Origin of the sequence: Flavobacterium limnosediminis JC2902, from assembly GCF_000498535.1 — a bacterium.
Classification (GTDB): Bacteria; Bacteroidota; Bacteroidia; order Flavobacteriales; family Flavobacteriaceae; genus Flavobacterium; species Flavobacterium limnosediminis.
The window spans coordinates 230686-346028 of record NZ_AVGG01000002.1; the positions used below are offsets into that span (position 1 = coordinate 230686).

A 115343-nucleotide genomic window follows, 5' to 3' on the forward strand; every position below is an offset into this window, starting at 1 on the left:
TAACCGCCTGTTTTCATTAAAATGGGGACACATATTCAATGCAAAACACAAAGCAGCCCTGTTGTTTTCAAACAGCCAGTACAAATTCAACATCGAATACGACAAAGAAAGTGATATCACAAAATCGTTTGATTTCGGCTATAAGATTAACGAAAACCATCTTCAGTTCAAGTTCGGTTATGCATTGAACGACCAACACAAAATAAGTTACGGAGTTACCACAAAGCTGTACATGATTGAACCCGGGTATCTTAATCCGACCGGTCAGGAAACAGTATTAACCCCGGTAAACATAGATAAAGAGAAAGCTTTGGAATCGGGAATTTACCTGTCCGATGCTTATAAAGTATCGGAAAAGCTTTTAATCAGTGCCGGGATACGCTATTCTTTTTATGCTGCCTTGGGAAGTGCAACACAAAGAGTCTACGATCAGGGCGCTCCCATCACTGATGCGACCGTTGTTGAAACCAAAGAATACGGAAACAATGAGATTATAAAGACCTACAATGGTTTCGAACCGAGACTTTCCGCCCGTTTTTTTATTACCAGCAGGTTATCGGTAAAAGCAAGTTATGACAAAACCTATCAGTACATACATTTGCTTTCCAGTAACACCACACAATCACCGACGGACACCTGGAAACTATCCGATTTGAACATCGCCCCTCAGGATGCCGATCAATTTTCATTAGGGTTGTATAAAAATTTTACCGAAGATGATTTTGAAGTAAGTTTGGAGGGATACATCAAAAAAACAAACAACCTGTTGGATTACCGTGTCGGAGCCGATCTATTGCTGAATGAAAACATTGAAACCGAACTTTTAAAAGGAAAAGGAAAAGCCTATGGGGTTGAATTTCTGCTAAAGAAAAATTCCGGCAAACTAAACGGCTGGCTGGGATATACCTACTCCCGTACCTTTATAAAACTGGACAGCGAATTTGAAAGTGATAAAGTAAACAACGGAGAATATTTCCCTGCGAATTATGACAAACCGCATGATCTGAGCGCTGTCTTAAATTACAAATTCACAAAACGATACAGCATTTCAACCAATTTTATTTACCAGACGGGAAGACCTATCACTTACCCTGTTGGAAAATACACCTACGCAAACGCAGAATATACGCTTTACAGTGACCGAAACAAATTCCGGATTCCGGATTATTACCGCTTGGATATCGGGGTAAACATTGAAGGAAACCACAAAATAAAAAAACTGGCTCACAGTTTCTGGAACATATCCGTTTATAATGTTTTGGGAAGGAACAATCCGTATTCGGTGTTCTTTGTAACCAAGAATGGTGAAATTAAGGCCTACAAAACCTCGATCTTTTCCGTTCCGGTACCGACAATCAGTTATAATTTCAAGTTTTAATTAAAAAACGACGAAAAATGAAAACAGCACTCATCCTTAAATTCATTACAGCCCTTCTGCTTTTCACGAGCATCGTTAGCTGTACCGAACCCTATCAGATACAAACCGAAACGTTTGAAGAAGCATACGTAATTGAAGCTACAATTACCAATGAATTAAAAAAACAACAAATTAAAATCAGCAAAACCTATAGACTGGAAGAAAACGGCCCCACTTTCGAATCAGGAGCCGATGTCTACGTGGAAGACGATTTGGGCAACCAATATGAATTCGCTGAGCAGAACAATGTGTATGAATCAACAATCGAATTTCAGGCACTTCCCGAAAGACAATACCAATTGTTCATTAACACGGCTGACGGAAGGGAATATTCCTCTGCAAAAGAAACCCTGACTACGGTAACAGAAATAGAAAATCTGAGTACAACTGTTGTTTCCAAAGACAATCAAACCGGAGTCGAGATTGGAGTAAACAGCTACGATCCTACAGGAACTTCCAAATATTATCGCTACGAATATGAAGAAACTTCAAAAGTGACCGCACCAAAATGGAACCGCTTCAAAACCATATTATTAGCATATCCGAGAATATGCGAAGGAACAGAATTTCCGGGATTTGAAACCATTGGTTTTGAATTGAGGACTGGAGAGTCAAAGGTTTGCTTTACAACTAAAAATTCCATCGAAATTCTACTCACTTCCACCGTTTCCTTAAATGAAGACAGGGTAACCAATTTCCCGGTACGCTTTATCGCGAACACCGATTACACTATTGCTGAACGCTACAGTATTTTGGTAAAGCAATATGTGCAGACTTTAGAAGCCTATACTTTTTACAAAACAATGAAAGACATGTCAGGTTCCGAAAGCCTTTTATCACCCAAACAGCCTGGATTTATTAATGGCAATATTAAGTCCGTTTCCAATCCTAAAGAAAAAGTCATCGGATTTTTCGAAGTGGCTTCAGTGTCATCAAAAAGAATCTTTTTCAATTTCCATGATATCTTCCCTGATACGCTACTACCATCTTACCCGTGGGACTGTACCGAGCAAGTATTTAACAGCATGGATTTTGGCACTAATCCTCATCCTACACCGGAGTATCCTTGCGGAACAGGAGGGCCGGGATTAACATTGAGATCAGCCATTAGGAGGAATACTTTGCTTTTTTACAGAGAAGCCTTCCCCACCTTTTACATGGTTAAACCCGCTTGTGGCGATTGTACCACGTTTGCATCTAACATAGTACCTCCCTTTTGGCAATGAAAAAAATAATCAGCATCCTCATCCTCTTGTTTGCTACCAACAACCTTGTTCTTGGTCAGAGCATCCCAACATCAATAAGTCAAATCAACTCAATTGAAGAGTCCCTATATCTGCATTGTAACACAACGACATTACTTTCCGGAGAAACCCTTTTATTTAAGGTTTATGCTATAAATCCACACAACAAAACGTTCAGTACGGTAAGCAAAATCGGATATGTCGAAATGCTCGACAGCCAAAACAACAGTGTCATGACACAAAAAATCAATTTGAAAAACGGGACTGGACAGGGCGATTTCTTCATTACAACAACTTTAAAAACCGGAAACTACAAGCTTATCACTTACACCAATTGGACACTCAATAAAACCGGAAACGGAGTTTACCAAACCGATGTTTTCATTATAAATCCGTTCGAAAGAAATGATTTGACTGAAACTGACAAAAAAGCTTTCGCTAATAATACACAAACCGATGATTTACAAACCGTGCAAAAAGAGGAAACGACAAAAGCGAACAACAATCTGCTTACCGTAAAAACGGATAAATCCAAATATGTAACCCGTGAAAAAATCAATCTTGTAATCCATTCCGCTTTGGAAAATGGGTTAAAAGGCAATTTTTCCGTTTCGGTCAGAAAAACAGACAGCCTGCCCATTGCCAAACCGACAAATTCAGTTGATTTCCTGAATACTGTTGCTTCAAAAAACAATTCAAACGCGAAAAAAAGTCGCTTCTTACCTGAATTACGGGGTGAAATCCTATCGGGAAAGATTACCGCAAAAGACGGTTCCAAGAACCTTAACGACAAAGTGGTTTCGCTTTCCATTCCCGGAAAATATTTCGGATTCAAAATGGCAAAAACCGACGAATCGGGCAGATTTAACTTCATTCTCGATGAACATCCTGGGGCTTCAAATGCGGTTATTCAGGTAACGGAAAAAGACCGAAGCGAATACACGATAACACTTGAAGAAACTGAGAAACCTGATTTTAAAACATTAACGACTGCCAATCCGCTAGGCTTGAATTCCAAAAACAAAAGCGACATTGAAAACCGTTCGATTGCCAATCAGATAGAGAACAATTACTATCTGAAGAAAAGAGACAGTCTGATCAATTCCACTAAAACAATTCCTTTTTTCCATCCGCTCCAAAAAGAATACATACTGGATGACTATAACCGGTTCCCGACCTTAAAGGAAACGATTATCGAAATACTAAAGGAAGTATATCACAAGAAAAGCAAGGAAACCTACTCCATTCACCTGAGAGATTATACCGGACAGGGAGAAGCCTACGGAGAATCTCTGGTAATGATAGACGGTCTGCAGCTTCAGGATGTAAATGAATTATTTGAATATGACATGCAAAACATTTACAAGGTCAGTCTAGTCAACCAAGGCTACGTTTACGGTCCGAAAGTTTTCAATGGTGTTATTAATTTCGTCACTAAAAAAAGTGACTACGAAACAAAAGCCTCGGGCGACTTCATTAAAACAGTCACTTTAAACAGGCCACAAACCATAAAAAAATATTTCCATCCAGATTATTCCGAAAAAAAATCCGAAAGAATTCCGGACTACCGTTACCAATTGTTATGGCAACCAGAAGTGATCTTAACCGGGGAAGAAACCACTTTATCTTTTTTCGCATCGGATATAAAAGGAGAGTTCCAAATTTCGATTGAAGGGTTCACGGATAATGGAAATGCCGTTTCGATAAGAGAATTTATAACCATAGAATAATGAACCGAAATACCTGACATTTAGTCGATTAACAAACACGCCGCCCCTTTTAACCCGAATTAAATTCTTAATTTTATGTGAAATTTAAAATCGGGCACCATGAAAAAAATTATTTTTCTTTTAATCTTATCGATACCCTTTTTCAGCTGCTCCAACAACGATAACGGAACATCAGACGCGTCGGCAAACGAGCAACTTTCATCTTCACCTGAAGCGTTAGAGGAGTATGATGATAGCAGCTACGGAATATACAAAGGTATTTTTGTTGGTTCTACAGGAACGGTATACATTAACATTTACAATGGCGGTTCGATTTCCGCAAAAATGGTAATTGAAGGCGTGACGTACAACTTTAAAACTTCAGAAACTGCCTATGACGGGAAAGCCATTACCAGCCTCACATTTTTTAACACCAGTTCTTCTTTTGATTTCAATGTTCAGGCTGACGGTGAATACCCCACGATAACCAATTTAAACATCAAAGGACACCCCAAAGCCCTTGTACAACTGTTAAAAGAATATTCATTTGAACACATAAAATGCTATGTAGGCACCTTCGATAATGACGAAAATTCCATATTTAATTTGGCCACAACATCAAACGGGTATATTCTGGGCCTTGCTTTACAAAAAGGAGAAACCGAAATCATCTATATGGACGGCACCTTTGAAGGCACCAAAATCAATGGGACTTTTGAAGGTGGTCACTTCTCAGGAACGATCAATAACAATAAATTAAGCGGCATCTGGGAAGACTCCATGCACAAAAGGGGAAACTGGACAGCCACCCGAAAATTATAGAGTTAGTTATTCTGTTTTAGCAGCTCTTTCAGGAATTTTTTTCGGGAGAGCTGCTATTTTTTACAAATCACTGTAACTTTTTTGAAAACATATACGTATAACAACCTGAACACTTAAAAGACAAGGAGATTCTTAAATGAGACAACTTAAAATCACCAAGCAGGTTACTAACCGTGAAACTGCTTCCTTAGACAAATACCTTCAGGAAATTGGAAAAGTTGATTTGATTACTGCCGATGAAGAAGTAGAATTAGCACAGCGAATTAAAGCCGGAGACCAAAGAGCGTTAGAAAAGTTAACAAAAGCTAACTTACGTTTCGTTGTTTCGGTGGCCAAGCAGTATCAGAATCAAGGATTAACTTTACCCGATTTGATTAACGAAGGTAACCTGGGTTTAATTAAAGCCGCACAACGTTTCGATGAAACCCGCGGATTTAAATTTATTTCGTATGCCGTATGGTGGATCCGTCAATCGATCCTTCAGGCATTAGCAGAACAGTCACGTATTGTTCGTTTACCGTTGAATAAAATTGGTTCGATTAATAAAATTAATAAAATGTACGCTTTGTTAGAGCAATCTAATGAACGCGCTCCTTCAGCAGAAGAAATCGCACAAGAGCTGGACATGACCGTAAATGACGTAAAAGAGAGCATGAAAAACTCCGGTCGTCACTTATCAATGGATGCTCCGCTTGTGGAAGGTGAAGATTCTAATTTATACGACGTTTTACGTTCCGGTGAATCACCGAATCCGGACAGGGAGTTAATACACGAATCGTTACGTACGGAAATTGAAAGAGCTTTAGAAACACTTACTCCAAGAGAAGCCGATGTGGTTCGTTTGTATTTTGGTTTAGGCGATCAGCATCCGATGACTTTAGAAGAAATCGGAGAAACTTTCGACTTAACCCGTGAGCGTGTGCGTCAGATTAAAGAGAAAGCAATTCGCAGATTAAAACACACTTCAAGAAGTAAAATTCTTAAAACTTACTTAGGATAGTTTGAAATGTCAAAAAAAAGTTGTAATTTAAATTGTTTATTTTAACTTTACGACCTTGAAAATTGACACTTAGTCCTTAAAATATTGAAAATAACAACAGTTTCAATAACTGTTCGTTTTTTGATTGATGATTGAAACTCCGGCTGATTACCGGAGTTTTGCTTTTTATTAATCAAAACTCCAGTCTGTTCGCGTTAAAACGCTCGGGTGTCCGGAGTTTTGCTTTTTATACTATCTTTGCACCAACAACACAACATTACATACATATCATGAGTAAACAAGCAATTATAGCTCCGTCAGTACTTGCCGCAGATTTCGCCAATTTACAACGCGACATCGAAATGATTAATAAAAGTGAAGCCGATTGGTTCCACATCGACGTTATGGATGGCCAATTCGTACCAAACATTTCCTATGGAATGCCGGTCATAGAAGCCATCAAAAAGCACGCGACCAAACCTTTGGACGTGCACTTAATGATTGAAAAGCCGGAAAGATACATTGAAACTTTCGCTAAAATTGGTGCCGATATCATTACCGTTCACTACGAAGCTACCGTTCACTTGCACCGCACACTAACACAAATAAAAAATGCAGGTTGTAAGGCTGGTGTGGTTTTAAATTTATCCACTCCGGTTTCTGTTTTGGAAGACATACTTCCGGAATGCTACATGGTCTTGATTATGTCGATAAACCCAGGATTTGGAGGACAGAAATTTGAAGAGATAACATACAACAAAGTTCGTAAACTAAAAAAAATGATTACCGATCAAGGTCTGGACACCCTGATTGAAATCGACGGTGGTGTTACCAATAAAAACGCCAAACAACTCGTTGAAGCCGGAGCTGATGTTTTAGTAGCCGGAAGCTATATTTTCAATGCCGAAAATCCGATTGAAACTACCGCAGATCTGAAAAAGATCACGACACTATAAAATAAAAGGCACTGAAATCAGTGCCTTTTTTAATATTCAACTATTGTATTGATCAAGCAGATATCGGATCAAATCGGTTGTGGTAACAATTCCCACCAGCAAATCGCCCTCGCAGACCGGTACCGCATGAAATTCATTTGTAGCCAGGATTTCAGCCGTTTCTTTAATTGTTGTTCCCGGTGTAACGGTAACTATTTTCCTGGTCATCACCTGTCCAATAGTAAACATATTATAAACTGTCACATCAACCGTTTCATCATCGTCATCAGCTGCTTCAGCGTACGAAATGCGAAGCAAATCCGTATAGCTCAAAATCCCCAGAATTTTATTGTCACTAACTACGGGAATATGACGGATTTTATGTTCTTTGAACAGACTTTCCGCCTTGGTTAAATCGTCGGTTAAATTCAACTTCACTACATTCTGAGTCATAATGGTTGACACTTGCACATCCTGTTTCATAATCGTAAAGTTTTGATTATAAATAAATTCCTTTCGTAAAGTTACAAAATAGATGACGAATATCGGTATGGTTTAGAACTTGATATTTCCGGCGATTTCGTGTAACATCACTTCCGATATTTTAGCCTGAAACTTAGCACTGCTGTTTCTTGCCTTAACATTGATATAATTCTCCTGAGCATTTCTGAATTCAATCGTCGGAATCGATCCTATTTTAAATTTTTCCAAAGTTATATCAAGGTTTTTTTTGGCAATTACTTCATTATGTTCTTCCAGTTTCGCCAATTCCACATTTGTTAAATAAGTTTGATAGGTCGAGTGCAGTTGTGAATTTACCGTTTGCTTTTGCTGCTCTGCAAAAAGGGAAGAATTCTCCACCTGAAGCTTGGCTATTTTCTCATTTTTATTCTGAAGAAACCCGTTAAAAACATTCACCGTAGCCGAAACACCGTAATTGAATCCGTTTCCTGAAGACTGCGACACAAACCCCAAACTGGATTCCGACCTATTGAAATTATACCCAGAACTCAATCGAACTGTGGGATATCTTTCGGCTCGCACCTGTTTCATATCTAGTTCGGCAACTCTTTTATTGATCAAAGCCAATTGCAACTGCGGATTTTGCTGATCAACCAAAGTCTGCAAATCAGTCAGTTGTAATTTATCATCGATACTCACTTCCTCCACCACATTAAAATCGATGGTCATGTCACGCGCCAAAAGTTCATTAAGACTGATTTTAGAATTCTGATAAAACTGTTTCAGCAGCAGCAGGTTCGACAAATCCTGATTCAGATCCACTTCTGCATTTAACACTTCCAATTTTGATGCTTTTCCTATCGTAAATCGGTTTTCAGCTATCTTTAAACGCTGCCTGGAAATCACAATCGTCGTATCCAACGCTTTTATCAGTTGTTGCTGTTTTACCAGATCGTAATAGGTTGTCATCACATCACTGACTCTGGTCAGAATCGTCATTTTCAACTGTACCTCCCCTTGCATTTCCAAGGTAGTTAACTGGTCGTAACGTGCAAACATTTTAAGACCGTCAAAAACGGTCCAACCTAAATTTACACCGTAAGCCAAGCTGTTATTTTTGGCATTGTCCAATTCCCGAACTTCACCCGTTGCTTGTGTTTGTTTGGTATTCTGAATATTGTTATTCTGATTCAGTGTCGCATCTACCCGGGGTAACATTCCCGCGTTGGCCAAACTTTTATTTTCCCTACTCACTTCCAGCTCATTAGAAGCAATTTTAATATCATAATTGTTTTTAAGCGCAATTTGTACCGCAGCGTCAACGGTTAACACCTCCTGGGCATTACCTGCAAATACAACAGTTAGCCATAATACCGTTTGAAACAAAACTTTATTTAGCATATCATTATTCCTTTTCATACTCATTTAAATTGTCAAATTCCGGTCGGTGTTTCTTTTCCCGTGACCACATTAGGTAAATTGCGGGAATCACGAATAAGGTCAGCAATAAGGAAAACAAAGTTCCGCCAACAATAACAACCCCCATACCGATTCTACTTGTAGAAGCAGCTCCAAGAGACAAAGCGATAGGCAAAGCACCTAACGCAATTGCCAAACTCGTCATTAAAATAGGACGTAAACGGGATTCGGAAGCTTCGATAATGGCCTGATACTTCGGTTTTCCCTGTTCCCGTAACTGATTCGCAAATTCGACAATCAGGATACCGTTCTTCGTTACCAGACCAATTAACATCACCGTTCCGATCTGACTGAAAATATTCCAGGTCTGACCGAACAGCCAAAGCGAAAACAATGCTCCTGCCACTGCCATCGGTACCGTTAAAATAATAATAAACGGGTCTATAAAACTTTCAAACTGTGCCGCTAAAATTAAAAATATCAGCAACAAAGCCAAACCGAAAGCAAACGAAGTATTCGAACTGCTTTCCTGAAAATCGCGTGATTCACCACTTAAATCGGTTGTAAAAGTATCATCCAGAATCTTTTCTTTAATGCGCTCCATCGCGTCAATTCCGTCGCCGATACTTTTCCCCGGAGCCAAACCGGCAGAAACCGTGGCCGACATATATCGGTTATTGTGATACAATTGCGGCGGACTGCTTTGCTCTTCCACGGTAACCAAATTATCCAGCTGAATCAATTGCCCGCTGCTGCTTTTTACAAAAATTGAGGTCAGGTCCATCGGAGCATTTCGGTCTTTTTTGTCGAATTGTCCCATCACCTGATATTGTTTTCCATTCATCATGAAATAGCCAAAACGCTGTCCGCTCAATGAAAGCTGCAGGGTTTGTGCAACATCAATAACCGAAACCCCGAGACTTTGAGCCTTTTCCCTGTCGATGGTCACATAAATTTCCGGTTTATTGAATTTCAGATTGACATCCGAATTGGAGAACGTAGGATCATTTTCGACTTCTTCCATGAACAGCGGAATTTTCTGCTCCAGTTTTTTAAAATTCGGTGCCTGAATCACAAACTGAACCGGCATTCCACCTCTTCGGTTTACGGCGATTGTTGGCGATTCTGAAACGTTAAGTTTTGCCTCGGAATATTGCTTTGTCCATTTGGTTAAACCTTCTGCTATTGCTTTTTGCGACTTCTCCCTTTCTTCCGGCTGTACCAATGCGATTCTGGCCCTTCCTGAATTTACCGACGAAGCACCAAATCCTGGAGAGGTAATAATCAGACTCACTTTTTTCTCAGGAATGGAATCGTTGATCAACTCGGTTAATTCATTCATAAACCTATCCATATAATCGTAAGAAGCACCTTCGGGAGCGGTTACGTTTACACTGATAAAACTTCGGTCATCGTACGGAGCCGTTTCCTTCTGCAACATGGTAAAAAACAGGTAAATCAACCCGAAACAACCTAATAGTATTATGAAACTCAACCATTTTTTCTTCAGAAAACCTGTCAATGCCTCTGCATAAGTAGAATTCATTTTCTGAAAATACGGTTCCGTTATAGTGTAAATCTTTGATTTTTTCTGTTCACCGCCTTTCATCAGGTACGCGTTTAACATCGGTGTAAGCGTTAACGAAACAAAGGCCGATATCAGCACCGCCGCTCCGATAACTACCCCGAATTCACGGAACAACCTTCCCACGAAACCTTCAAGGAAAATTACAGGCAAGAAAACTGCCGCCAAGGTTATGGAAATAGAAATTACTGCGAAGAAAATTTCATTGGAACCTTTTATGGCCGCTTCGATAGGATTCATCCCCTCTTCCACTTTTTTGAAAATATTTTCGGTTACCACAATTCCGTCATCAACCACCAGACCGGTAGCCAGTACGATGGCCAATAAGGTCAGTACATTTACCGAAAATCCACATAAATACATGATGAAAAAAGTGGCGATCAGGGAAACCGGAATATCAATTAACGGACGGAACGCAATCGCCCAATCCCTGAAGAAAAAATAAATAATCAATACCACCAGAATGATTGATAACAGTAATGTTTCGGCTACTTCCAGGACCGCTTTCTTCACAAAAACCGTGTTATCGATTGCGATATTCAGTTTAAAATCTTTGGGTAAATCTTTTTTTAACTGATCGTATTTTTCGTAGAATTTCTCGGCAATGTCCAGATAATTGGTTCCCGGTTGCGGAATAATAGCCAACCCCACCATAGGCTGCCCGGAGTCCGATAATTTTGTTTCCAGGTTCTCCGCTTCCAAAGAGGCTTTACCGATATCGCTCAAACGAACAATTTTATCCCCTTCCGCTTTGATGATGATGTTATTAAACCCTTCTTCCGTCGAAATATTCCCGATAGTTTTTACAGAAAGTTCCGTGTTGGCACCCGTTAATTTACCCGAAGGCAATTCGACGTTTTGTTTGTTCAGGGCTACCCGCACATCCGCTACCGTACAACCGTAGGACGCCAATCGAACTGGATCGATCCACAAACGCATGGCATATTTCCGTTGTCCCCAAATCTGAACACTACTCACCCCCGGTATGGTTTGCAAACGCTGTGACAGCACATTATCGGCATAATCCGAAAGCTCCAATACATTCTTGTTATCACTCTGAACAGTCATGGTAATAATCGGCTCCGAGTCGGCATCCGCTTTGGAAACTACCGGAGGCGCATCTATATCCTGAGGCAAACTTCGAATTGCCTGCGACACTTTATCACGAACATCGTTAGCGGCTTCCTCGAGATTTTTATCCAGATTGAATTCTATGGTAATATTACTTCGCCCCTGACTGCTGGAGGAGGATATATTTCGGATTCCGTCTATGGAATTGACCGCTTTCTCCAAAGGCTCTGTTATCTGAGATTCGATGATATCAGCGTTCGCTCCGGAATAGTTCGTTTGCACCGAAATTTGTGCCGGATCAATCGAGGGAAATTCACGCACACCCAAAAAAGTATAGCCAATAATTCCGAAGAGTATCAGCATCAGATTGAGCACAATGGTTAATACAGGTCTTTTTATACTTAAAGTGGATAAACTCATAGCTTTAAATTTTATCTTACTTTAACTTTACTTGTACGGGAGATTCTTCTTTTAACGTCATCACACCACTGGTTAAAACGGTATCTCCGGCTTTTAAACCTGAAATCACCAAAACCTCCTTATCGGTTCGGGCACCGGTTTCCACCATTACTTCTTTTGCTTTTCCATCAACCGAGATAAACACTTTTTTGCCGTTCTGAACCGGTATCAGTGCTTCGGTAGGCACCAACAAGGCGTCGTTGATTTTATCCAACGGCAAAGCGATACTTGCAAATGTTCCCGGAATTAATTTCCCGGTCGGATTATCGGCAATGGCTCTCATTTTTAACGTTCGGGTCTCCACTTCAATTCCGGGCTCAATGGCATAAATCTTTGCCGAGAACACCTCTTTGGAACCAGCTACAGTAAACGAAAGTTGTGTATTGATTTTCATTTGCACAGCATATTTTTCGGGAATGGAAAATGTAATCTTCACCTGACTGGTGTTTACCAAATTGGCGATAACCGTTGTTGGAGTCGCATAGGTTCCTTTGGAAATGGAACGCAGTCCGATTTTACCTGAAAAAGGCGCTTTTACCGATGTTTTAGCAATTTGAGCCTGAATCAGCTGTGTTTGTGCCTTAGCGGAACGGAAGTCGGCGCTGGCAATATCGTATTCTTCCTGACTGATGGCTTCTTTTTGCAGTAACAATCGCGCTCTTCTTTCGTTTTCGGAGGCTAGGGTCTGTTTGGTTTTGGCTTGCGACAATTGGGCGCGTAACTCCAAATCATTGATCTTTAAAAGTTGTTGTCCTTTTGAAACCAAAGTTCCTTCCTCGAAATTGATACTTTCCACTATACCGGAGACTTCACTGCGGATTTCCACCTGTTCGTTGGCCTCAATGGAACCTGACAGCGAAAGATTATCGGAAAAAACCTGAGGCTTTAAAACAATCCCCGTAACTCTTGACGGTTTTTTATCTCCGCCTCCTTTTCCTTTACCACCTTCCTCTTTTTCTTTATTTTCGGATATTCTGTAAAAAATCATCCCTCCCAAGACAATGGAGAGCAACAAGTAAATTATGTATTTGGGTTTCATACGATGAAAGATTAAGTCCTTTAGACTTTGTTATTTTGATTTGGTTTAAACAAAGCTACTTCTTAATCTTTTCCAAGCCACTCATTCCAAATGGTATTTAACAAAATTTTAGCGACTTTCCCTGAAGTTAATCATCAGAGCAATCTTTTGGTAGAGTTCTGGAAATTCACTTTTGAATTGGTGTGGTGTTTCAAAAAAATGCTCCAGTACAACGGCTAAGAATTCATACTTATTGGTGTAGGCATAAATCCGGAAGTAATCCGAATCAACAAGACGTTTTGCATTGGGCAAATGATGAATATCCCGCATGATTTCATCGAACATATCCGAGAATATAGTCATGCTGGTATTGTTGCTTTTCATGGCCTGAAAATTAAGCGCATGGGCAAATTCGTGAAGTCCTAAATTATGGTTGTCGTTTTCGATGCTGAATCCCTTCTGAAAATCGGTCCAGGAGAATGCAATCACCTTAACCGAAGGATTGAATTCCCCTTTGTGATATTTTGCGGTTGTGGTTGAATAATATTCGTCGGGGTAAATCAGAATGCGTTCAAAAACATCATACAGGTAATTTTTCATACCGAAAGTCAGCATCGTGGAGGTGGACGCGATATGCACTTTCATCTGATCGTCTACCACCAGACCCTCTTTACCCACGAATTCATATTCGGCAATAAAATTAACCACGCGGTGTTCAAAATACTTTTTGTCTTTTCGGGAGAGTTTAGAGTAATATACGAATTCGTTCCTGAGAATTGCCCGCTGTGTTTTCTTTAACCGCCTGAGAAATGGGTAAAAATGAATGTAAAGCGGCTTATTGAAAACAGCTATATACCCTTTCTCGAAAGCCTTAAAAAGGAACATTCCGACAAAAAAAAGCAGGACAAAACCAATCAAAAAATCTACTAAATATTGCAATGTACAGATTTGGGGCTTACTTAATTTAACTTGAATTTTATAACACCATGCTTGATGGATCGCCTAAAAATACGAAAAAGAAACAAAACACAACATTTTGTTTCTTTTTTATTCGTGACCTCGGAGGGGTTCGAACCCCCAACCCTCAGAGCCGAAATCTGATATTCTATCCAGTTGAACTACGAGGCCATTATTTAGAGTAAAGAATACAGAACAAAGAGAAAAGACTTTTACCAAATCTATTTCCTTTAATCTATTCTCTTTGTTCTATTTTAAACTAATAATTTTTTAACGATGGTGGAAATCGTTTTTCCTTCCGCTGTTCCGCCTAATTTTGCGGATGCCAATCCCATAACTTTACCCATAGCAGCGATTCCGGTTGCGCCGGTTTCTGCAATGATTTGCGCTACGATTGCTTCCACTTCCGCTTCGGAAAGTTGAGCCGGCAAGAACTTCTCGATTACCGCGATTTGCGCCAATTCCGGTTCTGCCAAATCAGGACGGTTTTGGGTCGTAAAAATACCCGCGCTGTCTTTACGCATTTTTACCAATTTCTGCAACAACTTGATTTCTTCCTCTTCCGAGATTTCTTCTTTTGAACCGGATGCAGTCTGCGCTAATAATAATTCTGATTTTATGGCGCGTAAAGCTTCCAATGCCACGGTATCTTTTGCTTTCATGGCGGTTTTCATTTCGTCCATGATTTTTGCTGCTAAACTCATTTTGGTTATTTGTTTATTCGGTTATTTGTTCTTCAACAGACTCAGGATAATATCCTTCAACAAGTCCTGAAGACACCTTTTATTTTTTTGTTTACAAAAATTCAAATGACTCCCTTCCCAGCCCCGTCCCGATAGCTACCGGGAGGACGGAAATCTTGGTATTGTGAGATTGCTTTGCAATCTTGCAATGACAAATTGGAGGGAAAGCGGGAAAATGGCTGACTGACAAAGCCTTAACCATTCGCTCCAAAACCATTTTCTTGTTTTGCTATGCGAAGATAAAAAAATAACCCGAAACATCACTGCTTCGGGTTAAAGGTTTCTCAAAAAAACAGGTTAGTTAGTCCACGTTGTCGTGCAGGAAGGAGTTATTGGAACGCAACTGAATGTCATCGTTACTGTCCATTCCCAAAGACATGCGGGATTTGCTGTTATCCACAGAAGCGGCATTTAAATCCACTCCCATTCGTTTGTATGCAGGTTCTCTTTCCAACTCGTTCACGCGAGTTGCGCTGTTGTTGAATTTATAATTGAACTCTTTCATTTTTCTTTTGCGTTCTTCGGCACGCATACGCAACGTTTCTTCAATAGTCATTTCCACCGGGGAAATCTCGTCGAAATGTGCTTGAGGCGCTACCGGAGTTGCTTCGGTTCTTTTCATGGTGAAGTTCAGTTCGGCAGCGATTGGCTCCTCCTTCACTTCTTCCACTACCGGTTTTGAAGTTGCCAATTCGTTTTCTTTTTCCATGTAATCATCCAGAGAATAGCGGATCACACCGGATTGGTTCACCTCGGTTACAGGAACCACCTGAACCGGTTCGTTCACGAACATTTGTTTGGTTTCCTCTGATAAATTGAAAACCCTTCTGTCGTCGTTAGTAGAAACACCTCCGTTGGACAAATCGAACGAGAACGTGATTTGCTCCTGAACCTGATCGATTTCAGGCTTCACGATTTCGGCACCGAAAACTTCGATTTCACGAACGTCTTTGATTTCGAATTTAGGCTGCTCGACTGCCGGAGAAACGATTTCAAAAAACACATCCAGATTATTGATGAACTCGGAAGTCGGCACTAAATCCACTTCCGCCATTGGCTTTTTTGCTTCAACAACTTCAACCTCCTCTTCCAACGTAAATACGATTTTTTCTTCTACAATCGGAGCTACTTCTGCCACTACCGGCTCTGCTTTAGGTTGTTCTGTCGGAATGGAAAAATCGAAAGATGGAACAATCGGTTTTTGAGTCAAATCCTGAACCAGTTTTTGCTCACCCTCTAAAGTATGGATGATTTTTCTAGGCTCAGTGTTAACGATTTCCGCTTGCTGTTCTACGTTAAATCCCGTTGCGATAATAGTTACCGCCACAGCATCTCCTAACGATTCGTCTTCACCAACCCCCATAATGATGTTGGCGTTGAAACCGGCTTCCGTTTGGATATGATCATTGATTTCTCCGATTTCGTCAATCGTGATTTCATTCGTACCCGAAACGATTAATAACAATACGTTTTTAGCACCTGTAATTTTATTGTCGTTCAACAATGGAGAATCCAAAGCGTCGATGATAGCATCTTTCGCACGGTTGTCACCAGAAGCAACAGCCGATCCCATAATGGCCGTTCCGCTGTTTGACAACACGGTTTTGGCATCTTTTAAATCGATATTTTGCGTATAGTGATGCGTAATAACTTCTGCTATACCACGAGAAGCCGTTGCCAATACTTCGTCTGCCTTAGAGAAACCGGCTTTAAAACCAAGGTTCCCATAAACTTCTCTTAATTTATTGTTATTGATAACTATTAAAGAATCCACTTGCTTTCTAAGTCTTTCAACACCTGATAACGCTTGGTCCTGACGAACTTTTCCTTCAAACTGAAACGGAATGGTAACAATACCAACCGTAAGAATATCTCTTTCTTTTGCCAATTGCGCGATAACCGGAGCAGCACCTGTTCCTGTTCCACCTCCCATACCGGCAGTAATGAATACCATTTTGGTATTGCTATCCAACATTTTTTCAATTTCTTCGATACTCTCCAAAGCCGACTGCTGTCCCACTTCGGGATTCGCACCGGCACCTAAACCTTCAGTTAAGTTAAGACCTAATTGGATTTTGTTGGGTACCGAACTGTTTTGTAATGCCTGTGAATCGGTATTACAAACAATAAAGTCCACCCCTTTAATCCCTTGTTTAAACATGTGGTTGATGGCATTACTACCACCTCCACCTACACCAATAACTTTAATCACATTTGATTGATTTTTTGGTAAATCAAATGAGATGCTTCCAAAATCTGAGTTGCTTTCCATACTGTATCGGTTTTATTCTGCGTTATCTAAAAATTCTTTAATTCTGTCTATATATTTATCAAAAAAGCCTCGTTTTATCTTATCACCCGTTGACTCATGATGCATTTCCGGTTGCCTTACATAAACTGGCTGTGGCTGATGTAGCGGTTGTTCGACCACTTCTTCTTCTACACGTTCTTCAACTACAACTTGTGGCTTAATCTCTACTTTTGGCTCTTCTTTTCTCATTTCCACCAAAGGCGTTGCGCTTTTGGTATTATTGCGGATACTGTTCATTACCAGACCAACCGCGGTTGCGTACATCGGACTTGAAATTTCCTCATCAGAATCTCCAGCCAAATGCTCGTTAGGATATCCGATTCTGGTATCCATTCCCGTGATATACTCCACCAACTGCTTAATATGTTGCAATTGCGCACCACCACCGGTTAAAACGATTCCTGCAATTAATTTTTTACGCGGATCCTCGTGACCGTAAGCTTTAATTTCAGCAAAAACCTGTTCGATGATTTCCACCACGCGTGCGTGAATGATTTTCGAAAGGTTTTTTAACGAAATCTCTTTTGGCTCACGACCTCTTAATCCAGGAATAGAAACAATTTCGTTGTCTTTATTTTCACCCGGCCAAGCCGATCCGAATTTTACTTTTAATAATTCAGCCTGTTTTTCGATAATCGAACAACCTTCTTTAATATCGTCGGTAATCACATTTCCTCCGAAAGGTATCACAGCTGTATGACGAATGATACCGTCTTTGAAAATTGCCAAATCCGTTGTCCCGCCCCCGATATCAATCAAAGCTACTCCGGCTTCTTTTTCTTCCTGACTTAAAACAGCATCAGCAGACGCCAACGGCTCTAAGGTCAATCCGGATAAATCCAGGCCGGCACTTTTAATACATCTTCCGACGTTTCGGATGGAAGAAGCTTGTCCTACCACGACATGAAAACTGGCTTCCAAACGACCACCGTACATTCCGATAGGCTCTTTAATTTCAGATTCACCGTCGATTTTAAATTCCTGTGGCAATACGTGGATAATTTCTTCACCCGGAAGCATCGCCAATTTATGAACCTGATTAATCAGCAAGTCGATATCCGCATCACCGATCACCTCTTCAGGATTGCTTCGGCTGATATAATCACTATGCTGAATACTGCGGATGTGCTGACCGGCAATACCCACCACCACATCGTTAATCTTATAACCCGAATCAGCTTCCGCTTCAACAATGGCCTGCTGAATCGATTGGATTGTTTGTGTAATATTGTTTACCACGCCACGAGCCACACCAAGGCTTTTGGATTTTCCAACGCCTAAAATCTCTAACTTCCCGTACTCATTTTTCTTGCCGATCATCGCAACAATCTTTGTTGTCCCGATGTCTAATCCTACTGCAATACTTTCTTTTTCCATATTCTCCTTCTATTTGGTGCACACAACCTGTTGTGTAAACTTCAAATTAATCATTTTATATTCGCCTATCAAGGTATCTTTCATCGCATGCTGAAAGAAAGCTTTGTAATTATTAAACTTCTTATCAACATTTATCGGTTTACCGAAAAGAATTTCATAATTGTAATTCCGATTCGTCATCAGCACACTTCCCGACTCTAAAATCTTAGCTCCGGTGATGTTTTTTTTCAGAAAATCATCATCGTGAATATTCTGAAAAACTTCCGTCAGCCCTTTTCTGTTTTCGTTATTTATCTCACCAAAAACAAGCGGCACTCTTGCGGAAAAATGATCCGATAAAGGCATTTTATTCCCTTCGTAGTCAATGTAATAAGAACTTCTTTCGTTACTCACTCTCGCGATTGGGGTCTTTTGCGTTACGAGTGCTTTTAGAGTTCCGTCAACAGTAGCGTAAACCTGTGCATCGGCAATCATCTGATGACTATCGAGTTCGCGCTCTAATCTATTCAAATCTAATTTTTCTTTTCGTATGCTCGTAACACTCCCCGAATTTTGTATTAACAAGTTATTAACCATTTCATCTGTAAGAAAAGGCATGTTTTCTCCTGCAAATTTCACTTCGGTTTTCACCAATTTCCGGCTTTCGTTTCGCTTTTCAGAGAACGAATACAAAAAAATCAACACGCCTAACATGAGCACCAATCGCACATCTGTCCATTTAATTTTCCTCATTTTCCAACGCTTTTTTAATATCCGGAACCATTTCACCAACATCACCCGCGCCGATCGTAACAATCACCTGAGCATCAGAGGCTTTCATCAGTGAGATCAATTCTTCTTTCTGAACCAGTTTTTTATTGTCATTTTTCATTTTATCCAACAACCATTGCGAGGTAATTCCCTCCATCGGCAATTCTCTGGCCGGGTAAATATCCAACAACATCACTTCATCAAATTGCGATAAACTTTTGGCAAAATCATCGGCAAAATCTCTCGTTCTGCTGAACAAATGCGGCTGAAAAACCGCCAACACTTTTTTACCCGGATACAACTCGCGAACCGCCTGATGCACTGCGTTAATTTCCGTAGGATGGTGCGCATAATCGTCGATATACACCAACTCCGGTTTTCTGATCTGAAATGAAAAACGGCGTCGCACTCCCTGAAATGTTAAAAAAGCCTTGGCAATGTCCTCGGTCGGGGTGCCGAAAGTACGTGCCATCGCCAAAGCTAACAAAGCATTGGTCAGATTGTGTCTGCCCGGTAGGCCAAATTGTAAATCTTTTATTTCTTCTGTTGGCGTTTTCACGTCGAAAACATACCAACCGCTTTCTATTCTTATATTTTTTGCCACGAAATCAGAATCATCATTCACACCAATGGTAATCGCTTTTAAAGGCAATCCGTTGTTGATGAAAAGATGGTTTTTGTCTTCGACTTTATCGGCAAACTCCACAAACGAAGCCTCAATCGCTGTTGCATCGCCATAGATATCCAAATGATCCGCATCCATCGATGTTACACAAGCGATATTCGGATGCAGGTGTAAAAACGAACGATCAAATTCATCCGCTTCCACTACCGTTACCGTTTTTCCGCTTCCGATTAAATTCGAATTGTAGTTCTCCACAATTCCACCTAAAAAAGCAGTCACATCGGCACCGCTTTCATACAACACGTGACCCAAAATACTTGAAGTCGTTGTTTTTCCGTGCGTTCCTGCAACCGCAAAACAGAACGTATCTTTGGTGATAATTCCCAAAACCTCGGCCCTCTTTTTTACCGTGAATCCGTTATCGAGAAAATAATTCCACTCCGTATGGTTTTTCGGAACCGCCGGCGTGATTACCACCAACGTATTTTCCTTATTCAGATACTCCTGACCAATCAACTTCACGTCGTCTTCAAAATGAATCGCAATACCGCTTTCCTCCAATTCACCTGTTAAATGCGTATGCGTTTTATCATAACCCGCCACATTTTTTCCGATGAATTTGAAATAACGCGCTAAGGCACTCATTCCGATGCCTCCGATTCCGATGAAATAGACGTTTTGTATTTGGTTCAGGTTCATATTCTTTTTAGGTTCTGAGGCGCTAAGGCACTGAGTTATTAAGGTTTTTTTTGTGATAATTCCAACTTCTAACTACTGCAATCTGCCTTCTGGCATCTGTTATCTGATCAGCTTTACGATTTCGTCAACGATTTGTTTTGTCGCGTTGGGCAAAGCCAATTGTTTTATGTTTGTACTCAATTGTTTCTGTTGTTCTTCATTGGAAATTAAATTCTGAAAAACAGTTTCGAACTGAGTGTCTAATTCTGATTCTTTAAGCAGAAGCGCTCCGTTTTTGTCGACGATGGCTTTTGCATTTTTGGTCTGATGGTCTTCGGCCACGTTAGGCGACGGGATGAAAATTACCGGTTTTCCCACGATGCACAATTCGGACACCGAAGAAGCACCTGAACGGGAGATTACCACATCTGCGGCAGCATAAACCAAATCCATCCGATCAATAAATGAAAGCACCTGAACATTTTCCTTATCCGAAAAATGCTTGTACTCTTCAAAATACAATTTTCCGCATTGCCAGATAATCTGAACGTTTTGCAACAACAGAAAATCCAGTTCTTTTTCAAGCAACTGATTGATTCTTCTTGCCCCTAAACTTCCTCCTAAAACCAGCAATGTCTTTTTGGAAGCATCCAAATTGAAATGCGCTATGGCTTCACTTCTTTTTTCACCAACCGAAATCAGATCCTGACGCACCGGATTACCGGTTAAAATCATTTTTTCTTTCGGAAAGAAGCGCTCTAAATTTTCGTAAGCCACACAAATTTTATTGGTTTTTTTACTCAATAATTTATTAGTGATTCCGGGATAGGAATTTTGCTCCTGAATTACCGTTGGAATTCCCATCATGGAAGCTACTTTTAAAACAGCACCACTGGCAAATCCGCCGGTCCCGATAACCACATCCGGTTTAAAACTTTTCAGAATTCCTAATGATTTTGACAGACTCGAAATCAGCTTCAACGGAAACATCGCATTTTCCAAGGTCAGTTTTCGCTGAATTCCTGCAATCCACAATCCTTTAATCGGGTAACCAGCCTGAGGCACTTTCTGCATCTCCATTTTATCTTTGGCGCCTACAAAAAGAATATCGGCATCCGGGAAACGGTTTTTCAACTCGTTCGCAATCGCCACCGCCGGATAAATATGCCCTCCGGTTCCTCCTCCGCTGATTATGAATTTTGGATTATTCTTCATTTTTTTAGTTACTGAATTGCTTAGTTTCTGAGTTACTTAGTTTTCCTTTTTTACCGCAAAGACTCAAAGTCTCTAAGTTTTTTTCTACCCTCTATTTTCTATATTCTATTCTCTTGACTCTTGTCTCTTGCGTCTTTTCCCTTTCCCTTTTCCCTTACTTCTTATTCAAAACCGCATTCATCGGATTATCCGTATGATCTTCTATCGAGTAGTTTTCGCCGGCTTCCGCTTTTTTGGCTCTTTCGACTATTTCGTCAATTTCATTTTCGCTTTCTGATTCCAGTGCCACTTCACGATCGATGATGCGTTGCAATGCTTCATCTCTTAATCTGGCTTCGGCTTCAATTTGCGCTATTTCTTCTTCCTTCTTCGTAACACTTAAAATGATGCCGACCGCAATACAGGTCATCCAAATAGACGTTCCTCCACTACTTATTAATGGCAAGGTCTGTCCCGTTGTCGGCAATAATTCGACCGCCACGCCCATATTGGTGAACGCCTGAAAAATGATCGGAAAACCGAGTCCGACAATGAGCAGTTTCCCGAATAGTGTTGGCGCCTTATGCGAGGTTATCAGGAATCGAAAAAACAATAACAGGTACAATCCCATTATGACAAATCCGCCCAACAAACCATATTCTTCCACGATAATCGCGTAGATAAAATCGGAAGACGACTGTGGCAAAAAGTTTTTCTGAACACTTTTACCCGGACCCAATCCATAAATCTTACCGGATGCAATGGCTATTTTTGCTTTTTCAATCTGATAATCGTCCTCATTTTCCTCATCCGAACTGAAACGCTCGATACGACTCATCCAGGTATTTACACGGCTAGTCAACTTGTTATCTGGAAAGGCTTTCGCTATCAGGATGAAAATTAACAAACTGGCTATCCCAAGTCCGATAATCGTAAACAGGTATTGCAATCTGTATTTCCCGACAAAAACCAACATACAAACCATCGAAAACATTAAGGCTGCAGTGGAAAAATTGGCCGGCAAAATTAAGCCAATTATTCCGAAAACCGGCATCCATAATTCAATTAATGACGATTTAAATGTATATTCTTTTTCATCAATTTTAGAGAGGTATCGCGCCACATAAACCATCATCACCAGGAAGGCGAAAGCGGAAGGCTGAAACGACACCCCGATAAACGGAATCTGCAACCATCGACTAGCATTAGCACCCCCGATAGTAGTTCCCTGAAGCATGGTAAATCCAAGCAAAATAATAACTACCGGCATCAGCCACCAGGAAAATGCTTTAAAATAATGATACGGCGTCCTGTGAACGAAATAGATAAAACAGAACCCGATAAAAACATGGACCAAATGCTTAATCAAATGTCCAACTATAGACCCATTCCCCACCACATACACAAGATTGGTACTCGCACTGAAAACAGGCATAAAGGAAAACAGCGACAACAGAGCCACAAACGCCCAAATTCCCCTGTCTCCTTTAAGTTTACCAATTAGTTCTTTCATTTCTTTTGAGTTGCAAAGTTGCAAAGTTGCGAAGTCACAGAGCAGCAAAGTTTCTTATACCTTACCTTTCATTAATATTCACAATCTTTAATCTATTTTCTATCTTCTATTCTCTATCCTCAATTATAAATTCTGAACCGCGTTTTTGAACTGCTTCCCACGGTCTTCGTAGTTTTCAAACAAATCAAAACTCGCGCAAGCCGGTGACAACAAAACCGTATCCCCTTTTTCGGCCATGCGCTGTGCGATTTTAACCGCCTCGGTCATGCTTGTCGTTTCAATCATTACATCCACAACATCTTCAAACGCTTTCATGATTTTTGAATTATCCACACCCAAACAAACGATTCCTTTCACTTTTTCACGAACCAACGGCATTAATTCGGCATAGTCATTTCCTTTATCGACCCCTCCGACAATCCATACCGTAGGCGTATTCATGCTGTCCAGCGCAAAAAAGGTTGCATTAACGTTCGTTGCCTTAGAATCGTTAATGTACTGTACATTCTGAATTTTCAACACTTTTTCCAATCGGTGTTCAACCCCCTGGAAATTAGACAAACTTTCACGGATAGTTTCCTTGCGGATGCGCATTAATTGAGCCACAGTAGTAGCTGCCATCGCGTTTTTCACATTGTGTTTTCCTTCTAAAGCCAGTTCGTTGATTGCCATGGTAAATTGGTCGTTATTTATTTTGGTTGTTATATTATTTTCGTCTGCGTAAGCACCTTCTTCTAATTTTTTAATAAGTGAAAAAGGAATTTTTTTGGCTCGTATTTCATTTTCCGATAACCATTTCACTATAGCCTCATCATCGTCATCGTATACAAAATAATCGTCTTCGGTTTGGTTTTTTGTAATTCGGAATTTAGCCGCGATATACAAATCGTAATCATAATTGTAACGATCTAAATGATCCGGACTGATATTCGTCATCACCGCAATGTGCGGGCGATAATTCACAATGCCGTCCAACTGAAAACTACTTAATTCCAAAACATAGGCATCAAACTTGTTTTCAGCAATCTGCCAAGCAAAGCTTTTTCCGATGTTTCCGGCGATTCCGATGTTCATTCCGCCTTGTTTCAGCAAGTGATGCGTTAACATCGTCGTTGTCGTCTTACCGTTGCTCCCGGTAATTCCAATGGTAACAGCATCCGAAAACTGGCTTGCAAATTCGATTTCAGAAATAATAGGAACGTTCTTTTTTTTGAGTTGCTTGACGATATTTGACTTATCCGGAATCCCGGGGCTTTTCATAATCACATCTGCATTTAAAATCAGTTCCTCCGTATGCTGGTTTTCTTCCCACGGAATCTGATTCAAAATCATCACTTCCTTATAATTATTTTTTATCGCTCCGAAATCCGATACAAAAACGTCGTATCCCTTTTTCTTTCCCAGGATTGCGGTACCTACACCGCTTTCTCCTCCACCTAAAACCACTAATCGCATCTTATCGTAATTTTAAGGATACTAATGAGAAAATTGCCAATAAAATAGCCACAATCCAGAATCGGGTTACGATTTTACTTTCGTGATACCCTTTCTTCTGATAATGGTGATGCAATGGCGACATCAGGAAAATCCTTCGGCCTTCACCGTATTTGTTTTTGGTGTACTTGAAGTAGGAAACCTGAAGTACCACCGATAAATTTTCTGCTAAAAATATTCCGCATAAAACCGGAATCAACAACTCTTTTCTGACTGCGATGGCTAGAACCGCAATGATTCCGCCAATTGTCAAACTTCCGGTATCCCCCATAAAAACCGTTGCCGGATACGTGTTGTACCAAAGAAATCCAATGAGCGACCCTACAAAGGCCGCAATGTAGACCGTCATTTCTCCGGAATTAGGAATATACATGATGTTCAGGTAATTCGAAAAAATGATATTCCCCGAAACGAAGGCAAAAATTCCGAGGGCGAGTACCGAAATCGCAGAAGTTCCTGCCGCTAAACCGTCAATACCGTCAGTTAAATTCGCACCGTTGGAAACCGCAGTTATGATGAAAATCACCACCGGAATAAAAATCAACCAAGCGTAATCTTTATAGTTATCGCCTGTCCATGCCAATAATTCGGCGTAATCCATTTCGTTGTTTTTAAAGAACGGAATTGTTGTGGCAGTTGACTTTTCTTCTTTGGCAATGGCCGAAACCACAGCACCCGGTTTAAAAACATCCGTAGTTGAAGTATCCGTTCTGACAGTAACGGCAGGGTGAAAATACAACACCGAACCCACAATCAAACCCAAACCAACCTGACCGATTACTTTGAATCTCCCTTTTAAACCTTCCTTATCTTTTTTGAAAATTTTGATATAGTCGTCTATAAATCCGATTGTCCCCATCCAAACTGTGGTTACAATCAGTAACAATACATAGATGTTATCCAATCTTGCCAACAACAATACCGGAATCAAAGTGGAAAAAATAATGATTAATCCTCCCATTGTAGGAGTTCCAGCTTTTTGCGTTTGCCCTTCCAGACCTAACTCACGAACGGTTTCTCCGATTTGCAGTCTTCGCAAATAGTTGATAACCCTCTTACCGAAAATAGTGGAAATCATCAGTGACAAAATGATGGCCAAACCCGAACGGAACGTGATATACTGAAATACTCCTGTTCCGGGAACATCCATTACTTTGTCTAAATATTGAAATAAATAATACAGCATATCTTACTTGTTTAGTTGATCTAATAGTTCTTTTACAATTTTCATATCGTCGAAATCATGACGGACACCCTGAATTTCCTGATAGGTTTCATGTCCTTTTCCGGCTATCAGAATAATATCTCCGCTTTGCGCCAGTTGACACGCCGTTTTGATCGCCTGCTTTCTGTCGGTAATGGAAATCGTTTTTTTATAATCCTGAGGTTTAACACCTTGTTCCATTTCGGTAATAATCATGTCCGGATCCTCACTTCTCGGATTATCGGAAGTAAAAATGGCTTTATCACTCATTTCGGAAGCGATTTGCCCCATAATTGGTCTTTTCGCCGTATCCCTGTCACCGCCACAACCTACAACTGTGATCAGTTGTTCGTTTTTGGTTCGAATGTCTTCGATGGTCTTCAGTACGTTTTCCAAAGCATCCGGCGTATGGGCATAATCCACAATTGCCGTGATATTGGATTCGGAGACAATAAACTGAAAACGTCCGGAAACACTTTGCAACTCGCTTAACAGACGTAATACTTCAAAGTTATCTAAACCCAGTTGTATTGCCGTTCCGTAAATCGCCAGTAAATTATAGGCATTGAACGAACCGATCAAACGCACCCAAACCTCGTGATCGTTGATTTTAAGCAGTAACCCTGACAATTGGTTTTCTAAAATCTGTGCACGATAATCGGCGTAGGATTTCAAAGCATACGTCATTTTTTTTGCTTTCGTATTCTGAAGCATCACCGCTCCGTTTTTATCATCAACATTTGAAAGTGCAAAAGCGGTTTTTGGCAGATTATCGAAGAATGATTTTTTCACATCACGGTATTCGGCAAATGACGTATGGTAATCCAAATGATCATGCGACAGATTGGTAAAAATACCGCCCACAAAATGCAGGCCTTCGGTTCTCTTCTGATGGATTCCGTGCGAACTCACCTCCATGAAACAAAATTCACATCCTTCTTCCGTCATTTCGTTCAGATAATGGTTTATCGTAAGCGAATCCGGCGTAGTATGTGTGGCTTTGTATTCGGTATCATCCACCAGAATTTTCACCGTCGAAAGCAATCCTACTTTATACCCCGCATTTTTAAACAACTGATATAATAATGAAGCGATCGTTGTTTTTCCGTTCGTACCGGTTACACCTACCAATTTCAGATTGGCCGACGGATTTCCGTAGAAGTTAGCCGCCATGAAAGCCAAAGCCGCGCTGGTATCGTTAACCTGAACGTAAGTGATTCCGTCTACAACTAAACCTGGAAACGTTTCACAAACAATAACCGTAGCGCCAAGATTGATTGCTTTTTCGATAAAATCATGACCATCAGAAACCGTTCCTTTTATGGCCACGAAAACATCATCCGAAACGATTTTTCTCGAATCGAATTCGATTTTGCCCACTTCGATGTCGGTTGAACCTTTTACCGCTTCAATGGCTACCTTATATAATATGTCTTTTAAAATCATCACGATAATTCGAGTGTTATGATTTGATTTCTGTTAAATCGTTGTCCCGGCTGAATGGATTGCTGTTTCACTTTACCGATTCCTTTCACTTTAACTTTCATTCCGGAATTTTCCAATAAGGCAATGGCATCCATAGCCGACATTCCTTTTACATTCGGAACAACATTTTCTTTCTTCTGCGCTTTGTTATAATAATCAGCATAGTTTTTCTCCTGATGCTTGACTTTCACATTCAGCGTTTTAATTTCATTGGTGGACGGGACATCGGTGAAGATTTTCTGTGCAATTCTTTTAAAAACTGGTCCGGCCACATCTGCTCCGTAATACCCTGCTGCCACGTTGGGTTTGTGTACTACTACGACACACGAATATTTCGGTTCATCGGCTGGAAAGAATCCAACAAACGAAGACGCATAGTACATTTTATCGTCGCCCTTGTGGTAATTCACCTGAGCTGTCCCGGTTTTACCGGCCATGGAGAAATCTTTGGAATATAATTTAGAGCCAGTCCCTTTTTTAACCACATTCTCCAAAACCGCTTTTATTTTTGCCAGAGCCTCATCCGAACAAATTTTCGGATTAATGACTTCCTTATCGAATTTTTTGATGGTCTTATTCCACTCTTTGATTTCGCGAACGAATTGCGGTTTCACCATTTCACCATTATTGGCAACGGCATTGTACAAGGTTAAGGTTTGCAAAGGCGTCATGGAAACTCCGTAACCAAAGGCCATCCACGGTAATGAAATAGCCGACCAGCTTTTCTCGCTCGGTTGCGGAATTTTTGGCTTTCCTTCCCCTTTAAATGGTAATCCGAGTGGCTTGTTCAACCCCAAGCCATTCAATCGGTTAACAAATTCTTCAGGATTGTTTTTGTAATTCTCATATACTGCCTGAACCATAATGGTGTTAGAAGAAAGTTCAAAACCACGGGCTAAAGAAACTTTCCCATATCCTTTTCCGTTTGAATCACGAACCGGCTTACCTCTGTAAGTAACAACACCACCTTTAGAATCGTATACTTTGCTCGTATCAACCTTTTCATCATCCAATAAAGCAATCAAATCCACCAATTTAAAGGTTGAACCCGGTTCGTGTGATTCTCTTATGGCATAATTATCGGTTTCGTAATAATTCCCATTCTCATCATCTCTGCCCAGATTGGAAATTGCTTTCACCTCACCCGTTTTGGTTTCCATTACCACCACGCAGCCATGATCCGCCTTATAATATTCCAATTGCTTCAGTAAAGCATGGTGTGCTATATCCTGAACATAAACATCTATAGTTGAAATAATATCATACCCGTCACGCGGTTCGATCTCGTTGTTGTCACTGATGGGTTTCCACTGATTTTTTGCGATTTTCTGCATCAGTCGCTTACCATCCTTACCATTAATATAATATCTGTACGCCCATTCTATACCTTTTCCATCGGATCTTTTGTCGTCGTAAGTCCTTTCATAACCAATGGTTCTGGCAGCAATTTTTCCGATAGGATGTTCTCGCACGGTTTTCTGTTCCGTGATGATTCCACCTTTATAAGCCCCTAAATTGAAAAGCGGAAAACTTTTCAATCGCATGTATTCGGTATAACTCAGTTTTCGAGCTACAAGATAATAGCGGTTTTTATTGGCGCGTGCTTTTCGCAATTCTCTTTGATAAAAACCGGAAGGTTTACCGAACATAATTGAAAGCGAATCGGACAAGTCCTTCACATTATCATCAAAATGCTCTTTCTTAGGCGCCACCGCATCAAAACGAATGGTATAATTCGGAATGGAAGTCGCCAGCAAACTACCGTCGGCTGAATACACATTCCCTTTATTGGCAGGGATTACAAAGTTTCTTACCGTTCTTTCTTTGGCTAATTTTCGGTAATAATCACCTTCAACCCATTGAATATTGGTCAGTTTTATAGCAACGAAAATAGCCATCACGAAAATCGTGAAGGCTACCAAATAAATTCTGTATGAAATATTTTTATTTTCTACTGCCATATCTTTTTGAGAATACTGCTTTCCTGTTCTTTAACTTTTATTTTCTTGGGCGGAACAGAGGACGGCAAAATACCGTGTGGTTCCATCTGAGTTGAAATCGTCGATTCCATTTTAAGTTCCATCAGTTGGGAGCGTCGATCTACAAATTCCGACCGCAACTCTTTCACTTCATTGGTCAGCTCCGTAATTCTGTAATTCTTTTGTTCGTAGCTGTGTGAATTTCCAATCATTACCATCGCCAGCAAAATCAGGAATACAATAAACTTCCAGTTTTTCAGCGCATCATCATCGATTAGAAATTTCGCTTTCAGCAAGCTGTATACTCCACCCTTCATCTTATTTCTTTTCAGCTATTCGCAATTTGGCACTTCGGGCACGACTGTTTATTTTGATTTCCTCATCGGTAGGCACAATCATTTTTCCGATCAGTTTGAACGGCACCTCGAATCGTCCGAAGAAATCGCGTTCCGGCTCCCCCTCAAACATGCCGTTTTTCATGAAACGTTTTACCAATCTATCCTCCAAAGAGTGATACGAAATCACACTTAATCTCCCGCCCGGCTTCAAAATCTCCAACGATTGCTCCAAAAATTCTTTCAGCACGTCCATTTCCTGATTCACTTCGATCCGGATGGCCTGATAAATCTGTGCTAAAATCTTATTGCTTTTGTGTGCCGGTAAAAATCGACTTAACACCTGTTTTAATTGTTCGGTATTTTTTATCGGGCTTTCCGCTCTTGCCACAATTATAGCATGCGCCAATCCTTTTGCCGTGGTCAATTCACCGTAGTCTGCAAAAATGCGACGCAAATCAGCCTCTTCATATTCGTTCACCACATTATAAGCACTTATCGCATCCTTCTGATTCATACGCATGTCCAACTCAGCATCAAAACGGGTTGAAAAACCACGTTCCGCCACGTCAAACTGATGCGAAGAAACTCCTAAATCCCCCAAAACGCCATCCACTTCTTTCACACCATAAAAACGAAGAAACCTTTTGATGTATCGGAAATTCTCATTGATTAACGTAAAACGCTCGTCGTCGATCGCATTCGCCAACGCATCCGTATCCTGATCGAAAGCAAACAGCTTCCCGTTCGGCCCCAAACGACGCATGATTTCTCTGGAATGTCCGCCGCCGCCAAAAGTCACATCCACATATATTCCATCCGGCTTGATATCCAAACCGTCCACAGTTTCTTTCAGTAAAACCGGATTATGATATTCCATTGTCATCGTCATTTAAATTACCCATTACATCCTCAGCCAAATCCGCAAAATCCATATCGTCTCCGGAAATTGACAGCTCGTACAAATCTTTATCCCAGATTTCGATGATGTTCACTTTTGAAGTCAACACCAAATCTTTTGAGATTCCGGCAAAATCGATCAGATCTTTCGTAATCAGAAGTCGTCCTGCATCATCAATCTCAACTATCTTCACACCTGCCATAAACTTTCGGATAAAATCATTATTCTTTTTCACGAAACGATTCAGCTTGTTGATTTTCAGCATCATTACATCCCATTCCGATTTCGGCCAAAGCTCGACACATTTATCAAAAACCGAACGCTTCAACACAAAACCACTCTCCAAAGAAGGTAATTGCTTCTTCAAAGGCGCAGGCACCATCAGCCTTCCTTTTGCATCAATTTTACATTCGTATGTTCCGATTATGTTCGTCAACTGGAATCGTTTTTGAAATGATTTATAGCAAAAGTACAGATTTTTTTACCACATTTTACCACAAATCCCCACTTTGTTGATAAGTTTTCCCACTCTCCCCTCTGTTCGTAAGAAAATCTGTTAAATCACTCATTGTTAATATTTAACGATAGTTTAGTATTTTAAAAGAATCATCGGAAAATATTCAAAAAACGACGCTGTTTGATTACATTTTCTATTGATTTAAAAAAATCAGATTTATTTCGGATTTTGTGATTTTAAAAATGAAAATTGTTGACAATTAAGCTTTTAGATCGAAATTCTGTTTTAATAAGAAAGTATTTCCGAATTTTACTTTGAAGACTTCCTATTTACTGAGAAAATCATATATTTGTCTGATATTTATATTGGATAATTATACACCAAAAACACATGTTGAAAAAAGAAGGCAAATACAGATATTTTGAAGCTGGAGAAGGCACGCCTATCATTATTTTACACGGACTTATGGGAGGTTTAAGCAACTTTGACGGCGTTGCTGATTTCTTCCCGAAACACGGTTATAAAGTTGTAATTCCCGAATTACCACTATACACCAACAATATTTTAAAAACCAATGTGAAAGCTTTTTCGAAATTCGTAAAAGACTTCATCACTTATAAAGAATTTGACAAAGTAATTTTATTGGGAAATTCGCTTGGCGGACATATCGCGTTGTACCACACCAAAATGTATCCGGAAAAAATGGCCGGACTGGTAATCACAGGAAGTTCCGGATTGTACGAAAGCGCAATGGGTGAAAGTTACCCGAAACGAGGTGATTATGAATACATCCGAAAAAAAGCGGAAGATGTATTTTACGATCCGAAAGTCGCTACCCAGGAAATCGTTGATGACGTTTATGCTACGGTAAACGACCGAATCAAACTGATCAAAACACTTACCATTGCCAAAAGTGCTATTCGTCATAATATGGCGAAAGATTTACCAAAAATGACCACGCCAACCTGTATTATCTGGGGAAGAAACGACAAGGTTACCCCACCGGATGTTGCCGAAGAATTTAACAGACTGTTACCAAACTCGGATTTATACTGGATTGACAAATGTGGCCACGCTGCCATGATGGAATGCCCGAATGAATTCAATCAGTTGATGTTTGAATGGCTTAAAAAATCGAATTTATAATATAGAAAGTTACAGGCGACTGTAACTTTTTAAATTTAAGAAAACATGAAAATCAATACCGCCGAATTTATAATCAGTAACTCCGAAGTAAGCAAATGCCCGAAAGAACCTTTGCCGGAATATGCATTCATTGGCCGATCCAACGTTGGAAAATCATCTTTGATCAACATGCTGACGAACCATAAGAATCTGGCAAAAACATCGGGAAGACCCGGAAAAACACAGTTAATCAATCATTTTAAAATTAACAGCAATTGGTTTTTAGTGGATTTACCCGGTTATGGTTATGCGCGTGTTTCTAAAAAAACAAAAGAAGTTTTCCAGAAATTCATCACCGATTATTTTGAAACCAGAGAGCAATTGGTTTGCGCTTTTGTCTTGGTCGACATTCGTCACGAAGCCCAAAAAATTGACTTGGAATTCATCACCTATCTAGGCGAAACCGAAGTGCCGTTTTGCATCATTTTCACCAAAGCCGACAAAATCAGCAAAGGAAAAATAGACCAGCATGTAGCCGCCTATCGCAAAGCACTTTTAGCAAATAACTGGGAAGAGATGCCTCAGTATTTCGTTACCTCATCCACAGAAGAAACCGGAAGAGAGTCTTTATTGGAATTTATTGACGGTGTGAATCAGGAGATATTTAACAGCAATGGATTTTAATTTTTGCCACGAATTCACAAATTTTCAAACTTATCCTTTCGATACCAATTCGTGAATTCGTGGTTGTTTTTTATTTATTCAATTCCAGTTTTTCCGCAAAATAATCACAAAAATCTTTCATCGTAGCGGTCATTTTTTCGTCTTCGGTAGCTCGGTGAAATGTATCTGCCATAGCCACTAATGTCTGATGAAAAAACACTTTCATTTCATCCACCGGCATGTCTTTGGTCCACAAATCGATGCGCAAGGTTTCCTGCACATTGCTGTCCCAGATAGAAAGCAACATCGCTTTTGCCTCTTCTTCATTTACGCCACCATCTTGTGCAGTCCATTTTATTTTTTCCGGTACGCGGTTTTCGTCTAATTCTACCGTAAGTTTAATTTCGGAAGTTATTGTTTTTGCCATTATTTCTTTGGTTTGTATTTTGAGTTATCGAATAGTTCCTTGGCATCCGTAGCCAACATTTTTTGAAGCGTTACATCATTGTTATTCATATACGAGCGCACAATTTGCCAACCAAGCCATTGCCCTACTCTTCCCGGAGATTCCTGGTCAATCTCAAGATAAAATTTCGAATACGGTCCGATAGCCACAAAACGCTGCATTAATTTGGTATCCGTATCGTACAATAATTTATTGTTAACGAAATATTTCCACATTTCACTTTCATTTTCCTGACACCATTTTATCTGATCCTCCGTATATTCGATTTTTGCTCCGTCCGCAGCATCAGGAAGCAACATATCTTTAAGGTATAATTCTTTTCCGAAGTAAATCATCTGTGCCAACAAGGTTCTGTCCGAAGGCGGTGCGATTTTACCCAATGAAAAACTGCTCACCAGATCCGGCATCATTTGCGAAGGCTCAAATCCCTGACGCATGTATTTCGGGAAACCTTCATAAAAACGGTGGTCTTTACCTAAATAAGTATCCAAAGAAAGCAACACCAAACTATCAGCGTAAATTGCTTTTGCATCTTTATCCACTTCAGAAACCAAAGTGATTACCCTGGGCGTTTTGTATTCCGGGTAATAAAACTGAATACGCTTAAACAACTGCTCTAAATCATTTTCAAATGCAGCATTATTCGGGAATTTCTTTTTAACTTCTCCGTATAATTCTCGCAACAACGGATTTTTTATTTTGTTAGTCCAGACCGAATCCGGGTTTCCTGCAGGAAAGAAAAAAGGATACTTATTTTTCAGTTGCACCAAATCTTCGGGATTGGATTCGTAGAAAAGTTTATCAAAACGTTCGATTTCAACTTTTACGGGAATAGCCTCTGCCGCTTCGGTAACTTTATCTTCCTTTTTACAGGAAATACTAAGCGCAGCAAAAACAGCAAGTAACAAATACTTCTTCATATTTTTTTTGTCAAAAATTCATACTTTTATAGCAAATAAATTCGGCGCAAATATACGCCACAGTTTTAAAACATTTTCATAAATAATCATGGTAACGACAAACACTTTTCAGGCCGATAAAATCAACTCTCATATTGTAAACTGGTTACGCGATTATGCAGTAAACGCAAAAGTGAAAGGTTTTGTTGTAGGTATTTCGGGTGGAATTGATTCTGCTTTAACCTCAACCCTTTGCGCACAAACCGGATTGCCGACCCTATGCGTGGAAATGCCGATTCACCAAGCACCCAGCCATGTCAGCAGAGGAAAAGAACACATCGAACAACTAAAAAAGCGATTCCCGAATGTTTCGAATGCCGTAGCTGACCTGACTCCTGTTTTTGAAGAATTCAGAACCGAAGTTCCAACCTCCGAAAACGAGTACCTACTAACCCTGACCCTAGCCAACACGAGAGCGAGACTTCGCATGACAACTCTTTATTATTATGCCGGTTTACACAGTGCTTTGGTTGCAGGGACCGGTAATAAAGTGGAAGATTTTGGTGTTGGTTTCTTTACCAAATATGGTGACGGAGGCGTGGATGTCAGTCCGATTGCCGATTTATTAAAAAGCGAAGTGCGGAAATTGGCCGCATACTTAGAAGTTCCTAGCAGCATTTTAATCGCCAAACCAACCGACGGACTGTTTACCGATGCTGCTTATGAAGACGAACGAAGTGACGAAGATCAGTTGGGAGCGACCTATGATGAACTGGAAATTGCCATGCAGGCATTGGCGGACGGAAAGACCGAAAATGACTTCGAAGGACGCGAAAAAGAGGTCTTCAAAATTTTCTTACGCTTAAATATAACAAATCAACATAAAATGACAAAGATTCCTGTGTGTTTGATCCCAAATGAATTGAAATAAATTTCCTTCATTGATTATCAGTACATTATATTTTTTTTGTATCTTTACAGGATAATTACTATTAAAAATTGACGAAATGATAAAAGTGTGTTTAGCCGATAATCATCCTGTTGTACAGTTTGGGGTGAAGGCCTATTTTAAAGACAATGCTGATATTAGTCTTGTAGGGGTCGTTAGTAATTTGGACGATTTGGACGAAATGCTAAAGAAGAAATCTATGGATGTAGTTGTTCTTGATTTAGAACTCGAAGGACTATCAAGCATCAACCTGGTAAAATCTCTAATCAGAGATTACTCTGACACTAAAATTGTGGTTTTCACCAATTTAGGAGAACAAATCTATGCACCTAACGCGTTAAAAGCAGGTGTTTCCGCTTACATTCATAAGAATTCAAAACTGGAAGAATTAGAGAGTGCTATTAAGAAAGTTAATGAAGGTGCCGTTATCTTTAGTGACGCTGTAAAAAAGAATCTTGCATTGCTTAACAAAGGTAAAAAATCGGATCGTTTGTACCGAAAATTATCTTCCCGCGAGATTGAAGTTTTACGTTATTTAAGCGACGGAAAGAAAAACAAGGAGATAGCAAAACTGCTTACTTTAAACGAAAAAACCATCAGTACTTACAAGCTTCGTTTGCTTACTAAGCTACATGTAACAAATTTAGTTGATTTAGTGAATAAAGCTAAGTCGTTGGAAATCGTTTAACTGTATCGGGACAGAACCCTACCTAACTTAGACGAAAAAGAATTAATCAATGTATAATAATCTACCGCGGTAGAGAGAATTTCAGTATTATCCGCTTCAGGCTCATTTGAAATACTGTTTTTCAATTCACTGATAATCTTATCAACCAAAAACCAGCGTAAAGTCAGTATCGTTTCTGAAACATATTGACTTATCGTCTGGTTTTTTTGTTTCACGACAATTTGTTTCGAATCCCAATTGTGCAGCACTTCACGCTCTTCTTCCATCAGAATGTGTGTTACCTCCTGAGCCAGCTGCGGATCAAGGCGCATTAAATACTGCTCCAATTCAAAGGTTTCGTGTTGATGGAAATAGTTTATCAGATCATTGTAAATAGCACGAAACAAAGGATTTGCCAATTCAACCTCATCTTCCTGTAAACTCAGATAAATTCGCTGGTAGACCTTATAGTTGTTCATCTCTTTTGTCTCAACCGCTTCGCCTTCCTCATTGGCTTTCAGCAAAATATCTTCAAATTCTTCTTCAGCCGTTCCGTACAACAGTAAAATTTCTATTATTTTTCGTTCTAACTCATACTGAACATCCACCGCCGAATTAACCGCTTCCGGGATATTCTTTACAACATCGAACGCCTTTTGTTCGGTTTTTTGCTTCTTACCGACTTCCTGAATATCTTTCTGAACAAGTTGCGCTAACGTGTTGAAAAGCACTTCCTCGGAAATATCCATGATTCGGGAACATTCCTGAACGTAGATTTCCCGTTTGATTTTATCCGGAATCTTGGAAATACTGGTTACCATATCCCTGATGAGTTCCGCTTTCTTGATCGGATCGTTTTTCGCTTCCTTCATCAACAATGAGGCTTTGAACTGAATAAAATCCATTGCACTGTTGCTGAGATACGCAATCAAATCATCATAGGGTGTTTTCTTCGCAAAACTGTCGGGATCTTCCCCTTCGGGAAAAGTACAGACTTTCACATTCATTCCCTCTTCCAGAATCAGGTCGATTCCGCGAATGGAAGCACGAAGTCCCGCCGCATCCCCATCGAATAAAACCGTAATATTTTTTGTAAGGCGGTTTACCAATCGGATTTGGTCAGGCGTTAAAGCCGTTCCGGAAGACGCAACCACATTTTCGATTCCGGCCTGATGCATCTGAATCACATCGGTGTACCCTTCCACCAAAAAACAATTATCCAGTTTCGCAATTGCCTGCTTCGCATGGAAAATTCCGTAAAGCACTTTGCTCTTGTGATAAATCTCACTTTCGGGAGAATTCACGTATTTCGCCGCTTTCTTATCATTGGTTAAAATACGCCCTCCGAAACCCAAAATACGACCCGACATACTCTGAATCGGAAACATCACACGACCTTTGAAGCGGTCAAACTGTTTCCCTTCTTTTACGATGGTCAAACCGGTTTTGTCAAGATAATCGAGCTTATAGCCTTTCCCCAATGCCTCCATAGTGAACGTATCCCAGGCATCAGGAGAAAAACCCAATCCGAATTTCTCTATGGTATCTTTAGTGAATCCGCGTTCTTTGAAATAGGAATACCCGATCGCTTTACCTTCATCGGTATGCATCAAAACATTATGAAAATACTTTTGGGCGAATTCGGAAACCAGATACATACTCTCCTTTTCATTGGCCACTTCCTTATCTTCGTCGGTTTGCTCCGTTTCCTCTATCTCGATATTGTATTTTCGCGCCAAATAGCGAATGGCTTCCGGATACGAAAAATGTTCGTGTTCCATAAGGAACGTCACGGCATTTCCGCCTTTACCCGAACTGAAATCCTTCCATATCTGTTTCACCGGCGAAACCATAAACGAAGGCGACTTCTCATTGGAAAACGGACTCAGTCCTTTCAGATTACTGCCCGCGCGTTTCAACTGCACAAAATCGCCGATAACCTCCTCGACACGGGCGGTTTCAAATACGGTTTCTATGGTGTTTTGTGAAATCAAATTTTTAAAATAAGCTGCAAAGGCTCAAAGATACAAAGTTGCAGAATTACAAAGGTTCAAAGTTTCAGAAAAAATCAACCCTTTCAAAGTCGGTACTCTGAAAGGGCTGCAAAAAAAGTATTTAACTCAAAAAATTTAATTGAAATCAAAACGCAATCCCAGGGATATATTATTTTGATCTACCGCATTATTTTCAAACATGGGCTGCAAGTCATATTTCAGATACAAACTTGTGTTTTTATACCCCACATAAGTACTGAGTCCGTACGTCCACTCGTTTACATTCCAGTCTCCTTTTTGTCGCTCCTTAATTTCATAGCCATCCACGTCATAACCTAAAAACTGTTTTGAATTCGTATTAATACCTACAAATCCACCGGTACCGAATCGGAATCCTTTATGTGACCTGCGATACATTTTTCCGTTAATTTCTCTTTTCTTAGAAAAATCAAATTCCAAATGAAGCGGTACCGAAAAAAACACATTCTTAAAATACGTCTTGTCGTCCTTCAAATTGACCGGAAAAGTCTCCAATACCGTTTCCTCTCCTTTATCCACAAAATAACGGTTATCGGTAGCGTGTAAAATATTATACATAAATGAAAAACCGTATTTGAAATGAACCGGACTGTCTTCAGCACCTAATCGGGTTCTTCCGGTAATCCCCCACTCGTAAAACGTTGAACGCCAATAACCGAAATCTGAGTTTGCAATGGCACCGTTGGTTACCAAATTATTAACACCGAACGCTAGTACAAACTGGGAAGTCGTTCTCTTGGTTTTTTTATAATTATCGTAATCCCCTGGAATACTAAACGAAATTTTTTTCTCCATTTTAATTGTATCCTTTAATCTCCCATCCACTTTTTCCTGCACCAAAACATTGAGCTTCTCCTGTTCTTCACCAACTCTTTCTTCAATATTTTTGGCATGTGTGGTAGCCAACTCTATCTTCATTTTATCGGCCTCTTCCTGGGTGAGTTTCCCTGCTTCCAACTGTTCGTTAACATCATCCACTTTTTCTTTTAAGGCGAGTTTTTCTTCTTTCGTGATAGTTTCAATGTTCTTGGCAATGGCTTTAGCACGTTGCTCAAAGGTTTCCTGCGCAGTGACTTTGCTTACAAAAAAGCATAACGAGAGCACTACATAAAAGATAATCTTTTGCATAATTTTAAAATTTAACGGTTCGATTTTGATTGATTATTCGTAATTTCTGTTTGCTACAGCCGTTTTTACCGTTTTGAAATTGCGGTTCAAACGCTGTAAGGCTGTTTCTCTGAATTCCTGATTTAATTCTCCTTCCACAGAGGAAAGCAACGAATTGGCGCTGACTTTCACCTGAGGTTTTTCTTTAGGTTTGTCGGTATCAGCCAATAACTTTTCAGTATCAACTGTGATCTTTTGAATTTCCGGTTCATTTTGCGGAATGACCTGAGCGATTTCTTCTTTCACATTCTGTTGTTGAAAATCTTGAGCCGCTTTTACAGCTGATTTTTTATCCGTCTTCGTTTTAGAAACGTCCTTATTTTCCGCAACTGCAACCTCATTTTTTACTTCCGAAATCACTTGTTGGGAAACGGAAGGAATTGTTTCTCCACCAACCTCCTTATTTTCTTCCGATATAACAACCGATGGAGTATTCATCTGAATTTCCGGAGTATTTTTTTCCTGTTGAAACAAAAACAAACCCACCGTGAAAAACAGTGCCAGACCCGCAGCGATATACAACCATCTGAAGTTGCGTTTCGGTTTTTTATTCTCGGTCACCGAAAGCATCGCATCCAACCGGTCCCATGCCGCACCGGAAGGCTGAATCTCTCTCGCATTCAGTTTTTTTCTGAATTCCTCTTCCATTTTATTCGGTTCCATTTTCATAATTTTTAAGTTTATTCACTTGACTTTGGAGCATTTTTCGGGCGTGCGACAACTGCGATTTCGAAGTACCTTCAATGATATTGAGCATTTCGGCAATTTCCTGATGTTTGTATCCTTCTATCGCATAAAGGTTAAAAACCATTCGATAACCATCGGGAAGATTGTCAATTAAAAACTGAATATCTGCCACAGAAAACTGGCTTTCGATGTTATTGAAGCGTTCTTCGAAGAAATTTTCATCTTCGGTAAACTTTACCTGTTTCTGAACCCTTAAAAAGGAAATGCTTTCGTTCACCATAATCCGTCGGATCCATCCTTCAAAACTGCCTTTGTGTTCGAAAGCTTTCAGATTGGAAAACACTTTCATAAAAGCAGTAATCATAATGTCTTCAGCCTGATGCACGTCTTTTATGTACTGCCGGCACACACTTAACATCTTGGGAGCGTATTGCGAATAAATCTTGTGCTGGGCATGTCGGTTATTTTCGACAGCCAACTGTATGATTTCCTTTTCGTCCTGATGTAAGTCAATTACTTTCATTTAGATTGTTAGACTTCTTAGATTGTTAGACTTCTTAGATTGTTAGACTTCTTAGATTGTTAGAAAATCAGACTTTATTTCTAAGTCAGACTTCTATTAGCATAGACGAGTGAAGTTTGAAAATGGTTGCATGAAAGTAAAAAAAAACTAAAAATAAATTCCAAATTCCAATTAGACATGCTTATTCAGAACACAAATTTTAAAACTGATTACTGTGACTGCGACTGAATACCGATCCCTGATTACTGCACACTGTGACTGCGACTGATCACTGAACACTGATCACTACTTCTTTCGTTCGATCACGTAATTCACCATTAACGTAAGGGCTTCTTTGTAGGGAGATTGGGGGAAATTTTCCAGGAGTAAAAGTGCCTCTTGTTGGAATTGCACCATTTTTTGTTCGGCGTAGGCCAATCCGTTTTTATCTTTCACGAATTGAATGACTTCACGAACGCGTTTTTTGTCTTTATTGTGATTCTTTACCGAATTGATTACCCAACTTTTCTCTTTGGAAGAACAGTGGTTCAGGGCATAAATAAGCGGCAAGGTCATTTTCTGTTCTTTGATATCGATTCCGGTTGGCTTTCCGATAGCGTCGTCGGTGTAATCGAACAAATCATCTTTAATCTGAAAAGCCATTCCGATAAGTTCTCCGAATTTACGCATGCGTTCCACAACCTCAGCATCTTCGGGATTAACAGCACATGCTCCCAACGAACAACAGGCAGCAATTAGCGTTGCTGTTTTTTGTCGGATGATTTCATAATAGATATCTTCAGTGATATCCAGTCGGCGGGCTTTTTCGATTTGGAGTAATTCGCCTTCGCTCATTTCGCGAACGGCTACCGATATTATTTTAAGCAGGTCGAAATCGTTATTATCTATGGAAAGCAACAAGCCTTTGGAGAGCAGAAAATCGCCAACCAACACTGCAATTTTATTTTTCCACAGCGCATTGACAGAGAAAAATCCGCGACGACGGTTACTATCATCCACCACATCATCGTGGACCAGAGTAGCAGTGTGAATTAACTCGATCACCGCAGCGCCGCGATAGGTTCGTTCGTTTACCATTCCGCCGGAGACCATTTTTGCAGTAAGAAAAACAAACATCGGACGCATCTGTTTTCCTTTTCGGTTAACGATATAATGCGTGATTCTGTTTAAAAGTGCTACTTTGGAAGACATCGAATCCCGGAACTTTCGTTCGAAAAGTTCCATCTCATCTCCAATGGGCTGTTTTATCTGTTCAACGACTTTCATCCTATGAGATTGTATATTGCACAGATACAAGATGATATCCGCATTCGCACTTCTTATTTAAACAAATATCAGTCATAATTCGTTTCGTAGGACTCAAAGATACAATTCTATATGAAATAAAAAATACACTTTTTCCGTTAAACCTTTTTACTTACTTTGCGTCTATCAATTAAACCAAAAAACTAATCTCATGAAAACAAGCAATTTACTCAAATCAATTGTAGTTATAACAGCCCTTTCCCTGATTGGCTGTAACAAAGATCAGGAAGAAAACAACGATTCCGGACGATTAACCACAGAAGATATCAGCGCCAATGCCAAAATGGATGCCATTTCAAACGATATCTCCGAAATAGCGGAAGACCGACTGAACACTCAGAGTTCTGCCAGAACGGCCAACTTTCAGTCTATCCTTCCCGATTGTGCCAGTGTTACCACTACCGTAAGCGGAAACACCTGGACCAGCGTGATTAACTTCGGCACAACCGGTTGTCAGTATTATAACGGAGCGATGTTACGTGGGGAAATTATTGTTAGCGGAAGCACCAATTTCGATCAGTCGCCTTATGTGTGGACTTACAATTTCAACAATTTTTATTACAACGACATCTTAGTGGAAGGAACCAAAACACTTTCCAGAACAGTTCAGGCTACAGCTGCACTTGCAACTCCGCACCCGGTTGTGGTTATTGATTTGGATTTAGACATCACACTCCCTAACGGAAATGAGTACTCAAGAGTAGGAACAAGAACAAGAGAATTAATCGAAGGTTATGATACGCCGTTGCTTTTCCTGGACAACGTATATCAGATTACCGGAAACTGGACTACCACAGGAGCAAACAGTTCACATATATCTACTATAACTACCCCTTTAAGAGTGGAAATTGATTGTCTGCATAAATTGGTTTCGGGCGTAATTACGATAACGAGAAACAACCATATTGCCGTATTGGATTACGGAAACGGAAACTGCGACAATACCGCTACCATTGCCATGGATGGCGGAGCACCTTATACCTTTACGTTTGGAAATTAAACCAAGGTAACAGCATAAAAAAACGTTCGCTTTTTACAGGCGAACGTTTTTTTATTTATCCTTCTTTATTAGCCAACTGACCGCAGGCAGCATCAATATCCTTACCTCTGCTTCTGCGCACTTTGACCACTATATTATTTCGTTCCAAAGCGATGATATAATGCTCAATGGCTTCTTGCGAGGCCTGCTGAAAATGACCATCGTCTATCGGGTTGTATTCGATTAAGTTGACTTTACACGGAACGTATTTGCAGAATTTCACCAAAGCGTCAATCGATTTTTTATCGTCGTTGATCCCTTTCCACACCACATATTCGTAAGTGACTTTACTTTTGGTTTTCATGTACCAGTATTCCAGCGCTTCCCGAAGTCCGGTTAAAGGGAAATCTTTGGTAAACGGCATGATTTCGTTTCTGGTTTCCTCAACGGCGGAGTGCAATGAAACTGCCAATTTGAACTTCACGTCATCATCAGCCATTTTCTTAATCATTTTGGAAACACCTGAAGTCGAAACCGTAATTCGTTTGGGCGACATTCCCAATCCTTCCGGAGAAGTGATTTTATCAATCGCTTTCATTACGTTGGGATAATTCATTAACGGCTCACCCATTCCCATGAAAACGATGTTGGACAACGGTCGGTTATAATACAGACGGCTTTCACTGTCGATGGCCGCCACCTGATCGTAAATCTCATCCGGATTCAGGTTTCGCATTCGTTTCAGTCTTGCCGTAGCGCAGAAATTACAATCCAGACTGCATCCCACCTGACTGGAAACACAGGCTGTTGTTCTGGTCTCGGTCGGAATTAAAACCGATTCCACGATTAAATCATCATGCAGACGAACGGCATTTTTCACGGTTCCGTCCGAACTGCGCTGCATGGTATCCACCTTAATGTGATTGATTACGAAATTCGCCTCCAGCATATCACGAGTGTGTTTGGACACATTGGTCATGTCCTCAAACTTGTGCGCGCGTTTGTGCCAAAGCCATTCATAGACTTGATTCCCGCGAAAAGCTTTGTCGCCATTCGCCACAAAAAAATCACGTAATTGATCTTTGGTTAAAGCGCGTATATCCTTCTTTTCCATTTGCATGGCGCAAAGTTAATTACAATTTATGGATTTGGTTATTGCTTAATTTGTAAATTTGTGTGAAAACTTTTTAAATGAAAAACTCACTATACCTTATTCTTATTTCGTTGGTCATGAATTTTCATTCCTTCGGTCAAAATAAAAAAGAAACAATTACTTACGATTCAGCAGTAAACAAAACATTGCTTGCAAATTGTTTTAGAGCCGACACTGTTACCATTAATGACAATTGGATAAAAACGAATACTATCAAAAAATTTCACTCTGTTAGCCCTCACTTTCTTGGACTGAAAAATACAAACAAAGATTTTATTGAAATTGGGATTCGAAGAAAAAAAGAAGATCAGTTTTACGTAACAAACATAACGGATGCCGAGTTATTAAGTAAGGACGCTGCGTTTGAAACGCACAGATATAAGGTAAATAAAAACTTATTTGAGAAAATTCACAATAACGATTCCTGCTACGTTTTTAATGAAAAGAGAAACGGACTGAAAGCTGTGACACTAGTAGGCATAAAAAACGATTATATAACCGAAATAGTACTCTATCCTGCAATAGAAGACCAAACCAAAAATCTTGATTACCTGCTTACTCTTTTTGAAAATTTAAACATCAAATAAATGCACTTTATATCCGAAGCCTTAGAAGACTATGTAGCGTTGCATTCCGAAAACGAACCGGAATTGTTAGCCCGTTTAAATAAAGAAACCCACCAGAAAATATTACAACCCAGAATGTTGAGCGGACATTTTCAGGGACGATTCCTTAGCATGATTTCGAAACTCACGCGACCGACGACAATTCTTGAAATCGGAACCTATACCGGTTACGCGGCTTTGTGTATGGCAGAAGGTTTACCGGAAAACGGAACGCTGGACACCATTGACAACAACGAAGAACTGGTTGATTTCCAGAGAAAATATTTTGATCAATCGCCGTGGGGCAATCAGATTCACCAACATTTAGGCAATGCATTGGAAATTATTCCGACGCTGAATAAAAAATTCGACTTGGTTTTTATTGATGCCGATAAGGAAAACTATATCAACTATTTCAACATGATTGTTCCGATGATGAACAAAGGCGGTTTGATTTTGTCCGACAATGTTTTGTGGAGCGGAAAAGTGTTAGAAGAAGTGAAAGCCAACGACAAAAGCACCAAAGTCTTACTGGAATACAATGAAATCCTGAAAAACGATCCGAGAGTGGAAACGGTTTTACTGCCGATTCGCGATGGTTTGACCATGAGTCGTGTGGTGTAAAAAAGGCAGATTACAGGTTGCAGAAGACAGACTGCCGAAATTAAAATGGTATGCTTTTAGCCCTGATGGGAGCGACATCCTTTTTGTCCCGTTTCTTTAAAGAACGGGGCAAAAAGATATAGCGGACGGCAGGAAAAAGGAAACCAAATAAATCCCAAGCCATCCCGCTCCTTATAAACTATCGGGAAAGTATATTTTTCTGAAAATAAAGTACATTTTTGAAAATCCGAATCCGAACAACGCTCCGAAAATGTATCCGGAAAGAATGTCGCCCGGGAAATGCAAGCCCAGATAAATACGGCTATACGCAAATATGAGCGGAAACAGGAACAACAAGAAGGCATACCTGTAATATTTTTTCAGAACGGAAAACACCAACACCGTGGTTGCCATCGAATTGGCCGCATGACCCGAAAAATAGCTGAATGTATCACTTGCTTTTACAATTCGGATAATATTTTTGATTTCCAGATCGTTACAAGGGCGTAATCGCTGGACATTATTTTTAACCAAGTTGGTAAACTGATCGGTAAAAGCAATCGTAACGGCAATAAAAATAAGAATTAAAAGCAGGTGCTTCCATCCCAATTTTTTGTAAAGCAGGTAAAAAACAAACAGAAAAACAGGGGCCCAATGGAATTGCTTGGTAATCAACAGCCACAATCCGTCGTATTGTTCGGAACCCAATCCGTTTAGGAAAACAAAAAGCTGCTTGTCTAAATGAATAATTTTTTCCAAAACTACATCTGTCTTTTAATCGGTCCGGTCATATCCTCAATATTCTCTTTGGCTTTATCAATTTCTTTGGTGATATCGGAAGTCAGGTCCAATTGTTTCATCGGATTCAAATCGGTTAAATCATTCAACCCGTTCATTTCGGCGCTTTTCTGGATTTCGCTTTTGATATCGTTGGTCGCGTTTTTAAGTTGCGCCATACCTTTTCCTAAAGTGCGTGCGATATCCGGAATCTTATCCGATCCGAACAACATCAAAGCTATCAATATAATGAAGAATATTTCTCCGCCTCCTATTCCGAACATGATCTTATAATTACAGGTTGTAATGTCGCAAAGTTACAAAGTTTTCAAATGGAATTTGTTATTAAAAACCAAAAAGACCACCTGAATAAGATGGTCTTTGGTAATTATTTTGCGTTTTGTGAAAGTTCATCAAATTTTGATTTCACTTCTTCTTTTGGCCAGGTATTATTGGTCACGTCGATATCAGCAGTTTCCAGTTTCGGATCCAGTTGAATTTTTTTCACCGGTTTCTCCGTAGCGAAAACGCGTTTTACCGTGTCATTCCCTTTTCTCCAGATCTGTACCGGGAAATGATGGTTTTCTGTCGTACCGTCTTCAAACTGCAATTCTACAATTACCGGCATCATCATGCCTCCCGGCTTGTCGAATTCCACTTCATAGAAATACTTTGGCTGTTTCAATTCGTTTCTCACTTCCGGACTTAGCTTGCTTACATATTCATTCAGCGTTTTCACTTCCTGAATGTTTAATGGTTTTTTCAGTTCCGGTTTGAAATCTTCGGCTGTATCAGTAACCATATACACCATTGGTTCGCCACTGTTTATTTTTCGGCCTCTTCGATTGAATTGCTCTTTCACTTCCTTGGAAGGATCTTCGGTAACAAAATACTGTTTCACTTCTTTGATTCCCATATCCACATAATCCGTAGAATAGAACCATCCTCTCCAGAACCAGTCCAAATCGACAGCCGAAGCATCTTCCATCGTCCTGAAGAAATCTTCCGGCGTAGGATGCTTAAATTTCCAACGCTGCGCGTAGGTTCTGAACGCATGGTCAAACAACTCATGCCCCATAATGGTTTCACGAAGAATATTCAGTCCGGTTGCCGGTTTTGAGTATCCATTAGCTCCGAAGTTGTAAATCGTTTCCGAATTGGACATGATTGGTTCCAAAAATTTCTGGTCACCGCTCATGTACGGAACAATTTTAGCGGCAGGTCCGCGACTTGACGGGAAGTTTTTATCCCAGCTTTGTTCGGTTAAATATTCCAAAAAAGTATTTAAACCTTCATCCATCCAGGTCCATTGACGCTCATCCGAATTTACAATCATTGGGAAGAAATTGTGTCCTACTTCGTGGATAATTACGCCCATCATTCCGTATTTGATTCGGTCACTCACGTAGCCTTTTTCATCCGGACGGCCGTAATTCCAACAAATCATCGGATACTCCATTCCCTGATCTTCGGCAGAAATGGAAATCGCTTTCGGATACGGATAATCAAACGTGTATTTTGAATATGTTTTTAGCGTATGTGCGACAATACGCGTTGAATAATCGCCCCAAAGCGGATTGGCTTCCGGTGGATAACAAGAGATTGCCATTACCGTTTTTCCGTTTTCCAGTTTAACAGCCATGGCATCGTAAATGAATTTTCTTGAAGTTGAGAATCCGAAATCGCGCACATTAGTTGCCTTGAACTTCCAGGTTTTCTTTTGAGTTGAAAAACCTTTTGCAGCGGCTTCTGCTTCGGCCTGTGTTACAATCACAACGGGTTTGTCATAGGTTTTCTCAGCCAATTCGTAACGTTTTACCTGCTCGGCATTGTACACCTCTTTTCTGTTTTGCAACACACCGGTTCCTTCCATAACATGATCGGCCGGAACGGTAATGCTCACGTCAAAATTTCCGAACGGCAGTGCAAATTCACCGGATCCCCAGAACTGCATGTTTTGCCATCCCTCCACATCATTATAAACCGCCATTCTTGGATAAAACTGTGCGATTACATATAAGTTATTACCGTCTTTATCGAAATGTTCGTATCCGGAACGTCCTCCGTCTACCATATAATTATTAATGTTGTACCACCATTTCACATCGAAAGAAACCTTCTCCCCTTTTTTCAATGGCTTCTCCAAATCGATACGCATCATGGTTTGATTGATGGTGTATTTCATTGGTTTTCCTTTGGCATCTTTTACATACTCGATGTTAAAACCGCCGTCAAATCGCTGTTGCATGAATTGTCTAGAGAACTCTCCGGCACCCATCGAGTTATTCACTCTTTGCCCTTGCACTAATGGCGATTGTCCGTCCCTTTTCTTTTCATTCTGATCCAACTGCACCCAGAGATAAGTCAGTGTTTCCGGCGCATTGTTGTGATAGGTAATCGTTTCCGTTCCGTATAATTTGGTGTTTTTATCATCCAGTTCGATGTCGATTTTATAATCGGCCTGTTGCTGATAATAGGCCGGTCCCGGAGCACCCGAAGCCGTTCGATAGGAATTGGGCGTTGCCATTTCATGGTACATCTGACTGAATTTATTCGTGTCATAATGTCCTTGCTCGCGCTTTTTTTCTACCGGTTTTGTTTCCTGTGCTAAAGCAATAAAAGGGATTGCCAACGCAACCAAAGAAAAAACGGATACTGATTTCCTCATATTTTATTGTGTTTTGTTTTTGTCTAAAATTCTACATTTCCGTCCGGTTCACTATCCGTTAGCAGCAGACTTTTTTTGTTGCCGTTTATAGTGAAGTGAACGATATTCTGTTGTTCGGAATATATTTCGGTTAACACGGAATTGTATATTTCCGCCGATGTTATTTTTTCGGTTACCGGAGTGGTAAGATAACAAATCAGGACATTATCTTCGGTTTCTTTTCCTAAAAATTTCAGGTTTCTGACCTTCCCGTTTACTTTGAGTTGAATTTTTTCAGACAGATAGCTTTTAATCAGTCCGTTGGTTTCGGCAATTTCCTTTGGGGTAGCCAGATACAGTTTCTTTTTGGATTTGGATTCCAGTGCTTTTTCTATATCATCAATAAAGATTCGAGCCGTTATCTGAACCTCTTTTTTCTTGTCTGAATAAGTTATCTGATAGATGCCCACATAAAATTTGTGCACCGCAAAAGAGCTGAGCGCTGCGAAAAGGAACACGAAAAAAAGGCACTGAAAAAATTTCCTCATGTGCCAAATGTAATAAAAGAAACTATTTACTGATTTTTTTTATGATATTCTTCACTTTTTTTTAGCAAATATTCGATCAGTTCGAATTCTTTTTTGGGGTTCAGCAATGCGCGGTTTTCGGAAGGCGTTTCATCACAATAAGCAAGAAACAAATCGACTTCCTCCGGTTTGACATGAAGTGTTTCGGTAAAAAACTGTGGGTCGAATTTCTCTTTTACCGCATCGGAAAATATTTTCTCGGATACATATTCAATGTGTTCCTTTTTGGGTTTGGGTTTAAAAATAGCTTCTTTAGCCATTTTACCCACCGCAACAAAATCGATACCCTGGAAACTGTTTCCGCTTCCCGGCGTAATCTGTGCCAGAGAATTATCCACCTTATTGTATTTTGGCAACGGGTTTGAAAAATCCACTTTACGGGTATCCAGACTGACCACTTCGGCTTTGATGCTTTTAGAATCCGTTTCAAGATTACCTGTCAGTGCATAAGGCCGTACAACAAGTTCTTCGAGTGCGTTAATTTTAACCGCCAATCGTATTTTAACCGTTTTATCCTCAAGATGCAACTTACTGATAATCAAAATCGAGGATTCAAAGGAAATACTACTAAAAACCAACGTATCTCTTTCTTTCACAAACAAACTAAAATTCCCTTTGACATCCGTGACCGTAATTTTATTTGACGTCGTATTTTTGATGATAATATTATCCACATCGACAGAATCAGAAACCACTGTCCCCCTGAGCAATACTCGGTTTGTATGTTGCGCGTTTACTGTTATCGAAAACAGCAACAAAAATAAAAGCACTTTAGTTTTCATCAGATATTCGTTTAAGATATTCATACCCCAGTTTAACCAGCTCCAATTGTATCAGCGGTTTGTTTTTTTGTTTTACGATGTCTGCCAGGGCCTCATTCTCGGCGGCAAAAACATAAAACCCATTCAACTGCGACGGTGGTATCTTTAATTCGTCTACGAAATAGGCTTCATCGAACAGTGCGGAAAGTTTTTTCTGAAGCAGTTCCGAACGTTCTATTTTAATTTCTTTTTTAAGTCTGTCGGTTCTTCCGTTTATTTTATTAAGTATCGGATCTATGGGTAAACTCCCACCCAAAATCCCCAACAAATGTATTGTCTTAAAATCTCCCGCCGTCTGTAACCTTCGTTCAGCCGGCGTATAGGTCTTTATTCCTTTAGGCACCAATCCCAGACTTTCGGCCGTAATACTGCTTTGGGTAATTACCACCTCTTCCAACTGGGTGACTTTCATTTTCATTTTTACCACAAAAGGCAAATAATCAAAATCCTCTTTTTCAACAACAAGCCGTTTTTCTCCCAGCTGAACAGCTGTTAAAAGCAATGTATCACCAGGCTTGGCATAAATTGAAAACGACCCGTTGACTTCCGTGGCAACTTCCTTCTTTGATGCAAGATTCACCACATTAATCCCCTGCATATCTTTTACATCGGCTACTACCTGCCCATTCAGAAGCCTCACATTCTGAGCTGAACAAACTGACGCAATTAAAAAAATAACGAAAAGTAATTTATTTTTCATCCACAATCTTTTTTGAGTTATTGGTCAATAAACCATGAAAATCCACCGCATTACCGTAAACTCTTTTGTAAAACATAGCTGACTTGTAGTGAAAACATTACACCTTAAAGTTACGCTAATTATCTGAATTTCTTATACATACAAAACAAAAAATCTTTTTTCCAGAACCGATGCAGAATACGGACTATTCTCAACACTTCAAAAAAATCATTCTTCAATAGAAAAAGATTTTTACCACAATACAAAAGCATCAACGGGGCTTACCAATGCAATGCCAAAGGATTTGTGTTTTTTGTCAAATGAGAAATCCGATTCCTTCCAACAACCCCCTGTTTACATCCTAAACCTTTGCTAATAACAAAAACAGCAGAAAAAAAGCACTTTACTTCTCATCGGATATGTTTTTAATGTATTCGGAAGCCAGTTTTATCAATTCAAATTTTATCAGCCATTTGTTTTTCTGTTGCATAACATTCTCAAATCCCTGATTTTCGGCAGCAAAAACATAAAACCCATACAAGTGTTCTGATGGAATCTTGAGTTCGTCAACAAAATAAGCCTGACTGTACATCGACTCCAGTTTATGCTGCAACCTTTGACGCCCCACGACAGCTACAATTTCTTTCTTCCGCCGTTTGGCCGTCCCGTCTATGGCATAAATCAAAGCTTCTAACGGTCCCGTTTGTGCCGTATAATATCTTTTTACAGCTCTTTCTTCCGGCGATTGCGTTTTCATTCCTTTCGGCACCAAACCCAAACTTTCTGCGGTAATATTGCTTTTTTCGATAAAAACCTCCTGCAACAGGATCACTTTTACTTTCATCTTTACCAAAAAAGGCAGATAATCAAAATCTTCTTTTTCGACAACTATATGTTTTTCATTCAGCTGCACAGCGGTAAAAACCAAAGTATCTCCGGGTTTTGCATAAATGGAAAACAATCCGCCGGATTCCGTGGCTATTTCTTTCTTTGATGCAAGATTCACCACATTAATTCCCTGCAAGTCTTTAATGTCTGCCACTACCTGGCCTTTCAGAAGCCTGGTCCCTTGAGCCGAACAAACCGTCACAATTAAAAAAATAACAAAAAGTAATTTATTTTTCATTCACAATCATTTTAGAGTACTTGGCAATAAACCATGAAATTCCATTGCATTACCATTAACTCCTGATTAAAAAAACAGCTGTTTTAAAAAAGAAAGACACATTTCTTCCATTGCAAGGAAAGAATTTATTTACCAAAGTATAAAAATATCAGTTGTCCTTCCCAATTTTGTGCCAACAGATTTGTAATTTTTTGTTAAATGAGAAATCCGAATCCTACAAAGCATTTTTGAAAATAATTACCTTTGCAGTCAAATATTTGAAAATGAAGAAAATTATCATTGCCAGCACCTCAACCTTATACGACGGAAGCTATCTGGACTACCTGCTTCCCACACTAAAAAAACATTTCAGAGGAATCACTCAACTGCTTTTTATCCCATTTGCCAGACCAGGAGGCATTTCACATTATGACTACACGAAGAAGGTCAGTGATACTTTTGCTCAAATCGGTATCGCTGTAAAAGGAATTCACGAATTTGAAAATCCGACAGAAGCACTGCAACAGGCCGAAGGTATTTTTACCGGTGGTGGCAATACTTTTCTACTTGTAACCCAGTTATACAAAACCGGAATTATAGAAACCTTAGAAAAAGTGGTTAAAAACGGTACGCCTTATTTGGGCACATCGGCAGGAAGCAATATCTGCGGACTGACCATGGGAACAACCAACGATATGCCCATAGTGTATCCGCCGAGTTTCAATACACTGGCGTTTGTTCCTTTCAACATCAATCCGCATTATTTAGATCCGATTGAAGGCTCAACCCATATGGGAGAAACCCGGGAAACCCGTATTAATGAATTCCATCATTTTAATTCGCAGCCCGTATTGGGATTGCGCGAAGGAAGTTGGCTGGAAGTCAAAGGAGATAAAATCGTTTTAAAAGGAGCTCTTCCCGCAAGATTATTCAAAAAGAATCAGGAAGCCGTCGAATTGGAAACCGGTGCCGATTTATCGGATTTGAAATAAACCACTTTAACCAGGAAACACATCTTTTGGTTTGACATACAGAAATTAAAAATCTTTTATTTCGCCGCAGATGAAAATGATTTAGACGGATTCATCAGCGCTAACCCTTAAATCTGCGGCCAAAATATTTTCAAAAACGGAAAGCATAATAAACCAAAACAAATAGTTTAAATGCCTTTTCGACCAATAAAATTCCCTACCATTTATTTATTCTGTTCATCAATTCGGATACAACAACAAGCCAAACAGAATTTCGTAAGATAAATTTTCTTAAATTTGTATAAATCAGTTTGTTATGAAAATCAGGATCGAAGCAATGCAGATTGCCGAATCTTTCAATATCAAAAAGTTTCGTGCCGAATTCCGAACCGAAGTATTTTCAGGTTCGACCTCCGAAGTATTTTACGCTCTTACGGAAAGCAACCGCTATCTGTATATTTTTGATTACGGCGTGGTCGTTTTCGCAAATTACGATCCCGTGGCCAAAAGTGAATTCCTGAACTTTGTTAAAAATTACGCCACCAATCCTGTCGATTTAAATTTATCGGAGGAATACACCATTGAAAGTGACGGTACCCTGAACAAAACAATAGTTAAGAACAACTACATGACCGTTTCGCAAATTGATTCTTCCCTCCTGCGAATTGTTATGCTCAACACGGGACAATCTGTTGCACTGGAATATTACGAAGCATTGACAGACGATCTCATTACCTCTTCAAAACATTACATATTGGAACTGGAACAAAAAGGAAGGCTCAGCATCTCAAAAACCAATCTTCTGAAATACATCGGTAAAGTATTGAACGTCAAAAACAGTATCGTAGACAACCTGTACATTCTGGACGACCCCAATCTGGTTTGGGACAATGAAGAACTCAACCTGCTCAACCGCAACCTGAAGAACAATTTTGACATTCATCCCCGTTTCAAAGATCTTGATTATCGTTTACAGATAGTCGAAGACAACCTAACGCTGTTTACCGATGTTCTTAACGTACGGGAAAGCCATCGACTGGAGTGGATCATCATTATTTTAATTGCTTTCGAGATAATAATGGCCTTGTTTGTCCATTAATCAAACGTATAAAAAACAAAAAAGCCCCAAACTTTCGCTTGGGGCTTTGAGCGGAAGACGAGGCTCGAACTCGCGACAACCAGCTTGGAAGGCTGGAGCTCTACCAACTGAGCTACTTCCGCATTTGATGATCTTTTAAAACTTTCATCTGAGTTTTGGAGCGGAAGACGAGGCTCGAACTCGCGACAACCAGCTTGGAAGGCTGGAGCTCTACCAACTGAGCTACTTCCGCATTTGATGATCTTTTAAAACTTTCATCTAAGTTTTGGAGCGGAAGACGAGGCTCGAACTCGCGACAACCAGCTTGGAAGGCTGGAGCTCTACCAACTGAGCTACTTCCGCATTATTGAGGTGCAAATATAGACAAATATTTTTTTTTAAAACCAAACTTTTTTCAAAAAAATATCATTCACTTTGAAGCAACTTTTAAACTGTTTTTTCATCTATTAGATAAATGATTTATTTTTAAACCATTAGGCACACAAAAAGTCTCACTAAACACAACTGGAAAATCATGATTCTAATCCGACAAATAGAAGCCGAAGACACATTTTCTGTCAGACAACCCGTTTTAAGACCGGGCAAATCAATAGAAAGTTGCCATTTCGAAGGGGACAATTTGGGAACAACAGCCCACTTTGGTCTTTCAGAAAACGAAGAATTGCTTGCTGTGGTCTCACTCTACAAAACAAATTATCCCAATTGCAAAATAGAAAACCAATTCCAAATGCGTGGTATGGCAGTTTTGGAAAAACACCAGCGTATGGGTTTGGGAGAACAATTGGTTAAAAAAGCGGAGCATTACGTGAGAGAAAAAAACGGAAAGCTGATCTGGTTTAATGCCCGAGAAAAAGCAGTTCCTTTTTACGAGAAACTAGGATACAAAATCAACGGAAACCCTTTTGAAATAAACGATATCGGCACGCATTTCGTAATGTACAAGCGCCTTTAAAATGTTAAATAACGATGACAAAACTCATATTTTTTGTAACTTTCACGGTGCAAAAACAATATTAATCATGTCCTACAAATACCTCTTTTTTTTACTTCCGATACTTTTTATAAACTGTAAAAAAGAGATTGCTTTGGCCAAAAACAGCCAGCAGGACACTTTAAAAGTCATCCCGATTTATTCTCCGAAATCAATAGTCTTTGACAGTGCTGTGCTTTGGGACAAGCAGGAGCGTACAAAAGAATTCTACCGCAACAATCTTTTCAAAACAGTCTGGACCGAAAACGAAGACCGAAAGGCACTTATCGACTTAATAAAAGATTCTGAAAACGAAGGACTGACTCCGGAGGATTACAACTACAGCTCTCTGGAAAAACAAGAGAACCTGAAAGTAAAATTAACCGCGGGCGAATTGATCGCCTACGATATTCTTTTAACCGAATCTTTTCAAAAATTGGCCAATCACCTCTATAACGGAAAATTGAATCCGAGACAATTGTATTCCAACTGGGACGTCGGCAACAAAAAACTGAAAGCCATCGACTTACTTCAGGAAGCAATCCGACATCATGCCGTGGAGACAACATTGGACACCTTAAAACCAACCCACGTCGCATACAAACTTCTGAAAAAAAGTCTGAAAAAAATAAATGAAATGCCGAGTGACGACTTCAGTCCCATCACGATTGAAGATAAGATAAAGCCCGGCGACACCACATCAACCATTAAAGCCATCAAAAAAAGACTCATTTACTGGGGCGATTACACAGAAACGGATGTGCTGACCAAAATTTACGACGATGAAACCGCTACTGCCGTAAAAAAATTCCAGCAACGACATGGCTTACTGGCTGACGGAATCATCGGAAACAACACGATTACAGCTCTGAACTTCACAAAAGAACAGCGAACCCAACAAATACTTGCGAATCTGGAACGCTGGAAATGGTTTCCGAGAGATTTAGGCGAGAATTATATCGTTATCAATATCCCCGATTTCAAATTACATGTCATAAAAGGGAACGATACGGTACGATCACACAAAATCGTGGTGGGAAAAGAAAAACGCCAAACTCCGGTTTTGTCTTCAAAATTCAGCAATCTTGTGATCAACCCCACCTGGACTGTTCCGCCCACAATCATAAAAGAGGATTTGGGTCCTACCGCTGCAAAGAACAGAGGTTATTTCGCATCTACAAGAATAACCATTTACGACTCAAAAGGGCAACAAGTTGACCCATACAGTTGGAATGCAGCGAAACCAAACAATTACAGATACGTACAAAAACCGGGAAGCAACAACTCATTAGGTCTGGTAAAATTCAATTTCCCCAACGGCCATTTGGTTTATCTCCATGACACCAACCATAAAGAATTGTTCGAATTAAGCGGAAGAGCTTTAAGTTCGGGTTGTATCCGTGTGGACAATCCGCTGGATCTGGCTTACTACATTCTGGAAACCGACCAAAGTGTTATGAATCAGAAAAGAGTCGAAAAACTTATTGCCAGCGGAAAAACTTCGGGAATACCATTAAAAAAATCCATTCAGATTCATGTACTGTATTGGACAGCGTGGATGAATGAGAATGGATTTCAGTTTCGAAACGATATTTACAACCTCGATTCCGAATTATATCAAAAACTAAGAAATCAGCTTTGATTGTTTTTCGTAGGTTCTTGAAGGATGGTAGATAAACAAACAGGATTTGTTTTTAATCAGGTTGATGATTTCTTTATGAATAGCATAAGGAACCGCAGGACAACCTTGGCTTCTGCCTAATCTACCTTGTTGTTTAATGATACTTTCCGCCGCATAATCAGCACCGTGCATAACAACTGCTCTGTTTCTGGCGTTACTGTTGATTCCGGATTCCAGACCGTCCAATTTCAAAGACAATCCGTGTTTACCGTTATATGTTTCACCGGTCGTGTAAAAACCTAAACTGCTTTTATAGGAATTGGATTCATTTGAGAAAGAAGTCGCAAATTCTTCGCCACTGTTTCTACCATGAGATACCACCGACTGCAATAAAACCGTATTAGTCAACATATCGATTACCCAAAGACGTTTTTGAGTCGAAGACAAACTGAAGTCAACAATAGTCAAAACATCCTTTTGAATAACACCCTGCTCCTTTAACTGAAGATAACCCTCTACCCCTTTTGAAAAAGCTTCCATTTTGGGCATTGTAAAAGAATTTAAATTCAAAGAACCATATAAATTCTTAACCTTTAATTCCAATGAAGATTTGGCACTTGCAGCCAAAGCTTTCGGATCGCTGTTTACTTTTACCGTTACGGGTTTGAACGATGAAAGAAACAAAAACAAAAATGGCAATAATCTGTAATTCATTGATAATCTTATTGTTATGCTGTAATTAAGTTGAGTCAAAAGTATACAAATATTTTAAACCTCCAAATTTTTTTTGCATTATATCGGTAATATTTAACATTTTATCGACACTTTAATATCTGTATCGTTAAACATTTCTTAATATTTATAAGGGTTTCGGGAAATATTTATCTTTGACATGTCAATCATCAAAAAAATCAAAAAATGAAATTAAAGCTGTCATTATTAATAAGCTTTATTTGGTCTTCCATAGTTTTTTCACAAGAAAACCCAACTGCCTCATCACCAGCTAGTCCCGAAAAAAAGACTCTTACTGCATTAAAAATAGATCAGAACGTTACCATAGACGGAAAACTTGACGAACCATTCTGGAGCAATGCCCAATCCGCAACAGATTTTGTAATGTTTCAGCCTGATAATGGAAAACCAGAACTCGAGGAAGAAAAATCTATTGTAAAGATAGCCTATGACAATGAGGGCTTATATATAGGAGCCGAGTTATACCAAAATAAAGAAAACATCCTCAAGGAAATCACCCAAAGGGACAATTTCGGAACGTCCGATCATTTCGGAATATTTTTAAACGGTTATAATGACGGACAGCAGGACTTCCGACTTATAGTCAGCGCCGCAGGAACACAAATGGACTGTATCGCCACTCAGGAAAACGGGGAAGATTACTCCTGGGATGCGATTTGGTACAGTGAAGTCAAACAGACCGATTTCGGCTGGGTGGTTGAAATGAAAATTCCGTATGCCGCCATCCGGTTTTCATCAAAAGACAAACAAACATGGGGCTTGAATATATTCAGGGAAGTACGTTACAAAAAACAAAAATACGCCTGGAATAAAATTGACACCAACATTGGAAACATCATACAACAGGCCGGAATCTTAACCGGAATTGAAAATATAAAACCGCCAACACGACTATTCTTTATCCCTTATGCGTCGAGTTACGTAAATCATAATGACGCCGGAACCGAAACCACCTTTAAAGGGGGAATGGACATTAAATACGGTATCAACGACTCTTTTACCCTCGATGCGATTTTGGTACCTGACTTTGGTCAGACCACTTTTGACAATAAAATCCTTAATCTTGGTCCGTTCGAACAGCAACTGAATGAAAACCGTTCTTTTTTTACCGAAGGAACCGATTTGTTCAACAAGGGCGGATTGTTCTATTCGCGAAGAATCGGAAGCACGCCTTCCGGGGATGTGACATTAAATGATAATGAAGAAATCGAGAAGATGCCGGCCGCCATTGACCTGCTCAATGCCCTGAAAGTTTCCGGACGAACATCCAAAGGATTGGGTATCGGAGTTCTGAATGCCGTTACCGAAGAAACGAAAGCAACCGTAATCAATACCGCAACCGGAGAAAAAAGAGGTGTAGTGGTGGAACCATTGGCCAATTACAACGTATTGGTATTCGATCAGCGTTTCCGAAAAAACTCCTCCATCACCCTTGTAAACACCAATGTAACCCGTGACGGCAGTTTCAGGGATGCGAACGTTTCGGCTTTATTATTCGACCTGAATACCAAAGGAAACACCTACAAACTTTCGGGAAATTTCAAGTACAATCACATTAACGACGTCGAGGATAAAAACGGATACAGTTCCAATATTTATCTCGCGAAAACTTTCGGAAAATACCGTTTTAACGCAGGTGCGAATTACGTTTCCGAAGATTTTGACATTAACGATTTAGGGATCAACTTCACCAATAATTACCATAACGCATTTGCGAATTTCAGTTATCGAATTTTGAATCCCACCAAAATTTTCAACACTTTCTACCTGAACGCCAACAGTTCCTTAGAATGGCAAAACACCACCGGATTAGTTCAGAACGCATGGTTTAGCGGAAGCATGAACGCATCGAACAAAAGAAATGATGACTTTGGAATCGGGGTCGATATTAATCCGATTGTAACCTACGATTTTTACCAACCGCGAACCGCAGGACGCTATGTTTACCGACCTAAAAATATAGGCGGCTGGATTTATTATTCTTCCAATTACAACAATCCGTTTGCCATAGATTTCAATCCGTATTTCTACGTTTACGATCAGGACAAACGCAATTCTTATGGGTTTAACCTGAGTCCCCGTTACCGTTTCAGCGATCAATTATTCCTTACTTACGGGTTGAATATCGCCAGAGACAACGACGACAAAGGCTATGTGGACCATAAGGATACCGACATCATCTTTGCTAACAGGGATGTAACAACCATAGAAAACTCTATCGGTGGAAAATATGCCGTGAACAGTAAAATGACCTTTAATCTGAGAGTGCGTTATTATTGGTCGTATTCCGAAATCAAAAACTACCTAACCCTTTTGGAGGACGGTTATTTCGAACCGAACACCACTTACGACGAAAACAACAACGATAATTTCAAATCATGGAATTATGATTTATCCTACACTTGGTGGTTTGCTCCGGGCAGTCAGGTATCGGTTTTGTACCGAAATAACGCAACTCATTACGAACAGCGTTTAAATAAAAATATAATTGATAACTTAGCACATACTTTAGAGAACGATTTAAACCATACGTTTTCTGTGAGTGTTAAATATTTTATTGATTATAACAAAGCCAAAAACTGGCTGTAACAGCATGAATAAGAAAGTAATTTTAATGATTTTGGACGGTTGGGGAAAATCTCCCGACCCGAAAGTTTCCGCAATAGACAATGCCAACGTTCCGTTCATCAACAGTTTATACACGAAATATCCCAATGCCCAATTAAGAACCGACGGTTTAAATGTTGGCTTACCCGACGGACAAATGGGAAATTCCGAAGTAGGCCACATGAACCTTGGTGCAGGACGCATTGTGTATCAGGATCTGGCAAAAATTAATCTGGCGGTGGAACACAAATCCTTAAACCAGGAAAAAGTACTTAACGACGCTTTTACTTACGCGAAGCAGAACAACAAAAAAGTTCACTTTTTAGGTTTGGTTTCCGATGGCGGTGTGCATTCTCATACTTCACATTTAAGAGGTTTACTGGATGCCGCACAGGATTTCGGGCTGGAAAATGTATACGTTCACGCTTTCACTGACGGACGTGATGTCGATCCGAAATCGGGCGCAAAATACATTCAGGATTTACAAAGTTACCTTCAAAATTCATCCGCAAAACTGGCTTCCGTTATCGGGCGCTATTATGCGATGGACAGGGACAAACGTTGGGAACGAATTAAAAAAGCGTACGATCTGATTGTAAACGGAACCGGAATCCATTCCATCGATGCGGTAAACAGTATTTTAACCAGTTATCACAATCATGTTACCGATGAATTCATCGAACCGATTTTAATGGTCGACATGAACAACCAACCGATTGCGACGGTTCAGGATGACGATGTGGTTATCTTCTTCAATTTCAGAACCGACAGAGGCCGCCAATTAACCGAAGCCTTATCACAGCAGGATTTCCACGAACAAAACATGCACAAACTGTCGTTGTATTATGTTACGATGACCAATTACGACGATACTTTCAAAAATGTTCATGTGATTTACGACAAAGACAACATCACTGAAACTTTGGGTGAAGTTTTGGAATACAACAATAAACTGCAAATCCGAATTGCCGAAACTGAAAAATATCCGCACGTGACGTTTTTCTTTTCCGGAGGACGTGAAACCCCTTTTATTGGCGAAAGACGCTTACTTTGTCCGTCGCCAAAAGTAGCTACATACGATTTGCAACCCGAAATGAGTGCCTTCGAAATAAAAGACAAATTAATTCCCGAACTAAAAAAAGGGGAAGTCGATTTCGTTTGTTTAAATTTTGCCAACGGTGATATGGTTGGACACACCGGCGTTATGGAAGCAGCTATCAAAGCCTGTGAAGCAGTAGATGTTTGCGTGAAAGAAGTCATCGAAACCGCTCTGGAAAACAATTACACAACTATCGTAATTGCCGATCACGGAAATTGCGAAACCATGATTAACCCGGACGGAAGCCCGAATACCGCCCACACAACAAATCCGGTTCCTATTATTTTGGTAGATAAAGAATTAAAACAAATTCACGATGGTGTTTTAGGCGACATTGCTCCTACTATTTTGGATTTAATGGGAATTGAGAAACCGGAAGCCATGACACAACATTCTCTTTTATAATATCAGTCTCTGTTTCCGGAAAAAATCAAAATTATGAAAACGACAGTCACTTTATTGGCCATGACAGTTTCATTATGGAATTGCAAAGCTCAATCAAAACCGATTCCAATTATGTCTTCGGAAACCACCGTGGTACAAACCAAAGACACATTAATAGGCAAGCAGTCCAAGGAAGCTTTGTTAAAAAATCCGTACAGTCTTTGGTACAATCCGAATCACGAAAACTACAAACCAAACGCCGCTACCCTATCCGAATTAAAAAAGCACATGACAGGCGTTTCCGTTACTGTATTTATGGGGACATGGTGCGAAGACAGTCAGCAACAAATCCCCTGTTTTTACAAAATCCTGGAGGCACTGCAATTTGACAACGCCAACGTTAGCCTGATTGCTGTCGACAAGAACAAAATCACTCCGCAACAGTTTGAAAAAGGACTGGACATCACCAATGTACCAACCTTTATCTTCTACAGAAACGGAAAAGAAATTCATCGTATCGTAGAGCGACCAATGGAAACACTGGAAAAAGACATGTTGAAAATCCTTTCGGGACAACCTTACAAACACGCTTATCAGAACTAATCAGGGTCATTTCACCTTAAAAAAAGATAAAAAACAAAAAGGTTAGCATCTATATATTAGCTAACCCTTTTTTGTTATTGGCCTTTCAGCATCGCATGGTATTCCCTTTCAATCCATTCCTGATGGTTGGGGTGTGCGATTTTAACCATTTCGGCGAAACGTTGTTTTAATGTTTTTCCGTATAAATTAGCGATACCGTTTTCCGTAATAATGTGTTGGACGTGCGATCTCGTGGTTACAACTCCGGCACCCTGTTTTAAATATGGAACAATCCGGCTTTCTCCTTTTTTGGTTACCGATGGCAACGCAATGATTGCTTTCCCGCCTTCACTTAAAGAAGCGCCTCGGATAAAATCCATTTGTCCGCCCACACCGGAATACATTTTTGCTCCTATGGAATCGGCACAAACCTGTCCGGTCACATCCACTTCGATAGCCGAATTAATGGCCACCATTCTCGGGTTTCTTCTGATTACTGCCGTATCATTCACATACGATGACTCCCGCATTTCAATAAACGGATTATCATTCACAAAATCGTACAACCGTTGCGAACCGATTAAAAAAGTAGCCAAAGCCCTTCCGCGGTTCACGCCCTTATAATTGCAGTTAATCACATCACTTTCAATCAGATCGATCACGCCGTCTGAGAACATTTCGGTGTGCAATCCCAGATCTTTGTGATTGGTCAGTTTTGCCAAAGCCGCATTCGGAATGGAACCGATTCCCATTTGCAGCGTGCTTCGATCTTCAATCAGACTCGCTACAAAACCACCGATTTTTTCTTCTTCCGGAGAAATCACCGCCATGCCATGACCGTGAATTACTTCATCAACTTCCACCAGATAATCAATTTCGGAAACATGCAAAATACCGTCACCAAAAGTTCTTGGCATTTTCGGATTGACCTGTGCCACTACAATTTTGGCATTTTCAATAGCAGCCAAAGAAGCCTCCACTGAAACCCCTAACGAGCAATACCCATGCTTATCCGGCGGGGAAACATGAATAAAGACAACATCTAAATGCACTGCTTTTTTTCGGAACAACTGAGGCAATTCACTGAGAAAAACAGGCGTATAGGAACCGTTTCCGGCAGTCAGTGTGTGACGCACATTACTTCCGATGAAAAACGAATTCACATGAAAACTTTCCGACAATTCGGGATTTGCATAAGGTGCTTCTCCTTCCGTATGCAGGTGACAAACCTCAACATTTCGCAATTCCGAAGCTCTTTCGGCCAACGCTTTCGTTAAAACAGACGGAGCGGCAGCGGCAGCCTGCACATAAATTCGGTTACCGGATTGCACTACTTTGACAGCTTCTGCTGCCGAAACATACTTACTCATACCTTGAATTTTAAACAAAATTAAGCCGTATGAAGTTACGAAAACATGACAAAACTCATAACAAAATATCGAATAAAGATTTATCGTCAGAATATTGTATTTTTGCAGTCCAACAATTTGAAGATATGATTATCGTTAAAACCCGTGAAGAAATTGAATTGATGCGCGAAAGTGCCTTAATCGTTTCTAAAACCCTGGGAATGATTGCTTCTGAAATCAAACCCGGCGTAAGCACTTTATATTTAGACAAATTAGCCGAAACGTTTATTCGTGACCACGGTGCAACCCCGGCTTTTTTAGGAATGTACGGATTTCCGAATTCGCTTTGCATGAGTCCGAACGCCCAGGTAGTTCACGGTATTCCGACCGATAAACCTTTGGAAAGCGGCGATATCATCTCGGTAGATTGTGGTGCGTTGAAAAACGGATTTTACGGTGATCACGCCTATACTTTTGAAGTGGGCGAGGTAAATGAAGCCACCAAAAAACTATTGAAGGTTACGAAAGAGTCGCTTTATGTGGGTATCCGCGAACTGAAAGTGGGCAACCGTACGGAAGACGTTGGTAATGCGATTCAGAAATATTGTGAAAGTCACGGTTATGGTGTGGTTCGGGAATTGGTCGGACACGGAATCGGACGTACGATGCACGAAGCTCCGGAAATGCCGAATTACGGTAAAAAAGGACGCGGAAAACAATTGGTTGAAGGAATGGTTGTTGCCATTGAACCGATGATTAATCAGGGAACAAAAAACATCAGACAACATAAAGACGGTTGGACAATCACAACTGCCGATAACAAACCATCGGCACATTTCGAACACGATGTAGCAATTATTGACGGAAAACCTGAATTGCTATCGACATTTGCGTATGTACACAAGGCTTTGGGAATTACTTCTGATGAGGAAAATGAATTCAGAAAAGTACCGTTTGTAATTTAAGTTGTTCCGCTAAAGATGCTCGAGGAAAAATAAAACACAAATTTCACAAATTGTCACAGATTACTTTTTAATGGAAAATTTTTATTTAAAAGAGGAAACTTATACGATTATTGGAATTTGCATGGAAGTTCATAAAATCCTCGGCAAAGGTCATAGCGAGATAATTTATGGTGATGCTTTAGAATATGAATTCAGAAAAAATGGAATTCCTTTTGAAAGAGAGAAAAAGTTTAACGTCACCTATAAAGACATAGTTTTACCCCATCATTATTTTTCGGATTTTGTGATTTTTGAAGAAATCATCTTAGAGATAAAAGCAATTCAACAACTTTCAAGTAGTGAGACAAAACAAACACTCAACTATCTTGCTGCTTCAAAAAACAAAGTTGGATTACTTGTGAATTTTGGAGAAGACAGTTTAAAATACAAAAGAGTTGTCTTGTAAAATCTAAATCAATAAGAACACAGTGCATCTGTGTTAATCTGTGAAACCTGTGTTTACCTTTTATTCATCCTATGAAAAAACTCTTTAAATTCATCTTAAATACAATTCCGCGTCCAATATTAATCCGCTTGAGTATTGTTGTGCGTCCCGTTTTGGCTTTTTTACTCAAAGGAAACACCTTCACGGATCCCATTGACGGGAAAAGTTTCCGGATGTTTTTACCGTACGGATACGGATCACAACGCAACAATGTTTTGTCTCCAAGCACCTTATCCTTGGAAAGACACCGTTTGCTTTGGCTATATTTAAAAAACGAAACCGATTTTTTTACGGCTACCGAAAAGAAAAAAGTATTGCATTTTGCACCGGAGCAGGAATTTTACAAGCGTTTCAAGAAACAACAAAACATAGATTACACTACAACCGACTTGTTTTCACCCTTAGCGGATGTAAAAGCAGATATCTGTAATTTGCCGTTTGATGATAATTCGTATGATATTATTTTCTGCAACCACGTTTTGGAACACATTCCGGATGACACCAAAGCGATGCAGGAACTCTTCCGGGTTTTAAAACCGGGCGGTATTGGCATTTTCCAGATTCCGCAGGATTTATCCAGAGCAACAACTTTTTCGGATGATTCCATAACCGATCCAAAAGAACGGGCTAAAATATTCGGGCAGTACGATCACGTTCGTGTTTACGGAAGAGACTATTTCGACAAATTAAGAAGTATTGGCTTTAAAGTCACCGAAGAAGATTATACCAATAAAATAGCTCCCGAACTGGTAGAAAAATATTGTCTCGCGAAAGGCGAAATTATCCCGGTTTGTTACAAATAAAAAAACTCCCTGCTGTAGCGGGGAGCTTTTCGTTTAACTAACTACCAACCTATTTATTTACTATTTTCAGGCATCAGCATTCCCACAACTTTTTCTTTTGTAAGATACTTTTTCGCCACATCCTGAATTTCTTTAGCCGTTAAAGCATTTACTTTTTCTTCAAATTTCAACACTTCTTCAGCACTTTGATCGTTTGTATACGATCTTGTGAAGTTTGACAACCAGAACCTGTTTTCTTTACTTTCTTTCTTGAAATCCAACAATTCACCTTCTTTGAACTTGGCCAAATCCTTCGCTTCCGGTCCGTTAGCGATAATTTTCTGAAGTTCATTTAAAGCCGAAGCCGTTAATTTTTCCGCATTATCAGGTCCGCAAGGGAATGAAATACTGAAATTAAAATAACCGTAAGGCACTTTACTCATGCTTCCTCGCGCTCCTACACCGTAAACTCCGCTTTCGTTTTCACGTAACTGTTCCACTAATTTAATAGTCAGCACTTCACCCAATGCCTGCATAGCAAAAGCTTCTTTAGCAGAATATTGTGCATCACCATAATACATGATGTTCACGGTACTCTTAGGATCTTTCCCTTTATTAACCACTTTTTTATGTTCCCCTTTCAGCATTCGATACCCTAAATCTTTCGCTTTTTCTCTCATTGGCTTTGCCGGCAATGACGCTAAGTATTTCACTGCATACTCTTCGATAACCTTGTCATCAATATTTCCTACGAAGAAAAATTCAAAATCGGATGCATTCGCAAAGCGCTCTTTAAATTTATCGTATGCCAATTTGTAATCGGTTTCCGCCCATGTTTTGTCTGTCGGAACCAAACCGTTAAAACGCGGATTTTCCTTGTTTAGGTACGTATAAAACTCCTGTTGGAAATAAAATGCCGGTTGGGACGTCATGTTTTTATAGAAGGCCGATTGTTTTTGTTTGTAACCTTCGAAAGCCTCAGCATCGTAATTCAAATCGGTAAAATAAGCATACGTTTGCTGGAACAAATACTCCAGATCTTTTGGTGTTGCATTTCCTCTTAAACCTTCAGTGGTATTACTGATGTACGGATTAACCGATGCAATTTTACCTGTCATGAATTTATTGATATCGTTCAGCTTCAATCCGGAAAAACCAGCTTCGGCTAAAGCACCGTTCGCAAACTGGATTTTTTTCATTTCCGCATCAGAATACAAATTACTTCCTCCAAAACTTACTGCTTCAAATAGTACCTCATCATTTTTGAAATCCGTTTTCTTATACGTCACTTTCGCGCCGTTGGACAAGAACAATGTTTTGGTTCCCAATTTTTCGTTGTTTTCTCGGCGGATAATCGTTCCAGGATTCGGTTCTGCTTTCAGTAATCCTTTTGCCACGGCTACGTCTTCATACGCCGTAATCTCCGCATCGTTGACTTTCAACGCATTTAAAACTTCCTGTTCGGTTGCTTTTTTAAGGTTTTCTTTTTCCGGACCGGTTAAAATCACCACACGGTTTTCATCTTTAATAAACCCATTCATCAGGCCGTTAATATCTTTCAGTTCTATCAACGGTAAAATCTGTTTCACGGTTTTATACGTCCATTCGATTCCCGGCGTCGGTTCTTTTTCTAAGAAATGTGATTGATATTCGCTTACGAAATTCTCCGAATTCGTTTTATCCCTATCATTGTACATCTTCTCTATTCCGGCAGCTATCTCTGCTTTTGCCCTGTCCAGTTCCCCCTGCGTGAAACCAAATTTTTTAGCTCTTTGATTTTCTCTTACCAAAACCTTTAATGCCTCGATTTGCTTGTCTTCCTGCGACATCGCTACCGACTGAAATGCTTCTTTGCTTCTCGCCCACGTACCTCCGTGATACGAATATCCATAGGTAAACGGCGGTGTTGCTGAATTAGTAAGTTCGTCAAATCGCGCATTAATCATGGATGAGAACAAACCTTCCGCTAAATCATCCTTCAGATCTTTCAGGCTAACCGTTGGTTTTGGCAAACCGGTATCTTTGTACATCAATTGTACCTGAGCACTGGATGCTTCTTTATCACTTTCAATCGCAACGAAAGTTTCTTTGTGATTCGGAACATCAAATGTCTTTCTTGGTTTTTCGTTCTTCGGATTTTGGTAATTTGAGAAATGATCGATAATTTTTTTCTCCATTTCGGCCACATCGATATCTCCTACCACGATAACACTCATCAGGTTCGGACGGTACCAGTCTTTGTAGAAACGGATTAAGGATTCGTGTTTGAATTTCTCAAGAATTTCCTTCTGACCGATTGGCAAACGTTTTGCATAATGAGAATTGTACATCAATTTTGGCATAAAACGCCCCATCATTCTTTTTTGGGCACCTAAACCCAAACGGTATTCTTCCAAAACAACACCTCTTTCCTTATCAATTTCTTCCGGAGTAAGTACCGTATTGAAAGCCCAGTCCTCTATAATCTGAAATCCTTTTTCGAGTTTTTCGGGACTGTCGGACGGAATCGGTAAAAAGTAAACCGTTTCATCAAAGCTGGTATACGCGTTTAAATGCTGACCGAATTTCACTCCGATGCTTTGCAGATAATCCACCAGTTCATTTTTAGGAAAACGCTTTGTCCCGTTAAAGCACATGTGTTCCATAAAGTGCGCCAATCCCTGTTGATCATCGTCTTCAAGGATGGAGCCGGCGTTAACCACTAGGCGTAAATCGACTTTATTCTCCGGCTTGGCATTTTTCTTGATGTAATACGTCAGACCGTTTTTCAGTTTTCCGGTTTTTACTTCCGGATCAAACGGAATCGCTTTTGAAAAATCTATTTCCTGAGCGAAAATTACAGCAGGAAACAAAAATAACCCGAAGGTCAGTTTGCTGAGTTGTCTCATAATGTTTTTGGTTAATTATTTTTTTTTGTAAAACTATTCATATAACTCCAAAGTAAGTTTTTTATTATAACTAATTTAACAAAATTTAAAATTCGGATTAACTCCACAAAATCAAAAACAATTTAAATCAATGTTAATCATTATATTTACACTTTAATTCCTACACCTCAAAAGATGGTTGCAAAAAAAATATATTCCCTTTTACTGGTATGTTTAAGTTTTTTTCAGGCAGTGGCACAGATTGAAAAAGAAGTAGCTCCGCCTTTCAACATTAAATCGGTAGCTTTTGTTCAGAACGGAAACATTACGATTCCCATATTCCGTCTGGGTGAGCCTTTTCAGTTTGAATTTGACGACGTTTACGGAAACGAAGCCGACTATTACTATACCATCACCCAGTACAATTACGATTGGACTCCGACCGATTTAGGCAAAGCCGAATACTTACAGGGAATGGACAATCAGCGTATCATCAACTATAAGAATTCGTTTAACACACTACAGTTGTATTCGCATTATACACAAGCATTTCCAAATCGGTTCAACCAAATTTTACTGACCGGAAATTATATGCTGAAAATCTTTAACTCCCAACAGGAATTGGTTTTTTCACGCAAATTCATCATTTATGAAGAACGTGTTCCGGTCGCGACGCTGGTAAAACGTTCCCGTGATCTTGAGACCATTGATAAAATGCAGAACCTGTATTTCACCATCAACACCGGAAACTATCTGCTTCAGAATCCGAATCAGAACGTCAAAGTCGCCTTATTTCAAAATGGAAAATTCAACAACGCGATTTACAATATAAAACCGCAGTACACCATCGGCGCCGATTTAATCTACAGATTCGATAAAGAAACGAGTTTCTGGGGCGGAAATGAATATTTGAATTTTGAAAACAAAGACATTCGTGCGGTCGCAAATAATGTCGGACATGTGAGTGCCGGAGAAATCTACAATTCCCACCTCTACATGAACACGTCCCGAAAAAATGCAGGGTACACCTATTACCCCGATCTTAACGGAAGTTTTTTACCCAACAACCTTAACGCGGAAGACAACACTATTGAGGCCGATTATGCCTGGGTTTACTTTACATTGAACACGAATACCTTTATGGACAAAAACGATGTCTATATATCGGGAATGTTTAACAATTACGCGCTCACTCCTGAATTCAAAATGGATTACAATGCCGATAAAGGATTGTTTGAAAAAGCCCTTCTGATAAAACAGGGATTCACGAATTACGAATATGTAATTGCAGATAAAAACGGAAAAATCGATCATCAAAATGCCATTGACGGTAATTATTGGCAAACCGAAAACAATTATTTCGTTTTGGTATACTACAGAGGTAACAACGACCGTTATGACAGAGTCATAGGAAAAGGAATGGCAACTTCCGTAAACATAACCAATTAAAAAAAACATAATTTTTACAATCAAAAATAAATATTTCCTATTTTTGAAGTTCAAATCCATTTTTACAAAAAATATGGTTTCACAAATAACAAGCGGTATAAAGATTTCTGTATTAACCAGTTTTGAAGGCACGTACTTTAAAAACTACAAGATTCACTTTGCCTTCAGTTATGAGGTAACCATAGAAAACCAGAGTAAAGATTCGGTTCAACTGAACTCCCGCCACTGGGAAATCCACGATTCGCTCAACGATCTTGAAGTTGTTGACGGAGAAGGCGTTATCGGTAAAAAACCGGTTTTAAAACCGGGAGAAAAACACACCTACAGTTCCGGTTGCCTGCTGTCATCTCCTTTCGGAGCCATGAGAGGCTATTTCAACATGGTAAATTTCACGTCCACAAGAAGTTTCCGCGTTATCATTCCGACTTTCAAATTGAGTGCTCCTTTTGCACTGAATTAAACCATTAATTTTACAAAACCATTAACAATTAACCGATTAACAAATTGGCTAATAATTTGTATCTTCGCTACGCGAAATTTTTGATAACTCAAATTATAACAAATTATGCCAAAAGGAATCTACAATGTTCCGACCGCGGTTAACGAACCCGTTAAAACATACGCTCCCGGAACCCCTGAAAGAGAAGCTGTTGCAGCCACTTTCAAACAAATGTTCAACAGTACAGTTGATGTACCTTTATATATCGGCGCAGAGGAAATCCGTACCGGAAAAACCAAAAACATGACGCCTCCATTCGACCACAAACACGTGGTGGGACAATATCACGAAGCCGAAAAAGAGCATATTGAAAAAGCGATTGCATCGGCTTTGGAAGCAAAGAAAAAATGGGCCAACATGCCTTGGGAACAGAGAGCTTCCATTTTCTTAAAAGCTGCCGAGTTATTGGCAGGTCCTTACAGAGCTAAAATCAATGCTGCTACCATGATTGCACAAGCAAAAACAGTGCATCAGGCAGAAATTGATTCAGCATGTGAGTTGATTGACTTCTTACGTTTTAACGTACAGTTCATGACACAAATTTATGCAGAACAACCCGTTTCATCGGAAGGTATCTGGAACCGAATGGAACACCGTCCATTAGAAGGATTCGTGTATGCCATCACGCCGTTCAACTTTACTGCAATCGCTGGAAACTTACCGGCTGCACCTGCTTTAATGGGTAATGTGGTAATTTGGAAACCGGCTGCAACGCAGGTATATTCGGCTAATGTAATCATGGAAGTTTTCCAACAGGCAGGTTTACCGGCAGGTGTTATCAACATGATTACCGGAAATTCAGGAATGATTTCGGATACATTATTGGCAAGTCCTGATTTCGCCGGAATTCACTTTACTGGATCAACCGGAGTTTTCAATGATATGTGGGCGAAAATCGGTCAGAATATCAGCAAATACAAAACATACCCAAGAATTGTAGGAGAAACAGGTGGAAAAGATTTCGTTCTTGCTCACCCTTCTGCAATACCTGCTCAAGTGGCTACCGCTTTAACAAGAGGTGCTTTTGAATATCAGGGACAAAAATGCTCTGCGGCTTCAAGAGCGTATATTCCGGCTTCACTTTGGCCTGAAGTTAAAGAATTATTATTAGCTGATTTGGCTTCGATTAAAATGGGATCTCCGGAAGACATGAGTAATTATGTTTCATCTGTGATTTCAGAACAATCCTTCGACAAACTAGCAGGATTCATCGATCAGGCTAAAAAAGACGCCGATGCTGAAATTATTGCCGGTGGAGGTTACGACAAATCTGTGGGATACTTCATTCAGCCTACGGTTATCTTAACTACGAATCCGAAATACAACACTATGTGTACGGAATTATTCGGACCAGTTCTTACAATCTATGTTTACGAAGATGCTAAATGGACTGAAACTTTGGCCTTAGTTGACGGAACTTCAAGCTATGCATTGACGGGAGCTATCTTCAGCCAAGATCGTTACGCGATTGTTGAAGCTACAAAAGCACTTGAAAATGCAGCCGGAAACTTCTACATAAACGACAAGCCGACTGGAGCAGTTGTTGGTCAGCAGCCATTCGGTGGTGCGAGAGCATCAGGCACGAATGACAAAGCAGGTTCTATCTTAAACTTATTACGTTGGGTTTCTCCGAGAACAATCAAAGAAACTTTCGTTACTCCTACGGATTATCGTTATGCTTTCTTAGGAGAATAATCTGATTTGTAAATTTCGATTTTAAGATTTAAAATCTCCATATAAAACGATAAACCCGCCAGAATCAAATTGCTTTGAATTCTGGCGGGTTTTTTATATCTTTAGGTTAACTCCTCTTAATCAAACACACAATGAAAGATAAATTTATGTACCCGGTTTCTATTGGAACAGGTATAATTTTCTGGATAACACTGTGTAATCTTACAGATCAAACGGAAGCCTGGGACAGCGTTCACTATTATACAATTGGACTGCCTGTCTTTATGCTGATCAACTTATTTTTCGGCTATATTGCACCAAACAATGCATGGAAATGGGGCGCTTTGAGCACTATGGCACAACTCATCCCTTTGATACTCATGTCCGAACCCAGTCCCTTTTGGGCGGTGGGTGTAATTACATTCGTCATATTTTCGATTCCTGCAATCTTGGCAGCAATGCTGGGATCAAAATTGAGCAAAAAGAAATCAGAAGCAACAAAAGAAGATTTTACAAATAAATAAAGTTTCTATTAAATCTTCATTGCAACCAAAAAAACCAAAATATCTAAATCACTTAGAATATTGCGGACTCATTTTTGCATCACGAATCAAAAATTTGTAATTCCTAAACCTTAAATTTCAGTGGCAAGTGCACCACTTTCTTCGTTTCAAAAAACTCATCTTCAAAGAAATCCGATAAATTGTATTCCGTGGCTTTCGGGAAATCTTTTAATTCTTCGGTTAAATCACCACCTTTCAAATACAGGATTCCGTTTTTCAATTCGTGATTCTGTTTCTTTTTGATTTTATCTTTCACCCAAGAAAAGAAATCCGGCATGTTGGTTACAGCACGGCTTACAATGAAATCGAACTCTTCTTTTACATTTTCGGCACGCATTTGTTCGGCTTTCACATTTTCCAACCCCAATCCTTTTGCCACTTCATTCACCACACGGATTTTTTTTGCAATCACGTCAATCAGATAAAAATCGACTTCCGGATATAAAATCGCTAGCGGAATTCCGGGAAAACCACCACCAGTTCCCACATCCAATATTTTAGAGCCGGGTTTGAAGTCAATAATTTTCGCAATTCCAAGCGAATGCAACACGTGTTTGGTATACAATTCATCGATGTCTTTTCTCGAAATCACATTGATTTTTGCATTCCAGTCTTTATACAATTCTTCCAATTTTCGGAACTGTTCTATCTGATTATCAGATAGATTAGGGAAATATTTTACAATATTCTGCATTATTCTGAATTTTCAACAAAAGTACACATTTTACTGTTGAAAATTTTGACTAATTTAACGGTTTGCGTTTCCATTAATACTTACCTTTGAAGCGAATTAATGCATTTGATTATGAATACACAAGCTCCGATATTTTCAAAAACGGACAATATGAAATTTTTCCGAACGCTGAACAAACGCGTGAATGACTATTTCAAAGACAACAATATCAAAAAAACCGGAAACTGGAAATTGCATCTGAAAACCGTTATTATGTTTTCACTTTTTCTGACACCATATTTCCTGATTCTTACTTTGGATTTACCTTTTTGGGCACACATTTTAATGACTATAGTTATTGGAATCGGAATGGCCGGTGTGGGGATGAATGTAATGCATGACGGGAACCACGGCTCCTATTCCACAAAACCCTGGTTAAATAAAATCATGGGCGGTAGCATCTATATTTTAGCCGGAAACGTATACAACTGGCAAGTACAACATAATGTATTGCATCATACGTACACGAATATCCCAGGCCACGATGAAGATCTGGAAGCTGGTAGGGTAATCCGATTCACTAAACATGCCGACTGGTCTCCCATTCATAAATTCCAACATTATTATTCAGTTTTCCTTTACGGTTTGCTTACGTTCAATTGGGCAATTACTACAGATTTCAAACAGATGAGAAACTATCTCAAAAGAAAATTATCATATGGCGAACCTAAAAATCCAAAAATTCTTTGGACAACTTTAGTAATCACAAAAGTGATTTATTTCTCTATTTGGTTAGTGATTCCGATGATTTTAGGAATTGTCTGGTGGCAAGTTCTTATCGGATTCTTCGTAATGCATTATACAGCCGGACTGATTTTAAGTATCGTGTTCCAATTGGCGCATGTGGTAGACGAAACCACCAACCCGACTCCGAATGAAGTAGGCGAAATCGAAAACACCTGGGCTATTCATCAATTGTTCACCACAACCAATTTCGCTCCGAAAAACTGGATCGTAAACTGGTACACCGGAGGACTGAACCATCAGATTGAGCATCATATCTTCCCGAATATCAGTCACATTCACTACGGAAAAATTGCTGAAATCGTAAAACAAACCGCAAAAGAGTGCAACTTGCCTTACTACGAATACAAAACAATGACCAGCGCCGTTATTGCCCATTTCAAACATTTGAAAGAACTGGGACAAAAACCGCAAATGGCATAATTTTAAAACTAAGAATAACTACATAACACATCTTAATATGAACCCGCTTTCGGATAGAATTAACAATTTATCTACGTCACAAACGTTAGCCATGGCTGCCTTAGCCAGAGAATTAAAAGCTCAAGGAAAAGACATTATCAGTTTAAGTTTAGGGGAACCGGATTTCAACACCCCGGATTTCGTTAAAGAAGCTGCCAAAAAAGCCATCGATGAGAATTACAGCACGTATACTCCCGTTGAAGGTTATTTAGAACTGAAAGAAGCTATCTGTCGTAAATTCAAAAGAGATAATAATTTAGACTATACCCCTTCGCAGATTGTAGTTTCTACAGGTGCGAAACAATCCTTATACAACATTGCGCAGGTAATGTTAAACGACGGAGATGAAGTAATCCTTCCCGCGCCGTACTGGGTTAGTTATTTCGAAATCATCAAACTTTCGGGAGGAACTCCGGTAGAAGTACCAACCTCTGTAGATACTGATTTCAAAATCACACCGGAACAATTGGAAGCCGCCATCACACCAAAAACAAAAATGATGTGGTTCAGTTCGCCTTGTAACCCAAGTGGTTCGGTTTACAGCCGTGAGGAACTTACTGCTTTGGCAAAAGTATTGGAAAAATATCCGAACATTTACGTGGTTTCCGATGAAATCTACGAACACATTAACTTCTCAGGCACTTTCTGCAGTATCGGATCTATTCCGGGAATGTTGGAAAGAACCATCACCGTTAATGGGGTAGCAAAAGCATTTGCCATGACGGGTTGGAGAATCGGTTATATCGGTGGTCCGGAATTCATCGCGAAAGCATGTACAAAAATCCAGGGACAGGTAACCAGCGGAGCGAACTCTATTGCACAACGCGCGACCATTGCAGCTGTTGACGCTGATCCTTCGGTTTTAAAACATATGGTAGATGCCTTCCACAGTCGTCGTGACTTAGTGGTAGGTTTGTTAAAAGAAATCCCGGGTATTAAAATCAATGTTCCGGAAGGAGCGTTTTATGTATTCCCGGACGTTTCTGCGTTCTTTGGGAAAACATTAAAAGGAACCGAAATTAAAGACGCAACAGATTTCTCGATGTATCTTTTGGCAGAAGCCAATGTAGCCACAGTAACCGGAGACGCTTTCGGAAACCCGAACTGCATCCGTTTCTCTTACGCCACCAGCGAAGATTTACTGAAAGAAGCCTTACGCCGAATCAAGGAAGCAGTAACCACTGCCGAAGTTTTAGCATAAAAATTAAGCCTCAAGGAAACTTGGGGCTTTTTTATATTTGGGCGTGACCACAAGGGTCGGGCTTTCCGTTGCAATCTTTTGCTTTTTAAAGAAAAAAGCAAAAGGATTTCCACTGCAATCCCTCACGCAGTACGATAGTTCATGAACTGTCCCAACTTAATACGCCGAAATCACATACCCAATTCCGATATTATAAACCGGATATTCCTTCCCTTTTTTATAGACCATCGGCCTGTCGATTTTGCGCCATTTTTCGGAGCTATCGAACACATGTCGAAATAGCGTTAATGGTCCTTTCGGAGCTTCAACCAGTGGGTAATTCGGTAAAATTATTTTAATGAATTTCTTCTTTTCTCCATGCACTTCACGAACACCATAAGGCATTTCCGGTACATACTCCCCTTTTTCATTTGTTTTTCCGATTACAGTCATGACCACAAAAAAGCCTTCATCCGGTACAGGAATTGATTCCTCAAATTTTACCTCAACTTTTTGAGAAACTTTATCGGATTGAATCACAAAAACTTTATCACAACCGTATAATTTAGCACCCGGCAGCTTATCCGAATTACTCATAAATTCAAACCGAACCATCGTTCCGTAAGGATGCTCCTCAAAAGAAGAATCTGCCATCCCCTGATAGAGATCTTTCACTATCAAAGGAATCGTAACCGATTTCAAAACACCGTTTCCCTTTTCATTCGGAATATAAAATGCGAATTGCTGTCCGATAGATGACCAATACATTTCATCAATATTGTCATGCAGTGAAGGTTTGACAACATACTCTTTTCGCTTTTTTAAATCTTTCCGTGTTACCGGGATTTTCATTTCATTCAACACATTGGTTTCGGGCTGAAGTAAAACTACATTATCGATTAATGTATCGATGGAAACCATTCTGGAACTATATCCGATATGCGTAATTTTTATTGTTTTCGGAATATCCTTATCCAATGTTACTTTTCCGTTTTCATCGGTAAATAATCCATAACCGTTTTGCAAATTAATGCTTGTATACGGAAGCGTTTCCTTGGTGATGGAATCTTTCACAATTAAATAATGTTCCTGAGAATATGCTTTTGAGAAAGAAATATGAAGTAACAGGAACAGCAATACATTAATTATCTTTTTAAACATGACGAACAACAATAATTTTAATGGTTTTTGATTTCGCAATATTAAGACTTCTACTACACATAACTTCGAAAGCCTCATGTTTAGTATCAAAAAAGCCTCAAGAAAATCTTGAGGCTTTTTCAACATTGTTTAGTTACTACTGATTTTTCTCAAATCGAATCTCTCTGACCGTTCCTTCTGCAAAAAGTAACATCCCCGATATTTCATTTTTATCGTTTCGAACAAAATGATATAAAGCCCTTTCACCATTTCCCATTTCATCCTTCTGCACCGTAATCAGCGGAATATTTTCATGATTGCGATAGCTCAACAACAATATATTGTCTTTCATAAAAAAGCGATAGGTCACACCCAGTTCTTCTGAAGAATAACTCCCGACAAACTCTGTCAGGTTAACCGTTTGCGGATTTACAAAAACAGCCCGCTTAAAATAGAACGGCGTCCCTCCAAAGGAAATCATCATATCACAAGGTGCATTTTTCTCCGTAAAGAATTCGTATTTTACACTTTCATTATTGATCCTATGGAATTTATTCGGCTCACATCCCTGTAATGCAATTGCTTTCCGAGACTGAGCTCCTTTTGCTTTCAAGGTATCGTTTTCCATCAGGATTTCCATTTTCATATCGCTGTTCAGCTCCTTATACTGTCCAATAAAGTGGTGAAAATCTTTTGATTTCGGAATAAAAATTTTCTTTTTAGCGGTCGGTTTTTCATTAACAGCGTCGAGAAACAAATCCAACACCTTATAAGAAATCGGCGTTGGGTTTATCGATTCCAAATTTGTCATAATAATAACTGATATTTGTTTTTCCGGCAAAGTAATCAATTGGGATTGTCCTCCTAAACCGTAACCGCTGTGACTGATTGCCTTCCAACCTTTATAATCATCCACCATTACTCCTCTTCCATAATGCGCTTTTTCACCGGAAGGCAACATTTCACACGTTGTCAAAAACTGAGTAAGTTCCGTGAATTTTTGATTTTTACCATTAAGGACCTCAACCCATTTTACCAAATCCAACACTGTTGATCCCATGCTTCCCGCACCATAACTTTTTTGCACTCTTGGAAATTGCAGATAACCTTTATCCGAACTTTGGTAACCAACCGCCCTGTTTTTTATCAAACTGTTGTTTTCGGTCCGAATTAATGTATGTGACATCCCCAATGGCTTAAAAAGATTTTCATTGGCATACTCATGGAGATTTTGTTTTGTAATTCTTTCGATGATAATGGCCAAAAGATTATAGGGCGTGTTGCCATAAATCACTTTTTCACCGGGAATATTGTTCAATCCTTTTTGCTTACAGGCAAGTTGCAATAAGGTTTGATTGTCATAATATTCCGTATCATAATCGAAACCCATCAGGTACATCAACGAGTTATAATCCCGAAATCCGCTGGTATGATTCAGTAAATGACGGATTTTAATTACTTCTCCGTACTCTGGCAATTCGGGCAGATACATCCTAACATCGTCGTCCAATGCTATTTTTTTATCACGAACGAGCGTCCACACACAAGCCGAAGTAAATTGTTTGGCAATGGAAGCGATACTAAAAACCGTGCTGTCTGAATTTTTAATATTGTATTCCAAAGTTGAAAACCCGATTCCCTTGGAATAAATCAGTTTCCCATTTTGCACCACGCCAATACTTAGTCCTGGAGTGTTTGGTTTTTCGTATTCTTTAAGCAACTCGTCAATTTTACCCAAAGTGCTCATCTGTGAAAACGTAGTTTGTGTTGTCAACAGCAGCAAATACAATATAAAAAAGCCTCTCATACCTAAGCGTTTTTATATTTATGATAGAAGTACAACGGAATCAATCCGAAGTTAAGCAACAAAAAACCGGCGAATACGATAATTCCTCTCCAAGGCCAGTGCAAAAATTCGAACATTGCCCCGATTCCCAATACAAAACAGGTTAAGAAACCTAGTACATAAATTGATTTTTTCATACATTATAGTAGTTTTAGTTGGTTTAAATAGTTTTCTGGATTGCGTTTTTATAGCGTTCGTAAAAGAGTACCGGCAACAATATAAGGTTCAGTGCAATAAATCCCGAAAAGAGAATGATTCCGGCAAAAGGCCAATGAAAAAGCTTAAACAAAACACCGGTACTCAACAGAAAGGCAGCTAAAAATCCACTAAAATAGACCACTCGTTTTCTCCTGATATTTTTCTTTTCATATAACTGGTAATGCGTTTCTTTTTGCAAACTTCCCAAAGCAGAATATCCCCCGAAACGTTGCAACGCTCCCCGATAAGCAGTTTCGAAATCAGTAAAATCACCGGTCTCAATAAACGTACAGATATGATCCAGCAAATCTTCGCGAAGCGCTTCGGAAGCCACACCATAAAATTTAAGGTTGGCTTCTATATACTCAATTTGATTATCGGTTAAAATCATTTCGCAACGGCTTTAGGTTTAAAAATCAGTGAAAGCGTCTGGATAAAATCATTAAGCTCAGAAGAAACATCAATAGCGACTTTTTTTCCCGACTCGGTGATACTATAATACTTCCTCACCCGCTTTCCGATGAACACTTTTTCGGTTGTCAAAATCCCATCCGCTTCCAACCTATGGAGAATCGGATACAATGCACCCTCGGAAATATCAATTTTTCCCAGAGTGAGTTCTTTTACACATTGTGTAATTTCATAGCCATACATTTTATCACTTTCGCTTATGAGTTTCAAAATGATGGGCTGCAAGGTTCCCTTGGTTAATTCTTTACTATACATATTGCAAATATACATTTTACTACAATGTATACAAATAAAATATAATTGATTTTCAGTTATTTAAAAAACACTACTAAAGAAAACGCAATTATAACTGACAAAGTATTTATTTTTACATCCTATTTAAACAACCCACAAACAATGCAAAAGAAAATATTACTGTTAGGTTCCGGCGAACTCGGAAAGGAATTTGTCATCGCTGCACAACGAATAGGACAAATCGTGATTGCTGTTGATAGCTATGAAAATGCTCCAGCCATGCAGGTAGCTCACGGATTTGAAGTCATCAATATGTTGGACGGCGCCGAACTGGATCGCATCGTGGCCAAACACCAGCCCGATTTTATTGTGCCCGAAATCGAAGCCATCCGAACCGAACGTTTTTACGATTATGAAAAACAAGGAATTACCGTGGTCCCATCCGCGAAAGCTGCCAACTTTACCATGAACCGAAAAGCGATTCGCGATTTGGCTGCTAAAGAGTTAGGACTAAAAACTGCCAATTACAGATATGCTACCTCAGCCGAAGAATTACAGAAAGCGGTATCCGAAGTCGGCATGCCTTGTGTGGTAAAACCATTGATGTCGTCCTCCGGAAAAGGGCAATCGACCATAAAAACCGAATCCGATATTGAAAAAGCATGGAAATACGCCGTTGAAGGTTCCCGTGGTGACGTGGTGGAAGTAATTGTGGAAGCGTTTGTAAACTTCAATTCGGAAATCACATTACTGACCGTTACCCAAAACAACAATCACACTTTATATTGTGCGCCAATCGGACACAGGCAAGAACGTGGCGATTATCAGGAAAGCTGGCAACCAGCAAGAGTTTCTCAAAAAGATATTGAAGAAGCACAAGACATGGCTCGTAAAGTAACCGAAGCTTTGGGCGGCGCCGGACTTTTTGGCGTGGAATTTTTCCTGACCGACGAAGGTGTCTATTTCTCAGAATTATCCCCTCGACCACACGATACCGGAATGGTAACATTAGCCGGAACTCAGAATTTCAACGAATTTGAATTGCATCTGCGTGCTATTTTAAGTCTGCCGATTGCCGAAATCACTTTGGAGAAAGTGGGTGCCAGTGCCGTAATTTTAGCTTCTGAAAATTCAGACAACCCAACCTATACCGGTATCGAAAAAGTGGCCGGTCTATCCAAAACCGATTTCAGAATCTTCGGAAAACCCACCTCCCGACCTTACAGACGAATGGGCGTGATACTATCAAATGATACTATGGATACACCTGTGGAAGAAGTGGTGGAACGCGCTAAAAAAACGGCTGGTTTAGTAACTGTAAATGTATAAATCAAGCTTTCTGACAGTCTCCGTTTTCAGTCACAGTGGTAAAACTTTAGAAACCGAAACCTATTCCATATGAAAAACATTTTCGTTACACTTCTATTTCTTTCAACAGCCGCACTATCAGCTCAGGAAAAGAAAGAAAAACCAAAAACACAAATCGTGGAGGCTTCCTGCGGCCAATGTCAATTCGGAATGAAAGCCAAAGGTTGTGATTTGGCCGTACGGATTAATGGAAAAACCTATTTCGTTGACGGAACCACTATAGACCAACACGGCGATGCCCACGCCGAGGACGGCTTCTGCAATACCATACACAAAGCAGAAGTTTCCGGAGTTATTAAAAACGACCGTTTTAAAGTTACTACCTTCAGATTAGTGGAAGAAAAAAAATAATTTATCCTACAAAAAATCTCTACAAAAGCACGCTCTTGTCATAAACGACAAAAGATCGTGCTTTTTTCTTTCCAACAAAAAACAACCTGCTCAAATTCAGGGTTTTATATCTAAATTCTCCTGATCTGAATCCAACACCCCTTAAAAAGATCACCCTTAACAAAATAAAACACTTTGCACCAGACAATCACCGAAAAAAAAAATCACAATATCCTATATTTATAACAAAATCAGGTGAATTATACAAAAATAAATGTAGTACTAAATTTGTTAAATTTTAAATCTTACAGATAGTAGACTTTTTATGCATTTCATCGGATTTATTCACCCTCCTGAATACGCCGAAATATCTTTGTTAAGAATTGCACCCAGATAATTTAAAACAAATACCATGAAAAAAAATCTACTATTGCTAATCACTGTCATCTTGTTTGCTTTTGACAGTACTGCTCAATGTACCATTTCAGGAACAACGGTAAACGCAAGTAGTATTACTTGCACTACATTTAATGGCTGCTCTACGGTTTACATTGGTAACGGAACTGACGCGACTACTTTGGTAATGAACGCAAATTTAAGTTTTCCATGCTTAGGCGCTATTACTTTCGTAATCCGAAACAATGCCTCCATTGATTTTTCCGACAACAATAAAGACTTAACATTGCCAGCCGGTTCGTCACTTATAGTTGAAAACGGAGGAAGCATAGGTGCTTCGGGAAACTGTAGTGCCTCCGATTTAATTAAAATCGGAACTACCAGCATAGCCTCATGCAATGGCGGCGGTAGTGGAGTATCAACTACCTTCCCAGTACTCGTAACCAACGGGGGATATAATGTTGTTACTGCGAGTGCTACTTCAATTTGTGGCACAGGGGCTTCTACGATTACAGCGTCAATGTACCCGGCGCCAACAGCAGCGACAACATACAAGTTGTATACTGATGCTAGTGGAGGTACTGCTTTATCAACAACAAATTCTACAGCGACACCTTATTCAGCAACATTTACAACATCAGTTCTATCATCATCTACCACATATTATGTTGAAGCTATTACAGGTGCCTTTACAACGCAAAGAAAACCGGTTACAGTTGTTGTAAACAACACCCCATCAACACCAACGGTGACTACAACACAGCCAAACTGCTCAACTGCATCAGGGGCAATTACTATTACCGCTCCTACAGGTTCAGGAATAACATACAGTATTAACGGATCTGATTACACCAATACCACAGGAGTTTTCAATTTATTATCATCTGGAACATATAACGTAACAGCAAAAAATTCTGCAGGATGTATTTCAGCAGCAAATAGTGTTACTATCAATACCCAACCAACAGCACCAGTAACACCAACATTGGGAACTGTAATTCAGCCGACATGCGCGACAGCCAACGGGAGCTTTTCCATAAGCAATTACAATGCTGCTTATACTTATGCTGTAACTCCATCAACAGGAGTAACCGTTTCAGGATCTACAGTTACGGCTCCAGTAGGTACCTACACCGTTACAGCGACATCAGGGTCATGTACATCAACAGCATCTTTAAGCGCAACGTTTAATCCGGTTGTAACCAATACCTGGAACGGCTCAACTTGGTCAACAGGAGTTCCTCCTACAGCGAATGATAAAATAATTTTTGCCGGCAACTATTCATCTTCTTCTGATATTACAGGATGTTCTTGCCAAATAAATTCTGGTAATATTGTTATAAATTCCGGCAATACTTTAACAGTAACCAATGATATCAATGTTTCAGGAGGTTCATTAACATTTGAAGATTCAAGTAGTTTACTTCAGATTAGCGAAACCGCTGTAAACACAGGAAACATAATCTATAAAAGAACAACAACACCGTTAAAACAATACGACTACACCTACTGGTCGTCTCCGGTAGCCAATGCCACCTTAGCGCAACTTGCTACTAATTCCTTATTTTATTCCTATACCGCAATTAGCAACAATTGGGTAAGACAATACGCAGGTGACGCAATGGTTAAGGGAAAAGGTTACATAGGAAGAGCTCCAAGCGGACTTAATTACAGCACTACGCAAATAGTTCAGACAAATTTCATTGGTACACCTAACAACGGAACCATCACAACACCTTTCTCAAAAGGAGCAGGCATTCTTAATTTAATAGGAAACCCTTATCCTTCCGCAATTGATATTGATTTATTCCTTACTGATCCTGCCAATGCCGGAATCGTAAACGGAACTATTTACCTTTGGACACACAATACCGCAATCAGCAGTAGCATCCCGGGAAACCACACGTACAACTACACTGTAAACGATTATGCAAAATACAATCTTACAGGTGGCACCAAAACTGCTTCGTCAGCAACTACGGGAGATTATCCTGTAGTCCCAACCGGAAAAATAGCTGCAGGACAAGGATTCTTTATCGATGCCCATACCGCTATGGCTAACGGAACACAAAGTGTAACGTTCAAAAATTCAATGCGCGTACAAAGTAACAACACGCAGTTTTTCAGAACCAATCAAACGGAAAACAACACCAATTCCACACCGGTTTCACTTGAAAAACACCGCGTTTGGATTTCGTTAAGTAACACTCAAGGTGGTTATAACGAAGCGCTTGTGGGATATATCCAGGAAGCAACAAATGAAATGGACAGACTGTTTGACGGAAAAACACTTCCTTCTGAAAATGTGATCTCAGTTTACTCTATGCTGTCAAACGACAAATTATCCATTCAGGGACGCAGTTTGCCGTTCGCAGCCACAGACATTGTTCCTTTAGGATATACAACTACTCTTAACGGACAAATGAGCATCACTTTGGAGAATTTCGACGGACTTTTCGCAAATCAGGACATTTACCTATGGGACAGAACAACAGGGATTTATCACGATTTAAAAGCCAGCGCATTTACCTTCACAACAACCAGCGGAACATTCAACAACCGTTTTGAGTTACGCTTTACAACAGAAACATTGGGTATTGATGCTCCGCTTGATAACAGCAACGCTATCCGAGTAATTGCGAAACAAAATCAAATTACTGTATTGTCTGGTCTTTCAAACATCACTAGCATCGAAGTACACGATTTAACAGGTAAATCAGTATACTCCAAAAAAGGGATTAATACTAATGAATTCAACACTGATGCTATTCCAGCATCATCACAGATGTTGATCGTAAAAGTAACTTTAGACAACAAACAAACTTTAACAAAAAAAGTTTTAATACCGTAGCCTGAAAAGAAGACAACTGCTAAACAATAGTAAACAAACTACAACCAAAACCCCGGCCCCGTCTCATTTTGATATGAAACGGGGCTTTTTTTGACTGCTTCAAAAACAGAAAATGAATCAGCGGAATGAAGATTTCGTCCCTCAGCCCATAAAACAATTCCTCATTTCAAAAAAAGAAAGGTTTTAATCATCCGAAATCATAGTGACTTTTTCATTACATTTGAAGACCTCTCAATGAAGACTCTATTAGAAAATATCGCAAAACATGTTTCGCTCACCACTGAAGAGCAGGAACTCGTTTTGACTTTAGTGCAGACCGAACACTACAAAGCAAAAACCATACTTTTAAAAGAAGGACAAATCTGCACGCATTCCTTTTTCATTCTCAAAGGCATCCTCAGAAGTTATACCGTTGACCAAAACGGCGTGGAACATGTGGTGAGTTTTGCGTGCCCGGGTTGGTGGATTGCCGATATGTACAGTTATCTTTCGCAACGACCGGGACAACTTTTTATCGAAACCAATGAAGAGGCCGAAGTCATGTTACTATCCAAAGAAAATCAGGAGAAATTATACCTTCAGGTTCCGAAACTGGAACGTTTTTTCCGCATACTGATCGAAAACTCACTGGTAGCCAACCAACAACGACTCATTGACAACATGAGTTTTACCACCGAAGCACGATACGACAAATTCTCCAAAAAATATCCGGAATTGGTGAACTGTCTTCCGCAAAAACAAATCGCTTCTTATATTGGTGTTACCCCGGAATTTTTCAGTAAAATGAAAGCACGTCTTTTAAAAAAATAACAACCTCAGCTACTTAGTGCCTTAGCACCTCCAAAATCATTTCTTAATCCAGATTAAGTGCTTCTGCAATAAGCATACCGTAACTTTGTCCTATCAAAATAAAAGTTATGAACCGAAAAGATTTTATCCGGAAAACAATTTTAGGTGGAGGCGCCGTAATAACCGGAACCGCCTTAGCCAACAGTACTTCTGAAAAGACAGAAGAGGTTGTTGGATTCAATCATATTCAAAACACCAATTCAAAGATTATGGAAAACAGCATTTTACACAAAGCCGATACACGAGGAAAAGCAAACCACGGTTGGCTACAAAGTTTTCACACCTTCAGTTTTGCCAATTATCACAATCCGGAACGCATGAATTTCGGAGTACTTCGCGTATTGAATGACGATACCGTTTCTGCCGGAATGGGCTTTGGAAAGCATCCGCACCAAGATATGGAAATTATCAGTATTCCGTTGGAAGGCGACTTGGAACACCAAGACAGCATGGGCAACAAAACCGTGATTCGAAACGGAGACATTCAGGTAATGAGTGCCGGAACTGGAGTACAACACAGCGAGTACAACAAAAATGAAGACGAACAAGTGAAGTTTTTACAAATCTGGGTCATTCCAAACAAAAGAGGCGTAACCCCACGATACGATCAGATTACGCTGAATAAAGATGACAGAAAAAACAAATTGCAACAGATACTGTCACCCAATCCGGAAGATGCCGGCGTATGGATTCATCAGGACGCGTGGTTTCATTTGGGTAAATTCGATCAGGATGTATCAACCGAATACAATTTCAAAAAAACAGGCAACGGATTGTATGTTTTTGTACTGAGTGGAGACCTTACGGTAAACAACCAGGAGCTGAATACCAGGGACGGTTTCGGAATCTGGGATACCGATACTGTTACGATTAAAGCGAACTCGGAAACCGAATTCCTGTTGATGGAAGTTCCGATGCAGATTCAGTAAGCAGTCGCAGTTTTCAGTCGCAGTTGACACTTGACAGTCACGGCAAACAACTCGATACTCAGATTAAAACTAAGACTGAAAACCGTGACTGAAAACTGAGACTGAAACTGAAAACTAAAATTTCTTAATCCAGATTAAGTACCTGAACCCCAACCCCGACGTAACTTTGACCTATCAAATTACAACACAACATTTAACAGAATAAAAAATTATGGCAACAACAAAATGGGCAATCGACCCGACACACTCAGAAATTGGATTTAAAGTAAAACACATGATGTTCACCAACGTATCCGGAAAATTTGAAAATTACGATGCAAACATTATCACCGAAGGCGATGATTTCAGCAAAGCAATTATCGAATTCACAGCTGATATTAATTCGGTAGACACCCGAAACGCCGACAGGGACAATCACTTAAAAAGTGCTGATTTCTTTGACGCTGAAAACCACCCGAAAATGACATTCAAAGCGTCTTCGTTCACGAAAGTGGATGACGAAAATTATGAATTGGCCGGTGATTTAACCATGAGAGGCGTTACCAAATTCGTAACACTTCCGGCAGAATTCAGCGGACTGATGACAGATCCTTGGGGAAATACCAAAGCGGGCCTCAACATTTCCGGAAAAGTGAATCGTAAAGACTGGGGACTGAACTGGAACTCGGCTTTGGAAACCGGTGGCGTTTTGGTAAGTGAAGATGTGAAACTGAACATTGAATTACAACTTTTAAAACAATAATGCCTTCCTAATAATTAGTTTTTGATTAATGATGAAAGAACCTGTAATTCGTTATGAATTGCAGGTTTTTTGTTTACCGACACAAAACAACCCTTCCTCCTAGCCCCGATGGGACGGAAATCCTGTCATTGCGAGATTGTTTTGCAATCCCGCAATGACAGATTGGAGGGACAGCGGGAACGACGACACCAAAAATGCCCTAAAGTTGGCGCTTCAAAAAAATCACTATTTTTGCATCACAAAACTAAATCAATAAAAAGATGAAAGCATATGTATTCCCGGGTCAGGGTGCGCAATTCACCGGAATGGGTAAAGATTTATATGAGAATTCGGCAGTAGCCAAAGAGTTGTTTGAAAAAGCGAACGAAATATTAGGCTTCCGTATCACCGACATTATGTTTGAAGGTACGGCGGAACAATTGAAAGAAACCAAAGTTACGCAGCCGGCGGTATTTTTACACTCGGTTATTTTAGCGAAAACATTGGAAGATTTCAAACCGGAAATGGTAGCAGGTCACTCTTTAGGAGAATTTTCGGCTTTAGTAGCCAATGGTGCTTTATCGTTTGAAGATGGATTGAAATTAGTTTCCCAACGTGCTTTAGCCATGCAGAAAGCTTGCGAAATTACACCATCAACCATGGCAGCGGTATTGAATTTAGAAGATAAGATTGTAGAAGACATTTGTGCGTCTATCGACGGTGTTGTCGTTGCGGCCAACTACAACTGTCCGGGACAATTGGTGATTTCCGGTGAATTGAAAGCCGTGGAAGAAGCCTGCGAAAAAATGAAAGAAGCCGGAGCGAAACGCGCTTTGATTTTACCGGTTGGTGGTGCATTCCACTCACCAATGATGGAACCGGCCCGTGAGGAATTAGCTGCGGCTATCGAAGCAACTACTTTCAGCACACCGATTTGTCCTGTTTATCAGAACGTAACGGCAAGCGCGGTATCCGATGCGACCGAAATCAAGAAAAACTTAATCATTCAATTAACTGCTCCGGTAAAATGGACGCAATCGGTACAGCAAATGATTGCTGACGGCGCAACTTCATTTACGGAAGTAGGTCCGGGGAAAGTATTGGTTGGATTGGTAAATAAAATCAATAAGGAAGTGGAAACTATTTCTGCTTAATCCTTAAAAAGTTTACACTTGAAACTCCGTCGGTTGTCCGTCGGAGTTTTTTATTTTAATGATATCTTTGTGAAACAAGACGACAACTATGAATCAGAATAATTTGCGAACCGTTACAGTGATGCGTTATATTACGCCACTTCGGGAAGGCGGTTCTTTACCTGCTTTGGCAGAAGCCGATGACGATTTCAAATATGTTTTGAAATTTCGCGGTGCCGGTCATGGCGTAAAAGCATTAATTGCCGAATTGCTTGGCGGAGAAATTGCCCGTTTTTTAGGATTGCCGGTTCCGGAACTCGTTTTTGCCAACTTAGACGAGGCTTTCGGCAGGATGGAAGGCGATGAAGAAATTCAGGATTTATTGAAATTCAGTCAGGGCTTGAATTTAGGATTGCATTACCTTTCGGGAGCGATTACCTATGACGCCGCCGTGAATGATTGCGACGAACTCCTTGCTTCTAAAATCGTTTGGCTTGATGCTTTCATCACTAACGTTGATCGAACCTTCCGCAACACGAATCTATTGATCTGGCATAAGGAACTTTGGCTGATTGATCACGGCGCTTCCTTTTATTTTCACCATTCCTGGGACAATTGGAAAGCGAATGCGGTGAGTCCTTTTGCACTGATAAAAGATCATGTCTTGTTACCAAAAGCAACAAAAATGGAGGAAGTCCATGCAGAATTTACCCAAAAATTAAACGACACGGTACTGAAAGAGCTTGTACATTTAATTCCGGAAGATTGGTTGCAATGGGAAAATGGAGAAATAACTTCCGAAGAAATTAAAGACGTTTACTTTCATTTTTTGTCCTTACGACTGGCAAACTCAGATAACTTTTTAAAACAAACACAAGATGCACGAAAAACACTTATATGAATATGCCGTAATTCGTGTGGTACCTAAAGTAGAACGCGAAGAATTTATCAATATCGGATTGATACTTTTCTGTAAGCAACAAAAATACCTGAAGATTGAGCATCAAATCCCTATGGAGAAAATAAAATTATGCTGTCCGGATTTTGACGTGGAACAATTGGAAGAAAACATAACCTCGTTTACCAAAATTTGTTCCGGGAAGCAAGAAGGAGGCCCAATAGCAGAATTTGAAATAGCGGAACGCTTTCGTTGGCTCACAGCGGTGAGAAGTTCCAGCATACAAACCTCAAGACCACATCCTGGTTTTAGTACGAATCTGGACAAAACATTTGAAAAATTATATGCCGAATTGGTTCTATAAAACCCCTCTCTCGGAATAGTTTGTTTTACAACCTATTTTTTTTTTACCTGTTTTGTTTTTTATTAAAATTTTATTTTAACTTTATCCATAAGTATAAATGATTATTAATTCTTAAAAAATCAACAAATGAAAAAAACACTTTTAGCCTTAGCGTTCGTTGGAGCATTGATGGTTTCTTGTAAAGAAAAAACTGAAGAGAAAATGGAAGAAGCAACTGATGCTGCTGCAACTGAAATGGTTGAAACTGTAGACACTGCTGCTGCTGCAACAGAAGCTGCTGTAGACACTGCTGCTGCTAAAGTAGAAGACGCTGCTGCTGCCGGTGCTGCTAAAGTAGAAGAAGCTGCAAAAGACGCTAAAGAAGCTGTTAAAAAGTAATTTTAAAGGCCGGTTCGCCGGCCTTTTTTTATTTGCAAAACAACGTTACTTTATATAAAAACTCCCAAACCGTTACTGATTTGGGAGTTTTATTATTTAGCAAATACTTTTCTGATTTTCTGTTCCCATTTCCAGGCGCTGGCAAGGGATTCCTCTAACGTGGATTCGGCCTTCCATCCCAAAACCGCATTGGCTTTATCCGTATTGGCATAGGCAATGGTAATGTCCCCTTCCCTTCTGCCTACTATCTTATAGGGTAACTTCTGATTACTGACCTTTTCGAAGGCATGAATCACTTCCAAAACAGAGCTTCCGGTTCCGGTTCCCACATTGAAAGTTTCGACTTTTTCAGAATTTTTCTTTTCGATTAAACGCTGTAATGCCACCACATGCGCTTTTGCCAAATCAACCACATGAATGTAATCACGTATACAGGTTCCGTCCGGTGTGGGATAATCGTTTCCGAAAACGGATAATTCTGCCCGAAGACCCATTCCCGTCTGTGTGATAAAAGGCACTAAATTTTGAGGAACGCCGATAGGCAATTCACCAATTTCAGCACTGGGATGCGCGCCGATCGGATTAAAATAACGCAGTAAAATGGCATTAATGTCGGACACTTTCGCAACATCCTTAATGATCTCCTCACCTATTTGTTTTGTATTTCCGTAGGGCGACATTGCCTCCTGAACCGGTGCGTCTTCGGTAATTGGCATTTTTTCGGCCTGACCGTAAACCGTACAGGAAGAACTGAAAATAAAACGGGCATCGTCTTTTTTCTCTAATTCCTGAAGCACGTAGATTAAGGAACTAATGTTGTTTTCATAATACAGTAACGGATTTTCCACACTCTCTCCCACCGCTTTTGACGCTGCGAAATGAATCACTCCCGAAATATCGGAATGTCTTTTAAAAAAATCCTGAACGGCATTTTTCTCACGCAAATCCAGTTTTTCAAAAGCAGGAATTTTGCCGGTGATGCGGGATATCCCATCTAATACTTCCAGGGAAGAGTTCGACAAATCATCCACAATCACAACTTCAAAACCCTGATTTTGCAATTCCACCGCCGTATGCGACCCTATAAAACCCAAACCACCTGTAACGAGTATTTTCATTGATTGATTTTTAATTATAACAATTGCTTCTTTTGATGTTATAAAAATACAGTTTTTAAATGACTAATTGAAAAATTCCAAGACAGAATCGACAATAAACTTGATTTGCTCGTCATCTAACTCGGTATGCATCGGCAATGAGATTACTTCTTTTACCAATTGGTTGGTTACCGGAAAATCTTCTTCTTTATATCTGGTATCCAGGTACGCCTTCTGACTGTGTAACGGAATCGGGTAATAAATGGCACACGGAATTCCTTTCACCTGAAGATGTTCCATCAACGCATCTCGGTTTGCATCAACGATACGCAAGGTATATTGGTGAAAAACATGATAATCACATTCATCAGGTATAGTTGGCGTTATGATATTTTTATGCCCTTCAAATCCTTTCGAATATTTTCGGGCTGCGTTTTGTCTTGCTTCATTATACAAATCCAATAATGGCAACTTGGCATTCAGAACAGCTGCCTGAACACTGTCTAAACGTGAATTTACACCGACAACATCGTGATGGTAACGCACATACATTCCGTGATTCACGATACCGCGAAGTGTGTGCGCCAAAGTATCATCATTGGTAAAAATCGCTCCCCCATCTCCGTAACAACCTAAGTTTTTAGACGGGAAGAATGACGTTGCCCCTACATGGCCAATAGTCCCAACTTTTCGTTTAACACCGTCTCTTCCGGTAAAATCAGCACCAATAGCCTGCGCATTATCCTCAATCACATATAAATTATGTTCTTTAGCAATATCCATGATCGCATCCATGTTAGCCGCACGACCAAACAAATGCACCGGAACTATCGCTTTCGTTTTTGGTGTAATAGCCTTTTTAATCGCTTCGATCGAAATGTTCATATTGTCCATTTCCACATCCACCAGTACAGGCGTTAACCTTAACAACGCAATCACTTCAACAGTTGCCGCGAAAGTAAAATCGGCAGTAATAACTTCATCACCAGGTTCCAATCCCAATCCCATCATCGCGATTTGCAGAGCATCGGTTCCATTAGCGCACGGAATCACGTGCTTCACACCCAAATAATCTTCAAGACTCTTCTGGAATTGTTGCACTTGCGGTCCGTTAATATAGGTATTGCTATCTAAAACCTCCTGGATAGAAGCGTTTACGGTATCTTTTATTTTTTCGTATTGACTTTTCAGGTCAACCATTTGTAACTTTCTCATTTGAAAAACGATTTTTTAAACACGCAAAAGTACGAATTAAACCAGAATGATTTAAGGATAATAAAAAGAAACCGTATTTTAGCGCGACAAAAGGAACGTTATGTTTTTTCTCTACAATTTAGTGGTTCAGATTGCGGGATTTCTCCTGAAAACAGTGGCTTTATTCAGTCCGAAAATAAAATTGTTTGTTGATGGACGGAAGTCGGTTTTCAGCACATTATCCGATAAAATTTCAGCTTCCGACAAAACCATTTGGTTCCATGCCGCCTCGCTAGGCGAATACGAACAGGGACTTCCGGTGATGGAACAAATCAGGGAAAAATTTCCGACCCATAAAATTGTGGTGACGTTCTTTTCGCCATCCGGATATGAAGTCCGCAAAAATAATACGGTTGCCGATGTGACCGTTTACCTTCCGTTGGACACTAAAAAAAATGCACAAACCTTTTTAAAGCTGGTGCATCCCGAGATGGTTTTTTTCATCAAATACGAATTCTGGCCCAACTACCTGAACGAACTTAAAAATCAAAACATCAAAACCTATCTGATTTCAGGAATTTTCAGGGAAAAGCAAAGTTTCTTTAAATGGTACGGCGGTTTTTACCGAAACGCACTGAAAAACATTAATTACTTTTTTGTTCAGAATGAAAATTCAAAGAAACTTTTGCAAAATATCGGCTTCCATAATGTAAAAGTATCCGGTGACACCCGTTTCGATCGTGTGGTTTCCATTTTGGACCGTGACAATTCATTGGATTTTATCGAACAATTCAGAAACGACACTACCACTATTGTCATCGGAAGTTCGTGGCCGAAAGACGAATCTTTATTGATAAATTACATCAATCAATCGGATGACAATCTCAAATTCATCATTGCGCCGCACAACATCAAACCGGAACAGATTCAGCAATTAAAAAGTGGGATTGCAAAGAAAACGGTTTTGTTTTCGGAAAAAGAGAATATTAATTTAGCCGACTATCAGGTTTTCATCATAGACACCATCGGTATTCTGACCAAAATTTACAGTTATGCCGACATCGCTTATGTGGGTGGCGGTTTCGGAAATCCAGGCGTACACAATCTGCTGGAACCGGCGACTTTCGGAATCCCGATTGTGATTGGCCCGAATTATTCCCATTTCGCAGAAGCCACGGCGTTGGTAAATATTAAAGGTTGTATTTCGATTGCGAATCAGAACAAACTGAATCAGGCTTTTGATCTGCTGACACAAAACGAAGATGAACGTTACGAAAAAGGACATATCTGCGGCACTTTTGTTCAGATGAATAAAGGCGCTACGAATACGATTCTGAAACACATTCTTACCTAAGATGAATCCGGAAACAACATTCAAAACCCTTACCTTATCAGACATCGACACGATTGTTCCTCTGATGCAGGAATTTTATGCCATCGATAATTATCCGATCAACATTGAAAAATCGAAAGTACTTTTTAAGGAATTTATCGAAAATAAACATTTGGGACGAGCTTGGCTGATTTACCATAACAATACGAATGTCGGCTACGTAATTCTGACGTTTGTTTTCAGTTTTGAATACGGCGGAACCATAGCTTTTCTGGACGAATTGTATCTTTCTGAAAACGCACGGGGCAAGGGAATCGGAAAAAAAGCTATTCAGTTTATTCAGACAGAAGCTCTTAAATTAAAGTTAAAAACAATCTACCTCGAAGCGGAAGAGCACAATGAAAATGCACAAAAATTGTATCTTGCCTGCGATTTTACCATACATCATCGTAAAATAATGAAATACATAGTACAAAAACACCCTTAACAAATAACACAATGAAATTTCTAAGACTCCTTATTATTTTATTCGTTCTTCCTATATACGCCCAACAAGGCGGGATGTGGGTTCCTTCTTTATTGAAAGGAATGAACGAAACTGAAATGAAAAATCTGGGAATGAAAATCAGCGCCGATGATATTTACGCCGTGAACCATTCCAGTTTAAAAGATGCCGTTCCTCATTTTGACGGAGGTTGTACTGCCGAAGTGATTTCCCCGAAAGGATTAATCCTGACCAACCACCACTGCGGATTTGACAACATCCAAAGCCATTCTTCGGTAGAACACGATTACCTGACCAATGGTTTCTGGGCCTATAAAATGGAAGAGGAATTACCCAATAAAGACCTGTTCGTAACTTTTATCGTTCGCATCGAAGACGTAACCAATAAGGTTATGGAAAGTGTTGCCAATCTTCCGACAGAAGCGGAAAAACAAAAGAAAATTCAGGAGAACATCGCGATGCTGAACAAAACCCTTCCAAAAGAATCTTGGCAGGAAAACAGCATCAAAACTTTTTATGACGGAAACCAATACCTTTTATTTGTAACCGAAACATTCAAAGACATTCGTTTGGTGGGCGCTCCGCCGTCTTCAATCGGGAAATTCGGTTCGGATACCGACAACTGGGTTTGGCCGCGTCATACCGGCGATTTCTCTTTGTTCCGAATTTATGCGGGGAAAGACAACCGTCCGGCAGAATACTCCAAAGACAACGTACCCTATGTACCGAAACATTTCTTCCCGGTTTCCATAAAAGGCGTTAAGGAAAATGATTTCACGATGGTAATGGGTTACCCGGGCAGAACTCAGGAGTATTTGCCTTCGTATGCCGTGGAGCAAATCGTTAACTCATTGAACCCGGCTAAAATTGAAATTCGTGACCGTGCCTTAAAAACACAGGACGGTTTCATGAGAAAAGACAACGCTATCAAAATCCAATACGCGGCTAAATATGCACAAGTGGCCAATTACTGGAAAAAATGGATTGGCGAATCAAAAGGTCTGAAAAAATCGGATGCGGTTACCATCAAGCAAAAATTCGAAAAAGACTTAACGGACAAAATCAATAAAGCCGGAAAACAGGCAGAATACGGCAATTTATTAGCTGATTTCAAAACCAATTATGAAGCCATTGCTTCTTACGCTTTAGCGAGAGATTACTTTTCGGAAGTTGTTTTAAGAAATACCGAAATCTTAAACTTCGGTTACCGCTTGTACCAATTGGAACAAGTTTACAATACCAAAGGCGAACAAGCTTTTAACGACAAGAAAGCCAACCTGATTGCAGGATTCGAACCTTTATATAAAGATTTCAACGCTAATGTGGATGAGAAAGTGTACGAACAACTGATTGCCTTGTATTCTAAAAAATCACCGCAGCAGTTTTTACCGGAATCGATTAAAAACATCAACCCGGAAACGAGTGCCAAAACGATTTTCACTACTTCAAAACTGACTTCTTATAACGGATTGAAAGAATTATTGCAAGGTGACGCAAAATCAGTGATTGAAAAAATGAATCAGGATCCGGCATTCCAACTGGTAAAAACAATTGCAGACGCTTATAATAAGAATGTAGCTCCGAAATACGACGAGTTAAACCTGAAAAACATCGCATTACAACGTACGTATATGAAAGCCATTTTGGAATTGAGTCCGAAATCGGCACGTATTTTCCCGGATGCCAACAGCACGCTTCGTGTGACTTACGGAAAAGTGAAAGGCTACAATCCAAGTGATGCCGTAAGCTATGCTCCGATGACCTATCTTGACGGATTGATGGAAAAATACATTCCGGGCGACTATGAGTTCGACGTTCCTCAAAAACTGATAGACCTGTATAATGCGAAAGATTATGGACAGTATGCAGATAAAAACGGCAAAATGCCGGTAGCGTTTATCGCAACCAATCATACCACAGGAGGTAACTCTGGCAGTCCCGCATTAGACGCGAACGGCAACCTAATCGGACTGAATTTTGACCGCGTTTGGGAAGGCACTATGAGCGACATTCACTACGACCCATCCATATGTAGGAATATTATGGTTGATATGCGTTACGTTTTATTCGTAATTGACAAATATGCAGGTGCAAAAAACCTGATTGACGAGATGAAATTGGTTACACCTTCAAAAAAGAAGAAAAAATAACATAAAACTGTAAATCAAACAGATACAAAAAAGCAAAAGAAAATTTCACTTACAAATTCAATTTGTTTTTTATGGCACGAAATTTGTTTTATAGCTGTGGGTTCCAATGGAATATATTTTTTTGAAAAAATGAAAAAAATTATTTTATCATATCAAAAAATTTATATCTTTGCCCCGAATTAATAATTAACCTTTATAATTTAGTAAGATGAAAAAAGTTGTTTTAAGCTTAGCTTTAGTAGCTATGATGAGTGTTTCTTTCGTATCATGTAAAGAAACTGCAAAAGAAGAAACTGTAACTGAAGAAGTTGCTCCTGCTGCTGAAGAGGCTGTTGAAGCTACAACTGAAGCTGTTGATACTGCTGCTGCTACTACTGAAGCTGCTCCTGCTACTGAAGCTGCACCTGCTGCTGCTCCAGCTGCTGAAGCTCCAGCTGCTCACTAGTATTTTAAATACAGTAAGAAAAAAAATAGTCCTGCTTTTAGCAGGACTTTTTTTTTACACCAATATAAGGTTTAACAAGGCTTTACCAAGGCTTTTTGAGGTTTCACCACTTCACATCTTCCCGGACCGCACCCCAATCTTCTCGGACCACAAGACGCCAACACCCCCATTAACATTCCAAAAATCAATACCTTTCTCATAATTTAAACTGTTTCAGAAAACTGTAACGCTTTCAATTGCTCCAAATAATCCCTCTGATTTGACAGCCTCGGAATCTTATGCTGTCCGCCCAATTTATCCTGCTCTTTCAGCCAATCGTAAAACAAATTGGTACGCGCTACATTCAAAACCAACGGGTTTAATGTCATATTATTGTATCGTTTCGCTTCATAATCCGAATTCACTTCCTGTAAACATTCGTCCAGCAATTTACCAAAGACTTCCATATCAGCAGGTTTTCTTCTGAACTCCACCATCCATTCATGCGCTCCTTTTTCTTTTCCTTCCATAAAAATCGGTGCCACCGTATAATCAATTACCTCACAATTCAGTTGCTGACAAGCTTTTGCCAAAGCCATATCGGTATTTTCAACCATCAACTCCTCCCCAAACACATTGATATGATGCTTTGTTCGTCCGGTCACGCGAATGCGGTACGGATTTAAAGAGGTAAAACGAATCGTATCTCCAATCAGATAACGCCACAATCCCGAATTAGTAGTTATTACCACCGCATAATTTTTATCTACCTCGACTTCCGCAAGACGTATTACACGTTGATTCAGCGTCCCGAAAGTGTCCATCGGAATGAATTCATAGAAAATACCGTAATCCAGCATCAGCAATAAATCACTTGAATTGTTAAGATCCTGAATCGCAAAGAATCCTTCGGAGGCATTATAAATTTCATAAAATTTAAAATCCGGATTCGGCAAAATCTTCTTATACTGCTCACGATACGGTTCGAAACTCACCCCTCCGTGAAAATAGACTTCCAAATTCGGCCATATTTCCAATAGATTTTCTTTTCCGGTTTCTTCCAGCATTTTATTCAGCAATACCAGCATCCATGACGGCACACCTGCAAAACTCGTTACATTTTCATTTCTGGTCTCGTTAATGATGGCCTGAATTTTTGTTTCCCACTCGCTCATCAGCGACACCTTATTACTTGGCGTGCTGCTGAATTCAGCCCAAAAAGGCATGTTATCAATCAGAATCGCCGACAGATCCCCGAAAAAGGTATTATTATCCTCATACAACTGTTTACTTCCTCCCAAACGAAGGCTTTTTCCCGTAAACAACTCCGACTCCTCATTATTATTCAGATACAGGCACAACAGATCCTTACTCGCCTTGTAATGACAATCTTCCAAAGCCTCGTTACTTACCGGTATGAATTTACTCTTTGCATTGGTCGTACCGCTAGACTTGGCAAACCACTTAATAGGCGTGCCCCAAAAAACATTCTGTTCGCCTTTACGGGTAAGTTCAATCAGAGGCTCGAGTTCTTCGTAAGTTGACACTGGAAGCCGTTCGGAAAAGGTTTTATAACTTTTGATGGTTGAAAACTCATATTTCCTGCCAAGCACGGTTCCTTCCGCCGAACGAATTAAATTGAACAGTAATTCTTCCTGCACCTCATTGGGATACTTTAAAAACAATTCCATCTGATGAATTCGTTTTTTTAAAATCCAGGTAGCAATCGAATTTATAATGGTTAATGGCATTTTTTCGTAATTATGAATTGTAAATTATGATTTATAACTTTACGGTTTTACCAAAAATAACAAAATTTAGCGATAATTTTGCCTGCCGAACCTAATTCCTGAATTTTCAAATCCTAAAAAAATGACATACGAAGGCGTACTGACGAAAATGCAAACCGAATTCGGAAACCCGATTCAGTATTATCTTGTTTTTGAAAACAGCTTTTTAAACATTAACCAACTGCTTAACAAAGAATTGGAAATTACCTTTCAGGGCTACCAATGTTTAAACTGCGGTAAGAAGAAGAAAATTTTCCGTCAGGGATTTTGTTACGATTGTTTCATGTCGAGTGCCTCGGCAGGAGATTGGATCATGAAACCGGAATTAAGCACGGCACATCTGGATATTGAAGACCGCGACCTGGAATACGAAAAACGAGTACAGTTACAACCTCATATCGTTTATCTGGCTTTATCCAGTGAAGTAAAAGTCGGCGTAACACGAAAAACTCAGGTCCCGACACGTTGGATTGATCAGGGTGCGATTCAGGCGGTGCCGATTGTGGAAGTACCGAATCGCTATTTGGCCGGGATTACCGAAGTCGCTTTAAAAAATCATTATGCCGACAAAACCAACTGGCAGAAAATGCTTAAAAACGACATTCCCAATGTGGATATCGTTGCCGAAAGAAACAGTTTAGGCAATCTCATTCCGGAAGAAGTCCAACCCTATTTTACGGCTGTTCCTGAAAAAAGATATGATTTAGTCTATCCCGTTTTGGAATATCCGAAAAAAGTAAACAGTTTAAACCTGGACAAAACACCTCATTTTTCAGGAAAACTTTCCGGCGTAAAAGGACAATACCTCATCTTTGAAGACGGTACGGTTTTTAATGTGCGGACTTTTGAAGGCTATGTGGTTAAAATCAATGTATCCTAAGAAAATACAACTATTGATACTCCGATCATAAAAAACACAGATTTCACAAATCCACACGAGTCAGTCTGTGCAAAATTTGTGAAATCTGTGTTATAAATATTCTGCCTGTTATTTTTTCAGACACCAACACCAATTGAGATTTTTTAAGGCGTTTGCGGCTTCGGCTCTTCTTTTTTCTTCTTACCTCCCAACAAACCTCTTATGGCGCTTTCAGCAGCCGATTTCACATCCGGTTTTGGTGTCGCCGTTTTGGTTGTATCCTTTGGAGTCGAAGTATTCCCTTTTGTACCGCCAAGCAAATTCCCTAATGCAGACGTTCCCTGATTGATCAACTTGTTTTTCTGATAATTCACCAATTGCGTGGTAACATTAGTCACCGCCTGCTTCATATCAGTAGTGACTTTAGGACTTTTAAAACTTCCCGTCATGGTTGCATTTACCGGAACATTTTCGAGTTTACCCTGTTCTGCCGGTGTTAGTTTTGACAACAACTTACCCACTTCCGGCCCTAAATATTTCGCAGGAACATCAAATTTCAGGTTGTAATTCATCGATTGGTCAAAACCGTGCGTTCCGCCTACCGTTACTTTAACATCCTGATATTTCAGGTCAATGGGCTTCACATTTACCCTTCCGTTATCAAAAGCCAAAGCCACTTTCACATCATTCAGATTCAGTTTATTCACATCAATAAATTTCACATTCGATGCCAACGAAGACAATAACTGTGAATTCTGCGCATTTACCCTGGTACTTAGTAATTGCCCGAACAAATCTCCCGAAATGGTTTTCAGATCCGGTGTCATTTCCATAGCATCCAGATTCCCGGAAAGCTTGATGGTGGAGTTCAGTTTTCCGTCAATTACCCCGGCAATCGGAGCAATCGATTTCAGCATATCCAACTGTGTGAAGGATTTGGCGATATCCACTTTATTCAGTCCTAAATTCATTTTAAACGTCGGTACTTTTCCTTTGGTGGAAACTACACCGTCCACACCGATTACCCCGTCAAAAATACTGGTTTTTAAATTCTGCAGTGTTACCGCTTCGTCGCGGATGATCATTTTTCCGGACACATCTTTCAGTGTCAGATTATCGTACACAACGGTATTCACCTTAGCAGTAACTGCGCAATCCAGGAAAGCCGGAATTTTAACCGCTTCTTTCTTAGCCGATCCTTCTGTAGTCGGAGCGGAAGGCGTCATAAAATCGGAAACCAAAAACTGATTCGAATTCATATTGAAATTGGCTTTCAGAATCTGATTTCTGAATACGAATCCGTAGAAATTATCCAACGTTCCCGTAAGATGCACATCTGATTTTCCGGTCTTCAGATCCAATTGATTCAGACGAATCTGGTTCGGGTTAAACGCCACAACCGCCTGTGAAATCTGAACCGGTTTTGCCATTTCCGGACCTGTATAATTAAATCCGCTCAACGCTATATTTCCCGAATTCTGAATGTTCTGATACTGACTGGTTTCCACCGATTTCATATCGAATTTCGTTACCACATCGGCTTTCAAAATTCCGGAAAGCGGTTTGTCCAATTTCACGGGATATGCCTTAGTCACGTTAGCCAAATTGATTACTCCTTTCAGCTCGGCATTCACTAACGCATTTTCACTTATGTTTCTGATGTTTGCTTTCGCGTTGAAAACGTCCTGATCGATTCGGAATGACAATTTATCCAGATTCACATAAGTATCGTTCATCAGACCGGTTTCGTTGATAATCTTAGTGTCAATTACGATATTCTGAACCGATTTCGGCAAATCAGGATATTGAAACGATGCATTATTGGACGCGATAGCGATATTGAATTTTGGAATTGTCGTATCGGTCAAGTTCCCTTTTACGGTTCCATCCACCCTAAACTCACCCGTTGTTTTCACCGTATTGATATTACCCGCATAAGCTGCCGGAATCAATCCTAAGAAATTTTTAAAATCGGAAGTCGGTGTTTTGAATTTCAGATCGTAAACCTGACCTTTTTCGACCATCTGAATGAATCCGTCGAATTCCAACGGCAATTGGTTGATTAACGCCTTATTATTTCGGAAGGTATATTTCTGGTTTTTCATGTCAATCCCCAAAACGGCATCCAAAGACAAAGCCACATTGTTCATGTAGTTCATTTTATCCATGTCCAACGACAGTTTTGCGGTTGATTTCGTTTTTAAGTCTAAGTTGTCTGCGGCTAAATCACCGGTTCCTTCATGGTTTAAGCTATCGATAACCATTTTGATTTTCGATTTCTCATCCGTATAACGAAAACGCAGATTCTCCACTGAATACTTCTGAATACTCATGGCAAAAGGCTTACTTTTTGATTCGTCTTCAGGCTTATCATCTTTCAAAGCGATATCAAAATTACCGATACCGTCTTTGTTGAAAATGATATTCACCAGTCCGTCTTTTGAAGAAAAACCTTCAATGTTCATGGCCTCACCTTCTCCTTTGAACAATTCTTTCACCGACATTTTCAGATTGACCTCACCGGCATAAAAAAGCGTATCTCCTTCAAAAGGTGCTTTGTTAATAATGCTCAGTTTATCAATGGTAACACTGGCGTTGGGAAAATTTTTAAACAGACTCAATCCGACATCTTCAAATGCTACTTTGGCGTCTACATTTTCATTTATGGATTTGGCCACCAACTCTTTTATCTTGTTTTTAAACAAAAAAGGTGTCGCCGCCAAAGCAACAACAATAACCAACAGGGAAACACCCGTAATCTTTAAAATCTTCTTTACCATGTCTGAAATTATTTATCTCACGAAATTAACACAAAAATCAAACCAACTTATTAATGAAAACATAAATAAGTTGGTTTGGTCAGTAATGTCAAGGATTTTTTACTGAATGTTTAACTCGAAAGGCATTACAGCCTGAACACCTCTTCGTTCGTTCACTTTTCGGATTCGGTCTAAAACCTGATAGTTTTCTTCTCCGATTTCTTCTTTTATCAGCGCTTCTTTGGATTGGAACATCGAGATACCTCCTAAACTTCGAAGCAAATCTTCAAAGGTTTTTTCGTATTCCGGATAATCTTCTGTTCTGTATTCTTTAACTTTTGCCAATTTTGCCGCATGTTTGATGGCTGCATCCATTCCGCCAATTTTATCCACCAAACCTAATTTTAAAGCATCGGCTCCTGTCCAGACACGCCCCTGAGCGATAGAATCCACCTGAGCAACAGTCATTTTTCGGCCATCCGCTACACGTTTCAGAAAGGTTGTGTAAATGGTTTCGATACTTTCCGTCACCACTTCTTTAAACTTATTGTCAATAGGCTCAAAAACACTGTATCCCGATGCATTCTGATGCGTTCTTACCTGTTCGGCATTAATCCCCAATTTCGTCGCCAAAGGATGGAAGTTAGGCAGGGCGCCGAAAACACCGATGGAACCGGTAATCGTACTGGATTCCGCAAAAATAGTGTTGGCATTACACGAAATGTAGTAACCGCCGGAAGCCGCTAAATTCCCCATGGAAACCACAACAGGCTTCACTTTTTTGGTCAGTTCGATTTCCCTCCAGATCAGTTCAGAGGTTAATGCGCTTCCTCCCGGAGAATCCACACGTAAAACCACCGCTTTCACTTTGTCGTCGTTACGCGCCTCTTCTAAAGAACGACGCATCGAACCTTCTCCTATATAAGTCACATCACCTTCGCCCGACTGTATCTCTCCCTGAGCATAAATGATGGCAATCTTGTCTTTTTTACCGTAACCCAAATTGGTTCTGGCTACATTTTCGGCATAATCCAAAATGCTTATTTTATGATACTCTTCAGCCTTATCCACTTTCAAAGCTTTTCGGATACCGTTGTGGTACTCGTCTTCATATGCAATCCTGTCGATCAGGCGTTTTTGTTTAGCTAGTTCGGGAGTTCTTGCCCCAAGCGAATTAGCTATCGCATTCAGACTGTCTACCGGAATATCTCTGCTTTTGGAAATATCGGTCACCACAGAACTCCAAATCGAGTTTAATAAAGCACTCATTTGTTCGCGATTGGCCGAACTCATTTCGTTTTCTAGAAAAGGCTCCACAGCACTTTTGTATTTTCCGTGACGGATTACCTCCATTTTAACCCCGGATTTATCTTCAAAATCTTTAAAGAAGAGTATTTCCGCTGCTATCCCTTTGAAATCCAGTTCTCCTACCGGATTCAGGTAAACCGTATCCGCTACGGAATTCAGATAATATTCCTTTTGCGAAAAAGCATTGGCATACGCCACCACGAATTTTCCTGACTTCTTAAATTCCTCCAGTTTTCGTCGAATGGCTTTACTCTGTGCCAATCCAATCCTGGATTCATTATTCAGAATAGAAATCCCTTTAATCTTATCATCGGTTTTGGCCGCTTCTATAGCATTTAAAACATCCGAAACCCCATCGTGTTTGGTTTCAAAATAATCGAAATCGGTAAATTTGAATTGCCCTCCGTAATCCTGAGTCACCTCTTTCAGATCCAATTCGATGACCGAATCAGCTTTCACTTTCACATGATCCCCGTCACCGCCGAAAACAACGCTAACCAGGACAATCCCAAAGAAGAGAATCATAAAAAACACAAACAATCCAACGATTGTAGCCAGTACATTTCCTAAAAATTTCATCGTAATTCTATTTTTAAGATAAGTAGCTGAAATGTTAAAATTGTTACACTAAAGGCCAACAAATAAGTTATCAACAGTGCGCACAAAAACACTTCATTTGTAAAATACTTTTAGTTATTTTGTTTTATGGACTGTCAGCATCAAGTTGTTTTATCGCTAGGAAGTAATCAGGGAAATCGCCTGGAGAACATCCAAACCTGTATCTCCTTAATCCACAAAACCATAGGCACTGTTATTCGTGTATCTAAAGTTTACGAAACGCCTTCCTGGGGATTTAAAAGCGATGCTTTTTACAACTGCGCTTTATTGCTGCACACGGCTTTTTCCGCGGATAAAATTTTGAGCAAAATTCTGGAGGCCGAAAAACATCTGGGAAGAATCCGAAGTGAACAGCAAGGCTATCAGGCCAGGATTATTGATATTGACATTATTTCTTTTGACGAACTCGTTCTGGAAACCGAAACGTTACACATTCCGCATCCGCAGATGCAAAACCGATTGTTCGTTTTATTACCGATGCATGATTTGGATTCCGGCTGGCTCCATCCGAAGACAAACCAATCAATAGCCGAACTGATAAAAGCAACAGAAGACAAAAGCGAATGTGTCGCAGTAGATAATCTGAGTACGCCTCTGGAAAATCACAACTTCCAACAGTACAACTACATCGCCATTGAAGGTAATATCGGCGCAGGAAAAACAACGTTATCTGCCAAAATTTCAGAAGATTTCAATGCCAAACTGGTTTTGGAACGTTTTGCTGACAATCCGTTTTTACCAAAATTCTACAAGGATCAGAACCGGTACGCGTTTCCGTTGGAAATGTCGTTTTTAGCCGACCGTTACCAACAATTGTCAGATGATTTGGCGCAATTTGATTTATTCAGGGATTTCATTGTGGCCGATTACCATATTTTCAAATCGCTTATTTTTGCCAAAGTCACGTTGGCCGAAGACGAATACAGACTCTATAAAACCATGTTTGACATTATCCACAAGGAAATGCCCAAACCGGATTTGTATGTGTATTTATATCAGAACACCGAACGTCTTCTTGATCAGATCAGACAACGCGGACGTTCTTACGAACAGGAAATCCCTGCTGAATATCTGGAAAAAATCAATCAGGGCTATCTGGATTACATCAAAACCCAGACCGATTTAAACATTCTAATTATTGATATTTCCGATATGGATTTTGTGGAAAACCAGGAAGATTATCTGAAAATACTTGAAAAGATAAGCTCCAAATAATTTTCAAATATTCAAATTACTCCATTTTCAAATTAGCTATTTTCTGAAACAAATCCCAAACCACGATGCCCGCACTTACCGAAATATTCAGTGAGTGTTTGGTTCCCAACTGCGGAATTTCAATCACACCGTCGCTCAGATGAATCGCTTCCTGCGCCACTCCTTTGACTTCGTTTCCGAAAACCAGGGCGTATTTTTGATTTTCCTGCAGCTGAAAATCATTCAGCATCACCGAATTCTCAACCTGTTCAATGGCATAAACAGCGACATTTTCTTTTTTCAGATTTCCGATAACTTCCAGAACATCTTTTGCATATTCCCACGTTACCGTATCCGTGGCACCCAAAGCCGTTTTATGAATCTCCTTATTGGGAGGTGTGGCGGTTATTCCGCACAGGTAAATTTTCTCAATCAGGAAAGCATCGGCCGTCCTGAACACCGAACCGATGTTATGCAGGCTTCTGATATCGTCCAGAATGATGATTAGCGGCGTTTTGGCAGCTTGCTTAAACTCTTCTATATTTTTGCGTTCCAATTCGCTGTTGGCAAGTTTTCTCATTTTGTTGCATTAAAAAAGCCTCCAAAAATAAACATTTTGAAGGCTTCCTATGTATTTTTTATAAAAATTAGCTTTTCACTTCCTGAGCAGGAACCGGAGTTACCGGAGTCTGAGCCGGAGCCGGAGTTGCAGGAACTGGATTTGCTTTCACATCACCCTTAATCGTTAACAACTTAGGAGTTTCCGAAACATTTGAGGTAATCGTAACATTTTTCTGAAACGTACCTACTCTGTTCGTATCGTATTTTACTTTAATAACTCCTTTAGCACCCGGAGCAATTGGTTCTTTCGGAGCCTCAGGCACTGTACAACCACAAGATCCCTGTGCACTCTTGATGATTAGAGGTTGGTCTCCATTGTTTGTAAACACGAATTCTCTTTGACCATCCGCATTTTGGTTAATCGTTCCGTAATCGATAGTTTCATTTTCAAAAACCATACCCGGTCCTTTAACTTCAGGAGCAGTAACTTTTTTAGACTTCTTGGTCTTTTTAGTTTTCTTTACTTCAGTTGTAACTTTTTTTGTTGCAGCAATTTCCTGTGCGGTAGCCGCTGTAAGACCAAACACGAAGAACGCACCTAATAGTAATATTTTTTTCATAACCTTTTGTATTTAAACATTTAGAAGGCAAATCTATTAAAAAAGATGTTTCGATTTTCAGTAAAGTCACAATTTTAATTAATTTTTAAGACTAAGGTTCTTGAGATAAAGTCTTCATGTATATTTGCAAACAAACCCGTTACTATGTCAACAAAAGAAAAAACACCGAAGGAAACCCCGTTAATGAAGCAGTACAACGAGATAAAAAACAAATATCCCGATGCCTGTCTGCTCTTCCGTGTAGGCGATTTCTACGAAACTTTTGGTGACGACGCGGTACGTGCTGCAGGAATTTTAGGAATTACCTTAACCAAAAGAGGAGCCGGTTCCGATTCTGAAACCGCTCTGGCCGGATTCCCGCACCATTCCCTGAACACTTATTTGCCGAAACTGGTAAAAGCCGGACTACGTGTAGCAATTTGTGATCAGTTGGAAGATCCGAAAATGACCAAAACCATTGTAAAACGAGGAGTGACCGAATTGGTAACGCCGGGTGTTGCGATGAATGACGAAGTTTTACATTCCAAATCAAATAACTTCTTAGCTTCCATTCACTTTGGCAAAAAAAATATCGGGGTGGCTTTTCTGGATGTTTCCACAGGCGAATTTTTAACAGCGCAGGGCAATGACGAATACATTGACAAATTACTTCAGAACTTCAATCCGAGTGAAGTTTTGGTTCAGAAACATTATAAAAGTCAATTTAAAGACAGTTTTGGCGAAGATTTCCATTCGTTCTTTCTGGAAGACTGGATCTACAAAGAAGACTACGCTTTTGAACGCCTGACAAATCATTTCCAGACCAATTCACTGAAAGGATTCGGGATCGAAGAATTGCAAGAAGGCGTTATTGCCTCGGGAGCGATTTTATATTATTTATCGGAAACACAACACAATAAAATCCAGCACATCACCAACATCCATCGTATTGCCGAAGACGCTTACGTTTGGATGGATAAATTCACCATCCGCAATCTGGAATTGTATCATAGTTACAATCCGAATGCGGTTACGTTACTGGATGTCATCGACCGCACACTTTCCCCGATGGGAAGCCGTTTATTAAAACGCTGGCTGGCATTGCCGTTGAAAGACGCTAAGAAAATTCAGGGCCGTCATGAAGTGGTGGACTATCTGAAAACCAACAAGGACGTACTGCACAACATGCAACACCAGATTAAACAGATTTCCGATCTGGAGCGTCTGATTTCAAAAATTGCCACCGGAAAAGTGAGTCCGCGTGAAGTGGTATATCTGTGTAATTCACTCGATGCCATCATCCCGATGAAAGCGCAGGCTCTGGAAAGCGCCAATGAAGCTTTAAAAACCATAGGCGACAGTTTGCATTCCTGCGACTTGTTACGTGAAAAAATAAAAACGACTTTAAATCCGGATGCCCCAGTGGCCATAAGCAAAGGAAATGCGATTGCAAAAGGAATCCATCCTGAACTGGACGAATTGCGTTCCATCGCTTTTTCCGGAAAAGAATATCTGGAAGCCATGGAAGCCCGTGAAAGTGAAAAAACCGGTATTCCGTCGTTAAAAATATCGTTTAATAACGTTTTCGGTTATTATATTGAAATCCGAAATACCCATAAAGACAAAGTTCCGACCGAATGGATCCGTAAGCAAACCTTAGTGAATGCTGAACGCTATATTACCGAAGAACTGAAAGAATACGAAACCAAGATTTTAGGCGCCGAAGAAAAAATCCACAAACTGGAATCGGAATTGTTTGAACAACTGGTGCTTTGGATTTCGACGTACATCAAACCTGTACAACTGAATGCAAACCTGGTAGCGCAATTAGACTGTTTGTGTTCGTTTACGCAATTGGCTGTCGAGAACAATTACGTTCGCCCCGAAATCGATGAAAGTTTCGATCTGGATATTAAAAACGGTCGCCATCCCGTGATTGAAAAACAATTGCCGGTAGGAGTACCCTATATTGCGAATGATGTTTTTCTGGACAACGAAACCCAGCAGATCATTATGATTACCGGTCCGAACATGTCGGGTAAATCAGCCATTCTGCGACAAACCGCCCTGATTGTCCTTTTGGGGCAGATGGGAAGTTTTGTTCCAGCAGAAAGCGTTCGTATGGGCATTGTGGATAAAATCTTTACCCGTGTGGGTGCCAGCGATAACATTTCGATGGGGGAATCCACTTTTATGGTGGAGATGAATGAAACCGCTTCCATTCTAAATAATATTTCCAACCGAAGCTTAGTCTTATTGGACGAAATCGGTCGGGGAACCTCAACCTATGACGGAATTTCGATTGCCTGGGCCATTGCGGAATATTTGCACGAACATCCAAACAAACCTAAAACGCTTTTTGCTACCCACTATCATGAACTGAACGAAATGGAAATTACTTTTGAACGCGTTCAGAATTTCAATGTTTCGGTAAAAGAAATGAAAGACACCGTTCTTTTCATCCGTAAACTGGTTAAGGGTGGAAGTGCGCACAGTTTCGGTATTCATGTGGCTAAGATGGCCGGAATGCCACAAACGGTTATTCTGAAAGCCCAAAAACTTCTTAAAAAACTCGAAAAGGATCATTCCAGCGAAGCGCTAGCAGGAATTAAGTCGGATAAAGAAGAATTACAATTGAGCATTTTCAATTTAGACGACCCGCTTTTGGAAGAAATCAAAGAGGAAATCCTGAATTTGGACATCAATACCCTGACTCCGGTGGAAGCCTTAATGAAGCTGAATGAAATCAAGCGTATGTTAACCAAAAAATAATACAATTGTAAAACAAACGGTATCAAAGAATTAAAAAAAAGTTTTATTTTTTTCTCCTCAAATGCTTGCAGAATTGAATTTATGTTTTACATTTGCACTCGCAATACGAAAGTAACGCGGTTCTTTAAAAACATGAAAATGCGAAAATAGCTCAGCTGGTAGAGCGCAACCTTGCCAAGGTTGAGGTCGCGGGTTCGAACCCCGTTTTTCGCTCTACTACCAATATAATGCTCGAGTGGTGGAATCGGTAGACACGCTGGACTTAAAATCCAGTGGACATTAGTCCGTGCGGGTTCAAGTCCCGCCTTGAGTACAAGAAAAAACCGTAATATACTTTAAATTAAGTATTTACGGTTTTTCTTTTTTACATTCCTCCCACATATCTCCCACATTTTAGAAAACACTTCCAAAATTACCTTTCTTAAACATTTTTATCTTCACCCTTCTCCATTTTCACCGCCTGTTTTTCCTTGAAGTTCTTGTGTGCCTGAAGTGCTGCTTTCTGATTGTCCGTTAATTTGTCGAAGTCTGTCCAATCTATTTTCAGATTTGTTTCTTTTTTGTCCTGTTCCATAAATGATTTATTAAGTGATTCAATATCTTTTCCATTTCTGCCTCACGCGCAAACTCAGATTATAGTTTTTTAAAGATTTTGAGTTTTATAGATTGTATAAATGTTTGATACAAAGAATATTCGCGTGGGGTTTATTTACGTTGTATAAATGTACTACTTTTCAACCTGCTCTATGTTTTGGATAGGGTAAAAAATTTTGTATATATCTTCAAGGTTGGTTCCCTACCCCCTATATAAACCGTTTGGGGCATTTCGGAAACTCGGATTTTTTAGGGGTATAGGGGTTGAATTATCTCGGTCAAAAAATATTTTTCCGTTTTTTTTATTGAGGCGGTTTGCATGGCTCTACTGTTTTTGTAATCCTACTTAGGTCACACGTAAAACTTGTAAAGTCGCACCAATAAAGGAAACTTTTATTTCACTGCTATTTTTTCCCAACCGTTTGCACAATCACACTATTTACACTGTTTTTTCCGTAGTGTATTATGAAAGAAAAACCTATATTTGGTTTAATACCTATAAAGGTTTCAGACTGCAGTTTGTAAAAAAGGAACTTAAATCGTATTTAAAATTATGCTTAGAAAACTACTATTGTATTTAGAAACGAAAACCGTTTTATTTTTGGTTGTGTATTGTGTCTTTTCAATCTTATATACTTTTGTAATTGAAAGTATAACTTATAAAAATAACTCATTGAGCCCGCATCTACTTGAAGTTACCGGAGAACAGATGCTAAGTCGAGGGTTGTTGGTTTTTATGATTTTTGTTTTTTCATTCTGCTGTTTTGAAATAAAAGAAGGCAAGATTAAAATACGTCCAGAAACCAGACATAGAACTTGATTTTTTCAACACAAATAAACTATCCAAATATTGTTTTAAGTAAGTCGTTAACATACTTTTCTACGTCCTGAGTATCATATTGTAATTCGACGTCCCTTCTCCCCCTTAAATCAAAACCTCTTACTTGTTTCTTCATTTGCTCGACGTTAAAAACTTTATTTGTAATGTAATTTATCAAGAGTGATTCGATTTTGTCCTTATCGCTCTTACTTATAAATTCCTTAACGCCTTTTTTAATTAATTTGTTTGCTATCTCGGTTAATTCTCTTTCTATTACTATCATTGTTTGAGTGTTTTTTTTAATTGGTTAGTAATGTGGTTAATAAATTAGTTTGTCCTGAAGGGTAAAGTCTGTTTTGCTTTATTCTTTGGTTGCTGTCGGTGTTTCTAATATTGTGAGCGATCTCTTTTATTTGCATTTTGTAATCTGAGAAAACCCACTTGCCGGACAAATACCGTCTTTTGATTTGCTCAAATGTTTTTTTGTCGGTTAGATAATAATATTTCAATCCGGTATGTGATAGTAAAAGACTGTTTTCTTTCTGCATCGAAATATCTAATCCAGTCACTTTGCAAACTGATTTTTCAGAAGGTGTTGAAGAAACCAACTCCACCTTTTTTGACAGTATATTTAAAGTGTCAATTTGGGTGGTGTTGAAGTTTAAAAAATCCACCTTTTGACTAATTACTTCAGTAATGTTTTTTTGAATATTGTTTGAATACGTTTTTGTTATTTCTTTAAACTGCTTTCGGTGGGTTTTAAAGTTCTCTGTTTGATTATTCGACAACAACCCACTCCAATAATTTGGATTTGAATATTCCAACATTCTATATTTAAGTTTTGTACTTAAAGTGTCAATTTGGGTGGTGTTGTCATAAAACAATACATTTTCCCATTCGGTTATCAATTCATTTTTGAAGTTATGAAGTCCGTAATTTATTAAGTCAAATAGCGTGAATATACCCTTCTTATTTAATTTTTCCATTCTAGTATATTTAATCTCGAAACGCATTATTTCGCTGTCAATTTCAAAACCTTTTGATTTGTAGTGCAATGCCTTATTATATGCCTTAATTATATACTGCGAATGTTCAACTTGCTTGTATTTTCCCTCCTCTGAATTTTTTTGATACTCAAAAAGTTTTGTTTTATGCAGTAGGCAGTTATTTAAAATCTCGTTTGTTGGTTCCGGCGGCGTGATATTAACACCTACTTCCAAACACTTTAAAATACATTGCTGAGGTGTTATATTGAATTTATCGTTTAAATCATTTAAAACCAACAAAACAGCCTTTAAATCAAAATTGTTATAATTATGCGCTCCGTTGTTCCAATACTTATGCAGACTTCCTTTAAAAAAAACGGTTCCCGTATCATAAATTACAAATTCAATTCCTTTGTAATATGCATGTTTGTATGGTGTTATTGCATATCCGTAACGATTGACTGTTTTTATTTCTCCGGTTGTCACGCTTGCCTTTCTTTCAAAATCTAATAAGGTGTTACCTTCCAATTCGGATGGATCTAAATCCTTGATTAATATTTTTACAAAGTCTATCAATTGATTATATTTGTTGAAGTTTTGACATTGCCTGTTAAAACGACTTTTGAACAAAATAAAGGGAGCCTGAACAACTCCCTTTTTTCATTTATTCCGTTTTGTAGGTATTAATTATTTGCGCTAAAATTTTTGGGGTTGCCGGATAGAATGAAAAATAAACGTCAATTATTAGCCATATTTCCGGCTCTTGGGTTATAAAGTTTTTACCCTCCGTAAAGTGGAATATTAAAAGACTCTTCTTTTCGCCTTTTCTCTTATCTCCGTAGTAAATGTTTTTTATTCCTGTTGGCCTTAATCCGGTAACTGCCTCTGATGTTTTCCAGCTATTTGTGTTTCTTATTCTCAAATACTTTGTAATACCTGAAGATTTAGATTTTTCTTGATAAGGCTCTATTCTAATTAGTTCCTCAAAATGATTAAACCCGCCTTTTAACCCTATTAGTCGGTAAACTGTATATGATTTGGTTTTGTTTAAAACCCCGTAGACGTGCCTATGAAATTCGGGAGTTTTGAAATTGCCTGTCTTTTCCATAATCAGCCATTTAAAGGGGTTAAACTTTTTTCAATGTCTGATTTTAGGAAATAAACTCTTGCCCCGATTCCGTAAGGCGTGAGTTTGCCTGATTTGCACCAGTTGTGAACGGTGGATATATCTACCTTAAAAAGTCCTGCGACTTCTTGGCGTGACAGATATTCTTCCGGCTGTTTTGGTTTGAAGTGTTTAAGAAATTCGTCTAAATGACTTTTTACACTCTCTGCGATTTTGTTTTGTAGTTCGTCAGGGCTAACGGAAATGAATTGAATTGCACTCATAAGTTTTTTATTTATTGTTAAACTTGAGTACAAATCTCAATCGGTTTCATTTCCGATTCATGGTAGTTTTTTCCGATTCTCGGGGATCCGTTTTATTGTATTATTTCAGCTCGAAAATCTCTTTTACTATTAAGTTGTAATTATTTTCTCTTCCTGCTGACGAATATTTGGTGCTAAAACTCTCTTTATTTAAAAATTCTTGATGTGTTTTTTCGCTTATAAAATCGTTTTCAAATAACCATTCCATTAGTTTTGAATGTGTTATAGGAATAATTCTTTCTTCCTTTTTCATTTTTTGAATTAAAAAACTATAATCCGCATACCTATCAATAATGTATCTTTCTGAGTAAATTTTAAATAACAAATAATTTTTTTCGTCTGCACCACAAAATACTTTAGGGAACGGATTTTCATTCACAGATACTTCTTTTTGAATTTCAAAAGTCCTTTCTTTTATAGTATTCAAATATTTTATTTCTCCTCTATAATCAATATCTTCTAAATATTCTTTCCCACTTAAATCGTTTATAATTTTACCTATTACCTGAACTCTGGTATCTCCTGGTATTGTGTTAATTCCATTTAAAAAAACAGACTTTTTGAAAAAAGTTTCTATTTCATCAATGTTTGTGTAAATACTGTTTTCCAACTCAGTATAAATTATCAATTCTTCTGTTTTGATTCCGGTTCCTGATAAAGTCTTTAGAAAACAATCATATTTTATAAATACAGATAAGTAGTAAGAGCGAATTCTAACTGATAATTCGGCCGGAGCATTATTATGAATCAACACTCTTTCTAGTAATTCGAGTTTATCGAAATTATCTAAAATTGTACTTATGTCTTTTTTAAACAGTTTGAATGTGGATATATACAACTCTTGACTTGTAATTTCTTTTACAATATCTGCTATCAACATCAATCTAACATAATTAGGTATTTCTTTGCCCCTATATGTCAAATCGTCGTTATTAAGTAGTTTCTTGATTACTTTGTAGATAATGTCGTTTGAATATTTCGATTGAGTATTTTCAATTTTTATAATCATGCCTATTTGAACTTTTGAACTTTAATTTTGTTAGTTACACCAACTACTTACTTAGTCGGGCTTCCTCAATATAATCAAACATATTATCTAAAATTTTAATGTTCTTCATTAAGGCTTTAAAGTCAGTTTCTGTCATTTCGTTATTTGTTTCCGGTGTGGTTGAAAGTTTATACAAATGACTCGTTACCGCATCATTCAAAAACCTTTTTAGGTTTGATACTCCGTTTTCTTCTTCACCCATTTCTAAACATCTTGTTAGACCTAAAATTTCTAATTCTGGCTGCGTAAAATTAAAATTATCCATATTTTTTTATTTATTAACCTCAACTATTTCTAATTCACCAGTCCACCTATCCAACAGCAAAGCATTATCATAATTACTCTTGATTACTTTGTATCTACTCATTACAGCTAAAACAATGATACCAAAAAAGAGTACTATTGCTAACTTGTTTTTATTGAAAAATTCTTTCATAATATTTATCAAAAATTTTTAAAGGTTGGCTTACTATTGTGCGTTTCTAATTACTGTCATTCCAGGCTCCTTATCTTTGTTCAATCGCTCGTAAAACTGCATAAATAAATCTGCGTTAGCATCTTTATCTTCCCTTTGATTTATGTAGTTCAAAAACAAACTTTCTTTTGAGTGTCCGGTTATCTGAATTAATACGGCCGTTGGTATTTTTTTGTAATAATTTGATGCAAACGAACGTCTAAAACTATGTGTCGTTATTAATTCCCATTTAGGGTAAAAATTTTGTATTTTACGCATTGTTTCCGGCTTGTTTTTCTTTGCCTCAGGGTTTAATTTTTTACCTTCTACTTTCTCATTTATTTCCGCAATCTCGCAAACTTTTTTAATGTGTTCATTCAGTTTTTGAGTACTTACCTTATATGGAAATTCGTTTTTCATTATGTCGACAACATAAGGATTAATTATTCCAATCGTTACTGATTTTTTTGTTTTCCGTTGTATAACGTCCAAATACATTCGTCCGCCTTTATACCGAATATCCTCTTTTGTAATATTCAATAAATCACTTGCACGCTGTCCAATCTCACAACCTATTAAGATCCATTTACGGGCGTTTAAATGGGCATCATTTGTAATTTTATTGCAAGTTCTAATTTGTTCCAATTCATCAAATGACAAAGTAACTATAAAACGTTCCTCGTTTGATTCTGCAAAACCTTCTATTTGCTTAATATATGGGTTTGTTTTTATCTCTAATTTTTCAGCATCCAAACAAACAGTTTTTAAATTATCTAACTGCTTACCGGAGTAGTTTTTGGAATAGTTTCTTGTGTTAATTAACCAGTTCGTAAACTTATCTACAAAGGTTTTATTAATATCTAAGAAGTGAATTTGTTTTTTGATTGCTGTCTTTTGATAGTCTTCAATTATTTTTTTAAAAGTTTCGTAACCCTTAACCCTACTTTTTGAAATTCCTATCTGATTACGTCCGGAAACTTTGCGGGTGTTAGCGTTATCAATAATGAACTGAATATGATTTGCAAGTATTCCAGTATCCTTTTTTTCAACCCTCTCAAAACATTCATTGATTTGATTTGATAGCCAAAATTTATCAATAACGGTAGAATCGGTTAAGGCTTCATTATAACGGTCTTCTAAAAAACTTTGCAACTTCAATAACGACTTATGAAGTAATTTATTAACGTCGTTATTTTTCTTTGGTAGGTTTGTTTCTGTCCAGTCTTTTTCATTTATTGAAAATCCGGTGTTTGCGGTTACGTCTGTTTTTCTACCTACTTTAAACCTTACCGAGATAGGTTTTTTCTCTTTTGTACTGCTTTGCAGTCTAAACTGAATATTTGC

Annotated in this window: 106 protein-coding genes and 6 tRNA genes (2 of these 112 only partly in view); 48 read left to right on the forward strand and 64 right to left on the reverse strand. The window is 39.4% G+C overall.

What is annotated here, in order from left to right:
* From FLJC2902T_RS03785 to rpe, 6 genes are all read left to right on the forward strand, one after another.
* Positions 1-1378 carry the 3' end of a TonB-dependent receptor gene (locus tag FLJC2902T_RS03785; protein ID WP_023578454.1) on the forward strand. Its footprint begins 1403 nt before the window's first position, so the window shows 1378 of its 2781 coding nt (coding positions 1404-2781); its start codon lies beyond the left edge, outside the window; it ends in the stop codon at positions 1376-1378.
* A gap of 17 nt (positions 1379-1395) precedes the next feature.
* The gene (locus FLJC2902T_RS03790) at positions 1396-2643 is read left to right on the forward strand and encodes a DUF4249 domain-containing protein (protein ID WP_035677060.1); all 1248 of its coding nucleotides are present in this window, start codon (positions 1396-1398) and stop codon (positions 2641-2643) included.
* A complete protein-coding gene (locus tag FLJC2902T_RS03795; protein ID WP_023578455.1) occupies positions 2640-4391 on the forward strand; it encodes a hypothetical protein in 1752 nt (583 codons plus the stop codon). The genes FLJC2902T_RS03790 and FLJC2902T_RS03795 overlap by 4 nt, the downstream gene beginning before the upstream one ends.
* A gap of 99 nt (positions 4392-4490) precedes the next feature.
* Entirely contained in the window at positions 4491-5192 is a 702-nt protein-coding gene (locus FLJC2902T_RS03800; RefSeq protein WP_023578456.1) for a hypothetical protein, read from the forward strand.
* A gap of 136 nt (positions 5193-5328) precedes the next feature.
* Positions 5329-6192, forward strand: coding sequence for a sigma-70 family RNA polymerase sigma factor (locus tag FLJC2902T_RS03805; RefSeq protein ID WP_023573483.1), 864 nt, complete (start codon positions 5329-5331; stop codon positions 6190-6192).
* Between the two features lie 269 nt (positions 6193-6461).
* The gene (gene rpe, locus FLJC2902T_RS03810) at positions 6462-7127 is read left to right on the forward strand and encodes a ribulose-phosphate 3-epimerase (RefSeq protein WP_035677063.1); all 666 of its coding nucleotides are present in this window, start codon (positions 6462-6464) and stop codon (positions 7125-7127) included.
* A gap of 36 nt (positions 7128-7163) precedes the next feature.
* Here rpe and FLJC2902T_RS03815 read toward each other — a convergent pair whose 3' ends face one another.
* The 20 genes from FLJC2902T_RS03815 to mraZ form a co-directional block, all read right to left on the reverse strand.
* Positions 7164-7589, reverse strand: a complete 426-nt coding sequence (locus FLJC2902T_RS03815; protein WP_023578458.1) for a CBS domain-containing protein — start codon at positions 7587-7589, stop codon at positions 7164-7166.
* A 72-nt stretch (positions 7590-7661) separates the two neighbouring features.
* Positions 7662-8987 (reverse strand): TolC family protein, encoded by a 1326-nt coding sequence (locus FLJC2902T_RS03820; RefSeq protein WP_245594741.1) that lies wholly within the window; start codon positions 8985-8987, stop codon positions 7662-7664.
* A complete protein-coding gene (locus FLJC2902T_RS03825) occupies positions 8974-12063 on the reverse strand; it encodes an efflux RND transporter permease subunit (RefSeq protein ID WP_023578460.1) in 3090 nt (1029 codons plus the stop codon). The genes FLJC2902T_RS03820 and FLJC2902T_RS03825 overlap by 14 nt, the downstream gene beginning before the upstream one ends.
* 16 nt (positions 12064-12079) lie before the next feature.
* Positions 12080-13141, reverse strand: coding sequence for an efflux RND transporter periplasmic adaptor subunit (locus FLJC2902T_RS03830; RefSeq protein WP_023578461.1), 1062 nt, complete (start codon positions 13139-13141; stop codon positions 12080-12082).
* Positions 13142-13249: 108 nt separating this feature from the next.
* Positions 13250-14059: a zinc-dependent peptidase gene (locus FLJC2902T_RS03835; protein ID WP_023578462.1), complete on the reverse strand. Its 810-nt coding sequence runs from the start codon at positions 14057-14059 to the stop codon at positions 13250-13252.
* A 115-nt stretch (positions 14060-14174) separates the two neighbouring features.
* Positions 14175-14248: transfer RNA gene (locus tag FLJC2902T_RS03840), tRNA-Arg, on the reverse strand.
* A gap of 83 nt (positions 14249-14331) precedes the next feature.
* On the reverse strand, positions 14332-14781 hold the full coding sequence (locus FLJC2902T_RS03845) for a GatB/YqeY domain-containing protein (RefSeq protein ID WP_023578463.1): 450 nt from the start codon (positions 14779-14781) through the stop codon (positions 14332-14334).
* Positions 14782-15121: 340 nt separating this feature from the next.
* Positions 15122-17092 (reverse strand): cell division protein FtsZ, encoded by a 1971-nt coding sequence (ftsZ, locus tag FLJC2902T_RS03850; RefSeq protein ID WP_023578464.1) that lies wholly within the window; start codon positions 17090-17092, stop codon positions 15122-15124.
* A gap of 12 nt (positions 17093-17104) precedes the next feature.
* Positions 17105-18508 carry a cell division protein FtsA gene (gene ftsA, locus FLJC2902T_RS03855; protein ID WP_023578465.1) on the reverse strand — a complete coding sequence of 468 codons (1404 nt, stop codon included), beginning with the start codon at positions 18506-18508 and terminating at the stop codon, positions 17105-17107.
* 9 nt (positions 18509-18517) lie between these two features.
* Complete coding sequence (locus tag FLJC2902T_RS03860) at positions 18518-19240, reverse strand: cell division protein FtsQ/DivIB (RefSeq protein WP_035677067.1); 723 nt, start codon at positions 19238-19240, stop codon at positions 18518-18520.
* Positions 19227-20582, reverse strand: coding sequence for a UDP-N-acetylmuramate--L-alanine ligase (murC, locus tag FLJC2902T_RS03865; RefSeq protein ID WP_023578467.1), 1356 nt, complete (start codon positions 20580-20582; stop codon positions 19227-19229). Before murC ends, FLJC2902T_RS03860 begins: the two co-directional genes overlap by 14 nt.
* Before the next feature lie 99 nt (positions 20583-20681).
* Positions 20682-21776, reverse strand: coding sequence for an undecaprenyldiphospho-muramoylpentapeptide beta-N-acetylglucosaminyltransferase (murG, locus tag FLJC2902T_RS03870; protein ID WP_023578468.1), 1095 nt, complete (start codon positions 21774-21776; stop codon positions 20682-20684).
* 154 nt (positions 21777-21930) lie between these two features.
* Entirely contained in the window at positions 21931-23268 is a 1338-nt protein-coding gene (locus tag FLJC2902T_RS03875; protein WP_023578469.1) for an FtsW/RodA/SpoVE family cell cycle protein, read from the reverse strand.
* Between the two features lie 123 nt (positions 23269-23391).
* A complete protein-coding gene (gene murD / locus FLJC2902T_RS03880) occupies positions 23392-24723 on the reverse strand; it encodes a UDP-N-acetylmuramoyl-L-alanine--D-glutamate ligase (protein ID WP_023578470.1) in 1332 nt (443 codons plus the stop codon).
* A 1-nt stretch (position 24724) separates the two neighbouring features.
* The gene (gene mraY, locus FLJC2902T_RS03885; protein WP_023578471.1) at positions 24725-25948 is read right to left on the reverse strand and encodes a phospho-N-acetylmuramoyl-pentapeptide-transferase; all 1224 of its coding nucleotides are present in this window, start codon (positions 25946-25948) and stop codon (positions 24725-24727) included.
* A 3-nt stretch (positions 25949-25951) separates the two neighbouring features.
* A complete protein-coding gene (locus FLJC2902T_RS03890; RefSeq protein ID WP_155958852.1) occupies positions 25952-27412 on the reverse strand; it encodes a UDP-N-acetylmuramoyl-L-alanyl-D-glutamate--2,6-diaminopimelate ligase in 1461 nt (486 codons plus the stop codon).
* Positions 27412-29412, reverse strand: coding sequence for a penicillin-binding protein (locus tag FLJC2902T_RS03895; RefSeq protein ID WP_023578473.1), 2001 nt, complete (start codon positions 29410-29412; stop codon positions 27412-27414). The genes FLJC2902T_RS03890 and FLJC2902T_RS03895 overlap by 1 nt, the downstream gene beginning before the upstream one ends.
* Positions 29403-29747 (reverse strand): FtsL-like putative cell division protein, encoded by a 345-nt coding sequence (locus FLJC2902T_RS03900; protein WP_035677072.1) that lies wholly within the window; start codon positions 29745-29747, stop codon positions 29403-29405. Before FLJC2902T_RS03900 ends, FLJC2902T_RS03895 begins: the two co-directional genes overlap by 10 nt.
* A 1-nt stretch (position 29748) precedes the next feature.
* Positions 29749-30657: a 16S rRNA (cytosine(1402)-N(4))-methyltransferase RsmH gene (rsmH, locus tag FLJC2902T_RS03905; protein WP_035677074.1), complete on the reverse strand. Its 909-nt coding sequence runs from the start codon at positions 30655-30657 to the stop codon at positions 29749-29751.
* Positions 30632-31102 carry a division/cell wall cluster transcriptional repressor MraZ gene (mraZ, locus tag FLJC2902T_RS03910; RefSeq protein WP_023578475.1) on the reverse strand — a complete coding sequence of 157 codons (471 nt, stop codon included), beginning with the start codon at positions 31100-31102 and terminating at the stop codon, positions 30632-30634. Before mraZ ends, rsmH begins: the two co-directional genes overlap by 26 nt.
* Positions 31103-31513: 411 nt before the next feature.
* Between mraZ and FLJC2902T_RS03915 the strand changes: the two genes are divergently transcribed.
* Together FLJC2902T_RS03915 and yihA are read left to right on the forward strand one after the other, a co-directional pair.
* A complete protein-coding gene (locus FLJC2902T_RS03915; RefSeq protein WP_023578476.1) occupies positions 31514-32269 on the forward strand; it encodes an alpha/beta fold hydrolase in 756 nt (251 codons plus the stop codon).
* A 45-nt stretch (positions 32270-32314) separates the two neighbouring features.
* Positions 32315-32932 carry a ribosome biogenesis GTP-binding protein YihA/YsxC gene (gene yihA, locus FLJC2902T_RS03920; RefSeq protein ID WP_023578477.1) on the forward strand — a complete coding sequence of 206 codons (618 nt, stop codon included), beginning with the start codon at positions 32315-32317 and terminating at the stop codon, positions 32930-32932.
* Between the two features lie 70 nt (positions 32933-33002).
* Here yihA and gldC read toward each other — a convergent pair whose 3' ends face one another.
* Positions 33003-33338 (reverse strand): gliding motility protein GldC, encoded by a 336-nt coding sequence (gene gldC, locus FLJC2902T_RS03925; protein ID WP_035677077.1) that lies wholly within the window; start codon positions 33336-33338, stop codon positions 33003-33005.
* Complete coding sequence (gene gldB / locus FLJC2902T_RS03930; protein WP_023578478.1) at positions 33338-34297, reverse strand: gliding motility lipoprotein GldB; 960 nt, start codon at positions 34295-34297, stop codon at positions 33338-33340. The genes gldC and gldB overlap by 1 nt, the downstream gene beginning before the upstream one ends.
* Positions 34298-34385: 88 nt before the next feature.
* On the opposite strand from gldB, the gene nadE reads away from it, so the two are divergent.
* Both nadE and FLJC2902T_RS03940 read left to right on the forward strand, forming a co-directional pair.
* Positions 34386-35207 (forward strand): NAD(+) synthase, encoded by an 822-nt coding sequence (gene nadE / locus FLJC2902T_RS03935; RefSeq protein ID WP_023578479.1) that lies wholly within the window; start codon positions 34386-34388, stop codon positions 35205-35207.
* A 76-nt stretch (positions 35208-35283) separates the two neighbouring features.
* A complete protein-coding gene (locus tag FLJC2902T_RS03940) occupies positions 35284-35913 on the forward strand; it encodes a response regulator transcription factor (RefSeq protein WP_023578480.1) in 630 nt (209 codons plus the stop codon).
* On the opposite strand, the gene dnaG is transcribed toward FLJC2902T_RS03940, so the two are convergent.
* From dnaG to FLJC2902T_RS03965, 5 genes are all read right to left on the reverse strand, one after another.
* Complete coding sequence (gene dnaG / locus FLJC2902T_RS03945) at positions 35910-37886, reverse strand: DNA primase (RefSeq protein WP_023578481.1); 1977 nt, start codon at positions 37884-37886, stop codon at positions 35910-35912. The two genes, FLJC2902T_RS03940 and dnaG, sit on opposite strands and share 4 nt — an antisense overlap.
* Positions 37887-38021: 135 nt before the next feature.
* Complete coding sequence (locus tag FLJC2902T_RS03950) at positions 38022-39053, reverse strand: hypothetical protein (RefSeq protein WP_023578482.1); 1032 nt, start codon at positions 39051-39053, stop codon at positions 38022-38024.
* Positions 39054-39086: 33 nt separating this feature from the next.
* Positions 39087-39755, reverse strand: a complete 669-nt coding sequence (locus tag FLJC2902T_RS03955) for a hypothetical protein (protein ID WP_155958854.1) — start codon at positions 39753-39755, stop codon at positions 39087-39089.
* Positions 39742-40302, reverse strand: a complete 561-nt coding sequence (locus tag FLJC2902T_RS03960; RefSeq protein ID WP_023578483.1) for an RNA polymerase sigma factor — start codon at positions 40300-40302, stop codon at positions 39742-39744. The genes FLJC2902T_RS03955 and FLJC2902T_RS03960 overlap by 14 nt, the downstream gene beginning before the upstream one ends.
* Positions 40303-40587: 285 nt before the next feature.
* Positions 40588-41568, reverse strand: coding sequence for a polyprenyl synthetase family protein (locus FLJC2902T_RS03965; protein WP_023578484.1), 981 nt, complete (start codon positions 41566-41568; stop codon positions 40588-40590).
* Between the two features lie 190 nt (positions 41569-41758).
* Here FLJC2902T_RS03965 and FLJC2902T_RS03970 point away from each other — a divergent pair, with 190 nt between their 5' ends.
* Complete coding sequence (locus FLJC2902T_RS03970) at positions 41759-42607, forward strand: hypothetical protein (protein ID WP_023578485.1); 849 nt, start codon at positions 41759-41761, stop codon at positions 42605-42607.
* Positions 42608-42662: 55 nt separating this feature from the next.
* On the opposite strand, the gene rlmN is transcribed toward FLJC2902T_RS03970, so the two are convergent.
* The gene (gene rlmN / locus FLJC2902T_RS03975) at positions 42663-43706 is read right to left on the reverse strand and encodes a 23S rRNA (adenine(2503)-C(2))-methyltransferase RlmN (RefSeq protein ID WP_023578486.1); all 1044 of its coding nucleotides are present in this window, start codon (positions 43704-43706) and stop codon (positions 42663-42665) included.
* 71 nt (positions 43707-43777) lie between these two features.
* On the opposite strand from rlmN, the gene FLJC2902T_RS03980 reads away from it, so the two are divergent.
* Together FLJC2902T_RS03980 and FLJC2902T_RS03985 are read left to right on the forward strand one after the other, a co-directional pair.
* Positions 43778-44326 carry a hypothetical protein gene (locus FLJC2902T_RS03980; protein WP_023578487.1) on the forward strand — a complete coding sequence of 183 codons (549 nt, stop codon included), beginning with the start codon at positions 43778-43780 and terminating at the stop codon, positions 44324-44326.
* Entirely contained in the window at positions 44327-44968 is a 642-nt protein-coding gene (locus tag FLJC2902T_RS03985; protein ID WP_023578488.1) for an O-methyltransferase, read from the forward strand.
* A 171-nt stretch (positions 44969-45139) separates the two neighbouring features.
* Here the strand turns inward: FLJC2902T_RS03985 and FLJC2902T_RS03990 are convergent, their stop codons facing one another.
* The 7 genes from FLJC2902T_RS03990 to FLJC2902T_RS04020 all read right to left on the reverse strand — a co-directional run bounded on the left by FLJC2902T_RS03990 (position 45140) and on the right by FLJC2902T_RS04020 (position 51584).
* Positions 45140-45706, reverse strand: coding sequence for a phosphatase PAP2 family protein (locus tag FLJC2902T_RS03990; protein WP_023578489.1), 567 nt, complete (start codon positions 45704-45706; stop codon positions 45140-45142).
* A 2-nt stretch (positions 45707-45708) separates the two neighbouring features.
* Complete coding sequence (locus tag FLJC2902T_RS03995; RefSeq protein ID WP_023578490.1) at positions 45709-46008, reverse strand: twin-arginine translocase TatA/TatE family subunit; 300 nt, start codon at positions 46006-46008, stop codon at positions 45709-45711.
* A gap of 104 nt (positions 46009-46112) precedes the next feature.
* The gene (locus tag FLJC2902T_RS04000; RefSeq protein ID WP_023578491.1) at positions 46113-48392 is read right to left on the reverse strand and encodes a M1 family metallopeptidase; all 2280 of its coding nucleotides are present in this window, start codon (positions 48390-48392) and stop codon (positions 46113-46115) included.
* A 23-nt stretch (positions 48393-48415) separates the two neighbouring features.
* Positions 48416-48919 (reverse strand): DUF6702 family protein, encoded by a 504-nt coding sequence (locus FLJC2902T_RS04005; protein WP_035677082.1) that lies wholly within the window; start codon positions 48917-48919, stop codon positions 48416-48418.
* Between the two features lie 26 nt (positions 48920-48945).
* A complete protein-coding gene (locus tag FLJC2902T_RS04010) occupies positions 48946-49740 on the reverse strand; it encodes a hypothetical protein (protein ID WP_023578493.1) in 795 nt (264 codons plus the stop codon).
* The gene (locus tag FLJC2902T_RS04015) at positions 49730-50479 is read right to left on the reverse strand and encodes a hypothetical protein (RefSeq protein WP_035677085.1); all 750 of its coding nucleotides are present in this window, start codon (positions 50477-50479) and stop codon (positions 49730-49732) included. The genes FLJC2902T_RS04010 and FLJC2902T_RS04015 overlap by 11 nt, the downstream gene beginning before the upstream one ends.
* 382 nt (positions 50480-50861) lie before the next feature.
* Positions 50862-51584: a hypothetical protein gene (locus tag FLJC2902T_RS04020; protein WP_023578495.1), complete on the reverse strand. Its 723-nt coding sequence runs from the start codon at positions 51582-51584 to the stop codon at positions 50862-50864.
* Between the two features lie 263 nt (positions 51585-51847).
* On the opposite strand from FLJC2902T_RS04020, the gene pepE reads away from it, so the two are divergent.
* Positions 51848-52555, forward strand: a complete 708-nt coding sequence (pepE, locus tag FLJC2902T_RS04025; protein WP_023578496.1) for a dipeptidase PepE — start codon at positions 51848-51850, stop codon at positions 52553-52555.
* A gap of 295 nt (positions 52556-52850) precedes the next feature.
* The gene (locus tag FLJC2902T_RS16005) at positions 52851-53633 is read left to right on the forward strand and encodes an RMD1 family protein (RefSeq protein ID WP_023578497.1); all 783 of its coding nucleotides are present in this window, start codon (positions 52851-52853) and stop codon (positions 53631-53633) included.
* Between the two features lie 49 nt (positions 53634-53682).
* On the opposite strand, the gene FLJC2902T_RS04035 is transcribed toward FLJC2902T_RS16005, so the two are convergent.
* The 3 genes from FLJC2902T_RS04035 to FLJC2902T_RS04045 form a co-directional block, all read right to left on the reverse strand.
* Positions 53683-53755 (reverse strand) — tRNA-Gly (locus tag FLJC2902T_RS04035).
* 34 nt (positions 53756-53789) lie between these two features.
* Positions 53790-53865 (reverse strand) — tRNA-Gly (locus tag FLJC2902T_RS04040).
* 34 nt (positions 53866-53899) lie between these two features.
* Positions 53900-53975, reverse strand: a tRNA-Gly gene (locus tag FLJC2902T_RS04045).
* Between the two features lie 172 nt (positions 53976-54147).
* Between FLJC2902T_RS04045 and FLJC2902T_RS04050 the strand changes: the two genes are divergently transcribed.
* Both FLJC2902T_RS04050 and FLJC2902T_RS04055 read left to right on the forward strand, forming a co-directional pair.
* Positions 54148-54585: a GNAT family N-acetyltransferase gene (locus FLJC2902T_RS04050; protein ID WP_023578498.1), complete on the forward strand. Its 438-nt coding sequence runs from the start codon at positions 54148-54150 to the stop codon at positions 54583-54585.
* Positions 54586-54652: 67 nt separating this feature from the next.
* Complete coding sequence (locus FLJC2902T_RS04055) at positions 54653-56245, forward strand: L,D-transpeptidase family protein (protein ID WP_023578499.1); 1593 nt, start codon at positions 54653-54655, stop codon at positions 56243-56245.
* On the opposite strand, the gene FLJC2902T_RS04060 is transcribed toward FLJC2902T_RS04055, so the two are convergent.
* Positions 56228-56938, reverse strand: coding sequence for a murein L,D-transpeptidase catalytic domain family protein (locus FLJC2902T_RS04060; protein ID WP_035677088.1), 711 nt, complete (start codon positions 56936-56938; stop codon positions 56228-56230). The genes FLJC2902T_RS04055 and FLJC2902T_RS04060 overlap by 18 nt on opposite strands.
* A gap of 204 nt (positions 56939-57142) precedes the next feature.
* On the opposite strand from FLJC2902T_RS04060, the gene FLJC2902T_RS04065 reads away from it, so the two are divergent.
* The 3 genes from FLJC2902T_RS04065 to FLJC2902T_RS04075 are packed head-to-tail and all read left to right on the forward strand — an operon-like array spanning position 57143 to position 61670.
* Positions 57143-59566, forward strand: a complete 2424-nt coding sequence (locus tag FLJC2902T_RS04065) for a DUF5916 domain-containing protein (RefSeq protein WP_035677091.1) — start codon at positions 57143-57145, stop codon at positions 59564-59566.
* Positions 59567-59570: 4 nt separating this feature from the next.
* Positions 59571-61088 carry a 2,3-bisphosphoglycerate-independent phosphoglycerate mutase gene (gene gpmI, locus FLJC2902T_RS04070; RefSeq protein WP_023578503.1) on the forward strand — a complete coding sequence of 506 codons (1518 nt, stop codon included), beginning with the start codon at positions 59571-59573 and terminating at the stop codon, positions 61086-61088.
* Positions 61089-61121: 33 nt separating this feature from the next.
* Positions 61122-61670, forward strand: a complete 549-nt coding sequence (locus FLJC2902T_RS04075; protein WP_023578504.1) for a thioredoxin family protein — start codon at positions 61122-61124, stop codon at positions 61668-61670.
* 74 nt (positions 61671-61744) lie between these two features.
* Here the strand turns inward: FLJC2902T_RS04075 and FLJC2902T_RS04080 are convergent, their stop codons facing one another.
* Positions 61745-63019: an acetyl-CoA hydrolase/transferase family protein gene (locus FLJC2902T_RS04080; RefSeq protein ID WP_023578505.1), complete on the reverse strand. Its 1275-nt coding sequence runs from the start codon at positions 63017-63019 to the stop codon at positions 61745-61747.
* A 125-nt stretch (positions 63020-63144) separates the two neighbouring features.
* On the opposite strand from FLJC2902T_RS04080, the gene map reads away from it, so the two are divergent.
* The 3 genes from map to FLJC2902T_RS04095 all read left to right on the forward strand — a co-directional run bounded on the left by map (position 63145) and on the right by FLJC2902T_RS04095 (position 65250).
* The gene (map, locus tag FLJC2902T_RS04085; RefSeq protein WP_023578506.1) at positions 63145-63963 is read left to right on the forward strand and encodes a type I methionyl aminopeptidase; all 819 of its coding nucleotides are present in this window, start codon (positions 63145-63147) and stop codon (positions 63961-63963) included.
* A gap of 70 nt (positions 63964-64033) precedes the next feature.
* Positions 64034-64408 (forward strand): GxxExxY protein, encoded by a 375-nt coding sequence (locus tag FLJC2902T_RS04090; RefSeq protein ID WP_023578507.1) that lies wholly within the window; start codon positions 64034-64036, stop codon positions 64406-64408.
* A gap of 71 nt (positions 64409-64479) precedes the next feature.
* Entirely contained in the window at positions 64480-65250 is a 771-nt protein-coding gene (locus FLJC2902T_RS04095; protein ID WP_023578508.1) for a class I SAM-dependent methyltransferase, read from the forward strand.
* Between the two features lie 53 nt (positions 65251-65303).
* On the opposite strand, the gene FLJC2902T_RS04100 is transcribed toward FLJC2902T_RS04095, so the two are convergent.
* Positions 65304-68117, reverse strand: coding sequence for a M16 family metallopeptidase (locus tag FLJC2902T_RS04100; protein ID WP_023578509.1), 2814 nt, complete (start codon positions 68115-68117; stop codon positions 65304-65306).
* A gap of 174 nt (positions 68118-68291) precedes the next feature.
* Between FLJC2902T_RS04100 and FLJC2902T_RS04105 the strand changes: the two genes are divergently transcribed.
* The 4 genes from FLJC2902T_RS04105 (at position 68292) to FLJC2902T_RS04120 (ending at position 72242) form a co-directional block, all read left to right on the forward strand.
* Positions 68292-69545 (forward strand): type IX secretion system plug protein, encoded by a 1254-nt coding sequence (locus tag FLJC2902T_RS04105; protein ID WP_023578510.1) that lies wholly within the window; start codon positions 68292-68294, stop codon positions 69543-69545.
* Between the two features lie 73 nt (positions 69546-69618).
* Positions 69619-70005, forward strand: a complete 387-nt coding sequence (apaG, locus tag FLJC2902T_RS04110; protein ID WP_023578511.1) for a Co2+/Mg2+ efflux protein ApaG — start codon at positions 69619-69621, stop codon at positions 70003-70005.
* Positions 70006-70110: 105 nt separating this feature from the next.
* On the forward strand, positions 70111-71739 hold the full coding sequence (pruA, locus tag FLJC2902T_RS04115) for an L-glutamate gamma-semialdehyde dehydrogenase (protein ID WP_023578512.1): 1629 nt from the start codon (positions 70111-70113) through the stop codon (positions 71737-71739).
* Positions 71740-71870: 131 nt separating this feature from the next.
* Positions 71871-72242 (forward strand): hypothetical protein, encoded by a 372-nt coding sequence (locus tag FLJC2902T_RS04120; RefSeq protein ID WP_023578513.1) that lies wholly within the window; start codon positions 71871-71873, stop codon positions 72240-72242.
* A 103-nt stretch (positions 72243-72345) separates the two neighbouring features.
* Here the strand turns inward: FLJC2902T_RS04120 and rsmG are convergent, their stop codons facing one another.
* The gene (gene rsmG, locus FLJC2902T_RS04125; RefSeq protein ID WP_023578514.1) at positions 72346-72975 is read right to left on the reverse strand and encodes a 16S rRNA (guanine(527)-N(7))-methyltransferase RsmG; all 630 of its coding nucleotides are present in this window, start codon (positions 72973-72975) and stop codon (positions 72346-72348) included.
* Positions 72976-73086: 111 nt separating this feature from the next.
* Here rsmG and FLJC2902T_RS04130 point away from each other — a divergent pair, with 111 nt between their 5' ends.
* Together FLJC2902T_RS04130 and FLJC2902T_RS04135 are read left to right on the forward strand one after the other, a co-directional pair.
* Entirely contained in the window at positions 73087-74181 is a 1095-nt protein-coding gene (locus FLJC2902T_RS04130) for a fatty acid desaturase family protein (protein WP_035677229.1), read from the forward strand.
* Positions 74182-74218: 37 nt separating this feature from the next.
* Positions 74219-75421, forward strand: a complete 1203-nt coding sequence (locus FLJC2902T_RS04135; RefSeq protein WP_023578516.1) for a pyridoxal phosphate-dependent aminotransferase — start codon at positions 74219-74221, stop codon at positions 75419-75421.
* Positions 75422-75577: 156 nt separating this feature from the next.
* Here FLJC2902T_RS04135 and FLJC2902T_RS04140 read toward each other — a convergent pair whose 3' ends face one another.
* The 5 genes from FLJC2902T_RS04140 to FLJC2902T_RS04155 all read right to left on the reverse strand — a co-directional run bounded on the left by FLJC2902T_RS04140 (position 75578) and on the right by FLJC2902T_RS04155 (position 79310).
* Positions 75578-76561, reverse strand: a complete 984-nt coding sequence (locus FLJC2902T_RS04140; protein ID WP_035677099.1) for a peptidase associated/transthyretin-like domain-containing protein — start codon at positions 76559-76561, stop codon at positions 75578-75580.
* 136 nt (positions 76562-76697) lie between these two features.
* Complete coding sequence (locus FLJC2902T_RS04145; protein WP_023578518.1) at positions 76698-78347, reverse strand: serine hydrolase domain-containing protein; 1650 nt, start codon at positions 78345-78347, stop codon at positions 76698-76700.
* Positions 78348-78349: 2 nt separating this feature from the next.
* Positions 78350-78523, reverse strand: a complete 174-nt coding sequence (locus FLJC2902T_RS16365) for a hypothetical protein (RefSeq protein WP_023578519.1) — start codon at positions 78521-78523, stop codon at positions 78350-78352.
* A 23-nt stretch (positions 78524-78546) separates the two neighbouring features.
* Positions 78547-78975, reverse strand: a complete 429-nt coding sequence (locus tag FLJC2902T_RS16475) for a hypothetical protein (RefSeq protein WP_245594742.1) — start codon at positions 78973-78975, stop codon at positions 78547-78549.
* Positions 78972-79310: a PadR family transcriptional regulator gene (locus FLJC2902T_RS04155; RefSeq protein ID WP_023578520.1), complete on the reverse strand. Its 339-nt coding sequence runs from the start codon at positions 79308-79310 to the stop codon at positions 78972-78974. Before FLJC2902T_RS04155 ends, FLJC2902T_RS16475 begins: the two co-directional genes overlap by 4 nt.
* A gap of 141 nt (positions 79311-79451) precedes the next feature.
* On the opposite strand from FLJC2902T_RS04155, the gene purT reads away from it, so the two are divergent.
* The 10 genes from purT (at position 79452) to FLJC2902T_RS04205 (ending at position 89506) form a co-directional block, all read left to right on the forward strand.
* On the forward strand, positions 79452-80618 hold the full coding sequence (purT, locus tag FLJC2902T_RS04160) for a formate-dependent phosphoribosylglycinamide formyltransferase (protein ID WP_035677234.1): 1167 nt from the start codon (positions 79452-79454) through the stop codon (positions 80616-80618).
* A 69-nt stretch (positions 80619-80687) separates the two neighbouring features.
* On the forward strand, positions 80688-81008 hold the full coding sequence (locus FLJC2902T_RS04165; protein WP_023578522.1) for a DUF6370 family protein: 321 nt from the start codon (positions 80688-80690) through the stop codon (positions 81006-81008).
* Between the two features lie 391 nt (positions 81009-81399).
* Positions 81400-84234, forward strand: a complete 2835-nt coding sequence (locus FLJC2902T_RS04170) for a T9SS sorting signal type C domain-containing protein (protein WP_023578523.1) — start codon at positions 81400-81402, stop codon at positions 84232-84234.
* A 234-nt stretch (positions 84235-84468) separates the two neighbouring features.
* Positions 84469-85044 (forward strand): Crp/Fnr family transcriptional regulator, encoded by a 576-nt coding sequence (locus FLJC2902T_RS04175; protein ID WP_023578524.1) that lies wholly within the window; start codon positions 84469-84471, stop codon positions 85042-85044.
* Between the two features lie 248 nt (positions 85045-85292).
* Positions 85293-86012, forward strand: a complete 720-nt coding sequence (locus tag FLJC2902T_RS04180; RefSeq protein WP_211233877.1) for a pirin family protein — start codon at positions 85293-85295, stop codon at positions 86010-86012.
* A 211-nt stretch (positions 86013-86223) separates the two neighbouring features.
* Complete coding sequence (locus FLJC2902T_RS04185; RefSeq protein WP_023578526.1) at positions 86224-86754, forward strand: YceI family protein; 531 nt, start codon at positions 86224-86226, stop codon at positions 86752-86754.
* Positions 86755-87014: 260 nt separating this feature from the next.
* Positions 87015-87887: an ACP S-malonyltransferase gene (gene fabD, locus FLJC2902T_RS04190; RefSeq protein ID WP_023578527.1), complete on the forward strand. Its 873-nt coding sequence runs from the start codon at positions 87015-87017 to the stop codon at positions 87885-87887.
* A gap of 88 nt (positions 87888-87975) precedes the next feature.
* Positions 87976-88767: a HipA family kinase gene (locus tag FLJC2902T_RS04195; protein WP_023578528.1), complete on the forward strand. Its 792-nt coding sequence runs from the start codon at positions 87976-87978 to the stop codon at positions 88765-88767.
* Entirely contained in the window at positions 88745-89128 is a 384-nt protein-coding gene (locus tag FLJC2902T_RS04200; protein WP_035677105.1) for a DUF3037 domain-containing protein, read from the forward strand. Before FLJC2902T_RS04195 ends, FLJC2902T_RS04200 begins: the two co-directional genes overlap by 23 nt.
* 126 nt (positions 89129-89254) lie before the next feature.
* Complete coding sequence (locus FLJC2902T_RS04205; protein ID WP_023578529.1) at positions 89255-89506, forward strand: hypothetical protein; 252 nt, start codon at positions 89255-89257, stop codon at positions 89504-89506.
* A gap of 92 nt (positions 89507-89598) precedes the next feature.
* Here the strand turns inward: FLJC2902T_RS04205 and galE are convergent, their stop codons facing one another.
* Together galE and FLJC2902T_RS04215 are read right to left on the reverse strand one after the other, a co-directional pair.
* Positions 89599-90624: a UDP-glucose 4-epimerase GalE gene (gene galE, locus FLJC2902T_RS04210; protein WP_023578530.1), complete on the reverse strand. Its 1026-nt coding sequence runs from the start codon at positions 90622-90624 to the stop codon at positions 89599-89601.
* A 63-nt stretch (positions 90625-90687) separates the two neighbouring features.
* The gene (locus tag FLJC2902T_RS04215; RefSeq protein ID WP_035677108.1) at positions 90688-91818 is read right to left on the reverse strand and encodes a DegT/DnrJ/EryC1/StrS family aminotransferase; all 1131 of its coding nucleotides are present in this window, start codon (positions 91816-91818) and stop codon (positions 90688-90690) included.
* A gap of 100 nt (positions 91819-91918) precedes the next feature.
* Between FLJC2902T_RS04215 and FLJC2902T_RS04220 the strand changes: the two genes are divergently transcribed.
* The 4 genes from FLJC2902T_RS04220 to FLJC2902T_RS04235 all read left to right on the forward strand — a co-directional run bounded on the left by FLJC2902T_RS04220 (position 91919) and on the right by FLJC2902T_RS04235 (position 96230).
* A complete protein-coding gene (locus FLJC2902T_RS04220) occupies positions 91919-93151 on the forward strand; it encodes a 3-deoxy-D-manno-octulosonic acid transferase (protein ID WP_023578532.1) in 1233 nt (410 codons plus the stop codon).
* A 1-nt stretch (position 93152) separates the two neighbouring features.
* Entirely contained in the window at positions 93153-93617 is a 465-nt protein-coding gene (locus FLJC2902T_RS04225) for a GNAT family N-acetyltransferase (protein WP_023578533.1), read from the forward strand.
* 11 nt (positions 93618-93628) lie between these two features.
* Complete coding sequence (locus tag FLJC2902T_RS04230) at positions 93629-95785, forward strand: S46 family peptidase (RefSeq protein ID WP_035677113.1); 2157 nt, start codon at positions 93629-93631, stop codon at positions 95783-95785.
* A gap of 208 nt (positions 95786-95993) precedes the next feature.
* Positions 95994-96230 (forward strand): hypothetical protein, encoded by a 237-nt coding sequence (locus FLJC2902T_RS04235; RefSeq protein ID WP_023578535.1) that lies wholly within the window; start codon positions 95994-95996, stop codon positions 96228-96230.
* Positions 96231-96301: 71 nt separating this feature from the next.
* Here the strand turns inward: FLJC2902T_RS04235 and FLJC2902T_RS16555 are convergent, their stop codons facing one another.
* Both FLJC2902T_RS16555 and FLJC2902T_RS04240 read right to left on the reverse strand, forming a co-directional pair.
* Positions 96302-96430, reverse strand: coding sequence for a hypothetical protein (locus FLJC2902T_RS16555; protein ID WP_023578536.1), 129 nt, complete (start codon positions 96428-96430; stop codon positions 96302-96304).
* A gap of 3 nt (positions 96431-96433) precedes the next feature.
* On the reverse strand, positions 96434-97960 hold the full coding sequence (locus FLJC2902T_RS04240; RefSeq protein ID WP_023578537.1) for a GH3 auxin-responsive promoter family protein: 1527 nt from the start codon (positions 97958-97960) through the stop codon (positions 96434-96436).
* A 121-nt stretch (positions 97961-98081) separates the two neighbouring features.
* Here FLJC2902T_RS04240 and FLJC2902T_RS04245 point away from each other — a divergent pair, with 121 nt between their 5' ends.
* A complete protein-coding gene (locus FLJC2902T_RS04245; protein ID WP_023578538.1) occupies positions 98082-98879 on the forward strand; it encodes a DUF2797 domain-containing protein in 798 nt (265 codons plus the stop codon).
* A 143-nt stretch (positions 98880-99022) separates the two neighbouring features.
* Here the strand turns inward: FLJC2902T_RS04245 and FLJC2902T_RS04250 are convergent, their stop codons facing one another.
* Together FLJC2902T_RS04250 and sppA are read right to left on the reverse strand one after the other, a co-directional pair.
* Positions 99023-101638, reverse strand: coding sequence for an AsmA-like C-terminal region-containing protein (locus FLJC2902T_RS04250; protein WP_023578539.1), 2616 nt, complete (start codon positions 101636-101638; stop codon positions 99023-99025).
* A 99-nt stretch (positions 101639-101737) separates the two neighbouring features.
* Positions 101738-103504 (reverse strand): signal peptide peptidase SppA, encoded by a 1767-nt coding sequence (gene sppA / locus FLJC2902T_RS04255; protein ID WP_023578540.1) that lies wholly within the window; start codon positions 103502-103504, stop codon positions 101738-101740.
* 126 nt (positions 103505-103630) lie between these two features.
* Between sppA and folK the strand changes: the two genes are divergently transcribed.
* On the forward strand, positions 103631-104758 hold the full coding sequence (gene folK, locus FLJC2902T_RS04260; RefSeq protein WP_023578541.1) for a 2-amino-4-hydroxy-6-hydroxymethyldihydropteridine diphosphokinase: 1128 nt from the start codon (positions 103631-103633) through the stop codon (positions 104756-104758).
* A gap of 16 nt (positions 104759-104774) precedes the next feature.
* On the opposite strand, the gene FLJC2902T_RS04265 is transcribed toward folK, so the two are convergent.
* Together FLJC2902T_RS04265 and FLJC2902T_RS04270 are read right to left on the reverse strand one after the other, a co-directional pair.
* Positions 104775-105317 carry an RNA methyltransferase gene (locus FLJC2902T_RS04265; RefSeq protein ID WP_023578542.1) on the reverse strand — a complete coding sequence of 181 codons (543 nt, stop codon included), beginning with the start codon at positions 105315-105317 and terminating at the stop codon, positions 104775-104777.
* A 67-nt stretch (positions 105318-105384) separates the two neighbouring features.
* Positions 105385-105918 (reverse strand): DUF1573 domain-containing protein, encoded by a 534-nt coding sequence (locus FLJC2902T_RS04270; RefSeq protein ID WP_023578543.1) that lies wholly within the window; start codon positions 105916-105918, stop codon positions 105385-105387.
* A 144-nt stretch (positions 105919-106062) separates the two neighbouring features.
* On the opposite strand from FLJC2902T_RS04270, the gene mutS reads away from it, so the two are divergent.
* The 3 genes from mutS to FLJC2902T_RS04285 all read left to right on the forward strand — a co-directional run bounded on the left by mutS (position 106063) and on the right by FLJC2902T_RS04285 (position 108982).
* Entirely contained in the window at positions 106063-108669 is a 2607-nt protein-coding gene (gene mutS / locus FLJC2902T_RS04275; protein ID WP_023578544.1) for a DNA mismatch repair protein MutS, read from the forward strand.
* A gap of 140 nt (positions 108670-108809) precedes the next feature.
* A tRNA-Gly gene (locus tag FLJC2902T_RS04280) sits at positions 108810-108882 on the forward strand.
* A gap of 16 nt (positions 108883-108898) precedes the next feature.
* Positions 108899-108982: transfer RNA gene (locus tag FLJC2902T_RS04285), tRNA-Leu, on the forward strand.
* Between the two features lie 108 nt (positions 108983-109090).
* Here the strand turns inward: FLJC2902T_RS04285 and FLJC2902T_RS16210 are convergent.
* The 9 genes from FLJC2902T_RS16210 to FLJC2902T_RS04325 all read right to left on the reverse strand — a co-directional run.
* The gene (locus FLJC2902T_RS16210) at positions 109091-109243 is read right to left on the reverse strand and encodes a hypothetical protein (RefSeq protein WP_023578545.1); all 153 of its coding nucleotides are present in this window, start codon (positions 109241-109243) and stop codon (positions 109091-109093) included.
* 859 nt (positions 109244-110102) lie between these two features.
* Positions 110103-110366, reverse strand: coding sequence for a hypothetical protein (locus FLJC2902T_RS04295; RefSeq protein WP_023578547.1), 264 nt, complete (start codon positions 110364-110366; stop codon positions 110103-110105).
* Positions 110367-110382: 16 nt separating this feature from the next.
* A complete protein-coding gene (locus FLJC2902T_RS04300; protein WP_023578548.1) occupies positions 110383-111645 on the reverse strand; it encodes a hypothetical protein in 1263 nt (420 codons plus the stop codon).
* An 88-nt stretch (positions 111646-111733) separates the two neighbouring features.
* Positions 111734-112177 carry a hypothetical protein gene (locus FLJC2902T_RS04305; RefSeq protein ID WP_035677119.1) on the reverse strand — a complete coding sequence of 148 codons (444 nt, stop codon included), beginning with the start codon at positions 112175-112177 and terminating at the stop codon, positions 111734-111736.
* A gap of 2 nt (positions 112178-112179) precedes the next feature.
* Positions 112180-112458 carry a helix-turn-helix domain-containing protein gene (locus FLJC2902T_RS04310; RefSeq protein WP_023578550.1) on the reverse strand — a complete coding sequence of 93 codons (279 nt, stop codon included), beginning with the start codon at positions 112456-112458 and terminating at the stop codon, positions 112180-112182.
* A gap of 100 nt (positions 112459-112558) precedes the next feature.
* Complete coding sequence (locus tag FLJC2902T_RS04315; RefSeq protein WP_023578551.1) at positions 112559-113506, reverse strand: hypothetical protein; 948 nt, start codon at positions 113504-113506, stop codon at positions 112559-112561.
* Between the two features lie 43 nt (positions 113507-113549).
* Entirely contained in the window at positions 113550-113810 is a 261-nt protein-coding gene (locus FLJC2902T_RS04320) for a hypothetical protein (protein ID WP_023578552.1), read from the reverse strand.
* A gap of 6 nt (positions 113811-113816) precedes the next feature.
* Complete coding sequence (locus FLJC2902T_RS16215) at positions 113817-113981, reverse strand: hypothetical protein (RefSeq protein WP_023578553.1); 165 nt, start codon at positions 113979-113981, stop codon at positions 113817-113819.
* 33 nt (positions 113982-114014) lie between these two features.
* Positions 114015-115343, reverse strand: the 3' portion of a protein-coding gene (locus tag FLJC2902T_RS04325; RefSeq protein ID WP_023578554.1) for a tyrosine-type recombinase/integrase. 3 nt of this gene lie beyond the right edge of the window; only the last 1329 of its 1332 coding nucleotides appear in the window; its start codon lies off the right edge, out of view; its stop codon occupies positions 114015-114017.

Bases quoted from the DNA above. Each gene is read 5' to 3' on its own strand.
- FLJC2902T_RS03790 (WP_035677060.1), top strand. From the start codon at position 1,396: ATGAAAACAGCACTCATCCTTAAATTCATTACAGCCCTTCTGCTTTTC.
- FLJC2902T_RS03795 (WP_023578455.1), top strand. From the start codon at position 2,640: ATGAAAAAAATAATCAGCATCCTCATCCTCTTGTTTGCTACCAACAAC.
- FLJC2902T_RS03800 (WP_023578456.1), top strand. From the start codon at position 4,491: ATGAAAAAAATTATTTTTCTTTTAATCTTATCGATACCCTTTTTCAGC.
- FLJC2902T_RS03805 (WP_023573483.1), top strand. From the start codon at position 5,329: ATGAGACAACTTAAAATCACCAAGCAGGTTACTAACCGTGAAACTGCT.
- rpe (WP_035677063.1), top strand. From the start codon at position 6,462: ATGAGTAAACAAGCAATTATAGCTCCGTCAGTACTTGCCGCAGATTTC.
- FLJC2902T_RS03815 (WP_023578458.1), bottom strand. From the start codon at position 7,589: ATGAAACAGGATGTGCAAGTGTCAACCATTATGACTCAGAATGTAGTG.
- FLJC2902T_RS03820 (WP_245594741.1), bottom strand. From the start codon at position 8,987: ATGAAAAGGAATAATGATATGCTAAATAAAGTTTTGTTTCAAACGGTA.
- FLJC2902T_RS03825 (WP_023578460.1), bottom strand. From the start codon at position 12,063: ATGAGTTTATCCACTTTAAGTATAAAAAGACCTGTATTAACCATTGTG.
- FLJC2902T_RS03830 (WP_023578461.1), bottom strand. From the start codon at position 13,141: ATGAAACCCAAATACATAATTTACTTGTTGCTCTCCATTGTCTTGGGA.
- FLJC2902T_RS03845 (WP_023578463.1), bottom strand. From the start codon at position 14,781: ATGAGTTTAGCAGCAAAAATCATGGACGAAATGAAAACCGCCATGAAA.
- ftsZ (WP_023578464.1), bottom strand. From the start codon at position 17,092: ATGGAAAGCAACTCAGATTTTGGAAGCATCTCATTTGATTTACCAAAA.
- ftsA (WP_023578465.1), bottom strand. From the start codon at position 18,508: ATGGAAAAAGAAAGTATTGCAGTAGGATTAGACATCGGGACAACAAAG.
- FLJC2902T_RS03860 (WP_035677067.1), bottom strand. From the start codon at position 19,240: ATGAGGAAAATTAAATGGACAGATGTGCGATTGGTGCTCATGTTAGGC.
- murC (WP_023578467.1), bottom strand. From the start codon at position 20,582: ATGAACCTGAACCAAATACAAAACGTCTATTTCATCGGAATCGGAGGC.
- murG (WP_023578468.1), bottom strand. From the start codon at position 21,776: ATGAAGAATAATCCAAAATTCATAATCAGCGGAGGAGGAACCGGAGGG.
- FLJC2902T_RS03875 (WP_023578469.1), bottom strand. From the start codon at position 23,268: ATGAAAGAACTAATTGGTAAACTTAAAGGAGACAGGGGAATTTGGGCG.
- murD (WP_023578470.1), bottom strand. From the start codon at position 24,723: ATGCGATTAGTGGTTTTAGGTGGAGGAGAAAGCGGTGTAGGTACCGCA.
- mraY (WP_023578471.1), bottom strand. From the start codon at position 25,948: ATGCTGTATTATTTATTTCAATATTTAGACAAAGTAATGGATGTTCCC.
- FLJC2902T_RS03890 (WP_155958852.1), bottom strand. From the start codon at position 27,412: ATGATTTTAAAAGACATATTATATAAGGTAGCCATTGAAGCGGTAAAA.
- FLJC2902T_RS03895 (WP_023578473.1), bottom strand. From the start codon at position 29,412: ATGGCAGTAGAAAATAAAAATATTTCATACAGAATTTATTTGGTAGCC.
- FLJC2902T_RS03900 (WP_035677072.1), bottom strand. From the start codon at position 29,747: ATGAAGGGTGGAGTATACAGCTTGCTGAAAGCGAAATTTCTAATCGAT.
- rsmH (WP_035677074.1), bottom strand. From the start codon at position 30,657: ATGACGATGACAATGGAATATCATAATCCGGTTTTACTGAAAGAAACT.
- FLJC2902T_RS03915 (WP_023578476.1), top strand. From the start codon at position 31,514: ATGTTGAAAAAAGAAGGCAAATACAGATATTTTGAAGCTGGAGAAGGC.
- yihA (WP_023578477.1), top strand. From the start codon at position 32,315: ATGAAAATCAATACCGCCGAATTTATAATCAGTAACTCCGAAGTAAGC.
- gldC (WP_035677077.1), bottom strand. From the start codon at position 33,338: ATGGCAAAAACAATAACTTCCGAAATTAAACTTACGGTAGAATTAGAC.
- gldB (WP_023578478.1), bottom strand. From the start codon at position 34,297: ATGAAGAAGTATTTGTTACTTGCTGTTTTTGCTGCGCTTAGTATTTCC.
- nadE (WP_023578479.1), top strand. From the start codon at position 34,386: ATGGTAACGACAAACACTTTTCAGGCCGATAAAATCAACTCTCATATT.
- FLJC2902T_RS03940 (WP_023578480.1), top strand. From the start codon at position 35,284: ATGATAAAAGTGTGTTTAGCCGATAATCATCCTGTTGTACAGTTTGGG.
- FLJC2902T_RS03950 (WP_023578482.1), bottom strand. From the start codon at position 39,053: ATGCAAAAGATTATCTTTTATGTAGTGCTCTCGTTATGCTTTTTTGTA.
- FLJC2902T_RS03955 (WP_155958854.1), bottom strand. From the start codon at position 39,755: ATGGAACCGAATAAAATGGAAGAGGAATTCAGAAAAAAACTGAATGCG.
- FLJC2902T_RS03960 (WP_023578483.1), bottom strand. From the start codon at position 40,302: ATGAAAGTAATTGACTTACATCAGGACGAAAAGGAAATCATACAGTTG.
- FLJC2902T_RS03965 (WP_023578484.1), bottom strand. From the start codon at position 41,568: ATGAAAGTCGTTGAACAGATAAAACAGCCCATTGGAGATGAGATGGAA.
- FLJC2902T_RS03970 (WP_023578485.1), top strand. From the start codon at position 41,759: ATGAAAACAAGCAATTTACTCAAATCAATTGTAGTTATAACAGCCCTT.
- rlmN (WP_023578486.1), bottom strand. From the start codon at position 43,706: ATGCAAATGGAAAAGAAGGATATACGCGCTTTAACCAAAGATCAATTA.
- FLJC2902T_RS03980 (WP_023578487.1), top strand. From the start codon at position 43,778: ATGAAAAACTCACTATACCTTATTCTTATTTCGTTGGTCATGAATTTT.
- FLJC2902T_RS03985 (WP_023578488.1), top strand. From the start codon at position 44,327: ATGCACTTTATATCCGAAGCCTTAGAAGACTATGTAGCGTTGCATTCC.
- FLJC2902T_RS03995 (WP_023578490.1), bottom strand. From the start codon at position 46,008: ATGTTCGGAATAGGAGGCGGAGAAATATTCTTCATTATATTGATAGCT.
- FLJC2902T_RS04000 (WP_023578491.1), bottom strand. From the start codon at position 48,392: ATGAGGAAATCAGTATCCGTTTTTTCTTTGGTTGCGTTGGCAATCCCT.
- FLJC2902T_RS04005 (WP_035677082.1), bottom strand. From the start codon at position 48,919: ATGAGGAAATTTTTTCAGTGCCTTTTTTTCGTGTTCCTTTTCGCAGCG.
- FLJC2902T_RS04010 (WP_023578493.1), bottom strand. From the start codon at position 49,740: ATGAAAACTAAAGTGCTTTTATTTTTGTTGCTGTTTTCGATAACAGTA.
- FLJC2902T_RS04015 (WP_035677085.1), bottom strand. From the start codon at position 50,479: ATGAAAAATAAATTACTTTTCGTTATTTTTTTAATTGCGTCAGTTTGT.
- FLJC2902T_RS04020 (WP_023578495.1), bottom strand. From the start codon at position 51,584: ATGAAAAATAAATTACTTTTTGTTATTTTTTTAATTGTGACGGTTTGT.
- pepE (WP_023578496.1), top strand. From the start codon at position 51,848: ATGAAGAAAATTATCATTGCCAGCACCTCAACCTTATACGACGGAAGC.
- FLJC2902T_RS16005 (WP_023578497.1), top strand. From the start codon at position 52,851: ATGAAAATCAGGATCGAAGCAATGCAGATTGCCGAATCTTTCAATATC.
- FLJC2902T_RS04050 (WP_023578498.1), top strand. From the start codon at position 54,148: ATGATTCTAATCCGACAAATAGAAGCCGAAGACACATTTTCTGTCAGA.
- FLJC2902T_RS04055 (WP_023578499.1), top strand. From the start codon at position 54,653: ATGTCCTACAAATACCTCTTTTTTTTACTTCCGATACTTTTTATAAAC.
- FLJC2902T_RS04060 (WP_035677088.1), bottom strand. From the start codon at position 56,938: ATGAATTACAGATTATTGCCATTTTTGTTTTTGTTTCTTTCATCGTTC.
- FLJC2902T_RS04065 (WP_035677091.1), top strand. From the start codon at position 57,143: ATGAAATTAAAGCTGTCATTATTAATAAGCTTTATTTGGTCTTCCATA.
- gpmI (WP_023578503.1), top strand. From the start codon at position 59,571: ATGAATAAGAAAGTAATTTTAATGATTTTGGACGGTTGGGGAAAATCT.
- FLJC2902T_RS04075 (WP_023578504.1), top strand. From the start codon at position 61,122: ATGAAAACGACAGTCACTTTATTGGCCATGACAGTTTCATTATGGAAT.
- FLJC2902T_RS04080 (WP_023578505.1), bottom strand. From the start codon at position 63,019: ATGAGTAAGTATGTTTCGGCAGCAGAAGCTGTCAAAGTAGTGCAATCC.
- map (WP_023578506.1), top strand. From the start codon at position 63,145: ATGATTATCGTTAAAACCCGTGAAGAAATTGAATTGATGCGCGAAAGT.
- FLJC2902T_RS04090 (WP_023578507.1), top strand. From the start codon at position 64,034: ATGGAAAATTTTTATTTAAAAGAGGAAACTTATACGATTATTGGAATT.
- FLJC2902T_RS04095 (WP_023578508.1), top strand. From the start codon at position 64,480: ATGAAAAAACTCTTTAAATTCATCTTAAATACAATTCCGCGTCCAATA.
- FLJC2902T_RS04100 (WP_023578509.1), bottom strand. From the start codon at position 68,117: ATGAGACAACTCAGCAAACTGACCTTCGGGTTATTTTTGTTTCCTGCT.
- FLJC2902T_RS04105 (WP_023578510.1), top strand. From the start codon at position 68,292: ATGGTTGCAAAAAAAATATATTCCCTTTTACTGGTATGTTTAAGTTTT.
- apaG (WP_023578511.1), top strand. From the start codon at position 69,619: ATGGTTTCACAAATAACAAGCGGTATAAAGATTTCTGTATTAACCAGT.
- pruA (WP_023578512.1), top strand. From the start codon at position 70,111: ATGCCAAAAGGAATCTACAATGTTCCGACCGCGGTTAACGAACCCGTT.
- FLJC2902T_RS04120 (WP_023578513.1), top strand. From the start codon at position 71,871: ATGAAAGATAAATTTATGTACCCGGTTTCTATTGGAACAGGTATAATT.
- rsmG (WP_023578514.1), bottom strand. From the start codon at position 72,975: ATGCAGAATATTGTAAAATATTTCCCTAATCTATCTGATAATCAGATA.
- FLJC2902T_RS04130 (WP_035677229.1), top strand. From the start codon at position 73,087: ATGAATACACAAGCTCCGATATTTTCAAAAACGGACAATATGAAATTT.
- FLJC2902T_RS04135 (WP_023578516.1), top strand. From the start codon at position 74,219: ATGAACCCGCTTTCGGATAGAATTAACAATTTATCTACGTCACAAACG.
- FLJC2902T_RS04140 (WP_035677099.1), bottom strand. From the start codon at position 76,561: ATGTTTAAAAAGATAATTAATGTATTGCTGTTCCTGTTACTTCATATT.
- FLJC2902T_RS04145 (WP_023578518.1), bottom strand. From the start codon at position 78,347: ATGAGAGGCTTTTTTATATTGTATTTGCTGCTGTTGACAACACAAACT.
- FLJC2902T_RS16365 (WP_023578519.1), bottom strand. From the start codon at position 78,523: ATGAAAAAATCAATTTATGTACTAGGTTTCTTAACCTGTTTTGTATTG.
- FLJC2902T_RS16475 (WP_245594742.1), bottom strand. From the start codon at position 78,975: ATGATTTTAACCGATAATCAAATTGAGTATATAGAAGCCAACCTTAAA.
- FLJC2902T_RS04155 (WP_023578520.1), bottom strand. From the start codon at position 79,310: ATGTATAGTAAAGAATTAACCAAGGGAACCTTGCAGCCCATCATTTTG.
- purT (WP_035677234.1), top strand. From the start codon at position 79,452: ATGCAAAAGAAAATATTACTGTTAGGTTCCGGCGAACTCGGAAAGGAA.
- FLJC2902T_RS04165 (WP_023578522.1), top strand. From the start codon at position 80,688: ATGAAAAACATTTTCGTTACACTTCTATTTCTTTCAACAGCCGCACTA.
- FLJC2902T_RS04170 (WP_023578523.1), top strand. From the start codon at position 81,400: ATGAAAAAAAATCTACTATTGCTAATCACTGTCATCTTGTTTGCTTTT.
- FLJC2902T_RS04175 (WP_023578524.1), top strand. From the start codon at position 84,469: ATGAAGACTCTATTAGAAAATATCGCAAAACATGTTTCGCTCACCACT.
- FLJC2902T_RS04180 (WP_211233877.1), top strand. From the start codon at position 85,293: ATGGAAAACAGCATTTTACACAAAGCCGATACACGAGGAAAAGCAAAC.
- FLJC2902T_RS04185 (WP_023578526.1), top strand. From the start codon at position 86,224: ATGGCAACAACAAAATGGGCAATCGACCCGACACACTCAGAAATTGGA.
- fabD (WP_023578527.1), top strand. From the start codon at position 87,015: ATGAAAGCATATGTATTCCCGGGTCAGGGTGCGCAATTCACCGGAATG.
- FLJC2902T_RS04195 (WP_023578528.1), top strand. From the start codon at position 87,976: ATGAATCAGAATAATTTGCGAACCGTTACAGTGATGCGTTATATTACG.
- FLJC2902T_RS04200 (WP_035677105.1), top strand. From the start codon at position 88,745: ATGCACGAAAAACACTTATATGAATATGCCGTAATTCGTGTGGTACCT.
- FLJC2902T_RS04205 (WP_023578529.1), top strand. From the start codon at position 89,255: ATGAAAAAAACACTTTTAGCCTTAGCGTTCGTTGGAGCATTGATGGTT.
- galE (WP_023578530.1), bottom strand. From the start codon at position 90,624: ATGAAAATACTCGTTACAGGTGGTTTGGGTTTTATAGGGTCGCATACG.
- FLJC2902T_RS04215 (WP_035677108.1), bottom strand. From the start codon at position 91,818: ATGAGAAAGTTACAAATGGTTGACCTGAAAAGTCAATACGAAAAAATA.
- FLJC2902T_RS04220 (WP_023578532.1), top strand. From the start codon at position 91,919: ATGTTTTTTCTCTACAATTTAGTGGTTCAGATTGCGGGATTTCTCCTG.
- FLJC2902T_RS04225 (WP_023578533.1), top strand. From the start codon at position 93,153: ATGAATCCGGAAACAACATTCAAAACCCTTACCTTATCAGACATCGAC.
- FLJC2902T_RS04230 (WP_035677113.1), top strand. From the start codon at position 93,629: ATGAAATTTCTAAGACTCCTTATTATTTTATTCGTTCTTCCTATATAC.
- FLJC2902T_RS04235 (WP_023578535.1), top strand. From the start codon at position 95,994: ATGAAAAAAGTTGTTTTAAGCTTAGCTTTAGTAGCTATGATGAGTGTT.
- FLJC2902T_RS16555 (WP_023578536.1), bottom strand. From the start codon at position 96,430: ATGAGAAAGGTATTGATTTTTGGAATGTTAATGGGGGTGTTGGCGTCT.
- FLJC2902T_RS04240 (WP_023578537.1), bottom strand. From the start codon at position 97,960: ATGCCATTAACCATTATAAATTCGATTGCTACCTGGATTTTAAAAAAA.
- FLJC2902T_RS04245 (WP_023578538.1), top strand. From the start codon at position 98,082: ATGACATACGAAGGCGTACTGACGAAAATGCAAACCGAATTCGGAAAC.
- FLJC2902T_RS04250 (WP_023578539.1), bottom strand. From the start codon at position 101,638: ATGGTAAAGAAGATTTTAAAGATTACGGGTGTTTCCCTGTTGGTTATT.
- sppA (WP_023578540.1), bottom strand. From the start codon at position 103,504: ATGAAATTTTTAGGAAATGTACTGGCTACAATCGTTGGATTGTTTGTG.
- folK (WP_023578541.1), top strand. From the start codon at position 103,631: ATGGACTGTCAGCATCAAGTTGTTTTATCGCTAGGAAGTAATCAGGGA.
- FLJC2902T_RS04265 (WP_023578542.1), bottom strand. From the start codon at position 105,317: ATGAGAAAACTTGCCAACAGCGAATTGGAACGCAAAAATATAGAAGAG.
- FLJC2902T_RS04270 (WP_023578543.1), bottom strand. From the start codon at position 105,918: ATGAAAAAAATATTACTATTAGGTGCGTTCTTCGTGTTTGGTCTTACA.
- mutS (WP_023578544.1), top strand. From the start codon at position 106,063: ATGTCAACAAAAGAAAAAACACCGAAGGAAACCCCGTTAATGAAGCAG.
- FLJC2902T_RS16210 (WP_023578545.1), bottom strand. From the start codon at position 109,243: ATGGAACAGGACAAAAAAGAAACAAATCTGAAAATAGATTGGACAGAC.
- FLJC2902T_RS04295 (WP_023578547.1), bottom strand. From the start codon at position 110,366: ATGATAGTAATAGAAAGAGAATTAACCGAGATAGCAAACAAATTAATT.
- FLJC2902T_RS04305 (WP_035677119.1), bottom strand. From the start codon at position 112,177: ATGGAAAAGACAGGCAATTTCAAAACTCCCGAATTTCATAGGCACGTC.
- FLJC2902T_RS04310 (WP_023578550.1), bottom strand. From the start codon at position 112,458: ATGAGTGCAATTCAATTCATTTCCGTTAGCCCTGACGAACTACAAAAC.
- FLJC2902T_RS04315 (WP_023578551.1), bottom strand. From the start codon at position 113,506: ATGATTATAAAAATTGAAAATACTCAATCGAAATATTCAAACGACATT.
- FLJC2902T_RS04320 (WP_023578552.1), bottom strand. From the start codon at position 113,810: ATGGATAATTTTAATTTTACGCAGCCAGAATTAGAAATTTTAGGTCTA.
- FLJC2902T_RS16215 (WP_023578553.1), bottom strand. From the start codon at position 113,981: ATGAAAGAATTTTTCAATAAAAACAAGTTAGCAATAGTACTCTTTTTT.